Origin of the sequence: Kitasatospora sp. NPDC096128, assembly GCF_040303105.1 — a bacterium.
In the GTDB taxonomy this organism is placed as follows: Bacteria; Actinomycetota; Actinomycetes; order Streptomycetales; family Streptomycetaceae; genus Kitasatospora.
The window spans coordinates 88,192-203,534 of the sequence record NZ_JBEOSP010000014.1; the positions used below are offsets into that span (position 1 = coordinate 88,192).

Genomic DNA, 115,343 nt, shown 5'->3' on the forward strand with positions numbered 1-115,343 from the left:
TCGGGGTCGAACGCCCGGTAAATACCGGGCAAAGAGCGCTATTCGCGAGGGGGAGGGCACTCCGCTTGCACCCGTTCGGGGTGCGGGGGAGGATCTTGTGTGCTTGTAGTCTCATCAGTCACGGCAGCAGCTCCAGTCGCTGCGCCCCCGGAACCGGAGTGAAGGAGTCACAGGCATGCGGCGACCGAGCTGGGTACCGGAAGGTACGGACCTGGACAAACCGAACGCCGCACGGGTCTACGACTACTACCTCGGGGGCTCCCACAACTTCGAGGTCGACCGGGAGATGGCCCGCAGGGCGATGGCCATGTGGCCCGAGCTGCCCCAGATCATGCGGTCCAACCGGGCCTTCCTGCGCCGCGCCGTGACCCACCTCGCCGAGCAGGGCGTCACCCGCTTCCTGGACATCGGCTCCGGCATCCCGACCTTCGGCGCCGTGCACGAGATCGCCCGGGCCATCCGCCCCGGGACCGAGGTCGTCTACGTCGACCGCGACCCGGTCGCCGTCGCGCACAGCCGCCTGCTGCTCCAGGACGACCCGCACAGCGCCGTCGTCCAGGCCGACCTGCGTGACGTCGAGGACCTGCTGGACCGCCCCGAGGTGGCCGCACTGCTGGCCGGGGGCGAGCCGGTGGCCGTCCTGCTGGTGGCCGTCGCCCACTTCGTCAGCGACGACGAGGACCCCTGGAAGCTGATCGCCACGGTCCGCGACCGCCTCCCGGCCGGCAGCGCGCTGGTCCTCTCGCACGCCTCCCTGGAGGCCCGTCCGGACCAGGCAGAGAACCACCAGGAGCTCTACCGGATGACCCCGACCCCGTTGACCATGCGCACCCGTGAGCAGGTCACCGCGATGTTCGACGGCTTCGAGCTGGTCGAGCCGGGCGTGGTCCACCTGCCGCAGTGGCGCCCCGACCAGCCGGGCACGGTCGGCGAGCACCCCGAGCGGATCGCCGGGGTGGCGGGCGTGGGGTTCCGCCCTTGAGCGGTCGCGACGCGAGAGCAGCCGACGGCCGCCCGCCCCGCGCGGCGGCCGGGGCCGGGGCGGTCCGATGAGCGGCGCGATCCCGGCGGACGGCGGGATCCCGGCAGAGGGTGCCACCCCGGCGGGCGGCGCGACCCCGGCGGGCAGCGCCGCCGAGCGGTTCCACGAGGACTGGTCCCGGCTGCTGTCCGCCGACCACGGCATCGCCGTCCACCCCGGCCTGCTCGGCCGACTGGCCGCGCGCACCGCCGCGCTGCTGCACCGGGCCCAGCAGGACGACCCCTTCGAGCCCCGGCTGGCCGCCCAGGCCGGCGCCGACCTGGTCGACGGGCACTTCACCGACCCCGTCCTGCTCGCCCGCGCCGTCGAGCTGCTCCAGGCCCAGCCGGCCCACGACGGCCGCGGCCCCGCCCTCACCGGCGCCTTCGCGGCCGGCTGGGCGAACGCCCTGCGCGAGCGCACGCTGCGCGAGCAGGAGGCCATCCGCACCGCCGCCGACGCCGCCCGCCTGGAGGCCGAACGCGCCCTGCGCGCCTCCGAGGCCCGGTTCCGCGCCCTGTTCGAGAGCGCCGCGATCGGCATCGCCATCGGCGACACCGACGGCAACATCCTGGCGGTCAACAAGGCCGTGCAGGAACTGTTCGGGGCGGGGCCGGAGGACATGGTCGGGCGCCGGGTCGACGACCTCGTCCACCCCGAGGACACCCCCGGCGTCTGGGAGGCGTACGAGGAGCTGATCAGCGGCAAGCGGGAGTACTTCCAGTTCGACAAGCCGTACTACCGCCAGGACGGCGAGGTGGTCTGGACCCACCTGACCGTCTCGCTGATCCGCGACGACGACGGCACCCCGCAGTACCAGGTCGCGATGCTGGAGGACGTCACCGACCGCTACCGGCTCCAGGAGCGGCTGCGCCACCAGGCCACCCACGACCCGCTGACCGGCCTGCCCAACCGCGCGGCCTTCTTCGAGCGGCTGGAGAAGCTCTTCGAGGACCCGGAGCCCGGCGCCCGCTTCGGCCTCTGCTACGTCGACCTCGACGGCTTCAAGGTGGTCAACGACAGCCTCGGGCACGACATGGGCGACCAGCTGCTGTCCGCCGTCGCCGCCCGGCTGAAGGCCGCCCTCACCCCGCTCGGCCACCTGGTCGCCCGGCTCGGCGGCGACGAGTTCGTCGTACTGCTGGAGAACTGCCGGGGCGAGCAGGAGGCGGTGGCCGCCGCCAAGACCGTACTGGGGGCGCTGGCCGGGCCGGTGCTGATCGGCGACCACAAGCTCGCCGTCGGCGCCAGCGTCGGCGTACTGGAGCGGCGGGTGTCCACCACCACCCCCGGCGCCGCCGTCCGGGCCGCCGACCTGACGCTGTACCGCGCCAAGGAGGCCGGCCGCGGCCGCTGGACGCTGTTCGACCCCAAGGAGAACGCCCGCGCGGTCAGCCGCTACGCGGTCTCGGTCCGGATGCCGGCCGCCCTGGACCGCGGCGAGTTCTTCATCGACTACCAGCCGCTCTACCGGCTCGCCGACGGCCGGATGGCCGCCGTGGAGGCGCTGGTGCGCTGGCGCCACCCGCAGCTCGGCGTGCTCGGCCCGGACGAGTTCGTCACCACCGCGGAGGAGACCGGGCTGATCATGCCGCTCGGCCGCTGGGTGCTGGAGCAGGCCTGCGGCCAGGCCGCGGACTGGATCAAGCACTACGGCGATGCCGCGCCGCAGCTGAACGTCAACCTGGCGGTGCGGCAGGCGCGCAGCGCCGCGCTGGTCACCGACCTCAGCCGGATCCTGGACAACACCGGACTGGAACCGGCCCGGCTGCAGTTGGAGATCACCGAGTCGACCGTGGTCGGCCCCGAGGACGAGGCGCTGCGCACCCTGCACGGGCTGGTCGACCTCGGTGTGTCGCTGGCGGTGGACGACTTCGGCACCGGCTGGTCCAACCTCGCCTACCTGCGCGACCTGCCGGTCTCCGGGCTCAAGATCGCGGGCTCCTTCGTCGGCGACCTGCACGAACCGGCGAAGGACGGCGCCACCGGGTGGCGGATCGTCAGCGGCCTGGTGTCGATGGCGCACGCGCTCGGCCTGAACGTCACCGCCGAGGGCGTGGAGACCCGCAAGGACGCCGAGCGGCTGCGCGAGATGGGCTGCGACTGGGCGCAGGGCTGGCACTTCGGCCGTCCGGTGCGGCCCGCCGAGATCGCCCGCCGGATCGTCGAGGAGCCGGAGGGGCGGCCGGTCGAGGAGGGGTGACCGGTCAGTAGGGGCGACCCCCGCTTCCGGCCCGGCCCCGGCGGGGGCCCGGCAACGGTTCCGGCAAGGGTTGCGGAACCGTTCCGGAAAGCGCCCTGCGGCCCTGCCCGGTATGCGGGATGATGGCGCGTCGAAATCACCACCCGGCACCGGTGCGCCCGTGGTCACGGCCATCGCACCGGCCCCGGGGAGCGGGGAGGGGAACGCCGCGATGGGCGCAACGGAGGGCTCCGGTCCGGCCGAGGAGGACCGGGGCCGGGAGTGGCCCGGGGAGTCGCCGCGGACCAGAGTCGACTGGGGGTCGCGGGAGCGGGGATCGCGGTTCCGGGGGGCGTGGGAGGCGCGGCGCGGTGAGCAGGGCGGGGCCGGGGACGGTGCGGACCACGGCGCGGACCGGCCGTCCCGGCTCGGCGCCCGGCGGCCCGGCGGGCCGGACCCGGAGGCCGTGACCCGCCGGATGCCCCCGCCCCGCCACGACCCGGAGGCGGAGACCCGCCGCGTGCCGGGGCCCCGCCACGACCCGGAGGCCGCGACGAAGGTCCGGCCCGGTGGCGGAGCGGGGCGGTTCGACCCGGAGGCCGACACCGAGGTGGTCCGGCCGCGCTCCTCGGACGGCCCGTCCTGGCAGGACAGCATCGGCCCCGGGCCCAGCCCGAGCGGCCGCCCCGTCCCCGGTGGCGGAGCCGTGCCGGGCGGCGGGCCCACGCCGGACGCCGGACCCGCGCCGGGCGGCGGGCCCGGTCCCCGCGGCGGCCCCGTCGAGGACGACTTCCCCGACGCCCTGCGCGACCGCTTCACCCCGCTGGGCAGGGCGGGCGCCGGCGCCGAGGGCACCGTCTGGTACGTCCGGCGCACCGACGGCGGTGCCGACGCCGCGGTCAAGGTGTCCGCGGTCGGCCAGCCGATGGACCACGACCTGCTCGCCCACCTGTGCAACGACGGCTTCCGCCGGCACGTCCCGCACCTGATCGACTACGGGCGGGTCCGCCACCACGGCGCGCTGGTCGACTGGGTGGCGATGGAGTACCTGCCGGTCACGCTCTCCGCGCACGTCGCCGCGCTGCGCCGGTCCGGCGCCCACGCCGACCCGCGGACCACCGAGCAGATCGTCTACGAGCTGGTCTCGCTGCTGGAGTTCTGGCAGCGGCGGATCCAGCGCAACCCGCTGGACTTCAAGCCGGCCAACATCCTGGTGCGCCCCGGCCGCGGGCCCGGGGAGTTCGTGATCGCCGACTTCGGCGGCGTCGACCGGCTCACCGACAGCCGCCGCTTCACCTCCACGATGATGGTCACCGTCGCCTATATGGCCCCCGAGCAGCTGGCCGGCAAGAACCACGAGGCCGGGCCCTGGTGGGGACTCGGCAACGTGCTGTACGAACTGTTCGTCGGCCGGCCCCGGTTCGTCGGCGCGGACGGCGAGCGGGCCGCCGACCACGACCTGGAGCTGGAGCTGGTCATGGGCGAGGAGGTGGACCTCGCAGCCGTCATCGACCAGCGCCAACTGCTGCTGCTCCAGGGTCTGTTCACCAAGAAGCCGGAGGACCGCTGGACGGCGGCGGAGGTCCGCAGCTGGCTGGCCGGCGGCAGCCCGGAGGTGATCCGGCGCCGGCCGCGGGCCCGTCGGCCGATCACCTTCCTCGGGGACCCGTTCACCGACCCGGTCCGGCTCACCGAGGTGCTGCTGCGCAACTCCGGCGCCGCGGCGCGCTGGCTGGCGGCGGTCGGGGCGGAGCGGCTGCGCGACTGGCTGCGCGACGAGGTCAAGGACCCTGTGTTCGACCTCCACTACCTCACCGACGTGGTCCGCGCCCCCGGTTCCCGGCGCGAGGCGGTGGCCGGTGTCGCCGTGCTCGCCCTCGGCGCCGCGTACGCGCCGTCGGCCGTCCCGCACTACCGCGACCGCCCGGTCGACCCGGTCGGGCTGGAGCGCGTCGCCACCGAGCCGGACGGCGCCGCGTTCATCGACGAACTGGTCCGCGGCGGGGCTCCGGCCGTCGCTGCCCGCTACGACTGCTTCCACCCCGAGTGCTCCGGCGAGCACTGCTCGCGGCTGCTCGCCCTCGCGGCGCTCCCGGAGGTGCTCGCCGAGGTGGAGCGCACGGCCCGGACCGTCGGCGGCGGCCGGCGCGGTGACGGCGGGCTCGGTCCGGAGGAGCGGGAGGAGGCGCACCGGCTGGCGGTCTGGCTGAGCATCCGCCCGGAGGAGCGCTACCGGCTGCTCGGCCGGCTCTCCCCGCTGCCCGCCGCGCTGCACCGGCTGCCGCTGCCCGTCCGGGTGTCGGAGCTGGCCGCGGTGGTCGCCTCGGCGGTGGTGGACGGGGCGCTGACGGCCGGTGCCGGGGTGCGTACGGCGGTGCGCTCGGCGGCCCGGCGACCGGCGCCCGACCCGGCGGCGGCCACCCCGCGGGACGTGGTGCGGCGGCGCTGGTCGGCGCTGCGGCGGCGGGCGGTGGGCGCCGATCCGGGGCAGGTCGCGGGGCGGGCGGCGCTGGTGGCCGCGGAGGCGGTGCGGCGGCGCGGCCGGGGCCGGGTGGAGCGGCCCGAGCCGGAGCCGGGCGTGCTGCGGGAAGGCCGGGCGCGGGCCGGTCGGATGGCCCGGCTGTGGGCGCAGCGGCGCCGCCGGCCGCCGGTGGACTGGCCGGCCCGGCTGCGGCTCTGGTGGCCGTACGCCCGCACCATGCTGCCGCGCCGGGCGGGGGCGGTCGCGCTGCTGGTGGTGGGCCTCGGACTGCTGCTGTGGGCGGGGGCGGTGGTGCGCTTCCCGGTCGAGGCCGGGCACCGACTCGACCTCTCGCCGGACCTGTTCGGGGGGCCGCTGCGCCTGGCCGGGCGGCACGCCGCCGAGCAGGCGGCCGGGAAGCTGGGCGCGGCCTTCACCGCGGCGGCGGTGCTCGCCTTCTTCCCGGCCCCGGTGGGCTTCGGCACGGCGCTGCTGACCGGGGCGGGCGCGTTCGCGATCGGCTACCTGCGGCTCGGGCCGCCGATGACGGCGGTGGAGGCGCCGCAGCCGGTGGCCGACCGGGTGGTCATGTTCGAGGGAGGGATGGGGAGTTGGGCCGGGATCGCGGCGGTGGTCGCGGTCGTGGTCGCCGTGGTGCTGATCGAGCGGGGGGCCAACCGGCTGCTCAAGCCCGCCCAGCAGGCCCGGCGGCGGGTCCGGGAGGCCTGGCGGGACCTCGACCGACGGGCCGCGCGGGCCGCCCGGGTCGCGGGGGGCGGCACGGGGTCGGGCGCCGGGTCGGGCACGGGGCCACGGACGGGCATGGGGCCGCGTACGGGCACGGGGGCGGGCACGGAGGTCGCCGGGGCGTGGCGGACGGGCCGGGCGGGCACCCGGGACCGGCTGCGGTTCGCGCTCACCAGCACCGGGGTGCTGGTCCTGCTGCTGTGGGCGGCGGTGGAGGTGCGGCTCGCGGCCACCGGGGTGCACCGGACGCCGGAGTCCTGGGGGACGGGCCAGACCGGTGCGGCCTACCAGGCGGGATTCGTCGTCCTGTTGGCGGCGGTGTCGCTGCTGAGCACCCTGGGGACGCTGGTCACCGCCCGCGTCCTGTTCGTCGGCTGGATCCTCGGCACGCTGTTCCTGGGCGCCTGGCCCGGCGTCCTGGGGCCGGTCGAGGCGCTGCGGATCCCGGTGGTGGGGGCACGGCGCCTTCTGGGCCGCGCTGCTGGTGGCGCTGCCGCTGGCGGCGTACGGGGTGCTGCGGGCGGTGCGGGGGCGGGCGGCGCTGGGGTGACGGCGGGCAGCCGTGCTCGGCCCGCCCGCCGTGCTCGGCCCACCCGCCCCGCTCGGCCCACCTGCCGTGCTCAGCCGACCAGTCGGGAGAGCTCGATCGAGTGCCCGGTCCGTTCCACCTTCGCGGTCAGGTAGCGGACGTTGCTCGCGGACAGGTGGACGCCGGTCGGCACCCGTCGGCGCACGGTGATCCCGAGCCCGGCCAACTGGGCGGCCTTGTCGGGGTTGTTGCTCAGCAGGTCGATGCCCTCCACGCCGAGGGTGGCGAGCATCTGGGCGGCCGCGGTGTAGTCCCGGCCGTCCTCGGGCAGGCCCAGCGCGGTGTTGGCGTCGTAGGTGTCCAGGCCGGAGTCCTGGAGGGCGTAGGCGTCGAGCTTGTTGTACAGGCCGATGCCCCGGCCCTCCTGGCGGAGGTAGAGCAGGTAGCCGCCGGCCTCGCTGATCCGTTCCACCGATTCGCGCAGCTGCGGGCCGCAGTCGCAGCGGTCCGAGCCGAAGACGTCGCCGGTCAGGCACTCGGAGTGCAGGCGCACCAGCGGGGTCCCGCCGTCCGGGACGGTGCCGAGGGCGAGCGCGAGGTGCTCGGCGCCGTCGGCGAGGCCGTGGAAGGTGGAGACCTCCGCGTCGGCGCGGTAGCCGTCGGGGAAGGTCAGCGGGATGCGCACACGTGAGCGCACCGTGGCGGAGCCGGGCTGAGGCATGGTTGGGCCTCCGTCGATCGGGGGTGGACCGGGTTGATCGCTCCGGATCCGGAGGGATCCGGTCGGGTCGGATGTCGACCGTACTCGGTTGTTCCAATTTGAACAACTGCCTACTTTCGGTGACCCCTTTGACTACGGAGGCGAACAACACCCCACCCGCCCCCACTGTTCCCGTACGGCGGTCCAGCATGCGGAACGGACCGGACCCGAGGTGTGGACACTGCGACACTTCCTCCCGTTTCCTGGGCACGGGAACGCCTCGCGCACGACCACCGACGACCACGGAAGGTCCTGATCAGATGCCCACGAGCCGCGCCACCACCCCCTTCGCCGACCGGTCCCGCCTCGACGCCGAACAGCGTGCGATCGAGTCGCGCTACGCGGACGTGGTCCGCCGCAACAAGGGCGAGACGGAGTTCCACCAGGCCGTCCACGAGGTGCTGGAGACCCTCGCCCCGGTGCTCGCCCACCGCCCCGAACTCCTCGACGCCCGCATCATCGAGCGGATCTGCGAGCCCGAGCGGCAGCTGATGTTCCGGGTGCCGTGGACGGACGACTCCGGCGACATCCACGTCAACCGGGGCTTTCGGGTGGAGTTCAGCAGCGCCCTCGGCCCGTACAAGGGCGGCCTGCGCTTCCACCCCTCGGTGAACCTCGGCATCGTCAAGTTCCTCGGCTTCGAGCAGATCTTCAAGAACGCGCTCACCGGGCTGGCGATCGGCGGCGGCAAGGGCGGCTCCGACTTCGACCCCAAGGGCCGGTCGGACGCCGAGATCATGCGGTTCTGCCAGTCCTTCATGACCGAGCTGCACCGCCACCTCGGCGAGCACACCGACGTGCCGGCCGGTGACATCGGCGTCGGCGGCCGGGAGATCGGCTACCTGTTCGGCCAGTACAAGCGGATCACCAACCGCTACGAGGCGGGCGTGCTCACCGGCAAGGGCCTCGGCTGGGGCGGCGCGCAGGTCCGCACCGAGGCCACCGGCTACGGCTGCGTGCTGTTCACCGCCGAGATGCTGGCCAGCCGCAGCGAGGGCCTGGACGGGCGCCGGGTGGTCGTCTCCGGCTCCGGCAACGTCGCCGTGTACGCGATCGAGAAGGCCCAGCAGCTCGGCGCGACCGTGCTGACCTGCTCCGACTCCTCCGGCTACGTGGTGGACGAGAAGGGCATCGACCTCGACCTGCTCAAGGAGGTCAAGGAGGTGCGGCGCGGCCGGGTCTCCGACTACGCCGAACTGCGCGGCAGCCACGTGCGGTTCGTCGAGGGGCCGGGCGTGTGGAGCGTGCCCGGCGAGGTCGCGCTGCCCTGCGCCACCCAGAACGAGCTGACCGAGGCCGACGCGCTCGCCCTGGTCCGCAACGGGGTGCTCGCCGTCGCCGAGGGCGCCAACATGCCCACCACCCCCGAGGCGGTGCGGGTCCTCCAGGAGGCCGGGGTGGCCTTCGGCCCGGGCAAGGCGGCCAACGCGGGCGGCGTCGCGACCAGCGCGCTGGAGATGCAGCAGAACGCCTCGCGCGACTCCTGGACCTTCGAGCGCACCGAGGAGCGGCTGGCCGGGATCATGAAGCACATCCACGACTCCTGCTTCACCACTGCCGAGCGCTACGGGCACCCGGGCGACTACGTGGTGGGCGCGAACATCGCGGGCTTCGAACTGGTCGCGGACGCGATGCTGGCCCAGGGCCTGGTCTGAGCCCTGGTCACGGCCGGCCGGGGCCGGTCGCCCGGCGATCGGTACCCGACCGGAGCGGGCACCGATCGTCGGGTGCGGCAGGGTGGGTCCTTCCTACGGTGGTGATCAGTAAGGGAAGGACGGGGTCGGAGTGCTGGAGCACCTGAACCGGGCGATGGAGCACATCGAACGGAGCCTGGACCAGGAGATCGACGTGGCCGAGCTGGCGCGGATCGCGATGACGTCGGAGTACCACTTCCGGCGGCTGTTCTCGATGCTCGCCGGGATGCCGCTGTCGGACTACGTCCGGCGTCGGCGGCTGACCGTCGCCGGGGCCGAAGTCCTCGACGGCGGGCGGACGCTGCTCGACATCGCGGTCAGCTGCGGCTACACCTCGGGGGAGGCGTTCGCCCGGGCGTTCCGGGCGATGCACGGGGTCGGGCCCGGCGAGGCCCGGCGCGAGGGGGCGACGCTCGTCTCCCAGCCCCGGATGTCCTTCCGACTCATCGTGGAGGGAAGCAGCAGCATGCAGTACCGGATCATCGAGAAGCCGGACTTCCGGATCGTCGGCAAGAAGGCACGGGTCCCCCTGATCTTCCAGGGGGTCAATCCGCACATCGCCGAGTTCATCCGGGGGCTCGGCACGGAGACCGTCGAGCGGATCAACGCCCTGACGGTGAAGGACCCGCTCGGCATCGTTTCGGTGACCGACTACCTCTCGCCGAACCGGGAGGAGGGCTCCGAGCTCGACTACTGGCACGCGGTGGTGGCGAGGGAGGATGTCGCCGTCCCGGACGACCTGGACGTCCTGCGCGTCCCGGCCGGGACGTGGGCGGTGTTCACCAACACCGGGCCGTTCCCGCAGGCGCTCCAGGAGATGTGGGGGGACACGGCCAGTCAGTGGTTCCCGTCCAACCCGTACGAGACCCGGCCGGGCCCGGAGATCCTGAAGACCCGGTTCATTCCGGGGACGGGCGACGCGGAGGCGGAGCTCTGGCTCCCGGTGGCGCGGGCCGTGCGGCACTGACGGCTGACAGATGACAGCGAACAGATGACAGCGAACAGATAACAGCTGACAGATAACAGATTTCGAAATCTGAAAGCTGTTATCTGTCAGCTGCCTTTTTCCGCCCACCCCCGTTCGGCCCACCAGCGCCCGCCCCGCCCCGCCGCGCCCCGCATGCTGGGGCGGGGGGCAGGGGCCGCGCAGGCCGCTACCCGAGGAGTGGGATCACCGATGGCCAAGGCATTCGGCTTCGTCGACTACGGCGGACCGGAGACCCAGGAGTTCCTCGACCGCCCGGTGCTCGACCCCGGTCCGGGCCAACTGGCGGTCACCGTCCGGACCGCCGGGGTCAACCCCGTGGACTGGAAGATCCGCCGGGGCCTGCTCGGCCGCGAACGCCAACTCCCGGCCGTCATGGGCCAGGAGGCCGCCGGCGTGGTGCAGCGGATCGGCCCCGGGGTCACCGGTTTCACCCCGGGCGACGAGGTGTTCGGCCTCGCCGCCGCCGGGGCCTTCGCCGAACAGACTCTGCTGCGCGCCGAGTTGAGCGCCCTCAAACCCGAGGCCGTCGGCTTCGGCCTGGCCGCCGTGCTGTGCGTCTCGGTCGCCACCGCCGACGACGCGCTGCGCCAACTCGCCCTCGGCGCCGGGCGTACGCTGCTGATCCTCGGCATCGCCGGCGGTGTCGGCAGCGCGGCCGCCCAGATCGCCCGCAGTCAGGGCCTGATCGTGCTCGGCACCGCGAGCGACACCAACCGGTCGTACGTGGAGTCCCTCGGCGCGACGCAGATCCGCTACGGCGACGGTGTCGCCGAGCGGATCGCCCAGGCCGCCCCCGGCGGCGTCGACGGCATCCTCGACCTGGTCGGCGGCGACGCCCTGCGGGCGGTGGCCGGTGTCCGCGCCGACCGTACCGAGCTGGTCAGCACCGTGGACCCGGCCACCGCCGCCGAGCTCGGCGGCCGGTACGTCACCCGCTCGACCACCTCCGAGACCCTGGCCGCCCTCGCCGCCCTGGTCGCCGCCGGCGACCTCGACCCCCGGGTCACCGCCCGCTACCCGCTCGGCCGCGCCGGCGAGGCGCTCGCCGAGGTGGAGTCCGGGCACGCCCGCGGCAAGGTCGTCCTCGAAGTCTCCTGAGGAACAAGCAATCTGATGCTTCATCGAATCCGTGCCGCGGCACCGCCCGAGAGCCCGGTCCCCGCGATCCCGCCCCTGAGAGTCAAGAGCCGAGAGCCATGAAGCAGACCTCCGTCACCACCAACGCCCCCTGCTGGGTCGAGCTGGGCACCGACGACCCGGCCGCCGCGCGGACGTTCTACGCCGAACTGTTCGGCTGGCGCCCCGACAGCGAGGTCCGACCCGAGGACGCCGACTACACCCAGATGTTCCTCGGCGCGGCCCCGGCCGCCGCCGTCACCCCGCGGTACGCCCCGCAGCAGCCGACGGCCTGGACGGTCGCCTTCGCGGTCGCGGACGCCGAAGCCGCCGCGGCGAGGATCAAGGCGGCCGGCGGAGCGGTCCGCAAGGAGCCCACCGACGTGTCCGACCTCGGCCGCTTCTCGGTGGCCGCCGATCCGTCCGGCGCGGTCTTCATCCTCTGGCAGGCCCGGGCCTTCGCGGGTGCCGGGGTGTTCAACGAGCCCGGCTCACTGGGCTGGGTGGAACTGGCCACCCGGGACGCGTCCGGAGCGAGGGCCTTCTACCCGGCGGTCTTCGGCTGGTCCGTCGCGTCGTCCGAGCACTACACCCAGTGGGGCCTGGACGGCCGGGACTTCGGCGGGATGCTGGTGATGGACGACCGCTTCCCGCCCCAGGTGCCGCCGCACTGGCTGCCGTACTTCGCGGTCGGCGACGTCGACAACACGGTCGGCCGGGCGGTCGCCATGGGCGCGGAGGTGATGCTGCCGGCCTACTCGATGCCGGGCGGCCGGCGGATCGCCGTCCTGCGCGACGCCCAGGGCGCCGCGTTCGGGATCTACCGCGACGGCGCGGAGGTCTGAGCGTCCGGCCCACCTGCGGATGCGCGCCGCCGGGCGGAGCGCGAGCGCCAGGCCGCCGCCCCCGCGCCGGCCGTGACCAGCAGCGCGCCCAGCGGCACCACGTCGCCGATCCGGTCGTACCAGGTCAGCGTCCCGGGCGCGGTGAGCGGCAGCCGTACGGTCAGCGCGCCGGTGGAGTCGGTGCCGAGCCGGGCGAGCTGCCGGCCCTGGGCGTCGAAGGCGGCGGAGACCCCGGTCAGCGAGGCCTGGACGGCCGGGCGCCCGGTCTCGGAGGCCCGGATCGCGGCCAGCGCGACGTGCTGCTCGGGTGCCCAGGTGTGCTGGAAGGTCGAGGTGGAGGACTGGTAGACCAGCACCCGGGCGCCGTCCCGGGCGGCGGTGCGCGCCATGTCCGGGAAGGCCGACTCGAAGCAGATCAGGGCGCCGACCGGCAGCGGCCGGCCCGAGCGGTCGGTGGCCGGCAGCACGTGGAAGGCGGTGCCGGGGGCCCGGTTCTCGCCCGCGGCCCGGCTGACCCCGGCGATCCAGCCGAGGAGGGGCCGGAGCGGGATGTACTCGCCGAAGGGCACCAGCCGGATCTTGCGGTAGCGGTCCACCACCCCCGCCGGGGAGACCAGCACCGCGTCCTTGGAGATCCGCCCGTCCGCCTTGCGGGCGTCCTCCCCGGCCATCACTTCGGCGCCGGTGGTGACGGCGAGTCGGCGCAGCGTGTCCAGGGCGGCCGGGTCGTGGTCGAGGTCGGCGGTGGTGCTGCTCTCGCCCCAGACCACCAGGTCGACCGGCTGCCCGACCAGGCCGGCGGTGGCCCGGGCGCTCGCGTCGAAGCGGGCCTGCGGGTCCTCGACGATGCCGGGCTGGACGAGCGCCACCGTGACCGCCCCGGCTCCGACCGGTGCCGGGCGCAGCGCGAACAGCAGCGGACCGGCGGCCAGTACCAGGGCGGTCACCAGCGCCGCGACCGCCCGGGGCCGTCGGGGCACCGTCGTCAGGATGATCAGTACCCCGGTGTTGACGGCCGCCACCGCGGCGCTGACCAGCCAGATCCCGCCCGCCGAGGCGAGTCCGAGGATCGCCGGGTGCTGCCACTGGGTGGCGCCGAGCAGCGCCCACGGCCCGCCGAGCGCGTGCCAGGAGCGCGCGTACTCGGTGCTCACCCACACCGCGGGGACGACCAGCAGGGCGAGCAGCGCCCGCCGGGTGGTCAGCGGTGGGCGCAGCAGGCGGTGCGCCGCGTACCCGACCGGTGCCTGCAGCATCCCGAACAGCACGGCGAGCACCGGCAGCGCCGGTCCGACGGAGGGGACCAGCCAGTACATCGCGGTGAGGATGAACCCCGCCCCGAACCACCACCCGCGCACCGCCGCCTCCCGCCCCGACGGTGCCCGCTGGGCGAGTGCCAGTCCGGGGACGAGTGCGACCCAGGCGAGCCAGGCCTGTCCCGGCGCCGGGAACGCCACCACCGGTACGGCCCCGGCCGCCAGCGCGGCGAGCCGCGCCCGGTACCGGTGCGGTGCGTGCGGCTCCCGTTCGTCCGTCGGGGCCGTGCTCTGGGCTGGACTGGCGGGAGCGGTGCGGCGCGGCATGCCCCGTATTGTCCGCTCGGGCGACGGCCGGTGCCAGATGGCGGCACGCGCGGTTGACGCCGGTCCTCGGAACGGTGCCGGTCATTGGAACAAATGGACCGATACCGTACTCAACAGCGGCCTGCCGCACCCCCCCGGCACGGCGGTAGCCGACCGCGCCTCCGACAGCCGGAGGAGCCCCGACCCGACGGCGGCCGGCCGCGCCCCCCCGGAGGAGCGCGGCCGGCCGCCGACCGGGCGGAGGGCGTCAGCCCTCGTCACCCTCCAGGTCGCCCTCGGTCTCCAGGAACGCGGCCTGCAACTGCTCGATCAGCTGCGGGTCCGGCTGCTCCCACAGCCCGCGGCTCGCCGCCTCCAGCAGGCGCTCGCTGATCCCGTGCAGCGCCCACGGGTTGGCGCCCGCCAGGAACTCGCGGTTGACCGGGTCGAGGACGTACTCCTGGGTCAGCTTCTCGTACATCCAGTCCGCGACCACGCCCGTCGTGGCGTCGTAGCCGAACAGGTAGTCGACCGTCGCGGCCATCTCGAAGGCGCCCTTGTAGCCGTGGCGGCGCATCGCCTCGATCCAGCGCGGGTTGACCACCCGGGCGCGGAAGACGCGGGCGGCCTCCTCGGTCAGGGTGCGGGTGCGGACCGTCTCCGGGCGGGTCGAGTCGCCGATGTAGGCGGTCGGGGCCTTGCCGGTGAGGGCGCGCACGGTGGCCACCATGCCGCCGTGGTACTGGAAGTAGTCGTCCGAGTCGGCGATGTCGTGCTCGCGGGTGTCGGTGTTCTTCGCGGCGACGGTGATCCGCTTGTACGCGGTCTCCATCTCCTCGCGCGCCGGGCGCCCGTCCAGGCCGCGGCCGTACGCGTAGCCGCCCCAGACGGTGTAGACCTCGGCGAGGTCGGCGTCGGTGCGCCAGTCCCGGCTGTCGATCAGCTGGAGCAGGCCCGCGCCGTACGTGCCCGGGCGGGAGCCGAAGACGCGGACGGTGGCCTTGCGCTCGTCTCCGTGCACCGCGAGGTCGGCCTGGACGTGGGCGCGGACGAAGTTGTCCGCCGCCGGCTCCTCCTGGGCGGCGGCCAGGCGCACCGCGTCGTCCAGGAGGGCGACCACGTGCGGGAAGGCGTCCCGGAAGAAGCCGGAGATGCGCAGCGTGACGTCGATGCGCGGGCGGCCGAGCTCGTCGAGCGGGATCGGCTCCAGGCCGGTGACCCGGCGGGAGGCGTCGTCCCAGACCGGCCGGACGCCGAGCAGGGCGAAGGCCTCGGCGATGTCGTCGCCGGCGGTGCGCATCGCGCTGGTGCCCCAGAGCGAGAGTCCGACCGAGGGCGGGAAGGCACCGTCGTTGTCGGCCCGGTAGCGCTCGACCAGCGAGCTCGCGAGCGCCTGGCCGGTCTCCCAGGCGAGCTTGCTGGGGACGGCCTTCGGGTCGACGGAGTAGAAGTTGCGGCCGGTCGGCAGCACGTTGACCAGGCCGCGCAGCGGCGAGCCGGAGGGGCCGGCCGGGACGAAGCCGCCCTGGAGCGCGTGCAGTACGGCGTCCAGCTCGTCGGTGGTGGCGGCCAGCCGCGGCACCACCTGGGTGGCGGCGAAGGTCAGCACCGCGCGGACGGGCTCCTGGACGGCCTCGGGCAGCTCGGCGGCGACCTTCTCCACCGCCTCGGGGGCCCAGTCCTGCGCCTCCATGGCCTCGACCAGGGCACGGGCCTGGGCCTCGGCCGCGTCGGTGGCGCCGAGGGTGAGGGCCGCCTCGTCCAGGCCGAGGGCCTCGCGCAGGCCGGGCAGCGCGCTGACGCCGCCCCAGATCTGCCGGGCGCGCAGGATGGCGAGCACGATGTTGACCCGGTCGGTGCCGGCCGGGGCCTGGCCGAGGACGTGCAGGCCGTCCCGGATCTGGGCGTCCTTGACCTCGCACAGCCAGCCGTCGACGTGCAGCAGGAAGTCGTCGAAGCCGTCGTCCTCGGGGCGCTCGTCCAGGCCGAGGTCGTGGTCGAGCTTGGCGGCCTGGATCAGGGTCCAGATCTGGGCACGGATCGCGGGCAGCTTGGCCGGGTCCATCGCGGCGATGTTGGAGTGCTCGTCGAGCAGTTGCTCCAGGCGCGCGATGTCGCCGTAGGAGTCGGCGCGGGCCATCGGCGGGACGAGGTGGTCGACGAGGGTGGCGTGGGCGCGGCGCTTGGCCTGGGTGCCCTCGCCCGGGTCGTTGACCAGGAAGGGGTAGATCAGCGGGAGGTCGCCGAGGACGGCGTCCGGGCCGCACTCGGCGGACAGCGCGGCGGTCTTGCCGGGCAGCCACTCCAGGTTGCCGTGCTTGCCGAGGTGGATGACGGCGTGGGCGCCGAAGCCGCCGTCCTCCTGGGTGGCCTGGATCCAGCGGTAGGCGGCCAGGTAGTGGTGGCTGGGCGGCAGGTCCGGGTCGTGGTAGATCGCGACCGGGTTCTCGCCGAAGCCGCGCGGCGGCTGGATGAGCACCAGCAGGTTCCCGGAGCGGATCGCGGCGAGCACGATGTCGCCGTCCGGGTTCTGCGATCGGTCCACGTACAGCTCGCCGGGGGCCGGGCCCCAGTGCTGCTCGACCTGTTCGCGCAGGCCCTGCGGGAGGGTGGCGTACCAGCGGCGGTAGTCGGCGGCGGGGATGCGGACCGGGTTGCGGGCCAACTGGTCCTCGGTGAGCCAGTCCTGGTCGTAGCCGCCGGCCGCGATCAACGCGTGGATCAGCGCGTCGCCCTCATGACCGTCGTCCTCACCGCCGTCGGTGGCGGCGTTGAAGCCGGGCAGCTCGGAGCCGAGGTCCATGCCCTCCGCGCGCAGCCGCTCCAGCAGGCGCATCGCGCTGGCCGGGGTGTCCAGGCCGACGGCGTTGCCGACCCGGGAGTGCTTGGTCGGGTAGGCGGACAGCACCAGGGCGAGGCGGCGCTCGGCGGCCGGGACGTGCCGCAGCCGGGCGTGGCGGACGGCGGTGCCGGCGACGCGGGCGGCGCGCTCCGGGTCGGCGGCGTAGACGGTCAGGCCGTCCTCGTCCAGCTCCTTGAAGGAGAACGGGACGCTGATCAGGCGGCCGTCGAACTCGGGCACCGCGATCTGGGTGGCGGTGTCCAGCGGGGACAGGCCGTCGTCGCTGGCCTCCCACTGGGCGCGCGACCAGGTCAGGCAGAGCGCCTGGAGGATCGGGCGGTCGAGGGCGGCGAGCGCACCGGCGTCCCAGGCCTCCTCGTCGCCGCCGGCCTGGGCGTCGGCCGGGCGGGTGCCGCCGGCGGCGAGCACCGTGGTGACGATCGCGTCGGCCTCGCCGAGCGCGGCCAGCAGCTCGGGCTCGGCGCCGCGCAGCGAGGCGCAGTAGTAGGCCTTCGCCCGGGCGCCCTGGTCCTCGACGGCCCGGCAGAGCGTCTCCACGAAGGCGGTGTTGCCGCTCATGTGGTGGGCGCGGTAGTAGAGCACCGCGACGGTGGGGCCGTCACTCGTACGGGCTTCGCGCTCCAGCGGGCCCCAGGCCGGGGCGGAGGCGGGCGGGGCGAAGCCGTGGCCGGTGAGCAGCACGGTGTCGGAGAGGAAGGCGCCCAGCTCGGCCAGGTTGGCGGCGCCGCCGTGGGCGAGGTAGGCGTGCGCCTCGGCGGCGATGCCGGCCGGGACGGTGGACAGCTCCATCAACTGGGCGTCGGGGGCCTGTTCACCGGTCAGCACGACCACCGGGCGGGGGCCGGCCAGCAGTGCGTCCAGGCCCTCCTGCCAGGCGCGGCGACCGCCGAGCAGCCGGACCACGACCAGTTCGGTGCCCTCCAGCAGTGCGGGCAGGTCCTCGGGGGTCAGCCGGGCCGGGTTGCCGAGCCGGTACGGGACCGGTCCGGTCGCGGCGCGGGCGCTGAGCAGGTCGGTGTCGGACGTCGACAGCAGCAGGATCATGCGAAGGCCCTCCCGGCCTCTTCGGTGGCCAGGATGGCCGCGGTGGTGGCCGGGTCGGCCGCGGTGGTGGCCGGTGGAACGGGCGCGGGCATGCGACAGCGCTGGTGCATTTCTGCCTTCCTCGGGGTCCGCGCCCCGGGCCGGTGGAGGACGGCGGGAGTTCCTGGCTCCCGCGGCCGACCGGTCTCCCGGTGAGCCGCGATCACAGTGGCGGGACCGCACCGGGCTTGCACCGGTTTCCTCCCCTGCGCCGTCGCTGGCGTCGGACGGCCCGCTGGGGACCGTCCGCCTGCATCGTACGGGGTGCGGCTGACCTGGGGGAGGGCCAGCTCCGCCCGGCCCGGCGCGCGGACGGCCTGCCGCCCGGCGCACGGACGGGCTGTCGCCCGGCGCACGGACGGGCGCACGGTGCTCACGGGTGCCGGACGGGGGCCCGGGTGGGCCCCCGCCGTGCTGCCGGACGTGCCGCGGGGTGTGATGCAGCGGACGGAGGCAAGCGATCGGATCATCTGTATGCTCGCCGCCATGCCACCGACACCCGACGCCACCGCGCCGGGCGCCGCCGTGCCCGACCGGGGGCACGCCGACGCCTGCCCCGGCGCGCTCCGCCTGCACACCGCCGACGACGGCGGGCTCGCCCGGGTCCGGCTGCCCGGAGGTCTGCTGACGGACCGTCAGGCGCTGGCCCTGGCCGAGGCCGCGGAGGCCCTGGGCGACGGGGAGTTGGAGACCACCTCGCGCGGCAACGTCCAACTCCGCGGCCTGGCGCCGGACTGCGGGGCCGAACTCGCCGACCGGCTGCGCGCCGTCGGACTGCTGCCCTCGGACACCCACGAGCGGGTGCGCAACATCGTCGCCTCGCCGCTGGCCGGGCTGGACGCGGCCGGGACCGCCGATGTGCAGGCCTGGGTACGGGAACTGGACGCACGGCTGTGCGCGAACGACTGGGCGGCCGGGCTCTCCGGCAAGTTCCTGTTCGCGCTGGACGACGGGCGGGGCGACGTCGCCGCGCTCGACGCCGATGTGACATTGATCGCAGCTCCGCGCGGCCCCGCCCTGCTGCGGCTCGGCCGGGGCGACCACGGGCATCCGGTCGAGGCCGGGCAGGAGGTGACGGCCGTGCTGGACGCGGCCCGTGCCTTCCTGGACGCGCTGCGCGGCGCCGGCCGCGCGGCCTGGCACCTGCGCGAGGTGCCCGAACTGCTGCCGGCCGGCACCGTACCGCTGCCCGGGTTCGCCGGGACCGCCGTCGCCGCCCCGATCGGGGCGCTGCCCGGCGGGCTCTCGGTGGGCCTGCGCTTCGGGCGGGCGAGCGGGGCGCAGTGGCGCGCGCTGGTCGCCGCCTCGGCCGGCGAGCTGCGGCTGACCCCCTGGCGGGGCGCGGTGCTGCCCGGTGCGCCGGCCGACCGGCTGCCGGCGCTGGCGGCGGCCGGGTTCCGGACCGAACCCGGCTCGGCCTGGGAGCGGGCCAGCGCCTGCACCGGGCTGCCGGGCTGCGCCAAGTCGCTGGCCGACGTGCGGGCCGACGCGGCCCGGGCGCTGGACGGCGGGGCGTCGGCGCCCCGGGGTGGCGGACTGCCCGTCCACTGGTCGGGTTGCGAACGCCGCTGCGGCCACCCGGCCGGGCAGTGGGTGGACGTGCTCGCCACGGGGCAGGGCTACCGGGTGACGGTGAACGGGCCGGCCGCGACCGCGGGCACCCCCGCGGGCGTTCCGGTGGATGTGACGAACGAGGAGATGGCCGCGGCGGTCGTCGAGGCCAGGAGGACCACGAAGTGATCGAGTACGAGAAGGACGGCGCGTCCATCTACCGCCAGTCCTTTGCCACCATCCGCGCGGAGGCCGATCTGGCCGCCCTCCCGGCGGACGTCTCCCAGGTCGCGGTGCGGATGATCCACGCCTGCGGGATGACCGATCTGGTCGAGGACCTGGTGTACTCGCCCGGCGTGGTCGCCTCGGCGCGCGCTGCGCTGCGCGCCGGTGCGCCGATCCTGTGCGACGTCAACATGGTGGCTAGCGGGGTCACCCGCAAGCGGCTGCCCGCCGACAACGAGGTGATCTGCACCCTCACCGACCCGTCGGTGCCCGAGCTGGCCCGCGCCATGGGCAACACCCGCAGCGCGGCGGCCATGGAGCTGTGGCTGCCCCGGCTGGAGGGCGCGGTGGTGGCCGTCGGCAACGCGCCGACCTCGCTGTTCCGGCTGCTGGAGATGATCGAGGCGGGCGCACCGCGCCCGGCCGCGGTGATCGGCGTCCCGGTCGGCTTCATCGGTGCCGCCGAGTCCAAGCAGGCCCTTGCCGAACACCCCTCCGGCCTGGAGCACTTGGTGGTGCGCGGTCGGCGCGGTGGCAGCGCGATCGCCGCCGCCGCCATCAACGCGATTGCGAGCGAAGTAGAGTGACTGATCGTCAGATAGTCGATGGCCCCGAGGGCGTCGGTCGGCTGTACGGCGTCGGGCTCGGCCCGGGCGACCCCTCGCTGGTGACCGTCCGCGCGGCCGAACTCATCGGCAAGGCCGACGTGGTGGCCTACCACAGCGCCCGGCACGGCCGTTCCATCGCGCGCTCGATCGCGGAGCGCTACCTGACGGGCGGTCAGATCGAGGAGAAACTGGTCTACCCGCTCACCGTCGAGACCACCGACCACCCGGGCGGCTACCGGGGCGCGTTGGACGAGTTCTACGAGGCCGCCGCCGCCCGGCTGGCCGCCCACCTGGACGCCGGGCGCGACGTGGTCGTACTGGCCGAGGGCGACCCGCTGTTCTACGGCTCCTACCAGCACATGCACAAGCGCCTCGCGCACCGCTACCCGACCGAGGTGGTGCCCGGCGTGACCTCGGTCAGCGCGGCCGCTGCCCGGCTCGGGCAGCCGCTGACCGAGGCCGAGGAGACCCTCACCGTCATCCCGGGCACGCTGTCCGAGGAGGAGCTCACGGCGCGGATCGCCTCCGCCGACTCCGCGGTGATCATGAAGCTGGGCCGCACCTTCCCGACCGTCCGGCGGGCGCTGGAGCGGGCGGGCCGGCTGGAGGACGCCCAGTACGTCGAGCGCGCCTTCATGGAGGGGGAGCGGATCGCCCCGCTCGCCGAGGTCGACGGGGAGAGCGTCCCCTACTTCTCCGTCGCGGTGCTGCCGAGCAAGGTCGCGCCGCTGGAGCCGGCCGTACGGCTCTCGAACGGAGTCGGCAGCGTGACCGTGGTCGGCACCGGGCCGGCCGGTCCGCTCTGGCTCACCCCGGAGGCGCGCGGCGCCCTGGCCGAGGCCACCGACCTGGTCGGCTACACCACCTACCTGGACCGGGTGCCCGAGCGGCCGGGGCAGCGGCGGCACGGCTCGGACAACAAGGTCGAGTCGGAGCGCGCCGAGTTCGCCCTGGACCTGGCCCGGCGCGGGCACCGGGTCTGCGTGGTCTCCTCGGGCGACCCGGGGGTGTTCGCGATGGCCACCGCCGTGCTGGAGGTCGCCTGCGAAGCGGACTACCGGGACGTGCCGGTGCGGATCGTCCCCGGGATGACCGCCGCGCACGCGGCCGCCTCCCGGGCCGGCGCCCCGCTCGGGCACGACTACGCGGTGGTCTCGCTGTCGGACCGGCTCAAGCCCTGGGACGTGGTGGCGAAGCGGCTGCGCGCCGCGGCCGAGGCGGACCTGGTGCTCGCGCTGTACAACCCGGGCTCGAAGTCCCGCACCACCCAGGTCGGTCTGACCCGGGACCTGCTGTTGGAGTACCGGGCTCCGGAGACCCCGGTGGTGATGGCCCGCGACGTCGGCGGGCCGACCGAGCGGATCCGGATCGTCCGGCTGGGCGAGCTGGACCCGGCGCTGGTCGACATGCGGACCATCCTGCTGATCGGCTCCTCGCAGACCCAGGCGGTCGAGCGGGGCGGCGAGCTGGAGGTCGTCTGGACGCCCCGGCGGTACCCGGAGGCGTGACGGCCGACGACTGATCGCCGGCGGATGTCGGCGAACAGATAACAGCGAACAGATAACAGCTGACAGATGATGAAATCTGTCAGCTGTTATCTGTCATTCGTCAGCCGTCACCCCGCCCGCCGGCCGTCACCGGGTCGGCTTGGCGATCAGCAGCTCGGTGTTGTGGTCCTCCCCGGCGCCCAGCAGGGCCGAGACCCGCCCGTTGGGATCGTTGTACGCCAGCTCGCGGTACAGCGAGGCCAGGTTGGTGTCCGAGGTGCTGCCGAAGTCCGTGGCGTACGGCGCGGAGGACTCGATCAGCGTGGTGAACAGCGACAGCGTGCCGTCCCCGTTGTCCGCGATCTCGATGATCCGCCCGTGCTGCGGGTAGTCGATGTGCGAGGCGGTGTTGATCTCCCAGAACGCCCGCTCCGGCACCGCGTGGCCGTGTGCCGTGATCTTGTTCATGTGGGTGTGTCCGTTCACCCAGCCGACCACGTTCGGGTACCGCTGCAGCAGGGTGACCAGCTCGTTGCCGTCGTGCCGCTTCTCGAAGACGTTGCGCGGGTCGGGCAGCAGGTTGCCCATCGAGCCGCTGGTGTGGTGGCTGAACACGAGGATCAGGTCGTCGGTGCTGCCGCCGTTGACCCGGTTCCCGTTGGTGTCGTACCAGTGCCCGCTGTGGTTCTTCAACTGCTGCTCCAGCCAGCGCAGTTGAGCGGTACCCAGCGAACCGTCGGCGAACCCGGCCTGGTTGGTGGTGTCCAGGCTGATGCCGAGGACCTTCTCCGAGATCCGGAAGGTGTAGTAGAGCTTGCCGCTGCTCACCATGTCCGAGGTGAAGCCGTGCCCGTACGGGCCGGCGCCGGTGACGGCCGGGTCCAGGTGGGCCTTGGCGAACTGCTTGAGCGTGAACGGGTGCCGGCGCTCGTCCGGGGTGACCCGGCGCACCGCCTCGCCGTTCGCGAGCAGCTTGCCGAGCAGCAGGACGGCGCCCGCCGGGTCGCGCCGCAGCGAGTCCATCAGCTGGGCGGCGGTCGCGTCGTCGCAGCCCTCCAGCTTGAGCCCGCCCGTGTAGAGCTCGTTGAGCAGCCCGAAGTCCGGCAGCGAGCCCTCGATGCTGTCGTCGTGGTTGCCGACCGTGGTGTACCAGGGGGTGTTCAGGCCCGGGGCGTCGAAGGGCCGGCCGGCCGCGGACAGGAAGCCGGGCACCTGCGGGAAGCCCTTCGCCTTGTAGACGTCGTCGTAGGCGAGTTCGGGGTTCCAGAAGGCCGAGTTGCCGGAGTTCTGCACACCCTCGTAGCGGGTCGGGTCGCCGGTGTTCTGGGCCATCCGCCCACCGCCCATGACGGTGAGGTACCAGTCGAGTTCGGCCAGCTCGTGGTTGTCGGTGTTGTCACCGGTGGCCATCACCAGGCTGAACGGCATCCCGGTGTAGGGGCCGCCGTCGAGCGAGTTGACCCGCTCGACGAGGGCCGAGACGCCGCGGGCGTTCAGGGCCTCCTGCGGCCGGTAGGCGCTGTCGTTGAACTTGGCCAGGAACTCGAAGCGCACCGGGGACTCGGTGTCCACCAGGTGCAGGTCGCTGAACTGGACGAAGCTGGCCAGCCCGGTACGGCGGTCGTCCCGACCGGAGCCCGGCGCCGCGAGGTCCCCGCGTACCATGAGCGGCCATCCCGGCCCGGCCGTCAGGCGCTTGTAGGAACCGGTGCCGGTCGGCGTGGCCACCTGCTCCAAGGTGGTCCCGGCGACGTTGACGGCCCGCGCGGCCGTGGTCGCCAGTGCCCGCTCCCGACCGGCGGCCGAGGCGAACTGCGCGCCGCCCAGGGACAGGGCCGACCAGGCGGCGGCCACCGAGGTGCCGGTCAGGAACGTGCGACGTCTCATGCCTGCCACAGAAACCCCCACATACTGGCGGCCCGGCCGGATGCCCCGGTCGCCGGGCCGCGTCATGAACCCGCTAAATAACGGAGCGACAGATTACTCGCCGGTAGTCGCACGGAGCGAGACCCGTGCGAAGAACAATTCGAGAACGCCGGGAGGCGCCCCGCTCCCGCCGCGAGCCCGGCCGCGAGCCCGCCCGTCCTCGGTCGCGCCCCCGCCCCGGGCGCCGCGCGGCCGGGCCGATGGGGGAGAATCGGCTGGTCCGGCCGGGGTGGCCGGGGCGGGCGTGATCGGAAGTGCGGAAGCGAGGCGCAGGTGGCCGCAGCGGGAGCCGGGGCGGGAGGCCGGGCCGGCCAGCTGAGGAGCAGCGGCCTGCGGCACGGTTGGACGACGGGCGCCTGTGCCACCGCCGCCACCAAGGCCGCGTACACGGCGCTGCTCACCGGCGAGTTCCCGGACCCGGTGACCGTCACCCTCCCCAAGGGCCAGCAGCCCGCCTTCGCCCTCGCCGCCGAGGAGCTGATCTTCGCCGGGGAGTCGACCGCCGGGGAGTCGAACACTGCCGGGTGGCCGACCGCCGGGCAGCCGACCGCCGCCATGGCCGGGGTGGTCAAGGACGCCGGCGACGACCCCGACGTGACCCACGGCGCCCTGATCCGCGCGACCGTGCGGCTCGGCGAACCGGGCGCCGGCGTGGTGTTCCGGGCCGGCCCCGGGGTCGGCACGGTCACCAAGGCCGGCCTGCCGCTGGCGGTCGGCGAGCCCGCGATCAATCCGGTGCCCCGGCAGATGATCCGCGACGCCGTGGCCGAGGTGGCGGCGGCGCACGGCGGCAGCGGGGACGTGGTGGTCGAGGTCTCGGTCGACCACGGCGCGGAGATCGCCCGTTCGACCTGGAACCCCCGACTCGGCATCCTGGGCGGGTTGTCCATCCTGGGCACCACCGGGATCGTCGTCCCCTACTCCTGCTCGGCCTGGATCGACTCGATCCGCCGCGGCGTCGACGTGGCGCGGGCGGCCGGGCGCACCCATGTGGCGGGCTGCACGGGTTCGACCTCGGAGAAGGTCGCGGTCGCGGTGCACGGACTGCCCGAGGACGCGCTGCTCGACATGGGCGACTTCGCCGGGGCCGTCCTCAAGTACCTCAAGCGCCACCCGGTGCCGCGGCTGACCATCGCGGGCGGCTTCGCCAAGCTGTCCAAGCTCGCCCACGGGCACCTCGACCTGCACTCGGCGCGCTCCCAGGTGGACAAGGGCTACCTGGCCGAGCTGGCCCGGCGGGGCGGGGCGGACGAGGAGCTGGCCGCGGCGGTGGCGGCGGCCAACACCGGCCTGGAGGCGGTGCAGTTGTGCCGGGCGGCCGGGGTGCCGCTGGGGGACCTGGTCGCCGAGGCGGCCCGGGCGACGGCGCTCGGGGTGCTGCGCGGCTCGCCGGTCGCGGTGGACGTCATCTGCATCGACCGCGCGGGCACCGTCGTCGGCCGGGCGGAACCGCTCGGAGCCTGAGCGGCGTCAACTCGACTGGCTCGCCCGCTGGCTCACCCGGGCAGCGGTACCTCAGAACTATCGTGCGGTGATGTGAAGATCCAGGGCTCATACGGGGCGAGAAACGGACAAAAGTGACGCCGCGCCCGCTCGTGGTTCTGGTGCCATCTCAACCATGAGATATGGTCTGCCGAGTGACAGGCGACTACCTCACCCGTATCGGCACCCTCATCCGTACCGCGCGCCAGCACCGCGGCTGGTCCCAGGCGCAGCTCGGCGAGGCGCTCGGCACCAGCCAGAGCGCGGTCAACCGCATCGAGCAGGGCAAGCAGAACGTCAGCCTTGAGATGATCGCGCGCATCGGCGACGCCCTCAACAGCGAGATCGTCTCCCTCGGCTACTCCGGTCCGATGCACCTGCGGGTCACCGGCGGAACCCGCCTCTCCGGTGCCATCGAGGTCCGCAGCAGCAAGAACGCCTGCGTCGCGATCCTCTGCGCCTCGCTGCTGACCACCGGCCGCACCACGATCCGCAGCGTCGCCCGGATCGAGGAGGTCTACCGAATCCTCGAGGTGCTCACCAGCATCGGCGTCAAGAGCCGCTGGCTGAACGACGGCCGCGACCTCGAACTCACCCCGCCGGCCGAGCTCGACCTCGCCGCGATGGACGTCGAGGCCGCCCGCCGCACCCGCAGCGTGCTGATGTTCCTCGGCCCGCTGATGCACCGCGCCCAGCGCTTCGCCATCCCGTACGCCGGCGGCTGCGACCTCGGCACCCGCACCGTCCAGCCGCACCTGACCGCGCTGCGCCGCTTCGGCCTGGAGGTCGCCACCACCGGCGGTGCCTACCACGCCTCGGTCGAGCCGGGCACCCCGCTGGACCGTCCGATCGTGCTGACCGAGCGCGGGGACACCGTCACCGAGAACGCCCTGCTGGCCGCCGCGCGGCACGACGGCGTCAGCGTCATCCGCAACGCCTCGCCCAACTACATGGTCCAGGACCTCTGCTTCTTCCTGGAGAAGCTGGGCGTCCGGATCGAGGGCATCGGCACCACCACCCTCACCGTCCACGGCGTCCCGCAGATCACCTGCGACGTCGACTACACCCCCGCCGAGGACCCGGTGGAGGCGATGAGCCTGCTCGCCGCCGCCGTCGTCACCTCCTCCGAGCTGACGATCCGCCGGGTGCCGATCGAGTTCCTGGAGATCGAGCTCGCGGTGCTGGAGGACATGGGCCTCGACTACGACCGGACCCCGGAGTACCGGGCCCACAACGGCCACACCCGGTTGGTCGACCTCACCGTGCGCCCCTCCAAGCTGAACGCGCCGATCGACACCATCCACCCGATGCCGTTCCCCGGCATCAACATCGACAACGTGCCGTTCTTCGCCGCCATCGCCGCGGCCGCGCACGGCACCACGATGATCCACGACTGGGTCTACGACAACCGCGCGATCTACCTCACCGAGCTGACTCGGCTCGGCGCGGACGTCAAGCTGCTCGACCCGCACCGCGTGCTGGTCCAGGGCCCGACCCGCTGGCGCGCCGCCGAGATGGTGTGCCCGCCCGCACTGCGCCCGGCCGTGGTCATCCTGCTCGCGATGCTCGCCGCCCAGGGCACCTCCGTCCTGCGCAACGTCTATGTCATCAACCGCGGTTACGAGGACCTCGCCGAGCGCCTCAACTCGATCGGCGCCCAGATCGAGACCTTCCGCGACATCTGACGGCCCATCACCCTGCCGACCGGCCCGGCTCGTTGAGTCCGGTCAGCAGGATCGCCACGTCCAACCCGGTGTTCAGGTACTCCACGAACACCGGGTTGTTCAGTGCCCAGGGCGACCGCCGCTCCCGGATCAGCCGGACCGCCCGGATCGCCCCGTCCGGTTCCGCCGGCCCGCCGGTGCGGCTACTCGCCCGTGCTGCCGTCGAGGTGCTCGCGCAGCAGGTCGGCGTGGCCGTTGTGGCGGGCGTACTCCTCGATCATGTGGGTGAGGATCCAGCGCAGCGAGAACACCTCCTCGCCGTGGTGGCCCAGGACGTCCAACGACTCTGCGGCGGCGACGAGTTCCCGGGCGTGGTCGCACTCGCGGCGCCAGGCGGCGAAGGCCTCCGCCGGGTCGGCGGTCTCCACGTCGAACTCGGCGAAGCTGCCGTCGGGATGCATCCAGAAGCCGGGCCGGCCTTCGCCGGCGAGGACGTTGCGGAACCAGCTGCGCTCCACCTCGGCGAGGTGGCGGACCAGCCCGAGCAGGGAGAGCCCGGAGGGTGCCAGGACCCGGGTGCGCAGCTGCTCGGTGGTCAGGCCGGCGCACTTCAGCGCCAGGGTGTCCCGCTGGAAGTCCAGGAAGCTGGCCAGGGTGGCCCGTTCGTCGGCCGTCTGCAGGGTGGTGGTGCGCGGGGTGGCGGTGGGCTGAGTATTGGTCATCGGGCCATCGTGCCTCATGGCCTGAGCGTCCGGCCGATATTATTCTGCGGGCGAGTGCTACCCCAACTGATCCAACCAGCGCGCCGCGCCCGGCACGTCCGCTGCGACCGGCACGCCCTCCGGCACCGGCGGGCGCTCCACCACGACCACGGGCAGGCCGAGTTCGCGGGCGGCGGTGAGCTTGGGCGCGGTCGCGGCGCCCCCGCTGTCCTTGGTCACGACCACGTCGATCCGGTGCTCGCGCAGCAGCGCCCGCTCGCCGTCGAGGGTGAACGGGCCGCGGTCCAGCAGGACTTCGAGCGAGGGCGGCAGCGGCGGCTCCGGCGGGTCCACCGAGCGGGCCAGGAAGTGCAGCCCGTCCAGGTGGGCGAAGGCGGCGATGCCCTGGCGGCCGGAGCTGAGGAAGACCCGCCGACCGAGCCCCGGCAGCAGCGCGGCCGCGGCCGCCAGTGAGGGGACGGGGTGCCAGCGGTCCCCGGGGACGGGCGCGAAGCCGGGGCGGCGCAGCACCAGCAGCGGCACACCGGTGGCGGCGGCCGCGAGGGCGGCGTTGTGCGACATCCCGGCGGCGAAGGGGTGGGTGGCGTCGACCACGGCGTCCACCGCCTCGGCGCGCAGCCAGGCGGCGAGCCCGTCCGGGCCGCCGAAGCCGCCGATCCGCACCTGCCCGACGGGCAGCCGGGGCTGCGCGACCCGCCCGGCCAGCGAACTGGTGACCCGCAGGCCCGGCCGGCCGTCCAGCGCGGCGGCCAGCGTCCGCCCCTCGGTCGTCCCGCCGAGGATCAGCACGTGGGCGGGTGCGCGGGTACGGCCGTCGGGGGTCATGCGCCGCAGGGCTCGTGCGGCCGCTCGCGGTCCGCGGAGTAGAGGTGGCTGTCGCGGAACTGCTCGGCGGCGAGCGTGCGGCCGACGAGGATGACGGCGGTGCGCACCACGCCCGCCTCCTTGACCTGCCCGGCGATGTCGGCCAGCGTGCCGCGCAGCACCAGCTCGTCGGGGCGGCTGGCCATCGCGACCACGGCGGCGGGGCAGTCGGCGCCGTAGTGCGGGAGCAGCTGATCGACCACGTCGTCCACGTAGCCGGCGGCCAGGTGCAGCACCAGCAGGGCGCCGCTGCGGCCGAGGGTGGCGAGGTCCTCGCCCTCCGGCATCGGGGTGGCGCGCTTGGCGATCCGGGTGAGGATGACGGTCTGGCCGACGGTCGGCACCGTCAACTCCCGCTTGAGCGCGGCCGCGGCGGCGGCGAAGGCCGGCACCCCGGGGACCACCTCGTACGGCACGCCGGCCGCGTCCAGTCGGCGCATCTGCTCGGCGACGGCGGAGAAGACGGACGGGTCGCCGGAGTGCAGTCGGGCCACGTCCCGGCCCGCCTCGTGCGCGGCGACCAGCTCGGCGATGATCTGGTCCAGGTTGAGCTGGGCGGTGTCGACCAGGCGGGCGCCGGGCGGGCACTCGTCCAGCAGCTCGCGCGGGACGAGGCTGCCGGCGTAGAGGCAGACCTCGGCGCGGGCCAGGACGCGTTGGCCGCGCAGGGTGATCAGGTCGGCGGCGCCCGGGCCGGCTCCGATGAAGTAGACGGTCACGAGGCGTCCTCCTGGGGGGTTTCGGGCTTGACGGCGGACCACTGGGTGACCGGCATGGCCTGCCGCCACCCGGTGAAGCCGCCGACCGGGACGGCGTGGGCGACGGCCAGTTTGACCAACTCGCCTCCGTGGCGCCGGTACCACTCGGTGAGCAGCGCCTCGGACTCCAGTGTCACGGTGTTGGCGACCAGTCGGCCGCCGGGGCGCAGGGCGGCCCAGCAACTGTCCAGCAGGCCGGGGGCGGTGAGGCCGCCGCCGATGAACACGGCGTCGGGGACGGGGAGTTCGGTGAGTGCCTCGGGGGCGCGGCCGGTCACCACCCGGAGCCGGGGCACGCCCAGCGCGGCGGCGTTGTGCTCGATCCGCTCGGCCCGGACCGGGTCGCGCTCGATGCTGACGGCCCGGCAGTCGCGGTGGGCGCGCAGCCACTCGATGGCGATCGAGCCGGAGCCGCCGCCGACGTCCCAGAGCAGTTCGCCGGGGGAGGGGGCGAGAGTGGCCAGGGTGGCGGCGCGGACGTGCCGCTTGGTGAGCTGGCCGTCGCTCGCGTACGCGGTGTCGGGCAGGCCGGGCACGAGCGAGCTGCGCGGACCCTCGCCGAGTTCGACGGCGATCAGGTTCAGCGGGTCGCCGGGCGGGTGCGGCCAGTCGTCGGCCCGGCCGTCGAGCTCCCGTTCGCGGGCGGTGTCGCCGAGCTGCTCCAGCACGCGCAGCCGGGCGGTGCCGAAGCCGTGCTCGGTGAGCAGCGCGGCGACGGTGGCCGGGGTGGCGGCGTCGGCGCTGAGCACCAGCAGGCGGCGGCCCGGGTGGAGGGCGAGCGCGAGGGTGGCCGGCGGACGGCCGACCAGGCTGACCACCTCGGTGGCCTCCAGCGGCCAGCCGAGCCGGGCGCAGGCGTAGGAGACGGAGGAGGGGTGCGGCAGGACGCGCAGCCGTTCGGCGCCGACGACCTCGGCGAGGGTGCGGCCGATGCCGAAGAACATCGGGTCGCCACTGGCCAGCACGGCGATGCGGCGTCCGGCGTGGTCGGCGATCAGCCCGGGGACGGCCGGGCGCAGCGGGGACGGCCAGGGGAGGCGCTCGGCGGGGACGGCGTCCCGGGGGAGCAGTTCCAGCTGCCGGGGACCGCCGATGACGACCTCGGCGGACTGCAGCGCGGTCCGGGAGGTGGCGGCGAGTCCGGGCCAGCCGTCGGCCCCGATCCCGACGACGGTGATCGGAGGGGGCAGCTCGGGCACCGGGTGGCTCCTCGTCGTTCGTTCCTGCTGGCCGGGGCAGCCTACCTGGCGGTATTCGGGCGGGATCCGGCGAGGTGACGGCTTCCGGGCGGCGGGCCGCCGGTCGGCTGACAAGTTTCAACTTTCAGATTTCAGATGTTGAAATCTGAAATCTGAAATCTGAAAGTTGTCAGTTGTCAGTTGTCACCTGCCGGCCCGCACCGGTCGCCCCAGTCCCCCGAGGGGATCAGCGCGGGCCGGGCCCGCAGCCGCGCCTCGGCCGCCGGTCCGGCGAGGTAGACCCAGGCCTCGCACGGTTCGCCCGCCGGCGTCCGGACCGTCAGCCGGTGGCGTACATACAGCCCCGTCCCGTCCGCCCGGCAGTCCTCCAGCCGGTCCAGCGCTGCCAGCGCCTCGGGGTACGCGCCGGGGCGCACGGTGACGAGTTCGCCCACGATCCGGCGCCCGGGCGTCGGGTCCGGCACCGCGTACGGGTACCCCGGTCCGTCGTGCAGGGCGGCGCCCTCCAGCACCGCCGGACGGATTCCGGCGCAGCGTCCGGCCAGGTGGACGGCGTGGTTGCGGCCACCGCTGCGCAGGGTGCCGTACACGAAGAACGGCAGCGCCGGCTCCGCCGGTGGGGCCTGCTCGGGCGCGGACACGGGTTCGACCTCCTGGCTGGGGGAGCGCCCACGGTACGTCGCGCCGACCGGTCCGTGGAACCGACTGGCGCGACAGGCCGTCGATGCGCTGTCATATCGGATGTTCGGCCAGCACCGTCCTAGGGGGACACACATGACATCGCCCGCCTCGCCATCACCGGCAACGACCCCCGGCAGCACCCCGGTCGGCCCCGCCGGCGCGGCTCCTGGCCCCACCCCCAATCCCAGGCCCGCCACCGCCCGGCTCTCCGGCGCCGTCTGGGCGGCCCTCGCGGTGGTCTACGTGGTCTGGGGCTCGACCTACCTCGCGATCCGGATCGTCGTCGAGACGATGCCCTCCTTCTTCTCCGCCGCCGCCCGCTTCCTCACCGCCGGTCTGCTGCTGGTCGGCTACCTGCTGATCCGCCAGGGCCCGGCCGGTCTGCGGGTGAGCGGCCGCCAGCTGGCCTCCGCGGGCCTGGTCGGCCTGCTGCTGCTGACCGGCGGCAACGGCCTGGTGGTGCTCGGCGAGACCTCCGTCCCCTCCGGACTGGCCGCCCTGCTGGTGGCCGCCGTGCCGCTCTGGATGGTCGTGCTGACGGCCTTCGGCGGCGGGGAGCGCCCGAAGCGCGCCGAGCTCACCGGGGTGCTGCTCGGCCTGGTGGGCCTGGGAGTGCTGTCCGCCCCGGCGATCGGCGGGTCGATCGCGCCGCTCGGCGTGGCCCTGATCATCGGCGCCACGCTGAGCTGGGCGCTCGGCTCGTTCGCGAGCAAGAAGATCCCGATGCCGGGCAACGTGCTCGCCGCGAGCGCGTACCAGATGCTGGCCGGTGGCCTGTGCGACCTGCTGGTCGGTCTGGCCCGCGGTGAGCAGCACGGCTTCGACCCGGCGGCCGTCTCCGGCCGGTCCTGGCTGGCGCTCGCCTACCTGGTGCTGTTCGGCTCGCTGCTGGCCTTCACCGCCTACGCCTGGCTGCTGCGCTCGGCCCCGCTGACCCTGGTCGGCACCTACGCGTACGTGAACCCGGTGGTCGCGGTGCTGCTGGGCTGGCTGGTCCTGGCCGAGCCGCTGACCGGCCCGACCCTGGCGGGCGGGGCGATCGTGGTGGTCGGGGTCTGCCTGGTGGTGAGCGTCAGCCGGCGTCCGGCCGGGCAGCGCCCGGAGCGTCCGGTGGAGGAGCGGTCCGGGCGCTGCTGAGCCGGTCGGCCGGGTCGGACCCGGCTGCCGGTCAGAGCGTGTGCGGCGGCTTTCCCGTCCACCAGTTCCCCGGCGCCTCCGGGTCGCGGCTGGTCCAGTACTCGATGATGGCGCCGGTGAACTCCTCGGCGGACAGCGTGCCGTCCCCGTCGAGGTCGAGGTGGCGGAAGGCCTCCTCGGCGTCGTCGCGGCAGAGCCCGGCGAAGTGGCCGCGCTGGAAGACGAAGAACTCGCCGGCGTCCACCGTCCCGCTGCGGTCGGCGTCGGCGACGGCGAGGAAGGAGCCGGCCAGGGCGCCGAAGATCTCCCGGGCGGCCTCCGGGTCGTCGGCGAGGGTGGCGGTCGCGGCGACGAACTGCTCGCGGGTGATCGCCTCCGTCCCGGCGGGCTTTCCGGCGAGGTGCAGGTCGTGCCAGACCGTCAGGTAGGCGCGGACGATGACGGCCTCCGCCTCCGAGCCCTCCTGGTGGCCGAGCGAGCGGGCCACCGAGTGGCCCATCAGCACGTGGTCCCGCTCGGTGAGCAGCCCGTCGCCGTCGGCGTCGAGGTGGTCGAAACCGTGATGGATCTTCGCGATGAGCAGGTCGTCCGACAATGTGCCCCCTCCGGTGGCATCCGTGCGGCACGTCGAGTGACGGCACGTCGCCAGCACGCTAACGCCTGGAACCGCGCTCGCGCAGCCGAACGACAGCCGAACGCCGGCGCCCGCCGCCGCACCGATCGGCACCGGCTACGCGCACGGGCCGCCGGCCGTCAGTGCGCCGCCGCCAGCAGCTCCCTGGTGTACTCGGTGTGCGGCGCCGCGAACAGCCGCTCCCGGTCGGTCGACTCGACCAGCCGCCCCCGGTGCATCACCGCCACCCGGTCGCAGAAGTGCCGGACCACCGCGAGGTCGTGCGAGACGAACAGGAAGGCGACGCCGAGCCGTTCGCGCAGCTCCATCAGCAGGTTGAGCACCTGCGCCTGCACCGACACGTCGAGCGCCGAGACCGGCTCGTCCGCGATGATCAGGCGCGGCTCGGGCGCCAGCGCCCGGGCGATGCCGATCCGCTGCCGCTGCCCGCCGGAGAACTCGTGCGGGTAGCGGTCCAGGTACCCGGCGGGCAGCCCGACCTGCTCCAGCAGCGCGGCCGCGCGCTCCCGCCGCCGCGCCGCGTCCAGCGCGGTGTGCAGCCGCAGCGGGGTGTCGAGGGTCTGGGCGACGGTGCGGCGCGGGTTGAGCGAGGCGTACGGGTCCTGGAACACCAGCTGGATCTCCCGGCTGAGCCGGCGCCGCAGCTCCCGGCCCGGGCGGGTGACGTCGTGGCCGTCGTACCGCACCCGTCCGCCGGTGGGGCGCTGCAGTCCGGCCAGCACCCGCGAGGTGGTGGACTTGCCGGAGCCGGACTCGCCGACCAGTCCGACCGTCTCGCCCGGTGCGATCCGCAGGCTCACCCCCTCCACCGCCCGGACCGGCTCGGCCCGGAGCGAGGGGAGGCTCCGCCGCCCGGGGAAGTGCACGGAGAGGTCCTCCACCTCGACCAGCCACCGCTCGGGGTGCTCGGGGCGCCCGACCGCGGCCGGCCGGGGTGCGAACCTCCGTGTCGGTGACGGATCGTCAACTGTCGGCAGGGCACTGCCCGGTACCGAGTCCAGTCGCAGCGCCGCGCCCACCAGGGCGCGGGTGTACGGCCGGCGCGGGGCGGCCAGCAGCTCGGCGGTCGGTGCGGACTCGACCTCGGCCCCGTCGCGCAGCACCAGCGTGCGGTCCGTCGTCCCGGCGACCACGCCGAGGTCGTGGCTGACCAGCAGCACCGCGGTGCCGTGCTCGCGCTGCAACTCGCCCAGCAGGTCGAGGACCTGGCGCTGGACCCGGGCGTCCAGTGCGGTGGTCGGCTCGTCCGCGATCAGCAGTTGCGGGTCGTTCATCAGTGCCATCGCGATCATCACCCGCTGCCGCATCCCGCCGGAGAACTGGTGCGGGTAGTCGCGCAGCCGGGTGGCCGGGATGCCGACCCGGTCGAGCATCGCGGCCGCGCGCCGCCGGGCCTCGGTGCGCCCGGCCTCCGGGTGGTGCAGCCGGTACATCTCGGCGAGTTGGGCGCCGACGCCGTGGAAGGGGCTGAGCGAGGTGAGCGCGTCCTGGAAGACGAGGGCGGCCCGGCCGCCCCGCACCCCGCGCAGCACGGATTCCTCGGCACCCACCAACTCCCGCCCGCCCAGCCGGACCGAGCCGCCGACGGTGGTGGTCCGTGGGTCGTGCAGGCCGAGCACGGCCAGTCCGACGGTGGACTTCCCGGAGCCGGACTCGCCGACCAGGCCGAGGACTTCACCCGCCGCGAGGTCGAAGGACAGGCTGCGGACGGCGGTCACCGGAGCGCCGCCGCGCGGGTCGGCGAACTCGACCGTCAGGTCCCGCACACTGAGCACCGGCTCGGCAGCCTCCGGCTCGGCGGCCACCGCCTGGGCATCCACCGCCTGGGCATCCACCGCACGACCTCCCTGGGGATCAAGAGACTTCATCGTTCCGGCTCCTCTCAGCCCAGCCTGATGCGCGGGTCGAGCCAGGCCACCGCCAGGTCCGCCAGCGCGACGAACAGCACCACGAAGCAGGCGGCGAGCAGCACCGCGCCGACCACGGCCGGCAGGTCCTGCCCGGACACCGCCTGGGCGGCGAACCGCCCGACCCCGTTCAGCCCGAACACCGTCTCGGTGATCACCGCCCCGCCGAGCAGCACCCCGGCCTCCAGCCCGAGCAGCTGCACCAGCGGACCGGCGGCCCCGCGCGAGGTGTACTTCAGGTGGGCGCGCAGTCGCCCCAGCCCCTTGCCGCGGGCCGTGCGGACGTACTCCTCGTTCATCGTCTCCAGTAGCTGGGAGCGTGAAAGCCGGGCGAAGACGGCCGAGTTGACGAATCCGAGGACGAGCCAGGGGAGCAGCATCCCGCCCGCCCAGGCCGCCGGATCCTCGCCCGGCGGGGTGTAGGAGGGCAGCGGCAGCAGGCCCGTCGAGTACACCAGCGCCCACTGCGCGAGGTAGCCGAGGAAGTAGATCTGCACGCTCGCGCCGACCAGGGTGAAGCCGGACAGCAGTCGGTCGGTGCGCCGCCCGTGCCGCAGCGCGGAGACGAATCCGGTGCCGAGGCCGAGGACCAGCAGCACGGCGAGCGCCCCGGCGGTCAGTGAGAAGGTGACCGGCAGGTGCTCGGCCAGCGCCTCGGTGACGGGCTGGTGCAGTCGGTAGGAGTAGCCGAGGCAGGGGGCCGCGCAGTGGATGACCGAGCCGTCCACGTCGTTGATGTCCCGTCCGGCGACCACGCCGACCAGGTAGTCGGTGTACTGGGCGAGCAGCGGCTGGTCCAGGCCCATGCTCTGGCGCACCGCCGCGATCTGCCCGCTGTCGCAGCGCGGGCCGCAGGCGGCCCGGGCCGGATCGGCGGGCGCGGCGTAGAAGAGGGCGAAGGCGGCGGCGGAGACCGCGACCAGGACGCCGAGCGCCTGGAGGGTCCGCCGCAGGGCGAAGGAGAGCATGGCCGATCCGGGGTCGACGGGACGGGGACGGGGACGGGACGGGGGCGGGGGCGGGGGCGGGGCCCGTTCCCGCAGCCGGAGCAGCAGGAGCGCCCCAGCAGCGGGAACAGGCCTCAGGCCATTACGACTTCAGGTACAGCCAGGTCAGCCCGACCGCCCCGTAGATCGGGTGGATGAACGCCCCGCCGACGTTGCTGCCGCGCAGCTGGTTGACGGTCGGGTAGGTGAGCGGCAGTACCGGCAGGTCCTTCATCACGGTCTGCTCCAGCGCGTACAGCTCCTTGGCCTTGGCGCGCGGCTCGCCGATCTGGTTGATCCGGTCGATCTCCTTGTCGACCGCCGGGTTGCGGTAGCGCGCCGAGTTGATGTCGCCGCCCGCCCGGCCGTCGAAGGAGAACGGGATCAGCGTGGACGGGGTCGGCCAGTCGACGGAGCTGGTCTCCTCGAACAGGTCGTACGGCGAGTCGGCCCGGTGCACCTCGTCCAGGAAGGCCTTGGGGTCGATCGGCTTGGGCACCACGGTGATGCCCGCCTTGCCGAAGCCGTCCACCAGCACCTGGGCGACGCGCTGCCCGTCCGGGGTGTTCTTGTACCCGTAGGTCAGGCTCGCCGGCGCGTGCTCGGCCTTGGCGAGCGCGACCTTGGCGGCCTCGGGGTCGCCCTCCGGCTTGGCCGGGTTCAGGTCGTACTTCTGCCAGTCGATCAGCGCGGGCGAGCTGAGCGTGGTGGCCAGCTCGCCGGTCCGGGAGCCGCCCTGGACCTGCCGGGCCTGCTGGCGCGGGTAGGCGAGGTTCAGTGCCCGGCGCACCTGGACGTCCGGCACCCGCTCGTTGTTGATCACCAGCTGGCTGACGAAGGCGCCCCGGCGGCCGGAGACGATCAGGCCCTTGGCCTTGGGGTCGGTGTCGGCGGCCTGGTACAGCTCGGGGGAGAGCTCGTCGGAGGCGGTGGTGGCGTTGGCGCCGCCGTCCCGCCCGGAGAGGATCTCCTGGTTGCCGTTGAGCGCCTCCTTGCCGTACGTGAAGACGAACTTGTCCGGGTACTGGTTGCGGATCGGGTCGGTCTCCGCCTTCCAGGCCGGGTTGCGCTCCAGCACCATGCGGGTGTTCTGGACGTGTTCGGCGATCCGGTACGGGCCGGTGGCGAACGGCAGCCGGTCGTAGTCGGTTCCGGTGTCCTTGTCCCGGCGCACCGGCGAGGAGGAGGACTGCGCGGCCATGTACGGCACGTCGGCCTGCGGCTGCGGGAAGTGGAAGACGAGGGTGCGTTCGTCCGGGGTCTCGATCGCGGCGAGGTCGCCGTCCTGCGGGCCGGCGTACTTGGCGCGGGCCGCCTCGTAGTCGGCCTCGCCGGTGAGCCACTGCGGCCAGTACGGCGGGCCGACCTCGTAGCCCTTGCCGAAGGTGCGCTCGATGCCGTACTTGACGTCCTGGGCGGTGACCGGCTTGCCGTCCTCCCAGGCCACGCCCTCCTTGAGCCGGTACGTCCAGGTGCGCCCGCCGTCGGTCGAGGTGCCGGTATCGGTGGCCAGGTCACCGACCAACTTGGCCTGTCCATCGACGATCTGGTACTGCGTCAGCTGGCGTCCCCAGAGCAGCGAGGCGTTGTAGGAGGCGCCCGCGTAGACCTTCTGCGGGTCCAGGTGCCGGAACTCGACGCTGTTGTACACGTTCACCGTGCCGCCCGGGCGGGCGCCGGGGACGGCCGGGGCCGGGCCGGCGCTGTCCTTCTCGGTGCCGAGCGCGGCGGTCAGCGGGGAGGTCTCCTTGGTCGGGGCCGCGCCGGCGGCGGAGCCGGTGCTGCCTGCGCCGGCCGAGCAGGAGGTCGCCAGCAGGGCGGTGGCGATGACGGCGAGCGACGGTTTGGTCCAGCGCATGGCGAATCTCTCCTTGCCCCGGCGCGTTCGGGCCGGGGAGGGCTCAGAAGGTTGATCGGACGGAATCAGACGGAATCAGGTGGAATCGGACGGAATCAGGAGTCGGACGGAAACGGACGGAACGGGAAGCAGGCTCAGCGGCCGCGGCGCGGGTCCAGCGCGTCCCGGACGGCGTCGCCGAGCAGGTTGAAGGCGAGCACGAACACCAGCAGGGCCACGCCGGGGAAGACCAGGTAGGTGGGGTCGGCCTGGAAGACCTCCGAGCCGCGCGAGATCATCCGCCCCCAGTCGGGGACGGGCTCGGTGATGCCGACGCCGAGGAAGGACAGCGCGGCTTCGGAGGCGACGAAGGTCGGCACGGCCATGGTGGCGTGCACGATCAGCTGGGAGCGGACGTTCGGCAGCAGTTCGTGGACGACGATGTGGAGCCTTCCCGCCCCCTGCGCCCGGGCGGACTGCACGAAATCCCTTTCCCGGAGCGAGCGGACGGTGGCCCGGAGGGAAAGCGCGAGCGGAATCCAGCCGAACGCGGAGAAGACCAGGATCAGCACCAGGAACTGCATCCACTCCGGTTCCGCGGCGCCCGGATCGACCAGTCGGGACTGGATCACCGGGCTGAGCGCGAGCAGCAGGAGCAGCGTCGGAAAGGCCAGCAGCACATTGGCGAGGAAGCCGAAAAGCCGGTCCGCGATCCCGCCGAGGTATCCGACCGCGACCCCGGCCAGCACGCCGAGCGTGGTGGTCACGGCGGCCGCGGCGAAGGCGATCAGCAGCGAGGTGCGGATGCCGTACAGCAGCTGGGTCAGCACGTCCCGGCCGAGGCCGGGCTCCAGGCCGAACCAGAACTCGCCGGAGACCCCGCCGTTCGGCAGCATCGGCAGGCCGCCGTCGCTGAGCAGGCCCGGAGTGTTCTGGCCGTAGTGCTCGACCGGGTTCTTCCCGTACAGGGCGGCGACCAGCGGCGCGGCCAGGGCGAGCAGCAGGATCAGCAGGACGACGGCGGAGGCGGCGGCGCCGACCCGGTCGCGCAGCACCCGGCGCAGCAGGCCCGGTGCGGCGGACCCGGGGGCCGGGCCGGTAACTGCGACTGTGTCGACCGCTGCCATGAGAGGTGTACTCCCCGAATTCTCCGCCGCCCCGTGGGTGAGGGGCGCTGGTGGGCATTTACCGATCGGCACCAGGGGGTTTCCCGGGGGCCGTTCGGGCGACATCAGATCGGATGCGTCCGACGTTCCGCAAATCACCGGAAGGCGCCCCACGGGAATTCCTTCCGGACTGTTTCGAGAATTGTGGCGGCTTCATTTCCCTGCAACACGGCCGTTGCGGGAGAACGGACATAACCTGCCCAATCGGACCGGCCGTTCCGCATTCTGAGACCTCCGCCACAGTCCCCGGGGTGTTGATACGATCCCGGTGGACCGCGACTGGCGCGTAGGGATGGAATCGACCATCGGGAAGCGGTCCCGTGAATCCTCACGTCGTTGCCGAGCGCCTGGGCCGCCCGCATCCCCACCAGGAGACCGCCATGGCCCAGACCCCCGCGTCCGACCAGATTCCCGCGCAGCAGCCGCAGCCGCACCCGCAGCAGCCGCACACCGCCGCGAGCCCGGCGGCCGACACCGCCTTCCGCAGCGCCCTCGGCGTCGTGGCCGGCGTGGAGCCGCGGATCGCCGCCGCCATCGGCCGGGAGCTCGGGGACCAGCGTGCCTCGCTCAAGCTGATCGCCAGCGAGAACTACGCCTCCCCGGCCGTCCTGCTCACCATGGGCAACTGGCTCAGCGACAAGTACGCCGAGGGCACCGTCGGCCGCCGTTTCTACGCCGGCTGCCGCAACGTCGACACCGTCGAGGCGATCGCCGCCGAGCACGCCCGTGAGCTGTTCGGCGCCGAACACGCCTACGTCCAGCCGCACTCGGGCATCGACGCCAACCTCACCGCCTTCTGGGCCGTCCTCTCCCAGCGGGTCGAGAGCCCGGCCCTGGAGCGGGCCGCCGCGCGCAACGTCAACGACCTCACCGAGGAGGACTGGGCCCTGCTGCGCCAGGAACTGGGCAACCAGCGGATGCTCGGCATGTCCCTGGACACCGGCGGCCACCTCACCCACGGCTTCCGGCCCAACATCTCGGGCAAGATGTTCGAGCAGCGCAGCTACGGCACCGACCCGGTCACCGGCCTGATCGACTACGACGCGCTGCGCGAGACCGCCCGCGAGTTCCGCCCGCTGATCCTGGTGGCCGGCTACTCCGCCTACCCGCGACTGGTGAACTTCCGCAAGATGCGGGAGATCGCGGACGAGGTCGGCGCGACCCTCATGGTCGACATGGCGCACTTCGCCGGCCTGGTCGCGGGCAAGGTGCTGACCGGCGACCACGACCCGGTGCCGCACGCCCACATCGTCACCACGACCACCCACAAGTCCCTGCGCGGCCCGCGCGGCGGCATGGTGCTCAGCAACACCGAGCTCGCCGAACACGTCGACCGCGGCTGCCCGTTGGTGCTCGGCGGCCCGCTCTCGCACGTGATGGCCGCCAAGGCCGTCGCCCTCGCCGAGGCCCGCCGCCCCGAGTTCCGGGCCTACGCCCGCGCGGTGGTCGACAACGCCCAGGCGCTGGCCGAGGGCCTGCTGCGCCGCGGTGGCAAGCTGGTCACCGGCGGCACCGACAACCACCTGGTGCTCGCCGACGTCTCCGGCTACGGCCTGACGGGCCGCCAGGCCGAGGCGGCGCTGCTCGACTCGGGCATCGTCACCAACCGCAACTCCGTTCCGCAGGACCCGAACGGCGCCTGGTACACCTCGGGCGTGCGGCTGGGCACCCCGGCGCTCACCACCCGCGGTCTGGGTGTCGTCGAGATGGACGAGATCGCCGCCCTGATCGACACCGTCCTGCGCGCCACCACCCCCACCACCACCGCCAACGGGGCTCCGTCCAAGGCGAACTACGCCCTCGACGAGGCCCTGCGCGACGGCATCGCCAAGCGCGCCGCCGACCTCCTGGCGCCGTTCCCGCTCTACCCGGGCGTCGACCTGGTCTGACCGCACCGGAGGCGCCGGCCGTGACTCCGGGCCGCCGAAGGGAAGTTCGGCGGCCCGGAGTCAACCTCTCTAGTACTGGAGCGACTTGTACTGCAGGAACTCCTCCAGTCCGTGCCGCCCCAGTTCGCGGCCGAGCCCGGAGCCCTTGTAACCGCCGAACGGGGCCAGCGGGTCCGGGCCGCCTGCCAGCAGCCGGGCGCCCTGGGCGAGCGCGCCCTCCAGGTAGCCCCGGACCCGCGCCAGCTGCTTGGCGTTGATCAGCGGGCCGATCCGGGTCTGCGGGTCGGTCGGGTCGCCCGGGACGTACTTCTCGGCGGCCTTGGCGGCGAGCGCGACCACCTCCTCGTACTGGTCCCGGTGCACCAGCAGACGCGTCCAGGCGCTGCACGTCTGGCCGGAGTTGGCGAAGACGTTGGCGACGTTGACGTTCACCGCCCGGGCCAGGTCGGCGCCCGGCAGCACCACGTTGGCGGACTTGCCGCCCAGCTCCAGGGCGACCCGCTTGAGCCCGCGCCCGGCCGTCTCGGCGACCTGCCGACCGACCGCGGTGGAGCCGGTGAAGGACACCACGTCCACCTCCGGATGGGCGGCGAGCGCCGCGCCCGCGACCGCCCCGGTGCCGGTCACCAGGTTGAACACCCCGGCGGGGAAGCCGGCTTCGTCCACCAGTCGGGCGAACAGCCGGGCCACCAGCGGGGTGTCCTCGGCGGGCTTGAGGACCACCGGGCAGCCGGCCGGCCCGCCGTCCGGGCCGCCCGTGACAACGGTGGGCGCGGCGGATGCGACCAAGATCATCCGTAGGGCCGGTGACCCGGGGCGGCCTTCTCGGGACGGAATGGACGTGCGCCACCCGCCGGGGCCGTGTTCACCTCCGCCCGCGGGGCCGGTAGCGCCGGCGGTCCCACAATTCGAGACCCGAAAGCCCTCCTCATCCCCCGGGCACCCGCTGTAGATTGCAGCGAACTCCGTGGTGGGGCCTACTGTCGGTGGAGGGTCGACTCGTGTACGGCCGGTGATCCGGCGCGTCCGGGGGGCTGGGTAGGCCGCCACCACGCCGAGGTGTGGCTCAGAACCCGCAGGTCATCCGTACCGCTAAGGAGCATGCCGTGACCGACACCGCGTTGAAGGGCGAACCGCAGCAGCCCGTCGAACCCGCTGTGTTGGAGGACGTCCCGGGATGGTTCTGGGACCACGACCGGCACTCCTTCGAGTGGTTCCTCGGGCGCCAGGCGAAGCAGGGTGTCACCGGCGACCTCATGGAGATGGGCGCCTACCTCGGCCGCAGTGCGATCGTGATCGGCGAGCACCTTCAGCCGGGCGAGTCCTTCACCGTCTGTGACCTGTTCGACTCGGACGCACCGGACGAGGAGAACTCCGACGAGATGGACCTCTCCTACCGGAAGACGCTGACCCGCTCGGCTTTCGAGGCCAACTACCTGTCCTTCCACGACGAGCTGCCGGACATCATCCAGGCCCCGACCTCGGTGCTCGCGGGCGGACGGGTCCCGGCCGGGGCGTACCGCTTCATCCACATCGACGCCTCGCACCTCTACGAGCACGTGGTGGGCGACCTCCAGGTGGCCCGGGTCGCGCTGCAGGACCAGGGCGTCGTGGTCCTGGACGACTACCGGTCCCAGCACACCCCCGGCGTCGCGGCCGCGACCTGGGAGGCGGTGTTCAACCACGGCCTCAAGCCGATCATGCTCACCGAGTGCAAGTTCTACGGCACCTGGGGCGACCCGGAGCCGTTCCAGCGCGACCTGCTGGACCGGGTGGACCTCGCCGTCGGCTGCGAGCTGGCCACCGAGACGCTGAACCGCCGGCAGGTGGTGCGGATGGCCGGCAGCTCGGAGGGCATCCACCCGTTCCGCCCCTCCCGCCACGAGCGGCGGGCCGTCGAGGCGCCGGAGCCCGAGCTCTCCTCCCGGACGGCCCGGGACGAGGCCGCGCTGGAGCTCGCCGCCCGCCGCACCCGCGCCGCCGAGGCACGCCGCCCGGTCAACGTCGCCAAGCGCGCCGCCAAGGACCTGCTTCCCCCGGTCGTCACCTCGGCCATCCGGCGCGCCCGCCGCGGCTGACCGGAGCCGCCGGAGCACCCCGCCCGGTCACCCCGCCCCGAACACGCCGAAGGGCCGGTCGTCCCGACCGGCCCTTCGAAGCACCTACCCGCTCAGACCCGCGAAGGCTCCGCGGTCCCGGCGGCCTCAGCGGAGGCCTGGGCCTCCGCCTCGGCCGCCAGCTCGCGGCGCACCTCGGCCAGCGAGGGGTTGGCCCAGGCGCTGGCGACACCCCAGTAGTAGAACACCAGCCCGATCGCGGCCACGATCAGCAGGTCCCAGCCCTCCGGCAGGTAGCCGTGCCCGCCGAAGTCGGAGCTGCCGGCCCAGGAGATCCCGGCCATCACGAACAGGTAGGCGACCATCCAGGCGCCCGCCTTGAGGTGCGGCTTCAGCTCGCCGAACGGCTTGCGCAGCTCGTACCAGGCCCAGATCGGCAGGCCGGCGGCCATCAGCAGGATGACCTTGCCGGTGAGCGGCCAGCGGGCCCAGTACAGGACCAGCGAGCCGAAGACCATGGCGATCGGCGCGATCACCGGCATGGCCTTGAGCTTCACCGGCCGCTGGAGGTCCGGCGCGAGGCGGCGCAGCGCCATCACGGCGACCGGGCCGGTGATGTACGAGATCACGGTGGCGACCGAGACGATCTCGGCCAGCGAGCCCCAGCCGCGGAAGACCGCGAGGAACAGGAAGGCGACCAGCAGGTTCAGCAGCAGCGCCGGGCGCGGGATGCCGGTCTTGGCGTCGACCTTGCCGAAGAGCTTCGGCAGGTGGCCGTTCTCCTGCACGCCGTGGATCATGCGCGAGGTGGTGGCGGCGTAGATCATGCCGGTGCCGGACGGCGAGACGAAGGCGTCCGCGTAGAGCAGCAGCGCGAGCCAGTTGATGCCCCAGGCGATCGCCAGGTCCGCGAGCGGCGAGGTGTAGGAGAGGCTGCTCCAGCCCTGCGACAGGTCGGCGGCCGGGATGGCGCCGATGAACGCGACCTGCAGCGCGACGTAGATCACCAGGGCGATCAGGATCGAGCCGATGACGGCCTTCGGCAGCGACTTGCCGGGGTTGCGGGCCTCGCCGGCCAGGTTCAGCGGGGACTGGAAGCCGTTGAAGGCCCAGACGATGCCGGAGACGGCGACGGCGGTGAACACCGCGCTCCAGCCGTTCGGCGCGAAGCCGCCCGGCTGGGTGAAGTGCGAGGTGTCGAAGTGCGCGAGGAGCAGCGCACCGGCGGTCAGCGTCGGCACGACGACCTTGAACACGGTGATCGCGGTGTTGGTCTTGGCGAACAGCGTGATCGCGAACCAGTTGAGGGCGAAGTACACCAGCAGCAGCACGCTGGCCAGCGCCACCCCGCTGATGGTGAGCTCCTTGCCGTCGTACAGGCCCTTGGCCCAGCCGAAGTGCCAGGAGCTCATGTACTGGACGGAGGCGGTGGCCTCGCCCGGGATGACCGAGACGATGGCGATCCAGTTGGCCCAGGCGGCCAGGTAGCCGGCCAGCGAGCCGTGCGAGTACTGGCCGTACCGGACCATGCCGCCGGCCTTGGGGAACATCGAGCCGAGCTCGCTGTAGGTGAGGGCGATGGTGAGCGCCACGGCGGCGCCGATCACCCAGGCGAGGATCGAGGCGGGGCCGGCCAGCTTGGCCGCCCGCTCGGCACCGAACAGCCAGCCGGACCCGATGATCGAGCCGAGCCCGACCGCGGTCAGGCTGATCGTCCCGAGCGATCGACGGTAGTTCTGGTGTGATGCCGTCGACGAAGCGGGCTCACTCAACGTATCGGTCCTCTCGCTCGGGGTTCAGCGGATGGTGTCGGCGCTTTTGCGGTTTTGGGTCGGTATTCCGGACAAACCCCAGCAGCCTAAGGTTCCAAATGGGGCGAATACCTCAGAGGAAGCTCAAACCGCTCGATCGTTGCCATCTCGTGTCCGGTTTTCGGACGGACGGGACCGCTCGACGAGACCGTCGCCACACCGCCACCGGCGGTGGATCAGGGGGAGAGCCGGCTCCGGGCCGGAAAAAAGAAATTCCCCGTGGGATCCTTTCGGATTCCACGGGGAATTTCGACTGTGTCCGAGGGGGGACTTGAACCCCCACGCCCGATAAAGGGCACTAGCACCTCAAGCTAGCGCGTCTGCCATTCCGCCACCCGGACAGGGTGTGTGCTTCGGGGGTTTTTCTCTCGCCCCCTCGGCGACAGAGAGAACATTACCAGGCTTCCGGAGTGCTTCTCACCTGCGTTTCCTCGGCCCGGGGCGGGACGGCGCCGGCGCCCGGCCTCGAGCTCGCTCGGGGGCCGCCGTCCCGATGGGACGCCCGGCCCCTGCGGACTGGCTGGGACGGCTCGGGAGGGCGCTCGAACGCCGGGCGAACCGGTGAGGAGCGCGAAGCAAACGATCGGTTTCGCCCCCACCGGCGATCGGTCCCGATCGGAACCGATCCGACACGGGCAACTTGTCGACGGTGCCACGGCCGCACCGACCGCTCTCCTAGCCTCTGTGGACCGAGGGCGCCATGATGCGGATCGCCTGATTCCCGGGTCGCGGACGAAGGGCGGCTGGACGTGGAGCAGATCAGCGGGGCGGCGAAGGCCGAGCCGAGACGCGGCGCCCGGTCGGGCGTCCGGCCGGCCGCCGGCGGTCCGGTCGAGGGCGTGTGGCGCTTCCGGGTGCCCGCCGTCGAGGCCTCCGTGCCGCGCACCCGCCACGCGGTGCGGGACCGCCTGCTGGCCCAGGGCATGGCCGGGGTGCGCTACCAGGAGCTGGTGGACGACGTGCTGCTGATCGTCTCCGAGCTGGTCGGCAACGCGGTGAAGCACGCGGCCGAGCTGTCGCCCGAGGTGACCACCGAGCTTTCGGTGCGCCGGGGCTGGGTGCGGGTCTCGGTCGAGGACGGCGACCCTTACCGGCCGAAGGCCCTGGAGAGCGACACCGGCCGCACCGGCGGGCGCGGACTGCTGCTGGTGAAGAGCGTCACCCTCCAGGCCGGCGGGGTGTGCGACGTCGAGCACACGGGGGAGGGCGGCAAGGTCATCTGGGCCTCGCTGCCCGTCCCCCCGGAGCCCGGGCCCTGACGGGCGCCCCCACGAGGGCGGGCGCCCCCACGAGGGCGGGCGGCCTCCCGGGGACGGCCGCCCCCGGCATGGGGACGGCCACCCGCACGGACGCGAGTCCGCTACCAGTCCCGCCCGGCGATCTCCCGGATCCCCGGCAGCGCGGCCTCGAAGACCGTCTCGAACCAGACCGAGAACGGGCGCCCGGCCCGCAGCTCGCGCAGTTCCTGGGCGGTCACGAAGGCGAAGTCGTCGACCTCCTCCGGGTTCGGCTGGACCGGCGCGGTGACCAGCCCGACGAACAGGTGGTTCCACTCCCGCTCGATCAGCCCGGTGGCCTCGTCCGGCAGGTCGTAGCGGACCGTCCCGGCCTCGCAGAGCAGCGCGGGCGCGATGCCCAGCTCCTCGGCGGTGCGCCGGGCGGCGGCGACGAACGGCGGCTCGTCCGGGTACGGGTGCCCGCAGCAGGTGTTCGACCAGACGCCGGGGGAGTGGTACTTGCCGAGCGCCCGGCGCTGCAGCAGCAAACGGCCCTGGCGGTCGAAGAGGAACACCGAGAAGGCCCGGTGCAGCCGGCCCGGCTGCTGGTGGGCCCAGAGCTTCTCGGCGGTGCCGATCGTGGTGCCCTCGTCGTCGACCAGTTCCAGCAGGATCTCGGTGCCCGAGGCGGCGGTGGCCCGGGGGTCGACCGGCACGTCTGTCTCCACGTCCAGGCCGCTGTCGATCTCGGCGGCGAAGTGGGTCGGGTCGGTCGGCGGACTCTGGGGCATGGGGCCTCTTTCGGGAGGGGGAGCAACGGGAGCAACGAGTGCGTCGTGGGAACCCGTCGGGGTGCGCGGGACGCAGCGCGGGCACCGGCGCCGCGCTCCAGTCTGCCGTATGGGTGGCGGTCCGGACGGGTCCCACGCACAACCGGGCGGATCATGACGCGGGGTCGTCCGGATCCTGGTAAAGAACGGTCCGGGACACCCCCGGAAGGGTCATTGGACCCGAAGAGCAGTTCGATGTCCGTTCCCATTCCGTTCGATCACTTCTCCTCCACCGAGCCGTCACCCCGGCGTCTCCGGCCGCGTTCGGGCGGGTCGCCCCGGTCGCCTACCATCGCTTAGGACACGCTGCCCGGATCTGTGCCGGTCCGGCGCGCCGCCTCCGGGCCCGGCCGTATGCCGGTCCGACGGGCAACAGCGCGGCCGGGCCCGTCGGCACATCCCCGCGCGAACCGCACCACGCACGACGGATCAGGAGACCCCGCATGATCGGCCTCGTTCTGGCAGCCGGCGCCGGCCGCCGGCTGCGCCCGTACACCGACACCCTGCCGAAGGCGCTGGTGCCGGTCGACGGCGAGCGGACCGTCCTGGACCTCACCCTCCGCAACTTCGCCGAGGTCGGACTGCGCGAGGCGGCGATCGTCGTCGGCTACCGCAAGGAGGCGGTGTACGACCGCAAGGACGCCCTGGAGGGCAAGTACGGCGTCAAGCTCCACCTGGTCGAGAACGACAAGGCCGAGGAGTGGAACAACGCGTACTCGCTCTGGTGCGCCCGCGAGCTGTTCGCCGAGGGCCTGCTGCTGGCCAACGGCGACACCGTCCACCCGGCCTCGGTGCAGCGCACCATGCTGGAGGGCAACCGGCGGCTGACCGACGCGGGCGCCGCCCCCGGCATCCTGCTCGCCCTCGACACGGTGAAGAAGCTCGCCGACGAGGAGATGAAGGTCGTCGTCGACCCGGCCGCCGGCATGCGCCGGATCACCAAGCTGATGGACCCGGCCGACGCGAGCGGAGAGTACATCGGCGTCACGGTGATCAACCCGGCCGCCGCCGCCGACCTCACCGACGCGCTGCGCACCACCTACGAGCGCGACCCCCAGCTGTACTACGAGGACGGCTACCAGGAGATGGTCGACCGCGGCCTGCGGATCGACGTGCAGCCGATCGGCGAGGTGTCCTGGGTCGAGGTCGACAACCACGACGACCTGGCGAAGGCGCGGGAGATCGCGTGCCAGTACTGACCCGGCTGGTCCCGTCGCCGCTGTTCGCCGAGATCCGCCCGGGCGCGCTGGACTCGCTCGGCGGCATCCTGGCGGACCAGCGGCTGTCGGCCTCGGGCCGGATCGCGGTGGCGATCAGCAACGGTTCCGGCGCCGCGATGCGCGAGCGCCTGGAGCCGGCCCTGCCCGGCGCCGACTGGTACAACGTGGACGACGGCAGCCTCGACAGCGCGGTGCGGTTCGCCGAGGAGATGCGCGGCAAGCACTACGACGCGGTCGTCGGCCTCGGCGGCGGCAAGATCATCGACGCCGCCAAGTACGCCGCCGCCCGGGTCGGCCTGCCGGTCGTCGCGGTCGCCACCAACCTGGCCCACGACGGCATCTGCTCGCCGGTCTCCACCCTCGACAACGACGCCGGCCGGGGCTCCTACGGGGTGCCCAGTCCGATCGGCATCATCGTCGACCTGGACGTGATCCGGCAGGCCCCGCAGCGCTTCGTGGCGGCCGGGATAGGCGACGTGGTCTCCAACATCTCGGCCTGCGCGGACTGGGAGTTGTCGCACGCCGTCACCGGCGAGCCGGTGGACGGACTGGCCGTGGCGATGGCCCGCTCGGCCGGCGAGAACCTGCTCCGGCACCCGGGGAGCACGCAGGACCAGGACCTCCTGACGGCCCTCGCGGAAGCCCTGGTACTGTCCGGCATCGCGATGAACATCGCGGGCAGTTCCCGGCCCTCGTCGGGTGCCTGCCACGAGATCTGCCATGCCCTGGACGTGATGTACCCCAAGCGCTCCGCCCAGCACGGAGAACAGGTCGGCCTCGGCGCGGCGTTCGCCAGCTTCCTGCGGGGCGAGCGCGAGCTGACCGGTCTGATCGTGGAGCGCCTGAGGAGCCACGGCCTGCCGGTGACCGCCGCTCAAATGGGTTTCACCGAGGCGGAGTTCACCGAAGCGGTGCACTACGCTCCGAACACCCGCCCGGGGCGCTACACCATCCTGGAACACCTCGACCTCTCCCCTTCCGCAATCAGGGACGCGTACGCCGACTATGTCCAAGCCGTCAACAGCTGACCCCTCCACCGTGGCCGAGCGGCCCCCGGTGGACCTGACCCGCCGGCCCTCGATCGAGGAACTGCGCGCGGTGATCCACCCGGAGGGCATGCTCCAGCGCCGCAGCGCCGAGCACTGGGCCGGGCGCCTGTACATGCGGAAGATCTCGCTGCGGATCACCCGCGTGCTGTCCACCATGACGGCGATCACGCCCAACGGCCTGACCTACCTGATGATGTTCACCGGCATCCTGGCCGGTGCCGCGCTGGTCGTGCCGGGCATCACCGGTGCCGTCCTGGGCGCCCTGCTGATCCAGGTCTACCTGCTGCTGGACTGCGTGGACGGCGAGGTCGCCCGCTGGCGCCGGCAGACTTCGCTCACCGGCGTCTACCTGGACCGGGTCGGCCACTACATGTCCGAGGCGGCCCTGCTGACCGGCCTCGGCCTGCGCGCCACCGACCTGCTGCACCGCGGGGGCGGCGGCTCGCACTGGGAGTGGGCGTTCCTGGGCACGCTGGCCGCGCTCGGCGCGATCCTGATCAAGTCCGAGACGGACCTGGTGGACGTGGCCCGGGCCCGCAGCGGCCTGACGGCCGTCGAGGACAGCGCCTCGGTGCCGCGCTCCGCCTCGGTGGCCAAGGCCCGCAAGGCTGCCTCCCTGCTGAAGTTCCACCGCCTGGTCGGCGCGGTCGAGGCCTCGCTGTTCATCCTGGCGGCCGGGATCGCCGACGCGGTGCACGGCGGGCTGTTCTTCACCCGGCTCGCGGTCGTGGTGCTGGCGGCGATCGCCATGCTGCAGACCGTGCTGCACCTGCTGAGCATCGTGCTCTCGAGCAGGCTCCGATGAACGGGCGGAGCGAGTTCATGATCGTGAGGTGCGCACGGGCGCATGCCCCTGCCGGGCGAAGCGAGGCGGGCGCATGAGCACTTCCACCACCGCGGAGGACTTCCGCCTCGGCGTCGTCATCATCACGATGGGCAACCGGCCCGCCGAGCTCAACGCCCTGATCGAGTCCGTCCGCGCCCAGGAGGGCCCGGAGGTCCAGTTCGCCGTGGTCGCCCAGGGCGCGAAGCTGCCCCCGCTGCCCGCGGGCGTGCGCACCGTCGAGCTGCCGGAGAACGTCGGCATCCCGGGCGGGCGCAACGTCGGCATCGAGCTGTTCGGCCCGGACGGCCGGGACGTGGACGCCGTGCTCTTCCTGGACGACGACGGCCTGCTGCCGCGCACCGACTCCGCCCGGCTGCTGCGCGAGGCCTTCACCGCCGACCCGGAGCTGGGCATCGTGTCCTTCCGGATCGAGGACCCGGACACCGGGGTCACCCAGCGCCGGCACGTGCCCCGGCTGCGCGCCAGCGACCCGCTGCGCTCCTCCCGGGTGACCACCTTCCTGGGCGGCGCGAGCGCCGTGCGCTGCAAGGTGTTCGAGCAGGCCGGGCAGCTGCCGGCCGAGTTCTTCTACGCCCACGAGGAGACCGACCTCGCGTGGCGCGCCCTGGACGCGGGCTGGGCCATCGACTACCGGGCGGACGTGGTGCTGCACCACCCCGCCACCTCGCCGGCCCGGCACGCCGCCTACTTCCACAACGTGGCCCGTAACAGGGTCTGGCTCGCGAGGCGGAACCTTCCGGCCCCGTTGGTGCCTCTCTATCTGGGAACCTGGTTTCTGCTGACCCTGGCCCGACGTCCCTCCGCGGAGGGGATGAAGGCCTGGATGGGCGGATTCCGGGCGGGCTTCCGCGAACCCTGCGGTGCGCGGCGGCCCATGCGATGGCGGACCGTCTGGCGACTGACCAGGATGGGCCGACCTCCGATCATCTGATTGGATCAGACGATCGATCGCCGTGGCCGGTGACCACACACCGGCCGGAACCCCCCCGTGATCCCAGGATCCCCATCGGCGCAAGGCCGGCGGACCCCCGCCGACCGGCCGCCCCGACCGATCCCGCGCGAAGGACGAATGTGTCGACAGTGAGTGAACCCGTCAGCCTCTCAGCCCCGAGGGGGGCGGACGCGGGCCTGACCCCCAAGCAGCTTGCGGACAAGTACGGTCTGTCGGTGAGCGGCGCCCGCCCCGGTGTGTTCGCCTACACCAAGCAGCTCTGGGCCCGGCGCCACTTCATCTGGGCCTTCGCCACCGCCCGCCTGGTGGCCCAGTACACCGACGCCAAGCTGGGCCAGCTCTGGCAGGTCGTGACCCCGCTGCTCAACTGCGGCGTGTTCTACCTGGTCTTCGGCGTCATCCTGGAGAACAAGGACGGCTTCCCGCCGCACACCTACATCGCCTGGCTCTGCATCGGCGTCTTCATCTTCCAGTTCACCCAGAACGCGGTGCAGTCCGGCACCCGGGCGATCTCCGACAACCTCGGCCTGATCCGCGCGCTGCACTTCCCGCGCGCCAGCCTGCCGATCGCCTTCACCGTGATCCAGCTCCAGCAGCTGCTGATCTCGATGGTCGTGCTGGTCGTCACCGTGCTGGCCTCCGGCATCACCCCGGGCAAGACCTGGCTGCTGATCATCCCGGCGCTGCTGCTGCAGACCATGTTCAACACCGGCGTCTCGCTGATCTTCGCCCGGATCGGCGCCAAGACCAGCGACATCTCCCAGCTGATCCCGTTCGTGATGCGGGCCTGGATGTTCCTGTCCGGCGTGATGTTCAGCATCCAGGACCGGGTCCACAAGTGGCCGCACTACATCCAGGTGATCTGCAACATCAACCCGGCCTCGGTCTACATGGACCTGCTGCGGCACGCCTTCGCACCGATCATCTACAACAAGCACCAGCCCGCGCACCAGTCCCTGCCGCCGCACCAGTGGACCTACGGCATCGCCTGGGCGGTCGGGATCTTCGTCATCGGATACGTCTTCTTCTGGAAGGCCGAGGAGGAGTACGGCCGTGGCTGACACCGACCTGAGCAAGCAGGACGCCGTGCCGGACACGATGGTGGCCCGCGAGCCCACCGTCGTCGTCGACGACGTGCACATCGTCTACCGGGTGCACGGCGCCGGCTCCGGCAAGGGCAGCGCCACCTCGGCGCTGAGCCGCATCATCAGCCGCAAGCGCGGCTCCGGCGTGCGCGAGGTGCACGCCGTCAAGGGCATCAGCTTCACCGCGTACAAGGGCGAGGCGGTCGGCCTGATCGGCTCCAACGGCTCCGGCAAGTCGACCATGCTGGCCGCCATCGCGGGCCTGCTGCCGACCGAGAAGGGCGGCATCTACACCAACGGCCAGCCCTCGCTGCTGGGCGTCAACGCGGCCCTGATGAACGAGCTCAGCGGTGAGCGCAACGTCGTCCTGGGCTGCTTGGCGATGGGGATGTCCCCGGCCGACGTGCGGGCGCGCTACCAGGAGATCGTCGACTTCTCCGGCATCAACGACAAGGGCGACTTCATCTCCCTGCCGATGCGCACCTACTCCTCCGGCATGGGCGCCCGGCTGCGCTTCTCCATCGCCGCCGCCAAGACCCACGACGTGCTGCTGATCGACGAGGCGCTGGCCACCGGCGACCAGGCCTTCCAGCAGCGCAGCAAGAAGCGGATCGAGGAGCTGCGCGGCTCCGCCGGTACGGTCTTCCTGGTCAGCCACGACAACAACTCGATCCGCGAGGTCTGCGAGCGGACCATCTGGATCGAGGCCGGCGAGCTGGTCATGGACGGCCCGACCGACGAGGTCGTCGGCCGCTACGAGCGCGGCGAGCGCCCGTAGCGAACCTCTGGCACCGAAGGGCCGGCCCCGGAACACTCCGGGACCGGCCCTTCGGCGTGCGCGGCTAGCCCGGGTGGCCCGCCGCCGCGGGGGTGAGCGCCACCGTGCGCCGGGCGGGGCGCTCTTCTCGGGCGCGGCGCGTGGTGTCAGGCTGGGGGCGCGGGGGCGGTGTGCCGTGCGTGACGCCCGCGCTCGGACGCGTGTCCGAGTCGGACCGGTGGTACCCAGCGGTGTAGAACGGGGGAGTGACTGCAGTGTCGGCTTCGGCCCAGCCCAGAGATACGCCGGTGAACCCTTCCACGGGACAGACCCTGGAGAAGGCGGGTGCGGAGAACTTCCCGGTCGCCCCCTTCTTCCTGCCCGCGGCCTGGCGCGACGACCTGATGGCCGTCTACGGCTTCGCCCGGCTGGTCGACGACGCCGGCGACGGCGACCTCGCCGACCCGGCCGCCACCGCCGCCCTGCTGGGGGTCGAAGAGCGGCCCCCCGCCACCCCTTCGGCCCAGTCCGGCCCGCCGAGCCCGGCGGAGGTCTCCTTCCGGCTCGCCCTGCTCCACGGACTGGAGCGCGACCTCGACCGGGTGTTCGAGACCGCGCTGCACCCCGCCGACGCCGAACGCCCCCGCCACCCGCTGTTCAGCGCCCTCGTCCCGCTGGTCGACAAGCACGGCCTCACCCCCGAGCCGTTCCGCCGTCTGATCGAGGCCAACCGGGTGGACCAGACCACCGCCCGTTACGCCACCTACGACGACCTGGTCGGCTACTGCACGCTCTCCGCCGACCCGATCGGCCGCCTGGTGCTGGCCATCGCGGGCGTCTCCACCCCCGAGCGGATCGCCCTCTCCGACGCCATCTGCACCGCCCTCCAAGTGGTCGAACACCTGCAGGACGTGGCCGAGGACCTCTCCCACGGCCGGATCTACCTCCCCACCGAGGACCTGGAACGCTTCGGCGTCTCCGAGGAGGAGCTCGCCGCCCCCGCCGCCACCGGCGCGGTCCGGGAACTGATCGCCTTCGAGGTCGAACGGGCCCGCACCCTGCTCGACCGCGGCGCACCATTGGTAGGTACGGTTCGGGGGAGGCTTCGACTGCTCCTGGCGGGATTCACCGCAGGCGGCTACGCGGCCCTGGCGGCCGTCGAGGACGCCGGGTACGACGTGCTCGCCCGGCAGGCGAAGCCGGACAAGCGCCGCCTCGCAGTGAAGGCGGCGGCCATCTTCGCGAAGGGAAGGTGAACGCCCGAGTGGCGGCATCACCACTGGCGTCGGCCCCGGTCATGGCGGCGTACCGGTACTGCGAGGCAGTCACCGGACTGCAGGCACGCAACTTCAGCTACGGCATCCGCCTGCTGCCCGAACCCAAGCGGCTGGCCATGTCGGCCCTGTACGCGCTGGCCCGCCGGGTGGACGACATCGGCGACGGCGACCTCCCGGCCGACCGCAAGGCCGAGGCCCTGGTGCGCACCCGGGAACTGGTGGACGAGGTCCGCTCCGGGGCGGTCGCCGAGGACGACACCGACCCGATCAAGGTCGCCCTGGCCGACGCGGCCAGGCGCTTCCCGATCCCGCTCGGCGGCTTCGACGAGCTGATCGACGGCGTGGAGATGGACCTCAAGGGCGCCGAGTACCAGACGTACGAGGAGCTCAAGGTCTACTGCCGCTGCGTGGCGGGCGCCATCGGCCGGCTCTCGCTGGGCGTCTACGGCTGCGAGGACCCGGAGCGCGGGGCGCAGTACGCGGACACCCTGGGCCTGGCCCTGCAGCTCACCAACATCCTGCGCGACCTGCGCGAGGACGCCCTGACCGGCCGTACCTACCTGCCCACCGAGGACCTGGTCCGGTTCGGCTGCGAGCAGGGCTTCGCCCTGCCCAAGCCCCCGGTCGGCGCCGACTTCACCGGACTGGTGGCGTTCGAGGCCGCCCGCGCCCAGGCCGCCTTCGAGGAGGGCCTGCGCCTGCTGCCCCTGCTCGACCGCCGCAGCCGCGCCTGCACCGCCGCGATGGCCGGGATCTACCACCGGCTGCTCGGCCGGATCGCCGCCGACCCGGAGTCGGTGCTGCGCGGCCGGGTGTCGCTCCCGGGCTGGGAGAAGGCGTACGTGGCGCTTTCCGGGCTCGCCGGGGGGCGTTCTTGATTCTCGCCACGGTTCTGTCACGCTGTGTCAGCGGGGAATCACATCCGGGTGGAGCCGTGTTGACCACGGTGCCGTCCACGACGGCGCCGGCCGCGAGCGGGCCGGCCACAGCGACCGTCGCCGGGCGGTCCGGCGACTGCGAGGGGGAGAGCCGATGACCGGGCGAGCCGATGCCGCGCGCCCGGCCGCCGTCGTGGTCGGCGGCGGTCTGGCCGGGATCACCACGGCCCTGCGACTGGCCGAGGCCGGCCACCGGGTCACCCTCGCCGAGGGGCGCCCCCGGCTCGGCGGCCTGGCCTTCTCGTTCCAGCGCGGCGACCTGACCGTGGACAACGGCCAGCACGTCTTCCTGCGCTGCTGCACTGCCTACCGCGGCCTGCTGGAGCGCCTGGGCGCCACCCGGATGACCCACCTCCAGGACCGGCTGGACGTCCCGGTGCTCTCCGTCACCGGCCCCGACGAGGCCCCGGTGCGCACCCTCGGCCGACTGCGCCGGGCCGGCCTGCCCGTCCCGCTGCACCTGGCCGGCAGCCTCGCCCGCTACCCGCACCTGTCCCCGGCCGACCGCGCCCGGGTGGTCCGCGGCGCGCTCGCCCTCAAGGGCCTGGACCTCGCCGACCCGGCGCTGGACGGGCTCTCCTTCGGCGAGTGGCTGCGCCGCAACGGGCAGAACGACGCCACCACGGCCGCGCTCTGGGAGCTGGTCGGCGTCGCCACCCTGAACGCCCGGGCCGACCAGGTGTCCCTGGCGCTCGCCGCGATGGTGTTCAAGACCGGACTGCTCTCCGACCCGGGAGCCTCCGACATCGGCATCGCCGCCGTCCCGCTGGGCGTGATCCACCACGACCGGGCGCTCGCCGAGCTGGAACGCGCCGGCGTGCGGGTCCTGCTCCGCGCCCGGGTCGCGGAGCTCAAGCCGGCCGCGCCCCAGCACGCCGTCCGGCTGGAGGGCGGCCAGTCGGGGAACGGCGAGCTGCTCACCGCCGACACCGTCGTGCTGGCCGGCGCCCAGGACACCGCGGCCGCCCTGCTGCCGCCGGGCGCCGTCCCCCACCGCCTGGAGGACTTCGGCACCACGCCGATCCTCAACGTGCACGTGGTCTACGACCGCAAGGTGCTGCGCCGGCCGTTCTTCGCCGCGCTCGGCAGCCCGGTCCAGTGGGTCTTCGACCGCACCACCCACTCCGGCCTGGCCGGTACGCCGATCGGCCGAGCCCACCCCGGCGCCCAGTACCTGGCGCTGTCCCAGTCCGCGGTCCAGGACGAGATCGACCTGCCGGTCGCCGAACTGCGCGACCGCTACCTGCCCGAGCTGGCCCGGCTGCTCCCGGCCGCCGCGGGCGCCGAGGTGCTGGACTTCTTCGTCACCCGGGAGCGCACCGCCACCTTCGACGGGGCGCCCGGCAGTGCCGCGCTGCGCCCCGGGGCCGCGACCGGGGTGCCCGGCCTGCTGCTGGCCGGTGCGTGGACCGCCACCGGATGGCCCGCGACCATGGAGGGCGCGGTGCGCAGCGGCCACGCCGCCGCCGACGCCGCGCTGGCCGCGGCCGGCGCCAGGGTGCCGGCGGACCGGGGCGACGGGCGGTGGCCCCGGTGACGGCGGGGCCCGCCGCCGGAGAGCCCGCGAGAGCCGACGGGCGTACCGTCGGCCCCATCGGCCGTACCGACACCGATCGCTGCGGCACCACCCGTGTCGACCCCGTCCGGGTCGACACCAGCCGCACCGACAGCACCCGGCCGCCCCGTGCGGTCCGGCAGCACGAGGGAGAGGGAACGCACGTGGAGTCACGCACCGGCTTCGCCGTCGGAGGCACGGCGCACGCCGAACCGGTCTCGGTGCCGGAGCTGCTGGCCCGCAGCCGGACGCTCTGCGCCCCGCCGCTACGGGCCACCGTCGCCCGTCTGGCCGCACCGATGGACACCGTCGCCGCCTACCACTTCGGCTGGATCGACCGGGACGGCACCCCGGTGGAGGGCGACGGCGGCAAGGCCGTGCGCCCCGCGCTGGCCCTGCTGTCCGCCCAGGCGGCCGGTGCGGCGCCCGAGGTGGGGGTGCCCGGCGGGGTGGCTGTTGAACTGGTGCACAACTTCTCCCTGCTCCATGATGATCTGATGGACGGTGACGAGACCCGCCGGCACCGGGCCACCGCCTGGACGGTCTTCGGTCCGGCCCAGGCGATCCTGGTCGGCGACGCCCTGGCGACGCTCGGCACGGAGGTGCTGCTCGACGCCGGGGAGACCGGCGGGGCGAGCCCCGTCGACGCCGCGCGCGCCGTCCGGCTGCTCACCACCGCGACCCGCAGACTGATCGACGGCCAGGCCATGGACGTCGCCTTCGAACAGCGCGACAGCGTCACCGTCGCCGAATGCCTGGAGATGGAGGGCGGCAAGACGGCGGCCCTGCTGGCCGCGGCCTCGGCGATCGGCGCCGTCCTGGCCGGGGCCGACGACAAGGTCTCCGGCGCGCTCCAGCGCTACGGCCACCACCTGGGCCTGGCCTTCCAGGCGGTGGACGACCTGCTCGGCATCTGGGGCGCGACCGAGGTCACCGGCAAGCCGCACTTCGGCGACCTGCGCCAGCGCAAGAAGTCCCTGCCGGTCGCGGCCGCGCTCGCCGAGGGCGGTGCCGCCTCGCGCCGGCTGGCCGAACAGCTCGCGGACCCGAAGGGCCGGGGCGAGGAGGGCGAGCCCGAGCTCGCCGCCCGAGCCGGGCTGATCGAGGAGGCCGGCGGCCGCGCCTGGACCCAGGAGGAGGCCCGCCGCCAGCACACGACTGCCCTCGCCGCCCTGGACGAGGTGCCCATGTCCGACGGGGTGCGCGAGCACTTCGTCGCACTCGCCGAATTCGTGGTGGTACGAGAGAGGTGACGTTACGTTGACAGCAACCGCGGACGGCCGGCTCGACCCTGAGTACGATCCCGAGCCGGTCGCGGTGGGCGACCGCCCCCCGACCCTGCTGGGTGCGGGGCGGTGGCAGCCCGAGGACACCGACCGGCCGCGGCCGGCCGGTGGGGCGGACCGGCAGCCCGGAGACGCGCGCGAGGCCCTCGCGCGCGCCACCACCCACCTGCTCTCGCTGCAGTCCTCCGAGGGCTGGTGGAAGGGCGACCTGGAGACCAACGTCACCATGGACGCCGAGGACTTACTGCTCCGGCAGTTCCTGGGCATCAGGACGGAGGAGCTGACCCGGGCCACCGCCGAGTGGATCCGCTCCCAGCAGCGGGAGGACGGCACCTGGGCCACCTTCCACGGCGGACCGGCCGAACTCTCCACCACCGTCGAGGCCTACGTCGCCCTCAAGCTCGCCGGCGACGACCCGGACGCCCCGCACATGCTGGCCGCCGCGCGCTACGTCCGCTCCGCCGGGGGCATCGCGGCCGCCCGGGTGTTCACCCGGATCTGGCTCGCGCTCTTCGGCTGGTGGCCCTGGGACCGGCTGCCCGAGATGCCGCCCGAGATCATCTTCCTGCCCAAGTGGCTGCCGCTGAACATCTACGCCTTCGGCTGCTGGGCCCGGCAGACCATCGTCCCGCTGACCATCGTCTCGTCCCACCGCCCGGTCCGTCCGGCCCCCTTCGCGCTCACCGAGCTGCACACCGACCCGGACCACCCGTACCCCGACCGGCCGCTCGCCCCCGCCACCAGCTGGGACGGCCTGTTCGAGCGCCTGGACAAGGCGCTGCACGCCTACCACCACCGGGCCTTCCGGCCGCTGCGCCGGCTCGCCGTCGCCCAGGCCTGCCGGTGGATCGTCGAGCGGCAGGAGGCCGACGGCTGCTGGGGCGGGATCCAGCCGCCCGCCGTCTACTCGCTGATCGCCCTGCACCTGGAGGGCTACGAGCTGGAGCACCCGGTGATGAAGGCCGGGCTCTCCTCCTTCGACCGCTTCACCGTGCACACCGAGGACGGCATGCGCTGGATGGAGGCCTGCCAGTCCCCGGTCTGGGACACCTGCCTGGCCACCATCGCGCTGGTCGACGCCGGGGTGCCGGCCGACCACCCGGCGCTGGTCTCCGCCGTCGACTGGATGCTCGGCGAGGAGATCCGCAAGCGCGGCGACTGGTCCGTCCAGCGGCCCGCCCTGCCGGCCGGCGGCTGGGCCTTCGAGTTCGAGAACGACACCTACCCCGACATCGACGACACCGCCGAGGTGGTGCTGGCGCTGCGCCGGGTCGCCCATCCGGACCAGGCCAGGGTCGACGCCGCGGTGGACCGGGGCGTGCTGTGGAACCTCGGCATGCAGTCCAAGAACGGCGCCTGGGGCGCCTTCGACGTCGACAACACCAGCCTGCTGCCGAACAAGCTGCCGTTCTGCGACTTCGGCGAGGTGGTCGACCCGCCGTCCGCGGACGTCACCGCCCACGTGGTCGAGATGCTCGCCGAGACCGGCCGGGCCCGGGACCCGCGCACCCGGCGCGGCGTCGAGTGGCTGCTGCGCCACCAGGAGGCGGACGGCTCCTGGTTCGGCCGCTGGGGCACCAACTACATCTACGGCACCGGCTCGGTGCTGCCCGCCCTGGTCGCGGCCGGCGTCCCGGACGAGCACCCGGCGATCCGCCGGGCGGTGCGCTGGCTGGAGGACCGGCAGAACGCCGACGGCGGCTGGGGCGAGGACATGCGCTCCTACGACGACCCGGCGCGCTGGGCCGGTCGCGGCGACTCCACCGCCTCGCAGACCGCGTGGGCGCTGATGGCGCTGCTCGCGGCGGGCGAGGGCCCGGACGGCCGGGCCAACCCGGCGGTGGAGCGCGGGGTCGAGTGGCTGGTGCGCACCCAGCTGCCCGAGGGCACCTGGGACGAGCCGCAGTTCACCGGCACCGGCTTCCCGTGGGACTTCTCCATCAACTACCACCTGTACCGGCTGGTCTTCCCGGTCACCGCGCTCGGCCGCTACCTCAACGGCAGCCCCGGGATGGTGCAGCCGGCCGGCACCCCGTCGATCGGGGCGGGGCGGTGACCACCGCCCCGCTGCTGGTGCTCTGCGCCCTGGGCCCCGAGGTGTGGGCCCTGCGCGGCGGTGACTGGCGCGGCGCGGCCGGCGGCTCCCCGGTCCTGGTGCGCACCGGGGTCGGCCGGCGGCGCGCCGGGACGGCCGTGCGGCGCGTGCTCGGCTGCGCCCCGGGCGGCTACGGCGCGGTGGTGGTGGCCGGCTTCGGCGCCGCCGTCGGGCCGGGCGTGGCGCCGGGCGAGGTGGTGGCCGCGGACGGCGTGCGCGACGCCGAGGGCCACCTCTACCCGGTCGGCTCCGGGCCGGAACTGGCCCGGGCGCTCAAGGAGCACGGTCTGACCGCGCACACCGGGGTGCACCACACCGCCGACCACGTGGTGCGCGGCATCGAGCGGCGCGCCCTGCACCTCCAGGGGGCGCTCGCCGTCGACATGGAGGCCGCCGCCGTCCTGGCCGCGCTGCGGGAGGTGCGCCCGGCGCTGCCCGTGGCCGTGCTGCGGGTGGTGGTGGACACCCCCGACCACGAGCTGCTCCGGCCGGGCACGCTCCCGGCCGGGGTGCGCGCCTGGCGCACCCTGCGGGCGACGGTACCCGCCCTGGTCGACTGGTACCGACAGGAGCTCGACACCCGCTCCGCAGTCCTGAACCACCCCACATCCTCGACGCTCCCCCAGGAGGCGAGCTAGCCATGGCCATGCCGTTGCGCCAGACCGTGCGGGTCGGCACCTACCTGATGCAGCAGAAGCTGCTCAAGCGAAGGGACAAGTTCCCGCTGATCGTCGAGCTGGAGCCGCTGTTCGCCTGCAACCTCGCCTGCGAGGGCTGCGGCAAGATCCAGCACCCGGCCGGCGTGCTCAAGCAGCGGATGCCCGTCGCCCAGGCGGTCGGGGCGGTCCTGGAGTCGGGTGCCCCGATGGTCTCGATCGCCGGCGGCGAGCCGCTGATGCACCCGCAGATCGACGAGATCGTCCGGCAGCTGGTGGAGCGCCGCAAGTACGTCTTCCTCTGCACCAACGCGCTGCTGATGCGCAAGAAGATGGACAAGTTCAAGCCCTCGCCGTACTTCACCTTCGCGGTGCACATCGACGGCCTGCGCGAGCGGCACGACGAGTCGGTGGCCAAGGAGGGCACCTTCGACGAGGCGGTGGCGGCGATCAAGGAGGCCAAGCGGCGCGGCTTCCGGGTCACCACCAACAGCACCTTCTTCAACACCGACACCGCGCAGACCGTCATCGACGTCCTGGACTTCCTCAACGACGAGCTGAAGGTCGACGAGATGATGATCTCCCCGGCCTACGCCTACGAGAAGGCCCCCGACCAGGAGCACTTCCTCGGCGTCGAGCAGACCCGGGAGCTGTTCCGCAAAGCCTTCGCCGGCGGCAACCGCAAGCGCTGGCGCCTCAACCACAGCCCGCTCTTCCTGGACTTCCTGGAGGGCAAGGCCGACTTCGAGTGCACCCCCTGGGGCATCCCCAACTACTCGCTGTTCGGCTGGCAGCGGCCCTGCTACCTGATGGCGGACGGCTACGTGCCGACCTACCGCGAGCTGGTCGAGAAGACCGACTGGAGCAAGTACGGGCGCGGCAAGGACCCGCGCTGCGAGAACTGCATGGCCCACTGCGGCTACGAGCCGACCGCTGTCCTCGCGACCATCGGCTCGCTCCAGCAGTCGCTGCGCGCCATCACCGAGACCGTCAGCTCCAACCGCGGGCGCTGAGCCGGGGCGGCGCCGCCCGCCACCGCAGCCGCTCCGTCCTGAGCTCCCGTCCGGCCCGGGCCCTCGTGCCCGGGCCGGCCCCGCCCCCCGCCGGGCGGAGGCACCACCGCTCCGAGTCGTGAGGTGTACCCGTGTCACTGCTCTCCCGCGTCACGTCCCCGGCCGAGCTGCGCAAGCTCCCCGCCGCCGACCTGCCGCTGCTCGCCGACGAGATCCGCGACTTCCTGATCGACGCCGTCACCCGCACCGGCGGCCACCTCGGACCCAACCTCGGCGTGGTGGAGCTGACCATCGCGCTGCACCGGGTCTTCGACTCCCCGTACGACCGGATCGTCTTCGACACCGGCCACCAGAGCTACGTCCACAAGCTGCTCACCGGCCGCCAGGACTTCTCCCGGCTGCGGATGAAGGGCGGGCTGTCCGGCTACCCCTCGCGGGCCGAGTCCGAGCACGACCTGGTCGAGAACTCGCACGCCTCCACCGCGCTCTCCTACGCCGACGGGCTCGCCAAGGCCGCCCAGCTGCTCGGCCAGCACGACCGGCACACCGTCGCGGTGATCGGCGACGGCGCGCTCACCGGCGGGCTCGCCTGGGAGGCGCTCAACAACATCGCCGAGGCCCGGGACCGGCCGCTGGTCATCGTCGTCAACGACAACGAGCGCTCCTACGCCAAGACCATCGGCGGCCTCGCCAACCACCTGGCCACCCTGCGCACCACCCAGGGCTACGAGCGCTTCCTCGCGCTCGGCAAGGAGGCGCTGCAGCGCACCCCGCTGGTCGGCCAGCCGATCTTCGACGCGCTGCACGGCGCCAAGAAGGGCTTCAAGGACGCCTTCGCCCCGCAGGGCATGTTCGAGGACCTCGGGCTCAAGTACCTCGGGCCGATCGACGGCCACGACCTGGGCGCGGTCGAGCAGGCGCTGCGGCAGGCCCGGAACTTCGGCGGCCCGGTCATCGTGCACTGCCTGACCGTGAAGGGGCGCGGCTACCGGCCCGCCGAACAGGACGAGGCGGACCGCTTCCACGCCGTCAACCCGATCGACCCGTACACCTGCCTGCCGATCTCGCCCAGCGCCGGGGTCTCCTGGACCTCGGTGTTCGGCGAGGAGCTGCTCGCGCTCGGTGCCGAGCGGCCCGACCTGGTGGCGATCACCGCGGCGATGCTCCAGCCGGTCGGGCTGGCGCCGTTCGCCAAGGCGTACCCGGCCCGGACCTTCGACGTGGGGATCGCCGAGCAGCACGCCGTCACCAGCGCGGCGGGCCTGGCCACCGGCGGGCTGCACCCCGTGGTGGCGGTCTACGCGACCTTCCTGAACCGGGCCTTCGACCAGGTCCTGATGGACGTCGCCCTGCACCGGCTGGGCGTCACCTTCGTGCTCGACCGCTCCGGGGTGACCGGCTCGGACGGGGCCTCGCACAACGGCATGTGGGACCTGTCGATCCTCCAGGTCGTCCCCGGACTGCGGCTCGCCGCGCCCCGCGACGCCGAGCAGCTGCGGGCCCAGCTGCGGGAGGCCGTCGCGGTCGAGGACGCGCCGACCGTGGTCCGGTTCCCCAAGGGCAACGTCGGGCCGGCCGTCCAGGCGGTCGAGCGGATCGGCGGAACGGACGTGCTGCTGCGCACCGGGCCGGCGCCGGAGATCCTGCTGGTGGCCGTCGGCGCCACCGCCTCCGCCTGCCTGGACGCGGCCCGGCTGCTGCTCGCCGAGGGCTTCACCGCGACCGTGGTCGACCCGCGCTGGGTCAAGCCGGTCGATCCGGCGCTGGTCGACCTCGCGGCCGGCCACCGGCTGGTGGTCACCGTCGAGGACAACGGCCGTACCGGCGGCGTCGGCTGGGCCGTCGCCCAGGCGCTGCGCGACGCCGACGTGGACGTCCCGCTGCGGGTGCTCGGTCTGCCGCAGGAGTTCCTCGGCCACGCCGGCCGCGGCGAGATCCTGGAGGAGACCGGCCTCACCGGCACCGGGGTCGCGGCCCAGACCGCCGTCTTCGCCAAGAACCTGCTACCGACCCGAGGAGCGAACCCGCGCCATGCCGGCTGACCCCGACCGCCCCGCCTTCGACCTCGCCGCCCTCCTCGCCGAGCGCGGTGGCGAGCGCTACGAGTTGCACAGCCGCCATCTCAACCCGCAGCTGCCGCGGATGCTCCACACCATCGGCTTCGACAAGTACTACGAGCGAGCGCGGGGCCAGTACTTCTACGACGCCGAGGGCAACGAGTACCTCGACATGCTGGCCGGCTTCGGCATCTTCGCGCTCGGCCGGCACCACCCGGCGGTGCGCTCGGCCATCCAGCAGGTGATGGACCTGGACCTGCCTGACCTGGTCCGCTTCGACTGCTCGCCGCTGCCCGGGCTGCTGGCCGAGCGGCTGCTGTCGTACGCGCCCGGGCTGGACCGGGTGTTCTTCGGCAACAGCGGCACCGAGGCGGTGGAGACCGCGCTGAAGTTCGCCCGCTACGCCACCGGCCGCAGGCGCGTCCTCTACGCCGACCACGCCTTCCACGGGCTGACCACCGGCTCGTTGTCCGTCAACGGGGAGAGCGGCTTCCGCAAGGGCTTCGACCCGCTGCTGCCCGACACCGCCATCCCGCTCGGCGACATCGGGGCGCTGGCCAAGGAGCTGAAGCGCGGGGACGTCGCGGCGCTGATCGTCGAGCCGATCCAGGGCAAGGGCGTCCAGGCGCCGCCGCCCGGCTGGCTGCGGGCCGCCCAGGCGCTGCTGCACGAGCACAAGGCGCTGCTGATCTGCGACGAGGTGCAGACCGGGATCGGCCGCACCGGCGAGTTCTTCGCCTACCAGCACGAGGAGGGCGTGCTGCCCGACCTGGTGTGCGCCGCCAAGGCGCTCTCCGGCGGGTACGTGCCGGTCGGGGCGACGCTCGGCAAGAGCTGGATCTTCGAGAAGGTGTACTCCTCGATGGACCGGGTGCTGGTGCACTCGGCCAGTTTCGGGTCCAACGCCCAGGCGATGGCGGCCGGGCTGGCGACCCTGGAGGTGATGCGCGACGAGAAGGTGGTGGAGAACGCCCGGCAGGTCGGCGACCGGTTCCGCGAGCGGCTGACGGCGCTGGTCGACAGGTACGAGCTGCTCGCCGAGGTGCGCGGCCGCGGGCTGATGATCGGCATCGAGTTCGGCCGGCCCAAGTCGCTGAAGCTGCGCACCGGTTGGACGGCCCTCCAGGCGGCGCGCAAGGGGCTGTTCGCGCAGATGGTGGTCGTCCCGCTGTTGCAGCGGCACCGGATCCTGACCCAGGTCTCCGGGGACCACCTCGAAGTGATCAAGCTGATCCCGCCGCTGATCATCACCGATCAGGACGTGGACCGGTTCGTCGACGCGTTCACCGAGATCATGGACGAGGCCCACCGGGGCAGCGGCCTGATGTGGGACTTCGGCCGGATGCTGGTGAAGCAGGCGGTCGGCAGCAGGTAACGCGCGGCGGAGTGGGAGGCCGGTCGGGCCGGCCTCCCACTCCGTGGGAGACACCGCGTCAGAGCTCGGTCCGGCGGCGCCGGACGACCACCACGAGATCGACGACGGCGAACAGGGTGAGCAGCCCGAGGGCGATCGCGAAGCCGGTGAGGGTGCCCCGGCTGGGGGCGCCGTCGACCGGGGAGGAGGCTGCCCAGAACGCGAAGCCGGCAGTGCCCAGCGCGAACAGCGGGGTGAAGGTCAGCGAGAGCAGGTAGCGGAGCTTGAGGTCGCTGCGGGCGGTGGCCGGCTCGGTGCCGCTGCGCCACCGCCGCGGGGTCGTGGTGCGCATGCTCGTTCACCTCCGGGCCGCGCTGGTGAGGGCTACGATTCCAGCGTACGTCCGAGGGGGAGAGCCGGGGAGGCACGATGACGGGGCCGGACGCCGTGGGAGCGGGCACGACGGGGGAGGACGCCGAGGGCTACGCGGGGCTGCGGACCGAGCGGGCCCGGGAGCTGGCCCGGCGGCACGGCTGGGCCTCGGTCCGGGTGCTGGAGCCCGGGCAGATGATCACCATGGAGTACCGGGAGGGGCGGCTGAACCTCGCGGTGCGGGAGGGCCTGGTCGAGCGCAGCTGGGAGGGGTAGGCCCGCTCGTGGGGGCGGAAGCGGTCGGGGCCGGGGCCTCTTCCGGGCTGCGGGGTCGGGCGGCGCGGCCGGGTTTCGGGGCCGGGAGGCGGTCGGCGGGGTCAGGTGGTGGGACTCAGCGTGCGAACCGTCGGTGCAGCCGCTGTTCGGCGACCGCGACCAGGGGCTCCAGCAGGGGCAGCGAGAGCAGTACCAGCAGCCCGGCGGCCCAGCCGGCCAGTACGTCGGAGACCCAGTGGGTGCCCAGGTAGACCGTGGTGAGGCCGATCGAGCAGGCGGTGACGGCGGCGATCACCGCGCCGGTGCGCCGCCAGCGGACGGCGAGGTAGGCGAGCACGCCCCAGGTCACCACGGCGTTGGCGGTGTGGCCGGAGGGGAAGATGGTGCCGCCGGAGAACAGCTCGGGGGAGCCGACGTACTGGGCGTAGTGCGGGCCGAGCCGGCCGGTGACGATCTTGACGGCGCCGACCGTGATGTTGAGCAGCAGCAGGGCGACCCCCATGACCAGCAGCGGGCGCAGCCGACCGAGGCGGCGGGCGCGCCAGACCAGCCAGGCGAAGGCGGCGATCGCGCTGGGTCCGCGCTGCCCGGCCACCACCCAGGTGTCGAGCAGCGGCTCCAGGCTCGGCCACCGCTCGTACGGGCGCAGCAGCCGGACCGACCAGTCGAGGTCGACCAGGTCGGTGTTGAGCAGGACGCCGGCCAGCACCAGCAGGTAGGCGGTGAAGGTGGCGGCGAAGAGGGCGGCCCGGCGGCGGCTCATCGGGGGCCAGCCGGGCTCGCCGCGGTCCGGGCCGGGGAGCTCCCGGCGGTCGGGAGCTCGGTGGGCGGTGCGGGCGGGAGCGCGGTCGGGGCCGGGGAGCTCCCGGCGGTCGGCGGTGCGGCGATCCGGCTCCTGTCGCGGAATGCGAGCGGCGGCGGTACTTCTGGATTGCACGGGGTGACCATACCCATCCCGCCGGGGCCATTCCGGAGGGAATTGTCATTTTCCCGGGAAATCGACAATTGCGTCCGCCCCGGGTGACCCGGGGAGTGATTTCCCCTATTCTCGGATCGAATGCCAGTGTGGTCTTCGAATGATTCTGCAAAAGCCTCGGTAAAGAAAACGGAGCGGGAGGCCGGTTCGCCCGGCTTCCCACCCCGTGGTAACCCTGTGTAGGTTCAGTGCTCAGTCGAGGGGGCCGCCCGCGACGTAGATCACCTGGCCGGAGACGAAGCCGGCGGCCTCGCCGACGAGGAACGAGATGGTGTTGGCCACGTCCTCGGGCTCGCCGACCCGCTGGACCGGGATCTGGGAGGCCGCGGCCCGTTTGAAGTCCTCGAAGTCCATGCCGACCCGGGCGGCGGTGGCCGCCGTCATGTCCGTGGCGATGAAGCCGGGGGCCACGGCGTTGGCGGTGATACCGAACTTGCCCAGCTCGATGGCCAAAGTCTTGGTGAAGCCCTGCAGGCCGGCCTTGGCGGTCGAGTAGTTGGCCTGGCCGCGGTTGCCCTGGGCGGACGAGGAGGACAGGTTGACGATGCGGCCGAAGCCGGCGTCCACCATGTGCTTCTGCACCGCGCGGGTCATCAGGAAGGCGCCGCGCAGGTGCACGTTCATGACCGTGTCCCAGTCGGACTCGGACATCTTGAAGAGCAGGTTGTCGCGCAGCACGCCCGCGTTGTTGACCAGCACGACCGGGGCGCCGAGCTCGGCGGCCACCCGGTCGACGGCGGCCTGGACCTGCTCGGCGTCCGAGACGTCGGCGCCGACGGCCAGCGCCCGGCCGCCGGCGGCCGTGATCCGGTTGACGGTGTCCTTGCCGGCGGCCTCGTCCAGGTCCAGGACGGCCACCGCGTAGCCGTCCGCGGCCAGTCGGACGGCGGTGGCGGCGCCGAGGCCGCGGGCGGCGCCGGTGACGACCGCCACCCGGGTGGCGGTGCTCTGCTCGGTCATGCTCGCTCTCGTCTCTCTCGGGGGTGCCTCCGGGGGAGTGCCCCCGGGAAGGGTGCCCATACCCTACCGGCGGGTAGGGGTGGCGGCCAGGGTGGAGAGGCCCAGGTGACGGTCGGTAAGGACCGACCGGTCGGCTTTCTGCTGAGAACGGGTTACTGCAAGGGTCTGGCAGCGCGTAAATATGCCAATGTTGCCGAACCTGCGTCTACTATCCGCCCCTGCCTGCCAGCAAGGGCCCGCCGTTTGTATAGTGTCCGCCAGCAGCCACCGGCTGCACGGCTGGAGCGCCCTCCCTCATAGCTGGACGCCCACTCGCCGTTACTGCCCCACCCGGGTGTCCCACACACACCGGGTGTGACATCGGGACGGATACATGGTGCTGGGGGAGATCCCGACAACCCGCGTGTCCGCGCGACTGCAGCAGTCGCCCGGACACCTCATTCGCGTTGCACAGCAGGTTCACACCCGTCTGTGGTCCGAGCACGTCGGAGCCGATCTCACGGCTCCGCAGTTCGCGGTCCTGCTGGTGCTCGCCCTCGAACCGGGCGCGGACCAGCGGACCGTCGGCGAGCGGGCCTCGCTCGACAAGGCCACGATGGCGGAGATGGTCGCGCGGCTGGTCCGCCGCGGCCTCGTGCTGCGACGGCGCGACCCGGCCGACGGCCGGCGCAAACTGCTCGCCCTCTCGCAGAGCGGCGCCCAGGCGGTGCGCGAGGCCACCGGAGGCGTGGTCCGCGTCCAGCGGGTGCTGTTCGAGCCGCTCACGCCGGACGAGCAGGTCGAAATCGTCCGGGTGATGGCCAAGATAGCCAGGCTGGAACCCGCGGCCGTGGCCGTCTTCACCGACGCGCGGCCGATACTGGACGCCCAGCGGGCGATCGGCTACCTGATCAGGGTCGGCCAGCAGGTGCACACCAAGCTCTGGTCCGAGCACGTGGGTGCGGAGCTGACGGCTCCGCAGTACGCCGTGCTGGACGCCCTGGAGCTGGAACCGGGCGCGGACCAGCGCACGGTCGGCGAGCTGGCCTCGCTGGACAAGGCCACGATGGCCGAGATGGTCAGCCGGCTGGTGCGCCGCGGTCTGGTGCAGCGTCGGCGCGACCCCTCGGACGGGCGGCGCAACCTGCTCTCGCTCTCGCCGGCGGGCCAGGACCTGCTGCACCGCTCGGCCGCCGGAGTGGCCGAAGTCCAGCGGCTGCTGCTCGCTCCGCTCGCGGAGGAGGAGCACGAGGTGGCGCTCGCGCTCATCGCCAAGGCGGCCAGGCTCTAGCCCAAGCTTTGGTAACAACAGCCAAAACGATTCACCAAGACTCCTGAGGCTCATGGCCGTCGGCATCGGCCGACCATCGGGGCCGGTGAATCCGGGCACACCGAAGTGCCGCTCGTCCCTGACCGGAACGAGCGGTACTTCGATATGACCGACGATCAGGAACGCGTCGGTGTCATTGCCGTTCCCGGGGGCGCCGGGCCACGTCGGCCCGCGCCCCCGCGGCGGTCATCAGTTCCAGTCGAACCCCTGCGGGTCCGGGCCGATCCGCTTGCCGGTGGCGACGCCGGCGATCGCCGCGACGTCCTCGGCGTCCAGCTCGAAGCCGGTGACGTCCAGGTTCTCCCGGATGCGGGACGGGGTGACCGACTTCGGGATGGCGATCACGCCGTTCTGCAGGTGCCAGCGGAGCACCACCTGGGCGACCGTGCGGCCGTGCTTCTCGGCGATCTTCGCCAGCGCCGGCTCGGCCAGCAGCTCCTTGCCCTGGCCCAGCGGGCTCCACGCCTCGGTGGCGATGCCGTGCTCGGCGTGGAAGGCGCGCAGCTCCTCCTGCGGGAAGTACGGGTGCAGCTCGACCTGGTTCAGCACCGGGACGACCGAGGCCTCGTCCAGCAGGCGGGTCAGCTGCTCGGGGCCGAAGTTGGACACGCCGATCGACTTGACCCGGCCGCCCTCCTTCAGCTGCTCCAGGGCCTTCCAGACGTTCAGGAAGGTGCCGTGCATCGGGCGCGGCCAGTGGATCAGGTACAGGTCGAGGTAGTCGAGGCCGAGCTTCTCCAAGGAGGCGTCGAACTCGCGCAGCACCGCGTCGCGGCCCTGCTCGCCCGACCAGTCGCGGGTGCCCGAGTTCCACAGCTTGGTGGTGACGTAGAGGTCCTCGCGGGCGAGGCCGCCCGCCAGTGCCTCGGTGACGGCCGCTCCGGTGCCGGCCTCGTTCTCGTACACCGCGGCGGTGTCGATGGAGCGGTAGCCCGCCTCGATCGCCGTGCGGACGGCGGGGGTCGCCTCGGCGTCCGGCACCTGCCACACGCCGAAGCCGAGCTGCGGGATCTTGGCGCCGTCGTTCAGGGTGACGCTGGGGATGTTGCTCACGGGGAAGGGGTGCCTTCCTGGTCGTCCGTTGGGTCCAGAGGGGGCAACTGGTGCCCCGGCACGATTGTTCCCGCCGTTCGGACGAATCTTTGGCGAAGCTTTACGACGGCGTGGCGTGCGCCGGGGCCGGGCTCCCGGGTGGTGCGCCGGGGAGCGGGGCGGGGTGCGACGGGAACGCGCCGGGCTCGGCGGAAAACCTGTTGCGTGGATCACAGCGGGCTTGGCAGGCTCGCGGACATGACCTCCTGAGACCTGGGTCCTTCGTACCCCTCCACCGCCCGTCCGACCTCCCGGCCGGACGCGTCGCCGTCGCCGCGCCGCCGCGCCGCGCCTGCGGGTGCCCGTTCCCCCGTGACTTCGGAGCGCCCGGATCTCCCCCTCCTCCCGCACCTCCTGCACACCTCGCAGCCCCCGCACCCTTCGCACCCCCCGTATCGGAGTGTCATGCCGCTCACCCCACTGCCGCTGGCCGACCCCGGCAGTCCCGACCTGTCCTCACCGCTGGCCTTCCTGCGCTGGCTGCAGCGCGCCCAGCGGCGCGGGCAGGTCCGCGCCACCTGCTGGGCGCTGCTGGAGATGGGCGCCCAGGCCGCGCTGCCGGTGCCCCTCGGGCGCGGCGTGCAGGCCGCCGTCGACGGTGACGCCGGCGGGATCTGGCGGGCCGGCGCGGTCGCGCTGCTGCTGGCCGCCATCGCCTCGCTCGGCACCGTGCTGCTGCACCGTCAGGCGGTCTGGAACTGGATCCACGCCGCCTGTCACGTGCGGCAGTTGGTGGCCGGTCAGGCCTCGCGCCTCGGTGCCGGGCTGTCCCGGCGGATCGCCACCGGCGAGGTGGTCGCGGTCGGCAGCGGGGACGTCGAACGGATCGGCTGGTACGTCGAACTGGTCGCCCGGGTGCGGGCCGCGGTGATCGTCTGGCTGGCCGTCAGCGCGGTGGTGCTGGTGGTCGAGCCGGTGCTCGGGATCGGAGTGCTGCTCGGCGTCCCGGTGCTGGCCGCCTCGGTCTGGCCGCTGATCGGGCCGTTCGAGCGGCGCTACGAGAAACAGCGCGAACTCGGCGGCAAGGCGACCGAGCTGGCCGCCGACACGGTGGCCGGGCTGCGGGTGCTTCGCGGCATCGGCGGCGAGGAACTGTTCCTGGAGCGGTACCGGGCGGCCTCCCAGAAGGTCCGTGCGGCGGCGGTCCGCTCGGCCCGGCTGTGGTCGCTGATGCAGGCCCAACAGGTGCTGCTGCCAGGCCTGTTCGTGGTCGGGGTGACGTGGTACGGCGCCCGACTGGCGGCCGCCGGCGAGCTCGGCGTGGGCACCCTGATCGCGGTGTACGGCGCGACCGCCTTCCTGGCTGCGCCGCTGCGGATCCTGGGCGAGGCGGCGCACGCCTGGAGCGTCGCCCGGGTCTCCGCCGCGCGGGCCGTGCGGGTGCTCTCGCTCAGCCGGACCAGTGGCGAGGCGGACGGCGTGCTGACCCGGCCGGGCCGGTCCGACCTGCACGACCCGGCCACCGGGCTGACCGCCCGGGCCGGCGAACTGACCGCGGTGGTCTGCGGGGACCCGGACTTCGCCGGGGCGCTCGCCGAGCGGCTCGGCGGCCACGTCCCGCTGGCCGAGGGCGAACAGGCCCAGCCCTCGGTGCGGCTCGGCGGCACGGAGCTGGACACCGTGCCGCTGGCCGAGGCCCGGGCGGCGGTGCTGGTGCACGACAAGGAGCCGGTGCTGCTCTCCGGCACGCTGGCCGAGCTGCTGGACGTCCCGTCCTCCGGCCGGGTCCCGGTCGCCGAGGCGCTCGCCGCGGCCCGCTCCGAGGACGTGCTGGAGGCGCTGGTGGACGGCTCGCCGGACTGCGCGGGCGACCCGATGCTCGCCCGGATCACCGAACGCGGGCGCTCGCTCTCCGGCGGGCAGCGCCAGCGGCTCGCGCTGGCCCGCGCCCTGCTGGCGGACCCGCCCGTCCTGGTGCTGGACGAGCCCACCAGCGCGGTGGACGCCCACACCGAGTCCCGGATCGCCGCCGGCCTGCGGGACACCCGGGCCGGGCGCACCACGGTGGTGTTCGCCACCAGCCCGCTGCTGCTGGACCAGGCCGACCGGGTGGTGCTGCTGCGCGGGGGCCGGGCGGTCGCGGCCGGGCGGCACCGCGAGCTGATGCGCACCGAGCCGGCCTATCGGGCCGTGGTCACCCGGGACGAGGAGGCGGCGCCGGTATGAGCGGTGTCGGTAACAGCAGCGTCGGTACGAGGGGCGTCGTGATGGGCGGCGCCGCCATCAGCACCACCGGTGCTCCCACCGCCGGAGAGAGCGCCACCGTCAACCGTCGGGCCCCGCACGCGAGGAGTACGTCATGAAGCCCCCCGTCCATCAGGAGCAGGGGCCGACCACCACCCTGCCGGTCGGCACCCCGGCCGCCGTGCGCGGGTACCTGGGGGTGCTGGCGCGGCGGCACCGGGGCGGGTTCGCCGCGGTGGTGTCGCTGCACTCGATGGCCACCCTGGCCGGGCTGGTCGGGCCCTGGGTGCTCGGCAGCCTGGTCGAGTCCCTGGCCACCGGCACCGCCGGCGCCACCATCGCGGTGGCAATCGGCTGGTACCTGCTGGCGCTGGCGGTGCAGTCCGCCTTCACCGGCTGGTCGCGGATGCGCGGGGCGGTGCTCGGCGAGCGGGTGCTGGCCGACCTGCGCGAGGACTTCCTGGTCCGCTCGGTCGCGCTGCCGACCGGCGTGCTGGAACGCGCCGGCACCGGGGACCTGGTCTCGCGCGGCACCACCGACATCGACCGGCTGGACAAGTCGGTGCGCGAGGCGGTGCCCGAACTCGCCGTCGCGGTCGTCTCCTTGCTGCTGGTGCTCGGCGCCCTGCTGGTCACGTCCCCGCTGCTCGCGCTGACCTCGCTGGTCGGGCTGCCGCTGCTGCTGGCCAGCTCCCGCTGGTACTTCCGGCGTGCGCCGCAGTCCTACCGCAACGAGGCGGCCGGGTACGCGGCGGTCAGCAACGTGCTGGCCGAGACGGTGGACGCCGGGCGGACGGTCGAGGCGCTGCGCCTGGGCGAGCAGAGGGTCCGGCTGACGGACCGCAAGCTGCGCGAGTGGCTGGCCTGGGAGCGCTACACCCTGTGGCTGCGCTCGGTCTGGTTCCCGACCGTCGACGCCGTCTACACCTCGGCGGTGCTGGTCACCCTGGTGGTCGGCGGGCTGTTCACCCTCAAAGGTTGGCTCTCCGTCGGCCAGTTGACCACCGGCGTGTTGTACGCCCAGATGCTCACCGGCCCGGTGGACCTGATCCTGCGCTGGTACGACGAGCTGCAGATCGGGCAGGCCTCGTTGGCCCGGCTGGTCGGCGTGCACGAGGTGCCGGAGCACGAGGGGGACGAGTCGGCCCGCCCGGACGGCCGCCGGGTCGAGGCCCGGGACGTCCGCTTCGGCTACCGCGAGGGCGCGGACGTCCTGCACGGCATCAGCCTGGACGTCGCCCCGGGCAGCCGGGTCGCGCTGGTCGGCCCGTCCGGGGCGGGCAAGTCCACCCTCGGGCGGCTGCTGGCCGGGATCTACGCGCCCGGCCGGGGCAGCGTCACCCTCGGTGGGGCGGCGCTGTCCCGGATGCCGGCCGAGCGGGTGCGGGCGGAGGTCGCCCTGGTCAACCAGGAGCACCACGTGTTCGTCGGCACCCTGCGGGACAACCTGCGGCTCGCCGCGCCCGGGGCGGACGACACCGAACTGCGCTCCGCGCTGGACGCGGTGGACGCCGGGTCCTGGGTGGACGCCCTCCCCGAGGGGCTGGACACCGAGGTCGGCTCCGGCGGCACCGCGCTGACCCCGCCGCAGGCGCAGCAGCTCGCCCTGGCCCGGCTGGTGCTGGCCGATCCGCACACCCTGGTGCTGGACGAGGCCACCTCGCTGCTGGACCCGCGGGCCGCCCGGCACCTGGAGCGCTCGCTGTCCCGGGTGCTGGAGGGCCGCACGGTCATCGCGATCGCCCACCGGCTGCACACCGCGCACGACGCGGACGTGATCGCGGTGGTCGAGGGCGGGCGGATCAGCGAGTACGGCAGCCACCCGGAGCTGGTCGCGGCCGGCGGCCCGTACGCGGCGCTCTGGCGCTCCTGGCGGGACGAACGCTAGCGGGCGGCAGCGCGGGCATCGGACGGCCGGCGTCGGGCGCGCGAGTCCGACGCGGGTTCGAAACCCGCACGGGGCCGGATTGCCCCGTGCGGGTTACTCCCTTGCCCGCAAGGGCGCGTAACCGGGCAAATCGTCGGCCCGGACAGCAGACTGCTGCGGTGACCAAGACTTCAGACGGCTCGTCCCGGGCGCAGCGCAGCGAGATCGGCGGGATCCCCACGCGGTACATCGGGATCGGCGTCATCGTGATCCTCGCGGTGTGGTTCCTGTTCGCCAACCTCGACAAGGTCAAGATCCAGTTCTGGGTGTTCACCGTGACCGCGCCGCTCTGGATCGCGCTGCTGGCGACGCTGGTCGCCGGCGGCGTGCTGGGCTGGCTGCTGAAGGGGCGGCGCGGCCGGTGACCACCGCCCCCGAACCGGCCTCGACCGGTTCCCCGGCCTTCGTCCCGCTGATCGAGATGCGCGGGGTCAACAAGCACTTCGGCGAGCTGCACGTGCTGCAGGACATCGAGCTGACGGTCGGCCGAGGCGAGGTCGTCGTGGTGATCGGCCCGTCCGGCTCCGGGAAGTCCACGCTCTGCCGGGCGATCAACCGGCTGGAGCCGATCGAGCGCGGCACCATCCTGATCGACGGTCAGCCGCTGCCCGAGGAGGGCAAGGGGCTGGCCATGCTGCGTGCCGAGGTCGGCATGGTGTTCCAGTCCTTCAACCTGTTCGCGCACAAGACCGTGCTGCAGAACGTCTCGCTCGCCCAGATCAAGGTCCGCGGCCGCGCCAAGGCCGAGGCGGAGGCCAAGTCCCGCGCGCTGCTGGAGCGGGTCGGCCTGGCATCCCAGGCCGACAAGTACCCGGCCCAGCTCTCCGGCGGCCAGCAGCAGCGGGTCGCGATCGCCCGCGCCCTGGCGATGGACCCCAAGGCGCTCCTGTTCGACGAGCCGACCTCGGCCCTCGACCCCGAGATGATCAACGAGGTGCTGGACGTGATGCGCCAGCTCGCCAGCGAGGGCATGACGATGGTCGTGGTCACCCACGAGATGGGCTTCGCCCGGGCCTCGGCGAACCGGGTGGTGTTCATGGCCGACGGCCGGATCGTCGAGGACCGCGCCCCGGAGGCCTTCTTCGGCGCCCCCGAGAGCGAGCGCGCCAGGGACTTCCTGTCCAAGATCCTGAAGCACTGAGGGCGGCGCCGTGAACCGTATGACGACGCTCGCCGCGCGGGCGCGCGGACGCCTGACCGCCGCCGCCCTGCTGCTCGCGGTGCTGGCAACCGGCTGCGGCAAGGCCGGCACCCCGCCGCCCAAGGGCCCCCAGCCCAGTTCGCTGCCCAGCTACCAGGTGCAGGACGCCTCCTCGATCACCGGTTCGTCGACCCTGGACGCGGCCCGCGGCCGCGGCCACCTGGTGGTCGGCGCCAAGGAGGACCAGCCGTACCTGGGCCAGAAGAACCCGGCCACCGGCGTGTACTCCGGTTTCGACATCGAGATCGCCAAGATGGTCGGCGCCTCGCTGGGCTTCCCGCCGGAGAAGATCCAGTTCAAGACCATCGCTTCGGCCAACCGCGAGACCGCGCTGCAGAACGGCCAGGTGGACTACTACGTCGGCACCTACACGATCAACGACAACCGCAAGAAGCTGGTCGGTTTCGCCGGTCCGTACTTCATCGCCGGGCAGTCGCTGCTGGTGCGCAAGAACGACAACAGCATCCACGGCCCGCAGGACCTGAACGGCAAGAAGGTCTGCTCGGCGGCCGGCTCGACTCCGTACCAGCGCATCCAGTCGCAGTACCCCAAGGCGCACCTGATCGGCTACGACACCTACTCGGCCTGCGTGGACAACCTGATCACCGGCCAGGTCGACACCGTCACCACGGACAACGCGATCCTGCTGGGCTACGCGGCCAAGGTCCCGGACGAGCTCAAGGTGGTGGGCCCGCTGTTCTCGACCGAGCCGTACGGCATCGGCACGCCGAAGAACGACACCGTGCTGCGCGGGGCGCTGAACGACGCGCTGGCGCACCACGAGCAGAACGGCGACTGGAAGAAGGCCTTCGACGCGACCCTGGGCCTGTCCGGGGAAGCCGCGCCCACCCCGCCGCCGATCAACCGGTACTGAGAGGGCCGCGCCGTGAAAACGCTGACCGACAACTGGTCGACCTACTGGGACGGCTTCCTCGGCACGCTCTCGCTGTTCGCGGTGAGCGCCGTGCTGTCGCTGCTGCTGGGCGTGCTGATCGCGGGCTTCCGGGTCTCGCCGGTCCGGCCGCTGCGGGTGTTCGGGACGGTGTGGGTGACGCTGCTGCGCAACACGCCGCTGACCCTGCTGTTCTTCATCGTGGTGCTGGGGCTGCCCCGGTTCGACATCACGCTGCCCTTCTACACCTTCGCCGTGCTGGCGCTCGGCTGCTACACCTCGGCCTTCGTCTGCGAGGCGATGCGCTCGGGCATCAACACGGTGCCGGCCGGGCAGGGTGAGGCGGCCCGCAGCCTGGGGATGAGCTTCGGGCAGACGATGGGCCTGGTGGTGCTGCCGCAGGCGTACCGCTCGGTGGTGGCGCCGCTGGGCAGCGTGATGATCGCGCTGGCGAAGAACACGGCGATCGCCGGTTCGTTCAGCGTCACCGAACTGCTGGGCACCTACCGGACCATCAACGAGCTGGGCTACAGCATCATCTGGACCTTCGTCTGGATCGCCGTCGGCTACCTGATCATCACCCTGGCCATCAGCGCCGTCTTCAACCTGCTGGAACGACGAGTGGCGGTGTCCCGATGACGGTCGAATCCTCGGCGCTGTACGACATCCCCGGCCCGAAGGCGCTGGCCCGGCACCGGCTGTACGGCGGGATCGCGCTGGTGCTGATCGCGGCGCTGATCGGCTGGGTCGTCTACATGCTGTTCCACACCAACCAGTTCACCTACGCCAAGTGGGAGCCCTTCGAGTACCGGGGTGTGCAGGACCTGCTGCTGCGCGGGCTGGGCAACACCCTCCGGGCCTTCGGCTGGACGGTGCTGTTCGCGCTGCCGTTCGGTGCGCTGTTCGCGGCCGGGCGGCTGTCCGACCACCGGGTGGTGCGCTGGTTCTCCACGCTGGTGGTGGAGTTCTTCCGGGCCATGCCGGTGCTGGTGATGATCTTCTTCGTGTTCGTCGCCCTCAAGGTGCAGCCGCTGTGGGCGCTGGTGGCCGGACTGGTGCTCTACAACGGCTCGGTGCTGGCGGAGGTGTTCCGGGCCGGCGTGCTCGCGGTGCCCAAGGGGCAGCGGGAGGCGGCGTACGCGCTGGGCATGCGCAAGACCCAGGTGATGACCTACGTCCTGGTGCCGCAGGCCAACCGGGCGATGCTGCCGGCCATCATCAGCCAGCTGGTGGTCGCGCTCAAGGACACCTCGCTGGGCTTCCTGATCACCTTCGAGGAGTTCCTGCACGCGGGGAAGCTGATCGCCACCAACCTGGACTACGACCTGCCGTTCATCCCGGTGGTGATCGTGATCGCGCCGATCTACATCGGGATGTGCCTGCTGCTGTCCTGGCTCGCCCGCTGGGTCGAGCGGCGCAGCCGGCGCAGTCCGAGCGTGCGGGGCGGGGCGCCGGTGGCCAAGGCGGGGGTCGCACTGGGGCTGCCGCCGTCGGCGCAGTGAGGCCGGGGCGCCCGCAGCGCTGGGAAGGGTGGTTCGGGACTGAACCATAGGTGCGGATGGGGTCGAGGTCGGGACCTCCAAATTCCTCTTATGATTGCGAGGGCAGGCGGCAGACGACCGGGTGGAGGGGCCATGGAGCCGGTGTTCGACTCGCGGCACATCAGGACGTTCCACGAGGTCGTCCGGGCCGGTTCCTACTCGGCCGCGGCCCGGGAACTCGGCTACACCCAGCCGGCGATCACCCAGCAGATGAAGGCCCTCGAACGCACAGTCGGCGTCCCGCTGTTCACCCGCGCCGGGCGAGGCCTGCGGCTCACCGAGGCCGGCGAGGCGCTCTCCCGACACGCCGAGCTGATCCTCGGCAGCCTCTCCGCCGCCCAGCAGCAGCTCGCCGCGCTCGCCCGGCTGCGCGCCGGGCGGGTCCGGGTCTGCGCCTTCCCCAGCGCCAACGCCACCCTGATACCCGAGGCGATGGCCCGGCTGCTCGCGGATCACCCCGGCGTCCGGGTCGAGCTGCTGGAGGCCGAGCCGCCGGACTCCGTCCAGCGGCTGCTGCGCGGGGAGTGCGACATCGCGCTGGCCTTCCGCTATCCGGGTGCGGCGACCGAGGTGCCGGACGGCCTGGACGAGATCCCGCTGATGGAGGACCTGCTCACGGTGCTGCTGCCGGTCGGGCACCCGCTCGGCCGTCGGCACGCCGTCCGGCTGGCCGACCTCGACGGCGAGCGCTGGATCGCCGGCTGCCCGCGCTGCCGGGCCAACCTGCTGCACGTCTGCGCCGAGGAGGGCTTCGCGCCCGACATCGTGTTCTCCACCGACGACAACCTCGCGGTGCAGAGCCTGGTCGCCGCCGGGGTCGGGATCGCGCTGATGCCCGCGCTGGTGCTCTCCTTCATGTGCCACCGCAAGGTCACCGGGCGGGCGGTCGAGCCGCACCTGCGGCGGCAGGTGAGCGCGTACGTGCTGCGCGAGCACCGGCGGATCCCGGCCACCGGGCTGGTGCTGGACCACCTGCGGCAGGCGGCGGCGAGCCGGGTCGGGTGCTGATCCCGGGGCCGCGTCGCGATCCATAAGCGCCAGTGGGGGTAATGCTTAGAAACCCTCGTTGGACGTGATAGGTCGCTTGGTCCGAACCTGCTGGCATGACACCCCCAGCCACGGTCGGCAGCGACCGGCTCACCGAGCGGATGACCGCACTGGTCAGTGAGATCCGCGCGGTCGTGGACCGCGGACTGCCACCCGAACTCACCGCGTACCTGGTCGGCGAACGCCTCGCCCCGCACCTGCTCGCCGCCCCCGACGGACCCGACTCGCTGCTCACCCCCGCCCAGTGCGAGGGTGACCCGCAGCGCTACCGCCAGCACGTCCTGCACGCCGAGGACGACGGCAGCTTCTCCGTCGTCGCCCTGGTCTGGCTGCCCGGACAGCAGACCCCGATCCACGACCACGTCTCCTGGTGCGTGGCCGGTGTCCTCCGCGGCCAGGAGAGCGAGACCCGCTACCGGCTGATCTCCGACGGGCGCGGCTCCCGCCTGGTCGAGACCGAGCACGTGGCCGGCCCGGCCGGGACGGTGGCCGCCTTCGCCCCGCCCGGCGACATCCACCTGGTGCGCAACGCCTGCACCACCACCGCGATCTCCATCCATGTGTACGGCGCGGACGTCTCCCGGCTCGGCACCAGCATCCGGCGGGTCTACCGGCTCCCCGCCGACCAGGAGCGGTGAGCGGCGGCGTGGCACTCACCCTCCGGGAGCGGGCCACCCGCACCCGCTCCCTCCCCCCGCTCGGCGGGGACGCCCCCGGCCTGCTGCTCGCGGCCGCCGGGGTGGCCGCCGCGATCGCCGTCCACGCGGCCGTCCCCGCTGTGCCCAAGCTCACCGCCGCCGTTGTGCTCGGCATGGCGGCGGCCCACCTGCCCGGGCTGCGCCCGGTGGTCCGCGGGGTCGCCAGGTCCGGGCTGTCCACGGCCGGGAAGCGGCTGATGCGGCTCGGGATCGTCCTGCTCGGGCTCAAGCTCGGCCTGGACGACGTGCTCGGCCTCGGCTGGGCCACCGTCGCCATGGTGCTCACCGTGGTCGCGGCCACCTTCGCCGGCACGCTCTGGCTGGGCCGCCGGCTCGGACTGCCCGGAGACCAGCCGCTGCTGGTCGCCACCGGGTACTCGATCTGCGGGGCCTCGGCGATCGGCGCGGTCAGCCAGGCGGCGGGCAGCGAGGAGGAGGACGTCGCCTCCTCGGTCGCGCTGGTCACCCTGTGCGGGACCCTGGCGATCGCCGTACTCCCTTTGCTGCAGCACCCGTTGGGGCTCGGCGAGCTCGAGTTCGGGCGCTGGGTCGGGGCGAGCGTGCACGACGTCGGGCAGGTGGTCGCCACCGCGCAGACCGGCGGCCCCGGCGCGCTGCGCGAGGCCGTGCTGGTCAAGCTGATGCGGGTGGTGCTGCTGGCGCCGCTGGTCGCCGGCGTGGCCGTGGTGGCGCGGCGCAACCTGCGCAGCGCGCGCCGGGCGGCCGGGGACGGCGCGGCGAAGAGCGGCAGCCGGCCGCCGATCGTGCCGCTGTTCGTGGCCGGATTCCTGGCGATGATCGTGCTGCGGACCACCGGGGTGCTCCCCGCGCGGGCCCTCGCCCTGGCCGGGGACGCGCAGGAACTGCTGCTGGCCGCCGCGCTGTTCGGGCTCGGCAGCGCGGTGCACCTGCCGACCATGGCGAAGACCGGCGGGCGGATCGCGCTGCTCGGGCTCGGTTCCTGGGTGGTGGTCGCGGGCGTGTCGTACGCGGGGGTGCTGCTCACGACGTGAGCGGTGCGGCCGGTGCGGCGGTGCGACCGACCGGCGAGATCGCGTGGGCGGGCCGGGCTCCTTCGGGGTCCGGCCCGGCCCGTTCACCGGCCGGTTCACCGGCCCGGTCCGCGGCGGGACTCGGTTATTGTCGGGCGGGTGATCGCCCCACGGGGCGAAGCTGCCGCCGAGCCCACCGAGGAGGAACCATGACCACCGCACTGCCCGAACGGGACGGCCACGAGGCCGTCGTCACGCTCGACCGGCGGGAGGGCCCGTTCGGCGAGGTGGTACTGCGGCGGCGCGGACGGCACTACGAGATCATCGCCAACGGCTGCTTCCTGATGGACACCGCCGACGGGCGCTCCGAGCGCCTGCTGGTCCAGGCGGCCCTGGACGAGTTGGACCGCACCAGCGCCGCCGTGACCGCGCCGTCCGTGCTGATCGGCGGACTCGGGGTCGGCTTCTCGCTCGCGTACGCGGCGGCCGAGCCGCGCTGGGGGCGGATCGCCGTCGTCGAGCGGGAGAGCGCGATCATCGACTGGCACCGCTCCGGCCCGCTGGGCGGCTTCTCCGACGGCGCGCTGGACGACGAGCGGGTCTCGGTGATCCACACCGACCTGCTGGACCACCTGGCCGCGGCCGACGGCGAGCGCTACGACGCGCTGTGCCTGGACATCGACAACGGGCCGGACTGGACCGTCACCGACTCCAACGCCGGCCTCTACGGTGCGGACGGGCTCGCGGTGCTGTGGCACCGGCTGCGGCCCGGCGGGGTGCTGGCGGTGTGGAGCGCCCAGCCGTCGGCGGCCTTCGAGGAGGCGCTGCGGGCCGCGGGGTTCTCGGACGTCGCCACCGAGGAGATCCCGGTCAGCCGGGGCGTTCCGGACGTGGTGCACCTGGCGCGGCGGGCCGGCTGAACCGGGGCGCCGCGCAGGCCGGTTGAAGACGGTCGGCGGGGCCGGCAACCGGCGCTGCTAGCGTGGGCGGCCGCGGTGCACCAGTGCGGTCGAGCGGGCGGTGGTGGTTGTGGTGGGGAACGGTTCGCCTTCGGAGCGGATCACGGACGAGCTCCGACGACGGATCGTGGCGGGGGAGTTGGAGCCGGGCACCCGGGTGCCCTCGACGCGGCGGATCATGCAGGAGTGGGGCGTGGCGATGGCCACCGCGACCAAGGTGCTGAGCCGGCTGCGGGAGGACGGGCTGGTGCGGGCCCTCCCGGGAGTGGGGACGGTGGTGGCGGACCGGGCGGCGGCCGTGGCTGCTGTTCCGGCGGCTCCGGCTGCGAACCCGGCTCCTGGCGAGGCTCCGGTTTCCGGCGCGGCTGCGGTTTCCGGCGCGGCTGCGGTTTCTGGTGCGGCTGCGGTTTCTGGTGCGGCTGCGGTTTCTGGTGCGGCTGCGGCGGGCGGGCGGCGGGGGAAGGGCGGGGAACGGGAGCTCGGCCGGGAGCGGATCGTCGCGGTGGCGGTCCGGGTGGCCGACACCGAGGGCCTGGCGGCGCTGTCGATGCGTCGGGTCGCGACCGAGCTGGGTGTGGCGACCATGTCGCTCTACCGCCATGTGCCCGGCAAGGACGAGCTGTTGCGGCTGATGTTGGACAAGGTCTTCGGCGAGCAGCCGCCTCCCGAGGCGTCGGCGCCGGACTGGCGGACGGGGCTGGACGGGATCGCGCGGCTGCAGTGGCGGATCTACCGGAGCCACCCGTGGCTGGCCGCCACGATGTCCTTCACCCGGCCGGTGCTGGCGCCCGACGCGGCGCTGCACACCGAGCGGTCGATCGCGGCGCTGGCCGGGACGGGGCTGAGCATGGCGGAGATGGCCCAGGCCTCGGTCAGCCTGGCGGCCTTCACCTGCGGCCTGGCGGTCCACTTCGAGCGGGAGGCGCAGGCCGAGCAGGACAGCGGGATGTCCGCGGACGAATGGATGGACCGGCTGGACGACCAGGACCACGACCGGCTGATGGCGGACCCGGAGCGGTTCCCGATGTTCGACGCGCTGAACCGGGGGCCGGAGATCGACATGAGCCTGGACGCGCTGTTCGAGTTCGGGCTGGCACGGATGCTGGACGGGGTGGGGGCGCTGATCGCGGCGCGGGGGACGGGTAGCGGCTGACCCGACGGACGGCCGGCGGGTGTCGGATTCCGTTCGCTGGAATCCGACCTCCGCCGGCCGTGAGGTGTGGTCCGGAGGCCGCTGCGGGTCAGCCGGTCAGCCGAAGGGCCGGTGCTCCGGTGCCGCGTCCGCCTCGGGCTCGGCCGCCGCCTCCGGTCCGTCCGTGGTCGTGGTGGTGCCGGAGATGCCGAAGGGGTCGAAGTCCGGTGGCGGGATCATCACCGGGGTGCCCTTGCGCGGGGCCCGCTCCGCCGATTCCGCCGCAGGGGCCGCGACCGGGGCGGTCTGGGCCGGGATCAGCGGCGGGGTCGAGGGCGGCGGCGGGACGGCGGGGCCCTGGGCGGCGACGGTGGTGCCGAAGGGGTCGGGCTTCTGCTCGGCGGCGACCGTCGTCCCGAACGGGTCCGGGGCCGGGGCGCCCCCGGTGGGCTGCGCGGCGGGTGCGTCCGTGGTCGTGGTGGTGCCGGAGATGCCGAAGGGGTCGAAGTCCGGTGGCGGGATCATCACCGGGGTGCCCTTGCGCGGCGCGGGCTCCGCGGCTTCCGCCGCGGGGGCGGTCGCGACCGGCTCCTCCGCGACCGGGGCGAAGGGGTTGAAGTCGGCGGGCGGGATGCGCACCGGGGTGCCGCGCAGGTGCACCGGGCGCTCCTCCGGCTCCGTCCCGGCGAGGGCGGTGGGGTCGGAGGTCGGTGCGGTCGGTGCGGTCGGTGCGGTCGGCGCGGGCACCGGGACCGGCGGAGCGGCCGTCGGCGCGGGCGCGACCGGGGCCCCCAGCGTTTCGCCGTCCCAGCCGAACTGGATGCTCTTCAACAGCTCCGCGAACGCCTCGGTGTACAGCTCCCAGTCCTCCGGCTGGGCCGTGGACAGCTGGGCGCACAGCACCGTCCCGCCGTCCGGCAGCGGTACGAAGGCCTGGACGGCCGAGGTGACCACCCAGCGGCGCTGCCCGTCGGCCGCCAGCGCCCCGGGCACCGGGACGGTCCGGCCCTCGACCAGGACGGCGGCCGGCCCGGCGGGCAGCAGCACCGTCCAGACCTCGGCGTGGCGTCGTACGGTGGCCAGCTCGGTGGCGAGGGCGGTGATCGGCAGCGGGTGCCGGGCGAGCGAGATGACCAGGGTGGCCTCCGAGGCGCGCCCGTCCTGCTCCAGCGCGCACACGCCCGCGTAGCGGACGCCCGCGTCCTGGAGCAGGTCGGTCAGGGTCGCGGTGATCACCGCGAAGTCGCGGCGGGGCTCCGGGCCGGTGGCGCTGAACAGCTCCTCGGCGACCTCGGCGAGGTGCGCGCTCAGTTCGGTGGCCGCCGCCACGGTGGCCCGGTCGGTGCCCCCGGTGCCGTCGGCGTCCCCGGCCGCGTCCGGCGCCAGCGCGGGCACCGTCCGGGCGGAGACCCCGGCGGGTCCGCCGGGGGAGGTCAGCGGGTGGAAGCCCGGCGGGACGACCAGGCGGACCTCGGCGCCCGCGCCGGTGGCGAGTTCGACCGGCTGCCGGGTCTGCCGGCCGGCCGCCAGCGCGGCCAGGGCCGGGGCGAACGGCGGGCGCAGCTTGGCGTCGGCGAACTCGCCGGTGACCGGCAGCTGGAACAGCGCGGCCGAGGTGGTGCCCCGGTCGGCGATGGCGCCGCGCACCGCTCCGCCGCCGTAGCGGTGGTGCAGCGCGGTCGTCACCCGGTCGGCGACCCGGGCGCCGGTGCCGGGCCGGGCCGTTCCGGCGGTGATCACCGTGCCGAGCCGGGCGAGGGCCTCGTGCACCGGGCCGTTGGGTGCCAGCGGCAGGCCGAACAGCGCCTCGGCGGCGGGGTGTTCAGCCGGTTCCGGGGTGCTGAGCGAGGCCGCCGGGTGGCGTGAGGTGTGCTCGTCGAAGAGGGCGTCGGTGAGCGTGCCGAGGGTCGCGCTGACCTGCTCGGCTGCCGCGAAGGGGTTGGCCTCCGCACTGAACTGGACGTCCTGGGTCAACTGGTGAGCCCCCCGCTCTGCTCCGTCTGCCGTCGGTGGTTCGGGTGGGACCCGACCCGCCCGGACGGCGGGCCGTCAGGTCCCCGCCCATTCCTATCAGAGCCCACCGTCGTCACCGAACCGCAGGATCACCCGATGATCACGCCGGGGCGGCTCCGGCGGGGCCCTCCGTGCTCTGCGCGGACGGTTCGTCCACGGGCTCCGCGGCCGCCGGGGCCCGACCCGAGGCCAGTGCGGTGACCGCGTCGAGGATGCCGGGCACGGCGAACAGTCCGGCGAGGTCCCGGACCAGCAGCCCGGACGGACCGTCGGGCCGCTCGTCGGCGAAGAAGGAGGCCAGCTCGGCGGCCAGCGCGGGCTCCCGGGCGGCGGTGAGGGTCAGCGAGGCGACGAACTCCTGCACCAGGTGCAGCTGGAGCTCCGCCAGCGGGACGGACCGCTCGCCCAGCCACTCCAGCGAGGTGATCTCGGCGTTGGCGATCCAGGCCCGGACGGTCAGCCGAAGCCCGGGGCTCGGCGCCGGGACCGCCAGGTGGGCGAGGATCTGGTCGTGCGCGGCCCGGCGTACCTCGTCGATCACCGCCGAGGTGCCCGGGCTGGCCGCCACCGAGCCGCCCCGCAGCAGCGCGGCGAAGCCCGGCCCGTGGCTCTGCACGAAGTCCAGGTAGCGGCCCATCACCCGGAACAGCCGCTCCGACAGCGGCCCCTCCATCGGCTCCTCGAAGCGCGCCGAGAGCTCCCGGCCGGCGCGCCGCAGCGAGGCCTCGTACAGCGCCTGCTTGCCCGGGAAGTAGTGGTACACCAGCGGCCGGGAGGCGCCCGCGGCGGCGGCGATGTCGTCGATCGACACCTCCTCCGGCGGGCGCCGGCTGAACAGCTCCAGCGCCACGGCGATCAGCTGTTCCCGCCGCTCGTCCACGCTCAGCCGTCGGCGCGGCCGCTCGCCCGCGGCCCCCCGCTCGGGTGCGGCGGTGGTACGGGCTGCGCGGTCGGCCGTCGGGGACGGCGTACGGGAGGCCATGCGCGTCAGCCTATCCGGCGGCCGTCGGCGGGCCCATGCGGCCTGTCCTGCGGCGTTCCGCCCGGGCCGGCCCCCGGATGGGCCGGCCTCCGGATCCGCCCGTCCTACCCGGCGCGGAGCTCCAGGTAGCGGCGGTAGGCCTCCAGGCCGTCGACGACGAAGGTGTCGCGGGCGAGCCGCTCGGCGAGCTCGGCCGGGGTGAGCCAGGCGTGCCAGGCGACCTCGGACTCCTGGGGGGAGACCGGGCCGTCCCACTCCGCCTCGTACATGTCGCACCACCAGGAGAGCTTGCCGCCGTCGGGCTCCCTGAACAGGAACTTGAAGAGCGGGCGCGGGGCGATGCCGCGCACCCCGAGCTCCTCCTCGGCCTCGCGGACGGCCGCCTCGGCGTAGCTCTCGCCGGAGCCGACCACGCCGCCGACGAACATGTCGTACGCGCCGGGGGAGAACAGCTTGGTGTCGGTGCGGCGGTGGACGAAGATCCGGCCGGCCGGGTCGCGGACCAGGATGAAGACGCAGCGGTGGGTCAGCCCCCGGCGGTACACCTCACCGCGCAGCGCCGTCCCGATCACCCGGTCGTTCTCGTCGACGATGTCCAGCAGCTCTTCGGCGGGGTTGGTCGCAGGTTCGGTCATGGGCGACAGGTTAGGGTTTCGGGGCCCGCTTCGAACGCGGGATCGATCAATCGGACGGCGACGGACGACCTGAGGGCGGGCACGCGGTGGTGGAGATCCGGGGCGAGACGGCCGAGGGGTTCGAGCCCGTACGCGCGGCCTTCGCGCGGAACTTCGCCGAGAACGGCGAGCTCGGCGCGGCCTTCGCGCTGTACCTGCGCGGCCGCAAGGTGGTCGACCTGTGGGGCGGCGACGCCCGGCCCGAGGTCGGCGGCCGGCCCGCGCCCGCGGTGCCGTGGACGGCGGACACCGCCCAGGTGCTGCGCTCGGTCACCAAGGGACTGAGCGCGGCCACCGCGCTGCTGCTGGCCGAGCGCGGGCTGCTCGACCTGGACGCGCCGGTGTCCTCGTACTGGCCGGAGTTCAAGGCGGCCGGCAAGGGCGCGGTGCCGGTGCGCTGGCTGTTGTCGCACCAGTCCGGGGTGCCCGCGCTGGACGTGCCGCTGCGCCTGGAGGATGTGCTGACCTGGGAGCGCGCCGTCGCCGCGGTGGCCGCCCAGGAGCCGGCCTGGGAGCCGGGGACGGCCCACGGCTACCACCCGTACACCTTCGGCTGGCTGGTCGGCGAGGTGGTGCGCCGGGTGAGCGGCCGGACGATCGGCCAGTACTTCGCCGAGGAGATCGCCCGGCCGCTCGGGCTGGACCTGTGGATCGGGCTGCCGGCCGGTGCCGCGCCCAGGGTCGGCAAGCTGGTCGACCTGCCCGCCCCGGAGGCGGCCCGGACCGGCCCGAGCGGGCTGCGGCTGCGGCCCAAGCAGTCCGTCCGGGACGCCTACCAGGACCCGAGCTCGCTGACCGCCCGCGCCTTCGCCTCGGTGCTGCCCGGGGTGGACATGAACGACCCGGCCGTGCAGGCGGCCGAGATCCCCGGTGCCAACGGCATCGGCACGGCCCGTTCGGTGGCCCGGTTCTACGCGGCGCTGATCGGCGAGGCCGACCGCCCGGACGGCTCCGGCGCGCTGCTGCCGCCGCTGTTCGGCCCGGAGGTGCTGGCCCGCGCGGTCGGGCCGGTGGTGAACGGCCCCGACCGGGTGCTGATCGTCAACTCCACCTTCGGCCTGGGCTTCTGGCGGCACGGCCCGACCGCGCCGATGGCCTCCCCGGCGAGCTTCGGCCACCCGGGCCGGGGCGGCTCGCTGGGCTTCGCCGACCCGGAGCTCGGGCTCGGCTTCGGGTACGTCACCAACGGCATGCAGCCGGGCGTCACCGGGGACGTGCGCTCGCGCAACCTGATCCGCGCGGTGCGGGGGTGCCTGGGGCTGTCCTGACCGGCGCGGACTACGCCTGGCCGGTCTCGAAGCGGCTGATCTTCCCGCCGTCGACGGTGAAGCGCCAGGCGGTGCGCATCTCGCCCCAGGTGTCGTTGGTGAAGTTGGCGACCAGGGCGCGGCCGCCGCTCGACTCGGTCTGGACGTCCATCCGGCCATGGGGGCCGAAGATCTCCCGGTCGATCCACTGCGTCAGGTCGCGGTCGGAGCCGTCGTCGGACATGGTCGCACCGGGGGCGAGCGTGGACAGGAAGGCGGCGCGGTCGCCCGCGTTCACCGCGGTGACGAAGGCGCGGACGGCGGGGTCGGTGAGCTTGCTGGTGGCGATGGTCATCGAGGACTCCCGAGGTGCGGAAGGGACGGGAGTCCTTGTTTAGGGCGTTCGCGCGGGCCGTCCGGGCATGTCGGCGGCGCGTCGGCAAAATCAGCTGATTCATGTGCTTAGATCCCGAAACAGGCGATTTGCCCGGTGAGCCCGCCGCGGGGAGTGGCGGTGGAGCGGGAGGCCCGGTCGGGCCTCCCGCTCCACTCTCGTCCGGCGCCGGGGCCGGGACGGGCGGGGGCCTAGAAGAAGCCGACCGCGTCGGGGGAGTAGCTGACCAGCAGGTTCTTGGTCTGCTGGTAGTGCTCCAGCAGGGCCTTGTGGTTCTCCCGCCCGATGCCGGAGTTCTTGTAGCCGCCGAAGGCGGCGTGCGCCGGGTAGGCGTGGTAGCAGTTCGTCCAGACCCGGCCGGCCTGGATGGCGCGGCCGGCCCGGTGGGCGGTGTTGATGTTGCGGGTCCACACGCCCGCGCCGAGCCCGTACTGGGTGTCGTTGGCGAGCGCGACCGCCTCGTCGAAGCCGTCGAAGCGGGTGACCGAGACGACCGGGCCGAAGATCTCCTCCTGGAAGACCCGCATGCTGTTGACGCCCTCGAAGACCGTCGGCGTCACGTAGTACCCGCCGGCCAGCGAGCCGCCCAGGTCGGCGCGTTCGCCGCCGACCAGGACCTTGGCGCCCTCGGCCTGGCCGATCTCGAAGTAGGAGAGGATCTTCTTCAGCTGTTCGGCGCTGGCCTGGGCGCCGACCTGGGTCTCGGTGTCGAGCGGGTTGCCCTGGCGCATGGCGCGCACCCGGGCCAGGCCGTCGCCGAGCAGGCGTTCGTAGACCGGCGTCTCGATCAGCGCGCGGCTGGGGCAGGTGCAGACCTCGCCCTGGTTGAGGGCGAACATCGCGAAGCCCTCGACGGCCTTGTCGTAGAACGCGTCGTCGGCGGTGGCGACGTCGGCGAAGAACAGGTTGGGGCTCTTGCCGCCGAGCTCCAGGGTGGCCGGGATCAGGTTGTCGGCGGCGGCGCGGGCGATCAGCCGGCCGGTGCCGGTCTCGCCGGTGAAGGCGAGCTTGCGCACCCGCGTGCTGGCGGCCAGCGGGGCGCCGGCCTCCTCGCCGAAGCCGGTGACGATGTTGAGCACGCCCGGCGGCACCAGGTCGGCGGTCAGCTCGGCGAGCAGCAGCACCGAGGCCGGGGTCTGCTCGGCGGGCTTGAGCACCACCGCGTTGCCGGCCGCGAGCGCCGGGGCGAGCTTCCAGACCGCCATCAGGATCGGGAAGTTCCACGGGATGATCTGGCCCACCACGCCGAGCGGCTCGTGGAAGTGGTACGCCACGGTGTCCTCGTCCAGCTGGGAGAGGCTGCCCTCCTGGGCCCGCAGCGCGCCGGCGAAGTAGCGCAGGTGGTCGACGGCCAGCGGGAGGTCGGCGGCGAGCGTCTCGCGCACCGGCTTGCCGTTCTCCCAGCTCTCGGCGACCGCCAGTTGCTCGAGGTTGGCCTCCATCCGGTCGGCCATCCGCAGCAGCACCTGGGCGCGCTCTGCGGCGGAGGTGCGGCCCCAGGCCGGGGCGGCGGCGTGGGCCGCGTCCAGGGCGGCCTCGATGTCCTCGGCGGTGCCGCGGGCGACCTCGGTGAAGACCTCGCCGGTGACCGGGGTCGGGTCGCCGAAGTACTCCCCGCGCGCCGGGGGCGTCCAACCGCCGCCGATCCAGTGGTCGTACCGGGAGCGGTAGGCGACGATGCTGCCGGGCGCGCCGGGGGGCTGGTAGACCGTCATGCTCAGTGTCTCCTCGCGACGTCGGGCGCCCCCGGCGCCGAACGGGCCGGGGGCGGCACGCCGGACCGCCGCCCGGTGGGGGCGGTCCGGCGGGAGGGTGCGGACACGCAGTCGGGCCGGCGCCCTGCCGGGGCGCCCGCCGACGAGCACGATAACGCCGGGCGCGCGATGCGGCTACGGTCCGTACGACCGGCTCGTACGGACGGTGTGCGTTCCGGACGTTCCCCGCCCCGGCGCGCGGGAGCGTTCGACGGCGCGCGGTCCCGGGGCGCGCCCTGGGTGCGGCCGGGGCGGGGAACGTCAGACCGCGTGGTACCGGCCGGTGCGGGCCTCCCAGCTCAGGTAGCCGGCCAGCCAGGTGAGCAGCCCGTCGGCGTAGCGCTGGGCGATCGCGCTCTCGATCCGGGAAAGGCCCAACTCCCGGTACACGTCGGGCAGTCGGTCGTGCAGCTCGGCGCAGCGCTCGACCATCAGCTGGGCCTCCGCCATGACCGCGGCGCAGGCCTCCTCGGCCGAGCAGCGGCGCTCCCGCTGGACGATCATGACCAGGTTGTTCACGTCGCCGCGCGGGGCTTCGAGCGGGAACGAGCGCACGTCGTTGCTGAGTGACGGTATGTCGGCTGCCAGCTGGCGCAGTTGACGCAGCACCGGGTGGTGCAGCACGGAGGCGGGGACCTCGAACTGGCCGAGCCGTTCGACCATGTCGAAGATGGTCTCCATCGCCGCGGTGCCCCGTCTGAGCTCCAGGTAGCCGTCCCGGTCGGGCGGCCGGGCGGAGATCCGGCCGGCCGCCTCGGCCGGGTGGCTGGCGAAGTAGTACTCCCAGTTGTAGGCGGCGCGCGCCTGCCAGCGCGCGGGCATGCCGCGCACGCTGCGGCTCCACAGATCGGCGAAGGCGGTCTCGACCGGGGAGCGCTGGTCGGGGCGGGCGCCGTGCAGGACGGCGATGAGCCGCTCGCAGATCGGGGCGACCTCGGCCGGACGGCGGCCGAGCGGGCCGTCGAACTGGTCGTCGAAGAGGAAGTAGAAGCCCATCAGGTCGGCCGCCAGGGCGAGTTCCTCCGGTCCGGCGTCCGGGTAGCCGAGCGCGGCGAGGTCGACCACCTCCCAGTGGGCGTACCCGGGGTGGTCGGCGTCGGGGAGCAGCGGGTGGCGGGTCAGCCAGTCGCGGTGCACCGCGGTGGCGTACGGGCCGTGCGGACTGCGGCGGTGCGGGAACGGAATCTGAAGTGAGTTGTCGTCAGACATCGGACTCCCGGTGCAGCGGTGAGTGGGGGCGCTTGTGGTTCGAGCACTGAGTGTGGGGGGAGTTGACGCGGCGGGGCGCTGGGGGTGAGGGTAGTAGCGCAAGATCATCAGCGCCTCGCGGGCCGTAGGGTATCTGATGTAATGATCGGACGTTAGGGATATAGGGCAATTGCCCTTGGCAAGCCGTCCAAACCCTCGCCGTCCGTCCCAGCCTGCGCGAATGCCGCACGGCGAGCCGTACACGGCGCTAACCTCGGCTCCACGGACTGTGATGGGCTGGCTCCCCGCGCGCGGTGGCGGAGTCGAGTCGGCGAGCGGGTGAGGCGGAGGCGCGACGGTGACGGATCAGGGCAACGAACTTCGGGCGGGGACCGGTTCCGACCGGGACGACGACGGCCCCGCGCCCCGGCTCAGGCTGCGCGACCGCGACACCGAACTGCGCTCCGTGGAAGCCGCCGTCGACCGGCTCTGCCGCGAATTCGCCGCCGGCGGCACCGAGATCGGCGAACTCCTCGCCTTCTCCGGCCGCCCCGGCATCGGCAAGACCAGTCTGCTGCACGAGGTCCGACGAATCGCCAGTATGCGCGAAGGGGCCACCGTGCTGTTCGCCCGCGGCGGCGAACGGCAGTTCAAGGAGCCGTACCACGTGCTGCGCCAGCTCCTCCAACCCGTCCTGACCAGGTTGAAGGCCGACGAGTTCGCCCAGGTGATGGGCACCTGGGAGGAGGTCGTCGGACCGGCCATGGGCCTCAAGCAGCCCAAGGCCGGCGCCCGCCGGCTCGACCCCCAGGGCGTCCGGGACGGCCTCGACTACGTCCTCACCCAGCTCGCACCGCGCCGCGCGCCGATGGTGATGATCGTCGACGACCTGCACTGGGCGGACGCCGAATCCCTGTCCTGGCTCGCCAAGTTCGCCGTCCGCTCCGGCGAACTGCCGGTCCTGCTGGTCTTCGCCTTCCGCGAGGACGAGAACGACTGGCCGAGCGAGACCCAGGAGCTGCGCCGGGGCGTCCTCAACCTCGCCAGCCGCAAGCACGAACTCAGCCGGCTCACCCTGAACTCCGTCGCCGACATGATCCGCGCCGAACTCGGCGACCGGGCCGAGGACGCCTTCTGCTACGAGTTCTGGAACGTCGTCAACGGCAACCCCTTCGAGGCCGTCGCCCTGCTCGACCAGGTCCGTGACCAGGAGCTCGACCCGGTCGAGGAGAACTCCCGGCAACTGCGCGAACTCGCCGTCGACGCCACCGGGATGACCCTCAAGAGCTGGCTGGACCGGCTCGGCCCCGCCACCCTGCGCTTCGCCTGGGCCTGCGCCATGCTCGGCACCGACATCCGGGTCGACCTGGCCACCCGGATCTCCACCCAGAGCGGCGAGGGCGCCCGCGAGTCCATCAAGCAGCTGCGCAAGCAGCGCGTACTCACCCAGGCCCCCAACGGCAACCTCGAGTTCGTCCACCCGCTGATCGCCAGCTCCATCTACAACACCATGCCGGAAGCCACTCGCCTCGGCATGCACGGCATCGCCGCCGTGGAGATCGAGAACGCCGGACTCGGGCTGCTCGCCGCCTCCCGCCACCTGGTCGAGACCCACTCCGGCGAGGGCGACGACCGGATCGTCAGGAAACTGCGCCGCGCCGCCGTCGAACACCAGCTGATCGGCGCCCCCGAGGCCGCCCAGCGCTGCCTGCACCGCGCGCTCAACGAGCCGCCCGCCGACGACATCAAGGCCGAGGTGCTGTACGAGCTCGGCTGCTCCGCCCTGCTCACCGACCCCGGCGCCACCGTCAACCAGCTCAGGCTCGCCCTCGACCCCGACGAGGGGCCGCTGCGCCCCGAACTGCGGGTGGACGCCACCTTCCGGCTCTCCGAGGTGCTCGCCCACAGCGGCGAGCTGGGCCAGGCCGCGCTGGTCTGCCAGGAGGAGGCCGAGCAGACCACCGACCCGGTCCGGCGCCAGCGGCTCCAGGCGGCCTCCTTCATGTGGCACGCCTTCCGCAAGTCCGAGGAGGACGGGCCCGGTCGCTCCGCCCGGCTCGAGGAGCTGTACCTCAACCTGGCCGGCCGGGAGGCCGCGGACCTGGCCGTGCTGGTGATGCGCGCCTGGGACCTGACCCTGCGCGGCCGGCCCTCCGCCGACGCGCTCGCGCTCGCCGACGAAGTCCTGGACGGCGGCCGGCTGCCCAAGGGCCTCGGCTGGACCGACACCACCTGGGGCTTCGAACTGCCCGCGATGCTCTGCCTCACGTACATCTACAACGACCGCATCGCCCAGGCCGAGCGGCTGGCCGCGGACGCCATCATCCAGTTCGAGCTGGCCGGTTGGAGCGGTGCCCACCGGGGCTTCGCGTACTTCCTGATGGGGCTCGCCAGGTTCCGCCGAGGGCTGCTCGCCGAGGCGGAGGACTTCCTGCGCCGGGCCTACCGCATCTCCGAGCGGATCGGCGCCAAGCTGCCGCTGGCCTGGGACGCCGTCGGCGTGCTGGTGGACACCCTGATCGCCCGCGGCCGGGTCGACGAGGCCTGGGAGCTGGCCAACGAGTTCGGCTTCCACCCGCCGTACCACGCGACGGCCATGGTGCTGCCGGACGCCGCCTCGCTGTACGGCAAGCTGCTGGTCGCCAAGAGCCGGCACGCGGGCGCGGCCGCCGCGCTCACCGAGGCGGGATCGCAGTTGGAGATCCGCGGCTGGCACAACACGGTCTGGGCGCCCTGGGCAGGGCACCTCGCCATCGCGATCTCGGCCGACGAGCCCGAGCGCGCCCGCGACTACGCCCAGAAGGCCGTCCGGGACGCCCGTACCTTCGGCACTGCCTCGGCGATCGGCAGCGCGCTGCGGCTGCAGGCCCGGATCGCGGACGGCCAGCAGGCGGTCGAGCTGCTGGAGCAGGCCGTGGAGCAGCTCGGCCAGTCCCCGGCCGGGTACGAGCACGCCGTCGCGCTGGTCGACCTGGGCGCGGCGCTGCGCCGGGTCGGGCGGCTGGAGGACGCCCAGGAGCACCTGTACCAGGGCATCGAGCTGGCCCAGCACTGCTCGGCGGAGAAGCTGGTCGACCGGGCCCGGCGGGAACTGGCCAACTACGGCCTGCGGCCCAACCGGCTGGGGGTACACGACTTCCGGGAGACGCTGGAGGCGCTCAGCGGGCCGGAGCGGGACGTCGCCAACCTGGCGGTCAAGGGCGTGCCGCCGCAGCGGATCGCGGAGCGGCTCGGGGTGCACTTGAGCCTGGTCAACCGGCGGCTGGCCGCGGTCTACCGCAAGGCGGGCACCGGGCCGGACGGGCTGGCCTCCGCGCTGGGGCTGCGGCCGGATCCGGGCGCGGAGCCGGACGAGGCCCCGGGCGTTGAGCCGGGGGAGTAGCGGCCCCCGGCAGCCCCGCCGGCTGACGGGGGCGGACGGGGCGCCAGGGCGGCGCGCGGTGGCGTGGGAGCGCCCCCGCCACGGCCGCCCTCGCTAGGCTGACGGACACCACGGGGGGCCGCCGCGACGCCTCCCCGGACCGGATCGGGACACCGGGCGGGGCGGTACCGCCGCCGCCAGTGAGGAGCAGGCCATGGCGAGCGAGGCCACCACTGTGCGCCGCGAACCCCTCGACCCCTCGGGCGCGGGCGCGGCGATCCAGCGCTGGACGCTGACCTCCGGCCCGTACGAGGCGAGCGTGCTGAGCCTCGGCGCCACCCTGCACACCCTCAGTGCCCCGGACCGGGCCGGCCGCCCGGCCCAACTGCTGCTCTCCACCGACGAGCTGGCGCGGATCCTGGGCCCGGCGCGGCACTACGGCACGGTGGTGGGCCGGTACGCCAACCGGATCGACGGCTCCGTCGTCACGATCGACGGCGAGGACCACCCGCTCGCCCCGACCGGCGGCGGAGTCACCATCCACGGCGGGCCGGACGGCTTCGCCCAGCGGATGTGGGCGGCGGAGCCGGTCGAGGGCGGGGTGCTGCTGCGGCTGCACAGCCCGGACGGCGACCAGGGCTTCCCGGGTGCGCTGGACGTCACGGTCGCGTACACCCTGTCGCACACCCCGGGCGCGGGCGGCGAGCTGGTGATCGACTACCGCGCCGTCACCACCAGGCCGACGGTCGTCAACCTGACCAACCACGCGTACTTCAACCTCTCGGGTGAGGGCAGCGGCGACGTCCTGGGCCACCTGCTCACCCTGGACGCCGACGAGTACACCCCGGCCGACGAGCGGCAGATCCCGTACGGGCGGACCGAGCCGGTGGCCGGCACGCCCTTCGACTTCACCGTGGCCACCCCGATCGGCAAGTCGGTGCACGACGAGCACCCGCAGCTGGCCGGTCCGGGCGGCTACGACCACAACTGGGTGCTGCGCGCCCGCCCGGCGGACGGCGGTCCGGCGCGGGCGGCGCTGCTGGAGGACCCGGTCAGCGGCCGCACCCTGGAGGTGCTGACCACCGAGCCGGGCATCCAGGTCTACACCGCGAACAAGTTCCAGGGCGCGGTCACCGGCGCGCGCGGGGTGCCGTACGGCCCGTTCGCCGGGATCGCGCTGGAGACCCAGCACTTCCCGGACTCCCCGCACCACCCGGCGTTCCCGAGCACCGTGCTGCGGCCGGGGGAGGAGTTCCGCTCGACCACGGTGCTGCGGCTCGGGGTCAGCTGATCAGCGGAGGTCCCGGCGCATGCAGAGCCGGGGCCAGCGGTCGAGGCCGTGCTCGGCCTCCTGGCGGCGGATCCGGCGCAGGCCGGGGGTGAGCTCGGCGTCGGTGAGCGGGCGGAAGCCGCAGCGGGCGTAGTAGGGGGCGTTCCAGGGGACGTCCGCGAAGGTGGTCAGGGTGAGCGCGGGGGCGTCGGTGCCCGCGGCGAGGTGCTCGATCAGGGCCCGGCCGATGCCCCGGCGGGCGTGGTCGGGGTGGACCGAGACCTGTTCGACGTGCAGGGCGCCGTCCACCGGTTCGGCCAGCAGGTAGCCGACGATCGTCCCGTCGGGGGCCTCGGCGACCAGGGCGGTGCCGTGCTCGAGGTAGCCGGCCAGCTGTTCCGGCGCCGGGGGCTCGTCCTCGGCGACCTCCGGCATCCCGATCTCCGCGAACGGGGCTCCGGCGGCCCGCTCCAGTTCGGTCAGCAGGGGCAGTTCGTCCAACGCGGCGGCTCTGATGCGCATGCGCCCAGTCTGCTGCAAGCGGCTTTCAGCCACGGACGGTGGTTCCGTCGGCCACCCGGGCGGGGTGAAACGGGCGAAGTCGGACATCGTGCCGCGCTGTCGACTACCGTGCGGCCACGTCCAGGACACGCGGGTGTAACGATCGCGGTTTCTTGCAGAAACTTGCTGCAAGACCTTTCCGTCGATCTCGCGCCGCTGTTAACTTCCTTCCCGAGCCCGACGGCAGCAACGGTGCGGTCGGCACGAGGCAGCCATTATGCGCCTGTCTCGGAACATCTCGGGCACCCCCACCCTCCCAAGGAGTTCTCATGCGGCGTGGCATCGCGGCCTCTGCCCTCGTTGTGGCCCTCGCGGTCTCGATGGCTGCCTGTGGCAGCAGTGGCGGCTCCGGCTCCGACAGCAAGGCCGGCGGCCCGGTCACCCTCACCTACTGGGACACGTCGAACGCCACCAACGAGGCTCCGAACTACGAGGAACTGGCCAAGAAGTTCACGGCGGCCAACCCGGACATCAAGGTCAACTTCGTCAACGTGCCGTTCGACCAGGCGCAGAACAAGCTGCAGACCGCCATGGGGGCCAAGGGCGCGCCCGACGTCTTCCGCTCCGAGGTCGGCTGGACCGCCGCCTTCGCCAAGGCCGGCTTCCTGGAGCCGCTGGACGGCACCCCCGCCGCCGCCGACACCTCCGCCTTCCAGCCCAGCCTGATCCAGCAGGCCAAGTACGAGGGCAAGCTGTACGGCGTCCCGCTGGTCACCGACACCCTCGGCCTCCTCTACAACAAGGACCTCTTCGCCAAGGCCGGCATCACCGACGCCCCCAAGACCTGGGACGAGCTGAAGACCGACGCCGCCGCCATCAAGGACAAGGCGGGCGCGGACGGCTTCTGGATGAAGGCCGCCGACGGCTACTACGCGATGCCGTTCCTGTTCGGCGAGGGCACCGACACCGTTGACGCCGCCGGCAAGAAGATCACCGTCACCTCGCCCGAGGCCGTCAAGGGCATCGAGACCTACAAGTCGATGTTCACCTCGCCCGGCACCGTCAAGGCGGACGTCACCACCGACGCCTACGCCCACATGATGGACGCCTTCAACAGCGGCAAGGTCGCGGCGATCATCCAGGGCCCCTGGGAGATCACCAACATCTACAAGGGCTCCGCCTTCGCCGACAAGAAGAACCTCGGCATCGCCCCTGTCCCGGCCGGCTCCAGCGGCAAGGCCGGCGCCCCCACCGGCGGCCACAACATCGCCGTCTACGCCGGCGCCGACAAGGCCCACAAGGCCGCCGCCGAGAAGTTCGCCGCCTTCATGACCTCGGCCGAGAGCCAGGCCTTCATCGCGCAGAAGAACTCCACCCTGCCGACCCGCACCGACGCCTTCACCGCCGACGTCAAGGCCGACCCGGGCATCGCCGGCTTCCAGGCCATCCTCGGCAGCGCCAAGCCGCGCCCCGAACTGCCCGAGTACAGCTCGCTGTTCGACTCGCTCGGCACCAACCTGGGCAAGGCCGTCCAGGGCACCAGCACCCAGGACGCGCTGAACACCGTGGCCACGGACTACGCCAAGCTCCTGCCGGGCTTCGCCAAGTAGTCCCCGCAGCCCGGCCCGCCGACCCCGGCGGGCCGGGCCGTCGGCACCCCCGAGGCCGCCGGCCTCCCATGGCCGTCGGCTTCCCGAGGCCGTCGGCTTCCCGAGGCCGTCGGCCTCCCCGAGAGATCCCGAGAAGGTGCAAACGATGTCAGTCGCCGTGCAGGGCGCCACCGGCAAGGGCAGCCGGGAGCGCGATCAGCGTCCCGGTCCACTGGAACGCCTCAAGCGCTCCTACGCCAAGCACTGGTACGCCTACGCGATGACCGCCCCGGTCGTGGTGGTGCTCGGCGCGCTGGTGTTCTACCCGCTCGTCGAAGGCATCTGGCTCACCCTCACGGACGCCAACAGCCTCAACGTCGCCCGCAAGATCGGCGTCAACGAGATCCCGGCCAGCTACCAGTACATCGGCTTCCACAACTACGCCGACATCCTCTGGGGCCCCGGCTCGTACGACCGCTTCTGGTCCCACTTCGTGTGGACCATCGCCTGGACGGTCATCTGCGTCAGCCTGCACTACACCCTCGGCCTCGGCCTGGCCGTGCTGCTCAACAAGAAGCTGCGCGGGCGCGCCGCCTACCGGATGCTGCTCATCCTGCCGTGGGCCGTCCCGACCTTCGTCACCGTCTTCTCCTGGCGCCTGATGCTCTCCGACGGCGGCGTCGTCAACACCGTGCTCTCCGCGCTGCACCTGCCCGAGCCCGGCTGGCTCACCGACCCGTGGGCGCAGAAGGCGGCCGCGATCCTGGTCAACACCTGGGCCGGCGTGCCGTTCATGATGATCTCGCTGCTCGGCGGCCTCCAGTCGATCCCGGCCGAGCTGTACGAGGCCGCCGAGATGGACGGCGCCACCCGCTGGCAGCAGTTCCGCCACATCACCCTGCCCGGGCTGCGCACCGTCTCCTCGACCGTCGTGCTGCTCGGCGTGATCTGGACGTTCAACCAGTTCAACGTCATCTTCCTGCTGTTCGGCAAGGGCGCCCCGGACGCCCAGCTGCTGGTCACCTGGGCCTACCGCCTGGGCTTCGGCCAGATCCCCCGGGACTACGCCGGGTCCGCCGCGTACGGCGTGATCCTGCTGTCCATCCTGATCGTCTTCACCGCCTTCTACCGGCGCTGGCTCGCCCGCAACGAGCAGGCCAACGGCTAGGGGCTCGTCCCCCCCAGGCCCCGGAACCAGTTGACCCACGAAGGCAGGTAACCCGATGAGCACCACCACCGAACGCCCCGCCCCCGCAGTAACCCCGGCCCCGGCCGCCCGGCCGGCCAAGCACCGGCCGCGCGGCGAGAGCAGCCCGCTGTCCAAGGCGCTGTCCCACGGCGTCCTGATCCTCGCCAGCCTGATCGCGCTGTTCCCGATCGGATGGATCCTCTTCGTCTCGCTCGGGCCGGACAAGAACGACTACCTCCACCCCGGCGACATCTTCGGCAAGCTCACGCTGTCGAACTACCAGCACGTCCTGGGCGACACCGACTTCTTCACCTGGTTCGGCAACTCCCTGCTGGTCGCCGGCGTCACCACCGTGTTCGGCGTGCTGCTCGCCGCCACCGCCGGGTACGCCGTCTCCCGGATGAGGTTCCCCGGGCACAAGCCGCTGATGTGGTCGCTGCTGGTCACCCAGATGTTCCCGATCGCGGTGCTGATCGTGCCGATGTACACGATGCTCTCCGCGCTCGACCTGCTGGACAGCTACGCCGGGCTGATCCTGGTCTACTCCACCACCACCGTGCCGTACTGCGCCTGGCTGATGAAGGGCTACTTCGACACCATCCCGGTGGAGATCGACGAGGCCGGCCGGGTCGACGGGCTCAGCCCGTTCGGCACCTTCTGGCGGCTGGTGCTCCCGCTCGCCCGCCCGGGCCTGGCGGTGGCCGCGTTCTACTCCTTCCTCACCTACTGGGCCGAGGTGCCGTTCGCCTCCACCTTCATGCTCAGCTCCGACAAGTACACGCTCGCCGTCGGCCTGCAGAGCTTCGTCAGCGAGCACGACGCCCAGTGGAACCTGATGGCCGCCACCGCCGTGCTGATCGCGATCCCCTCCGCGGCCTTCTTCTACCTGGTGCAGCGCCACCTGGTCACCGGCCTGACCGCCGGTGCCTCCAAGTCCTGAGGCCCACCGCCGTCCCAGCGCTGCCCGACGACCCAGCGCTGCCCGCTCCTCTAGTCCCCAAGGGATACCGTCCATGACCCAGAACCTGGCCGACACCTCCCGGCCTGCCGCCGACAACGCTCACGAGGCGGCCCCGCTGGCTCCTGTGACCGGCGGCGCGTCCAGAGACTGGTGGCGGGACGCGGTCATCTACCAGGTGTACCCGCGCAGCTTCGCCGACTCCAACGGGGACGGCATGGGCGACCTGCCCGGCATCCGCAGCCGCCTGCCCTACCTGCGGGACCTCGGCGTGGACGCCGTCTGGCTCTCCCCCTTCTACGCCTCGCCGCAGGCCGACGCCGGCTACGACGTCGCCGACTACCGCGCCGTGGACCCGATGTTCGGCACCTTGCTGGACGCCGACGCACTGATCCGGGACGCCCACCGGCTGGGGCTGCGGATCATCGTCGACCTCGTCCCCAACCACTCCTCGGACCAGCACGAGTGGTTCCAGCGCGCCCTGCGCGAGGGCCCCGGCTCCCCGCTGCGCGACCGCTACCACTTCCGCCCCGGCAAGGGCGAGAACGGCGAACTGCCGCCCAACGACTGGGAGTCCATCTTCGGTGGCCCGGCCTGGACCCGCACCGAGGACCCGGACGGCACCCCCGGCGACTGGTACCTGCACCTGTTCGCCCCCGAGCAGCCCGACTTCGACTGGGACAACCCGGCCGTCGCCGACGAGTTCCGCTCGATCCTGCGGTTCTGGCTGGACATGGGCGTGGACGGCTTCCGGATCGACGTCGCCCACGGCCTGGTCAAGGCCCCCGGCCTGCCCGACCTCGGCGGCGGCGACCAGCTCAAGCTGCTCGGCAACGACGTCATGCCGTTCTTCGACCAGGACGGCGTGCACGAGATCTACCGCAGCTGGCGCAAGATCCTCGACGAGTACCCGGGGCAGCGGATCGGCGTCGCCGAGGCCTGGACCCCGACCGTCCAGCGCACCGCCAACTACGTCCGCCCCGACGAGCTGCACCAGGCCTTCAACTTCCAGTACCTGGGCACCGATTGGGAGGCCGCCGCGCTGCGCTCGGTGATCGACCTCTCGCTCGACTCGATGCGCCCGGTGGACGCCCCCACCACCTGGGTGCTGTCCAACCACGACGTCACCCGGCATGCCACCCGGTTCGCCAACGAGCCCGGCCTCGGCACCCAGATCCGCACCCCCGGCGACCGCGGGCTGGGCCTGCGCCGGGCCCGCGCCGCCACCCTGCTGATGCTCGCGCTGCCCGGCTCCGCGTACGTCTACCAGGGCGAGGAGCTCGGCCTGCCGGACGTCACCGACCTGCCCGACGAGGTCCGCCAGGACCCGTCCTTCTTCCGCCAGGCCGGCCAGGACGGCTACCGCGACGGCTGCCGGGTGCCGATCCCGTGGTCCGGCACCGAGGCCCCGTACGGCTTCGGACCGGTCGCGGGCGGCCCGTCCTGGCTGCCGCAGCCCGCCGAGTGGGCCGAACTGAGCGTCGAGGCGCAGACCGGCGACCCCTCCTCCACCCTGGAGCTCTACCGCAGCGCGCTGGCCGTCCGGCGGGCGCAGCCCGACCTCGGCGCCGGCACCGGGGTCGAGTGGCTGGAGAGCCCCGAGGGCACCCTGGCCTTCCGGCGCGGCTCCTTCGTCTGCACGGTGAACACCACCGGCGAGCCGGTGCGGATCCCCGCCCCCGGCCGGCTGCTGCTCGCCTCGACCGAACTCGTGGTGGACGGCGGCGAGACCGTGCTCGCACCGGACAGCACCGGCTGGTGGGCGGTCTGACGTGGGTGCAATAGGCTCTGGGCCCGTGACTACGGCGCGACTCTCAGACATCGCGGCGCAGGCGGGGGTCAGCGAAGCCACCGTCTCCCGCGTACTCAACGGCAAGGCGAACGTCTCCGCCGCGACCCGGCAGACCGTGCTGGCCGCGCTCGACGTGCTCGGCTACGAGCGGCCGACCCGGCTGCGCCAGCGCAGTGCGGGCCTGATCGGGCTGATCACACCGGAGTTGAGCAACCCGATCTTCCCCGCCCTGGCGCAGGTGATCGAGCAGGTGCTCAGCCGGCACGGGTACACCCCGGTGCTGTGCACCCAGACGCCCGGCGGGTCCACCGAGGACGAACTGGTCGAGATGCTGGTCGACCGGGGCGTGGCGGGCATCGTCTTCGTCTCCGGGCTGCACGCCGACTCCACGGCGGACCACGACCGCTACGCCCGGCTGTCCGGGCGCGGGGTGCCGTTCGTGCTGATCAACGGCTACAGCGAGAAGATCGACGCGCCGTTCATCTCGCCGGACGACCGGTCCGCGATGTGGATGGCCGTCCAGCACCTGGCCGAGCTCGGGCACGAGCGGATCGGTCTGGCGGTCGGGCAGCGGCGGTACGTGCCGGTGCTGCGCAAGATCGAGGGCTTCACCGCGGCGATGCGGGAGGTGCTCGGGCGCAGCCGGGAGGAGGCCGAGGAGTTCGTCCACCACACGCTGTTCAGCGTGGAGGGCGGGCACGCGGCGGCCGGCGCGCTGCTCGACAAGGGCTGCACGGCGATCGTCTGCGGCAGCGACATGATGGCGCTCGGGGCGATCCGGGCGGTGCGCCAGCGCGGGCTGTCGGTGCCGCACGACGTGTCGGTGGTCGGCTTCGACGACTCGCCGCTGATCGCCTTCACCGAGCCGCCGCTGACCACGATCCGCCAGCCGGTCGAGGCGATGGCGACGGCGGCGGTGGACGCGCTGCTGGAGGAGGTCGGCGGGAACTCCGCCCAGCGCGGGGAGTTCATGTTCCAGCCGGAGCTGGTGATGCGTGGCTCCACCGGGGCCTGCGTGCGCTGAGGCCGGGCGGACCGGGTCAACTGACGGGCTCCGGAGGGCGGTTGCTTTCCGGGGCCCGTCGGCGTGCGGTGGCCGCTCGGCTCCCGCGGTCGGCTCGGCCCGGCCGGTTCGGGCGGGTACGGGGGCGGCGGTCGGTCAGCCCTCCTGGGCGGCCGGGCGGTCGGTGGAGGCCCGGTGGCCGTCGGCCGCGTCGCCGGTCCGGGTCTCGGTGCGGCGGCCGCGGGCCAGGTAGTCGCGCACGACCAGTTCGACGGCGTCCTGCGGGTTCTTGGTGCCGGAGAGCAGCATCGCGTCGATCGCGAGGTTCGCGTCGAGGGTGACGGTGACCTGGGCCATGGTGACTCCTCCTCGGGTGCAGAGCAGCAGCATGCCCCGTGGGCCGGGGTTTGACCATGCGGAATCCGGGCGTTCGGCTTCCGGCGGCGCTACGGTCGCGCGGGTACGTCGCGCCGGTACGCCGGAGCCCCGGGAGGAGCGAGCGGGGCTCTTCCCGGGGCTTCGGCGTCAGTCGTTCGCGGTCGCTCAGACCCGGCCGGCGAAGTCCGGGGCCCAGTTGGCGACGGTCTGGAGGCGGACGCCCACGCTCGGGTTGGCGGCCTCGACGTACTGGCCGTTGCCGACGTAGATGCCGACGTGGTAGACGCCGGAGTCCTGGCCGTTGTTCGACCAGAACAGCAGATCGCCCGGCTGCAGGCTGTCCAGCGACACGTGGGTGCTGGCGGCGGCCTGGTCGGCGGCGACGCGCGGGATGTTGATGCCGGCGGCGCGCAGCGCGGCCTGGGTCAGGCCGGAGCAGTCCCAACCGCCGTTGCCGGTGCCGCCGTAGACGTACGCCTGGCCGACCTTCGACTCGGCGAAGGAGACCGCGGCGGCCATGCTGCCGGAGGCGGCCGGGGCCGGGGCCGGGGTCTGCGCCTGGGCGGCCGGCTTCGAGGCGGGCTTCTGGGCGGTCGGCTTGGCGTTCACGGCACCGCCGTTCGAGGCCTGGCCGGCCTTCTGCGAGCGGTTGAACCAGGTGAAGTCCGAGCCGGACTTGGTGGCGGACTGGTCGGCCTGGGCCGAGGTGTCGTCACCGAAGGTCAGCTGCTCGCCCGGGTAGATGGTGTCCGGGCCCTCGGTGAGGGTGCTGCGGTTGAGCTCGTAGAGCCGCTGCCAGCCGCCCTGGACGTTGTGCTTGTCGGCGATCGAGGACAGCCAGTCGCCGTCGACCACGGTGTAGCCGGCGGCCTGGGCCTGGGCCTGGCGCTTCTGGGCCCAGGTGTTGTCGGCGGAGCCGGCGGTGGTGGCGGAACCGTCGGAGGCCTGCGCCTGGTCCTGCGCGGGCGCGGCCGGCTTGGCGGGCTTCGCGGCCTGGGCGGGCTTGGCGGCGGGCTTGGCGGCCGTGGAGCCGGCCGAGGTGTCGACGGAGGCGGCGGCGCCGCCCTTGGTCAGCCCGGCCTGGACGGAGCAGACCGGCCAGGCGCCGGGGCCCTGCGAGGCGAGGACCTTCTCGGCGACGGCGATCTGCTGGTCCTTGGTGGCCTGGTTGGCCTGCGGGGCGTAGGCGGTGCCGCCGAAGGCGGCCCAGGTGCTGGAGGTGAACTGCAGGCCGCCGTAGAAGCCGTTGCCGGTGTTGATGCTCCAGTCGCCGCTGCTCTCGCACTGGGCGACCTTGTCCCAGGTGGAGACGGGGGCGGCGTTCGCGGTGCCGGCGGTCAGGCAGGGGATGGTGAGGCCGACGCCCGCGACGCCGAGGGCGGCGATCACGCGACGGGTGCGGCTGGACAGGCGGTTGCCGTTGGAAGGCAGCATGAAGACGCGGTCCTCTCCCACGCCTGCGAGGTGAGCTGTCGGATTCGGGCTGGAGTTGCCCGGCCGCGCTGTGGGCGCGGCTTCACCCCTAGCCCTGGACCGTTTCGGAAATCGGTCCGGGGCGGCTTACCTGTGGTTCCCCCGCTCCTGCCGTGATGCGTTTTCGCGCTTGCCAGGACATCCGACGGCAGGACTCGGCGTCGCGGATGAACTGGGTCCGTGTGGTCACGAACGGGGAGCACGTTAAGCAGACTTAAGTTCAAACTGCAAATACCTGTGATGCGCATCACGGTTTAGTGAGAAACTCCAAATGGCGCGTAATTCATGATCGAAAATGATCGTTTTCCGGCAATATCGCGGCAGATTCTCACAACTGGCTCCGCCTCAGGAAAGAGGTGACGGAGCGTTGGAGCACAAAAGGGGCGCGCCTGTGAGTCGGCGGAGCGGCAGTGATTCGAGCGCCCGGCAACGCGCCGACTCGTCATCGACAAATGGACCGTAAACGGACATTGCATGGCATTGCCCGCTTAGCTCGCGTTGGCCCCCGAGTGGGACGAATCAGAGCACGTCGAAACACGTCGAAACACGTCGAAAGGGCCCGGAACGAGGTCGTTCCGGGCCCTTCGCCGGTGCGGGTCCGCCGGCGGTGGCCGACGGGCGTCTGGGGCGGGCGTACAAGCGGCCTGCGCTAGCCCTCCACGGGCCCTTCGGCGGCCGCGTGGGCGCGGCGGGAGCCTTCCCCGGCCCCGCCGGTGGCGGCGGCCTCCGCCTCGGCCTCGGCGAGCTCCGCCGCCGTCGGCGTCGGCAGCGCGGCCAGGTAGGTGGAGGCGATCAGCTGGCCGACGGTCGGGTAGGCGCCGAGCGGCGCCGCCGACGGGCAGCCGGTCTCCTCGGCGGCCGTGGCGAGCAGCTCGGAGTCCGCCTCCGGGCCGATGACGAGCGGGGCCAGCGCCGGGCGCTCGGAGCCGGTCTCCTTGAGGTGGTTGACGGCCGCGGCGACCGAGCCGGGCACATCGAGTGCGGCGGCGACGACCGGGACGGCCAGCCGGGCGGCCAGCAGCACGCCGGTGATCCCGGCCGCGGCGGCCGCGTCCTCGCCGCCGACGGTGGTCAGGACCACGCCGTCCGCGGCGGTCGCGATGGCGAACAGCCGGGCCCGGTCGGCCCGGGCCAGCCCGGCCTCGGACAGCCGGACGTGGACGGCCTCGGCGAGCAGCGGGTGCGGGCCCAGTGCGTCGGTGACGGTCGCGCCGTACTCGGCGGCGAGGGCGTGAAGTCCGGTCAGGAAGTCGTGCGGGCCCGGGATCAGCGGCACCACGACGGGCGTCGGCAGTCCGGCCTCGGCGGCCGTCGCCAGCAGCTCCGCGACGGTGCGCTCCTCCTGGGTCCCGCCTTCGGTGCCGGCGGTCGGGAGGTAGCCGACCGCGGCCTGGACGCCGGTGTGCTCGCTGCGGACGACCGACAGCAGCTCCTCGACGACGGAACGGGACTCGGGCCCCGCGGTCGCGGGAACGGCGAGCACCAGGGCCGGCGAGCCGGTGCGGATCTCGGGGCGCTCGGGGCGGCGATGGCGCCCCCGCGCACGGGAGCCTGGAGTGCGGACGGGCAATGGCGCGCCCGGGATGGCTGCGGTGCTCATGCCGGAGATCGTAGGACATCTGCCCGTCAGGCCTGCAGTCGGCTGCCGTACGGGTTTCGGGTGGCCGTGGTGCGGAGGCCGTGTCCCCGCCGTGCCGGTCCGGGCCGATTGCCCACAATCCGGACATTCTTCGCCCAAGCCCCGGATGAACCCGCGCAGTTGCCCAGACGTGTCCCGGGGGGCGGTCCGTTGCATGAGGGGTGCGTGAGATGTCTCACAGGCGGAAGGCGGTCTGACGGAGCGTCACAGAGGTGCGACTCCCGGCATTCGAAGATCAACATTCAGCGGGGGGCCGCTCACGGCCGGTTATGGACGGGCCGTCGATTCAGTCGGCTATGTCCGTTTACGTACCGTCAGGAGAAGGGTCCGTGAAGAGTTCGCGGCGGTGGGTAAAAGGCCTTATGCACCTGCACTGTCCCGTGCTGATGCACGTGCACTGCGGCTATCATCGCGTCAAGTGAGGCGTTGTGCCGGACCGGTACGGGGCCGGTCCGTTCGTTCGGCGGGTGCCGGGGCGCCGCGCTGGACGACAACTCCGGAGCTCTTCGGGAGACTTCTATGCACGACTCGCAGGACACGCACGGCTCCAACCACACCTACAACGGGATGGCCGCCGCCGAGCTCACGGGGGTGGTCTGGCAGAAGAGCCGGCACAGCAACTCCCAGGGCAACTGCGTCGAGTTCGCGGCCCTGCCGGGCGGCGACGTCGCGATGCGCAACTCGCGCTTCCCGGACGGTCCGGCGCTCATCTACACCCGGGCCGAGATCGCCGCCCTGCTGCTGGGGGCCAAGGACGGGGAGTTCGACCACCTGGCGGTCTGACCGGCCGCCGTTTCACCATCGGGGGGCCGTCGTGGGTGCTGACACCACGACGGCCTTTGTCTTTCCTGCCGCCCGGCGGCCCGTCGCGCTCGTGGCCGGTCCGGTGGTGGACCGTCCGGCGGGGCCTGCCGGGGTGCCGGGGCCGCGGGCCCGGGCCGCTCGGATGCGGGCCGGTCGGGCGCGGGCCGCCCGGCCGCGGAGATCCGGCCGCTCCTGCGGAGTCGGGGCGGGCTGAAGGGCCCGGGGTGTGGTCCTCCCGGGTCGTCCCTCGGCCGGCCGTGCGCCGTGCGGCGCTAGGCCGAGCGCCGGTGCCGTCCACCGATTTCGACCCGACCGTCCAGGACATGGCCGTCGAGCCCGCTGCCGTCGAGTCTGTCGCCGTCGAGTCCGCTGCCGTCGAGTCCGTTGCCGCGGCCGGGCTCCGCCTCGAACATGGCCCAGACCACCTTGCCGCTGCCCAGCGGGTGCCAGCCCCAGGAGCGGCTGAACGACTCCACCAGGTGCAGTCCGCGGCCGGATTCGGCGACGAAGTCCGCCTCCCGGGCCACCGGGCCGATGCTGCTCGGATCGCTCACCGCGCAGACCACCTGGGGTGCGCGGTGCACCAGGCTTATTCGGATCGGCAGCCGCCCCTCCGGGGTGGGCTGTGTGGGAAAGTCGTACTCGCCCAGGGCGCCGCCCGACGGGTCGGGCCGTGCGCCGATCGCATGCCGGAGCGCGTTGGTCACGAGTTCCGAGGCCACCAGTGCGACGTCGTCGAACAGCTCCATCAGGCCCCAGCGCTGGAGAGCGGTCCGGGCGAAGTCGCGCGCGGTTCTCACGGCTTCGAAGCGAGGAGCGAGCGTGCAGGTGACCACATGGGGGTCAACTGCCAAAGCCGTACCGGTGCTCATGAAGAGCTCCTCCCATAAGGGGGCGGACACGGCTGGACCCGCCGGGGTCATGCCGGTCACCTCCGACTCGCTCGGCCGCTCGGCCGCCCCCTCGACCAGGCGCGCGCGCACTCGAACGCCCGATGGCGCGGGGGACGCCGTCGGGCCGGTGCACGGAGTCGCGCGTGGGGTCGACGCGGAGCCCGCGGGATTGCCAGGGATGTGCAGGTGCACGTGCACCATGGTGGTGTGCGCTCACTGCAGATGCAAGAGTCGATTCACGTGCAGTCGCACTATTGGCATATGCAAGCGCCGGATGCACGTGCATCCTGGTGTGCGGAGTGTGGAACTGATAGGAACATCCGTCAGTATCGGCACCGTGAGCGCTCAACTGATGGCAGACTGTGCGCTGTTTGCCCTAGGTGGAGGTTTCGACCGCATGACCACAGTTCAGCCGGGCGGCGGCTCGATGGTCCGCCGGATCCTCCTCGGCTCGCAGCTGCGACGCCTGCGCGAGGCACGCGGCATCACCCGAGAGGACGCGGGCTACGCGATCCGCGCGTCCGAGTCCAAGATCAGTCGCATGGAGCTCGGCCGGGTCAGCTTCAAGGAGCGTGACGTCGCCGACCTGCTGAGTCTCTACGGCGTCGACGACGGCCTGGAGCGGGAGGCCCTGCTCGGCCTCGTCCGCGAGGCCAACAAGTCCGGCTGGTGGCACAGCTTCAACGACGTGCTGCCGGGCTGGTTCCAGACCTACGTCGGCCTGGAGGAGGCCGCCCAGCTGATCCGCACCTACGAGGTGCAGTTCATCCCCGGACTGCTGCAGTCCGAGGAGTACGCACGGGCGGTTTTCGGCCAGAGTCGACCGGTCATCAGCGAGGAGGAGGTGGAGCGGCGGGTCAGCCTGCGGCTGCGCCGCCAGAAGCTGCTGACCGAGGGCACCAGCCCGCGCCTGTGGGCGGTCATCGACGAGGCGGCGCTGCGCCGGCCGGTCGGCGGGCCCAAGGTGATGCGCGGTCAGGTGCAGTACCTGATCGACGTCGCCGAGCAGGCCAACGTGGTGATCCAGGTCATGCCGTTCCGCTTCGGCGCGCACGCGGGCGAGTCCGGTGCGTTCACGATCCTGCGCTTCCCGGAGCAGGACCTCGCGGACGTGGTCTACCTGGAGCAGCTCACCAGTGCGCTGTACCTGGACAAGCGGGACGACGTCGACGCGTACATCCAGGTCATGGAGCGGCTCTGCGTGGACAGCCTCACGCCGGAGCGCACCATAGACCTGCTGTCCTCGATCCTGAAGGAGCGCTGAGCAACTCCCGGGCGGGGAGCGGGGGATCTCCCCCGGTCCCCGCCCGGGGGGCACTCGAGAGACCGCTCGGCCGCAGGCCCCGTCAACCGCGGGCCCGCGGCCGTTCGCGTTCCGGGGGCAGCGGCTGCGGCGGGCGGCCCAGCTCCCAGGCCAGGTCGTAGCGGCGGAACAGGTCGGCCCGGATCGGCGCCAGCGGGATCTCCGCCCCCGGCAGCAGCACCCCGATGCAGCCGCCCATCAGCGCGCTGCGCAGCACCGCGTGTTCGGCGACCGGGTCCGATGCGCCCCAGTCGACGAGCAGCCCCTGCAGGATCGCGCCGAGCTGCTGCTGCTCGGGTTCCTGGACGAAGGCTCCGGTGTCCGGGTCGAGGATCAGCGCCAGGTGCGAGCGCATCACCCGGGGGTGGTCCATGGCCAGGCCGAGGACGGCGTCGATCGCGCGGGCCAGTCGGCCCTCCGGGGTGGCGTCCGGCGGCAGCTCGGCCAGGGCGCCGGACAGCGCCTGGTGCATCAGCCGGTGAGTGGCGGCCTGCATCAGCAGTCGTTTGCCGTCGAAGTAGTAGGAGAGCAGGCCGCGGGCGAGGCCGGCCCGCTCGGCGATGTCGGTCAGCGTGGTGCCGGCGTAACCGCGCTGGTCAACCAGTTCGACGGTGGCCCGCATGATGCGTCGGCGGGAGCGTTGCCGCATCTCCTCGTTGACCGAATCCCCGCGAGGTGCCATCGTGTCTGCTCCGAACGTTCGTTGACTCCGGGCCAATATACTTGCGGAGCCGGCAGCCGCGCCGTGGGACCGTGCCCTGGGGGGCGCCGCCCGGGCCAGCCGGTACAGAAGACGGCCGGCTCCACCAACACGGGGGTTTGGTGGAGCCGGCGCCAGTGCCCGACGGCCGGGGTCGGCCGCGGAGGGGCCAGTGGGTCAGCGCTCGCTCAGGACTTCGGTCCGGGCCACGGACGGCCCGGCAGACGGATAATCATAATCTGGCACCGACGCGGGAGTTACCGTCCGACGCCGGTCCACCAGGGCGCCGATCGCGGCCACGACGAGTCCGACCACGGCGACCGCGGTGACCAGGACCAGCGCGGGCCGGTAGCCGTCCAGCTGGGCCTGCGCGCTGTCGCCGCCCGCGCTCCCGGCCGTGATCATCGCGGTCGCCCCGGCCAGCACCACCGCGGTGCCGACCTGGATCGCGGTGTTCACCAGGCCCGAGGCCAGCCCCTGCTCCTCGTCGGCCACCCCGTCGGTGGCGGCGATGTTCACCGAGGGGAAGGCCAGCGCGAAGCCCACGCCGAGCAGCAGCATCGAGGGCAGCACCAGGACCGGGTACGAGCTGTGCTCGTCCAGCCGCAGGAACAGGGCGAAGGCTGCGGCCAGGGCGAGCAGGCCGATCGGCAGCAGCCGGCCGGTGCCGAAGCGGTCCACGATCGGGCCCATGAACGGGGCCGAGAGCGCGATGAACGCGCCGGCCGGCAGCAGGCCCAGGGCCATCTGCAGGGCCGACCAGCCGAGCAGGTGCTGGAGGTAGAGGGTGACGACGAACTGGAAGCCGCCGTACGCGCCGGTCATCGCGAAGGCGACGATGTTGGCGCGGGCCACCGAGCCGTTGCGGAAGATGCCGAGCCGGACCAGCGGATGGGCGGCGCGGCTCTCGACCAGCAGGAAGGCGGCGGCCAGTGCGGCGACCACGACCAGCGAGCCGAGGGTGCGCAGGCTCAGCCAGCCGGCGCCCTGGGCCTCGGTCACGGTGAACACCAGCAGCAGCACGGTCGCGGTGCCGGTGATCGCGCCCAGCACGTCGTAACCGCCCTTGGCGGGCTCCTCGACCGGGCGGGGGAGCAGGCGGACGGCGAACACCAGGGCGAGCAGCGCGACCGGGACGGGCATCAGGAAGGTCCAGCGCCAGCCGACCGAGGTGAGCAGCCCGCTCAGCACCAGGCCGAGCGAGAAGCCGCTGGCGCCGCAGGTGGTGTAGATCGACAGCGCCCGGTTGCGGGCGGGGCCCTCCGCGAAGGTCGTGGTGATGATCGACAGTCCGGCGGGGGCGGTGAAGGCGGCGCTGACGCCCTTGAGGAAGCGGGCCGCGATCAGCAGGCCGCCGTCGTCGACCAGCCCGCCGACCAGCGAGGCGGCGGCGAAGGCGCCGAGGGCGACCAGGAAGACCCGGCGGCGGCCGAGCAGGTCGGCGGCGCGGCCGCCGAGCAGCAGCAGTCCGCCGTAGCCGAGCACGTAGCCGGAGACCACCCACTGCAGGGTGGAGGTCGAGAGGTGCAGTTCGGAGCCGATGGAGGGGAGGGCGACGCCCACCATCGAGACGTCCAGGGCGTCCAGGAACATGGCGGCGCAGAGCACGATCAGGGTGCCCCAGAGGCGGGGTGTCCAGTTCAGCCCGCTGGTTGACGGAGCGTCGGGGGACGTGGTGGTCGCGGTGGTCATGGGGAGGACAGTACATGCACATGCATTCAATGCAAGTGAATAAGATGCGAACACATAAATTTACGATGCACGTGCTAATCTGGCGGCGTGGCTGAACCCGACCCCCACGAAGCCTCTGCGGAGGCCGGCCTCATCGCGGAATGGCGCGAGCTGCTGGCCCGCCACGCCGCTGCCGTCTGTGCGCTCGATCGCGAGCTCGGCGAGCGGTACGGGCTGGGCATGAGCGAGTTCGAGGTGCTGGAACGCCTGGTGGAGGGCTGCCGGGCCGAGGGTCGGGCGGCCCTGCGGGCGAGCGAGCTGGCGCCCACCGTCCATCTGAGCCAGAGTGCGCTCTCCCGGCTGATCGCCCGCCTGGAGAAGGGCGGGCTGGTGACCCGGGAGATGTGCCCGAGCGACCGGCGGGGCATCATGATCGCCCTCACTCCGGCCGGGCGGGAACGCTACGACCAGGCCCGGCCGCTCCACCGCGAGGTGCTCGGACTGACGCTCGGCGGCCGGTTCGCCCCGCTCTGCGGGGAGTCCTCCGCCTCCGCTTGACGCTGCGTCAACTTCCTTTTGCGGTACAGCTGGTAGCTCGCCTGATGGGCGGGGTCAGAGCAGCGAGTGGAGCCCCGGGGCGACGGCCAGCAGGACGGCCGCGGCGGGTGCGGCCAGGGCGACGGCGGTCAGCCGCAGCCGGTGCGGCACGGAGAGCCGGGGGCGGCCCGCGAGCAACCGGTCCACCCGCTTCGGGGACTGCGCCAGGCCGGGCGGGCAGGAGCCGAACACCCCGCGGTCCAGGTTGAGTTCGGCCAGCGCGAGGGCGGTGGTGTGCCGTCCGTGCCGCCGGGCCGCCCGGTCGTCGGCGGCCAGCTCGACCAGCTCCGCGACCTGGTCCCGGAAGGCGCGGAACACCCCGATGCCGGGGAAGCCGGAGGCGAGCGCCTGGGCGAACTGCTGCAGCCAGTGGTGCCGCGCCCGGACGTGACCGCGCTCGTGGCTCAGCACGGCCGCCAACTCCCGGTCGGTGAGCTGCTGGAGGGCGCCGGTGGTGACCACCAGACGGGAGTTCGGGCCGGGCAGCGACCACGCCTCGGGGCGGATGTTCTCCAGCACCACCAGCCGCTCCCGGCGGCTCCGGGCGGCCTCGATCGCCTCCGGCAACTCCGGTGACCGGGTCGCCAGTTGGGCGTGTCGGCGGTCGCGCAGGGCCTTGGCCGTCCGGACCTCGCGGGTGAGCGCCAGCACCGTCTGCAGCGCACCCGCGGCCAGCACCGCGGCGCACAGCCGGCCCCAGCCCTCGGCGTCCTGCAGGCCGTACGCGGCCTCCACGCCGTGCGGGGCGCCGGCGAACACCCAGGCGCGCAGTGCGGGCTCGGCGGCGGAGGCGGCGAGGACCAGGCCGAGGGCGCAGCACAGCAGGACGGCCACCACGACGCTCTGCCACACCAGCAGCGCCAGCACCGGTTCGCGCTCCACCCAGCGGGCCCGGGCCAGCAGCCGGGGCACGACGGTGGCGAGCAGCAGGCCGAGCAGCAGCAGGCCGATCAGGGCAGTCATCGCATGGGCTCCCCGAGTACGCACGGAACGCGACAACGCGCTCCCCGCCAACCTATGCGCTGGCGACGCCCGGTGGAACGGCTTTCGGCGGGCCAGTGACCAACGCCACGCGCGGGTCCGGTACCGGGCGGGGGCGGCCCGGGGGCGGGCCCGTCACATGGTCAGCAGCATGGCGAACATGCCGATCCCCATGGCCAGTCGGCAGGCCCGCGGCAGGCCGGTGGTGCCCAGGGCGAGGGTGCCGGCCGGGGTGTGCAGCAGCCGGGCGCCGGTCCAGAGTGCGTAGCCCCCGAAGTAGAGCAGCAGCGCGCCGGTCAGCAGGGGCGCGCCGAGGGCGGCGGCGTGGTGGTGCCCGGCCGGGGAGAGGGTCATCGCGAGGGCCAGGTGCGTCATGGCGAGCGCGCCGACCGCGTGGTGCAGCCGGTGCGCCCGGCCGCTGGGGGTGTGCAGGGCGGCCACCAGGAAGACGGCCGCCGGGAGGCCGAACAGGCAGGCCCAGACGGCGGCCGGGACGGTGCCCCCGGTGACGGCCATCGCCGCCATGCCGAGCCCCATCAGCGCCTCGGCCGCGTCGGACTCCCGGGCCAGCGCCGGGTGGGGCCGGTGCGGCCCGGGGGTCGCGGGGGCACAGGGGGACTGCCGCAGGCGGGTCAGGCAGTAGGCGCCGGCGGTGGCGGTGAGGAGGGCGAGGAGCCAGTTGACCAGGGTGGGACCGTGCAACGGCGGCCTCCCGGGGCGCGGACGATCGTCCCGTCCACGATCACCGCTCCGCCCCCGGCGCGGCCAGGGCGCGTGCGGGGGCGCACTGTGGTGACCGCCGTCGTGCGTTCCACCCCGGGAGACCCGCGCCCCTGCCGCGCCCCCCGCCGGGCGCCCGCCGGGCCGGCGGCTCCTCAGCCCTGGAGCCGTCCCGAGGCGACGATCCGACTGAGGAACTGCCGGGTCCGCTCCTCCTGCGGATCGCCGAACACCTGCTCCGGCGGACCCTGTTCGAGCACCACCCCGCCGTCCAGGAAGCAGACCTGGTCGGCGACCTCGCGGGCGAACCCCATCTCATGAGTGGAGAGGACCATCGTCATCCCCTGCTCCTTGAGGTCCCGCACCACCGACAGCACCTCGCCGACCAGCACCGGGTCGAGCGCCGCGGTGATCTCGTCGAGCAGCAGCAGCCGGGGCCCGGCCGCCAGCGCCCGCACGATGGCGACCCGCTGCTGCTGTCCGCCGGAGAGCCGGTCCGGGTACTCCCCGGCCTTGGCGGCCAGCCCGAGCCGGTCCAGCAGGGCCAGCGCCTTCGCCTCGGCCTCCGCCCGTCCGACCCGGTGCACCCGGCGCGGGGCGAGCGTGATGTTCTCCAGCACCGTCATGTGCGGGAAGAGGTTGTACGACTGGAACACCACCCCGATCCGGCGCCGTACCGCGTCCTCGTCCGCCCGCGGGTCGGTGATCTCCTCGCCGTCCAGGAGGATCGCGCCGTCGTCGATCCCCTCCAGCAGGTTGACGCACCGCATCAGGGTGGACTTCCCGGAGCCGGACGCCCCGATCAGCGCCGTCACCGAGTGCTCGGGCACGGCGAGGTCCACGTCGCGCAGCACCACCTGGTCGCCGAAGCTCTTGCGCACCGACTCCAGCCGGAGCACCTCGGTCCCGCTCACACCGCACCTCCCTGCAGCTGCCGACGGTTCATCCGCCCGGTCAGCCAGTCGGCGATGCGGGTCAGCGGAACGGTCAGCACGATGAACACCAGACCCGCCACCAGGTACGGCGTGAAGTTGAAGGAGTGCGCCGCGAGGATCTTCGCCGCGTACACCGCGTCGATCGCGCCGCCGATCGAGACCAGTCCGGTGTCCTTCTGCAGGCTGACCAGGTTGTTGATCAGCGGCGGGACCACCCGGCGCACCGCCTGCGGCAGCACCACGTACCGCATGGCCTGCGCATTGGTCAGCCCCAGCGAGCGCGCGGCCGCCCGCTGGCTCGGGTGCACCGACTCGATGCCGGAGCGGAACACCTCCGACACGTACGCCGAGTACGTCAGCACCAGCGCGGCCCCGCCGAGCAGCAGCGGGTCGGTGGTCACCCCGGTGAGCCGCAGGGCCGGCACGCCGGTGATCATCACCAGCAGGCAGATGATCATCGGCAGCCCGAGGAAGAAGTCCACGTACGCGGTGGCCAGCAACCGCACCGGCAGGAAGACCGGCCCGCGCAGCGTCCGCAACACTGCGAGCAGCAGCCCGAACACCAGGATCAGCACGCCGCAGCCGAGCATCAGCTCCAGGTTGAGCCGCAGCCCGCGCAGCACCTCGGGCAGCGCCTGGCGGGCGTACTCCAGGTTGAAGAAGGTCCGTCGGGTCACCTCCCAGCCGGGGGAGTTGACGACCAGCAGGTAGAGCACGACGGCCGTCGCCGTGGTCGAGGCGGTGGCGACCAGCGCCGAGCGGCGGGCCCGGGCCCGCCGGTACGCCTCGTGCGCCAGTCTCCGCTCGGACGGGCGGTACCCGTCGTCCCCGGCCGGGCCGGCCGGGCCTGCCGATCCCTTCACGGTGTCGACCGGCCCGGACGGGCCCGCCTCCGCGCTCACTTCAGCACCGGCGCCGAGACGGCGTCGGACAGCCACTGCTTCTCCAGCTTGGCCAGCGTCCCGTCCGCGCGCAGTGCGTCCACCGCCTGCGACACGCACGGCGTCAGCTTGGAGCCCTTGTCCAGCACCAGGCCGAACTGCTCGCCCTGGGAGGCCGATTCGAACTGCCCCACCACCTGGGCCTCCGGCACCTCGGCACCGGTGATGTAGAAGGCCGTCGGCAGGTCCACCACCAGCGCCTCGA

Annotated in this window: 95 protein-coding genes, 1 tRNA gene, 1 pseudogene and 3 riboswitches (1 of these 100 running past the window's edge); of the genes and pseudogenes, 57 read left to right on the top strand and 40 right to left on the bottom strand. The window is 73.3% G+C overall.

All coding sequences use genetic code 11. From position 1 onward, the window contains the following. The first annotated feature begins 175 nt into the window (after nt 1-175). The 3 genes from ABTY61_RS17680 (at nt 176) to ABTY61_RS17690 (ending at nt 7,095) form a co-directional block, all read left to right on the top strand. The gene (locus tag ABTY61_RS17680) at nt 176-982 is read left to right on the top strand and encodes an SAM-dependent methyltransferase (RefSeq protein ID WP_350505911.1); all 807 of its coding nucleotides are present in this window, start codon (nt 176-178) and stop codon (nt 980-982) included. A 67-nt stretch (nt 983-1,049) separates the two neighbouring features. Further along, the gene (locus ABTY61_RS17685; RefSeq protein WP_350505912.1) at nt 1,050-3,224 is read left to right on the top strand and encodes a putative bifunctional diguanylate cyclase/phosphodiesterase; all 2,175 of its coding nucleotides are present in this window, start codon (nt 1,050-1,052) and stop codon (nt 3,222-3,224) included. Between the two features lie 211 nt (nt 3,225-3,435). Next, nucleotides 3,436-7,095 (top strand): protein kinase domain-containing protein, encoded by a 3,660-nt coding sequence (locus ABTY61_RS17690; protein WP_350505913.1) that lies wholly within the window; start codon nt 3,436-3,438, stop codon nt 7,093-7,095. Here ABTY61_RS17690 and ABTY61_RS17695 read toward each other — a convergent pair. Further along, nucleotides 7,032-7,661, bottom strand: coding sequence for a GTP cyclohydrolase II (locus tag ABTY61_RS17695; protein ID WP_350505914.1), 630 nt, complete (start codon nt 7,659-7,661; stop codon nt 7,032-7,034). The two genes, ABTY61_RS17690 and ABTY61_RS17695, sit on opposite strands and share 64 nt — an antisense overlap. A gap of 299 nt (nt 7,662-7,960) precedes the next feature. On the opposite strand from ABTY61_RS17695, the gene gdhA reads away from it, so the two are divergent. The 4 genes from gdhA to ABTY61_RS17715 all read left to right on the top strand — a co-directional run bounded on the left by gdhA (nt 7,961) and on the right by ABTY61_RS17715 (nt 12,343). Then, on the top strand, nt 7,961-9,355 hold the full coding sequence (gdhA, locus tag ABTY61_RS17700; RefSeq protein WP_350505915.1) for an NADP-specific glutamate dehydrogenase: 1,395 nt from the start codon (nt 7,961-7,963) through the stop codon (nt 9,353-9,355). Nucleotides 9,356-9,485: 130 nt separating this feature from the next. Further along, the gene (locus ABTY61_RS17705) at nt 9,486-10,361 is read left to right on the top strand and encodes an AraC family transcriptional regulator (RefSeq protein ID WP_350505916.1); all 876 of its coding nucleotides are present in this window, start codon (nt 9,486-9,488) and stop codon (nt 10,359-10,361) included. A gap of 210 nt (nt 10,362-10,571) precedes the next feature. Next, nucleotides 10,572-11,480, top strand: coding sequence for an NADP-dependent oxidoreductase (locus ABTY61_RS17710; protein WP_350505917.1), 909 nt, complete (start codon nt 10,572-10,574; stop codon nt 11,478-11,480). Between the two features lie 98 nt (nt 11,481-11,578). Continuing rightward, nucleotides 11,579-12,343, top strand: coding sequence for a VOC family protein (locus tag ABTY61_RS17715; protein WP_350505918.1), 765 nt, complete (start codon nt 11,579-11,581; stop codon nt 12,341-12,343). On the opposite strand, the gene lnt is transcribed toward ABTY61_RS17715, so the two are convergent. After that, on the bottom strand, nt 12,319-13,926 hold the full coding sequence (gene lnt, locus ABTY61_RS17720; RefSeq protein ID WP_350505919.1) for an apolipoprotein N-acyltransferase: 1,608 nt from the start codon (nt 13,924-13,926) through the stop codon (nt 12,319-12,321). The genes ABTY61_RS17715 and lnt overlap by 25 nt on opposite strands. Nucleotides 13,927-14,173: 247 nt before the next feature. Next, a complete protein-coding gene (gene cobN, locus ABTY61_RS17725; protein WP_350505920.1) occupies nt 14,174-17,812 on the bottom strand; it encodes a cobaltochelatase subunit CobN in 3,639 nt (1,212 codons plus the stop codon). 157 nt (nt 17,813-17,969) lie between these two features. Beyond that, a riboswitch (cobalamin riboswitch) is annotated at nt 17,970-18,055 on the bottom strand. Between the two features lie 270 nt (nt 18,056-18,325). On the opposite strand from cobN, the gene ABTY61_RS17730 reads away from it, so the two are divergent. From ABTY61_RS17730 to ABTY61_RS17740, 3 genes are read left to right on the top strand one after another with little or no spacing between them, the layout of a single operon-like run. Then, nucleotides 18,326-19,591, top strand: coding sequence for a ferredoxin-like domain-containing protein (locus tag ABTY61_RS17730; protein WP_502895344.1), 1,266 nt, complete (start codon nt 18,326-18,328; stop codon nt 19,589-19,591). After that, on the top strand, nt 19,588-20,214 hold the full coding sequence (locus ABTY61_RS17735; protein WP_350505922.1) for a precorrin-8X methylmutase: 627 nt from the start codon (nt 19,588-19,590) through the stop codon (nt 20,212-20,214). Before ABTY61_RS17730 ends, ABTY61_RS17735 begins: the two co-directional genes overlap by 4 nt. Then, nucleotides 20,211-21,743, top strand: a complete 1,533-nt coding sequence (locus ABTY61_RS17740) for a precorrin-2 C(20)-methyltransferase (protein WP_350505923.1) — start codon at nt 20,211-20,213, stop codon at nt 21,741-21,743. Before ABTY61_RS17735 ends, ABTY61_RS17740 begins: the two co-directional genes overlap by 4 nt. A 126-nt stretch (nt 21,744-21,869) precedes the next feature. On the opposite strand, the gene ABTY61_RS17745 is transcribed toward ABTY61_RS17740, so the two are convergent. Then, entirely contained in the window at nt 21,870-23,609 is a 1,740-nt protein-coding gene (locus ABTY61_RS17745; protein WP_350505924.1) for a TIGR03767 family metallophosphoesterase, read from the bottom strand. Between the two features lie 312 nt (nt 23,610-23,921). On the opposite strand from ABTY61_RS17745, the gene ABTY61_RS17750 reads away from it, so the two are divergent. Together ABTY61_RS17750 and ABTY61_RS17755 are read left to right on the top strand one after the other, a co-directional pair. After that, nucleotides 23,922-25,112, top strand: a complete 1,191-nt coding sequence (locus ABTY61_RS17750) for a cobalt-precorrin-5B (C(1))-methyltransferase (protein ID WP_350505925.1) — start codon at nt 23,922-23,924, stop codon at nt 25,110-25,112. 173 nt (nt 25,113-25,285) lie between these two features. After that, the gene (locus ABTY61_RS17755; protein WP_350505926.1) at nt 25,286-26,815 is read left to right on the top strand and encodes a UDP-N-acetylglucosamine 1-carboxyvinyltransferase; all 1,530 of its coding nucleotides are present in this window, start codon (nt 25,286-25,288) and stop codon (nt 26,813-26,815) included. Between the two features lie 182 nt (nt 26,816-26,997). Here the strand turns inward: ABTY61_RS17755 and ABTY61_RS17765 are convergent, their stop codons facing one another. The 5 genes from ABTY61_RS17765 to ABTY61_RS17785 form a co-directional block, all read right to left on the bottom strand. Then, the gene (locus ABTY61_RS17765; protein ID WP_350505927.1) at nt 26,998-27,516 is read right to left on the bottom strand and encodes a DinB family protein; all 519 of its coding nucleotides are present in this window, start codon (nt 27,514-27,516) and stop codon (nt 26,998-27,000) included. Nucleotides 27,517-27,573: 57 nt separating this feature from the next. Next, nucleotides 27,574-28,341, bottom strand: coding sequence for a cobalt-precorrin-6A reductase (locus ABTY61_RS17770; RefSeq protein ID WP_350505928.1), 768 nt, complete (start codon nt 28,339-28,341; stop codon nt 27,574-27,576). Continuing rightward, on the bottom strand, nt 28,338-29,099 hold the full coding sequence (cobM, locus tag ABTY61_RS17775; protein ID WP_350505929.1) for a precorrin-4 C(11)-methyltransferase: 762 nt from the start codon (nt 29,097-29,099) through the stop codon (nt 28,338-28,340). Before cobM ends, ABTY61_RS17770 begins: the two co-directional genes overlap by 4 nt. Further along, nucleotides 29,096-30,337, bottom strand: coding sequence for a precorrin-6y C5,15-methyltransferase (decarboxylating) subunit CbiE (gene cbiE, locus ABTY61_RS17780; protein WP_350505930.1), 1,242 nt, complete (start codon nt 30,335-30,337; stop codon nt 29,096-29,098). Before cbiE ends, cobM begins: the two co-directional genes overlap by 4 nt. Before the next feature lie 176 nt (nt 30,338-30,513). After that, nucleotides 30,514-30,978, bottom strand: coding sequence for a gamma-glutamylcyclotransferase family protein (locus ABTY61_RS17785; protein WP_350505931.1), 465 nt, complete (start codon nt 30,976-30,978; stop codon nt 30,514-30,516). Nucleotides 30,979-31,111: 133 nt separating this feature from the next. On the opposite strand from ABTY61_RS17785, the gene ABTY61_RS17790 reads away from it, so the two are divergent. Continuing rightward, the gene (locus ABTY61_RS17790) at nt 31,112-32,155 is read left to right on the top strand and encodes an EamA family transporter (RefSeq protein ID WP_350505932.1); all 1,044 of its coding nucleotides are present in this window, start codon (nt 31,112-31,114) and stop codon (nt 32,153-32,155) included. 31 nt (nt 32,156-32,186) lie between these two features. Here ABTY61_RS17790 and ABTY61_RS17795 read toward each other — a convergent pair whose 3' ends face one another. The 5 genes from ABTY61_RS17795 to ABTY61_RS17815 form a co-directional block, all read right to left on the bottom strand. Further along, on the bottom strand, nt 32,187-32,750 hold the full coding sequence (locus ABTY61_RS17795; protein WP_350505933.1) for an EF-hand domain-containing protein: 564 nt from the start codon (nt 32,748-32,750) through the stop codon (nt 32,187-32,189). Nucleotides 32,751-32,908: 158 nt separating this feature from the next. Next, a complete protein-coding gene (locus tag ABTY61_RS17800; protein ID WP_350505934.1) occupies nt 32,909-34,657 on the bottom strand; it encodes a dipeptide ABC transporter ATP-binding protein in 1,749 nt (582 codons plus the stop codon). Between the two features lie 14 nt (nt 34,658-34,671). Beyond that, the gene (locus tag ABTY61_RS17805) at nt 34,672-35,664 is read right to left on the bottom strand and encodes an ABC transporter permease (protein WP_350505935.1); all 993 of its coding nucleotides are present in this window, start codon (nt 35,662-35,664) and stop codon (nt 34,672-34,674) included. A 121-nt stretch (nt 35,665-35,785) separates the two neighbouring features. Beyond that, nucleotides 35,786-37,540: an ABC transporter substrate-binding protein gene (locus tag ABTY61_RS17810; protein ID WP_350505936.1), complete on the bottom strand. Its 1,755-nt coding sequence runs from the start codon at nt 37,538-37,540 to the stop codon at nt 35,786-35,788. A 134-nt stretch (nt 37,541-37,674) separates the two neighbouring features. Beyond that, a complete protein-coding gene (locus ABTY61_RS17815) occupies nt 37,675-38,646 on the bottom strand; it encodes an ABC transporter permease (RefSeq protein WP_350505937.1) in 972 nt (323 codons plus the stop codon). 304 nt (nt 38,647-38,950) lie between these two features. Next, a riboswitch (ZMP/ZTP riboswitch) is annotated at nt 38,951-39,045 on the top strand. 20 nt (nt 39,046-39,065) lie between these two features. Between ABTY61_RS17815 and ABTY61_RS17820 the strand changes: the two genes are divergently transcribed. After that, a complete protein-coding gene (locus ABTY61_RS17820) occupies nt 39,066-40,574 on the top strand; it encodes a glycine hydroxymethyltransferase (RefSeq protein WP_350505938.1) in 1,509 nt (502 codons plus the stop codon). Between the two features lie 69 nt (nt 40,575-40,643). On the opposite strand, the pseudogene ABTY61_RS17825 reads toward ABTY61_RS17820, so the two are convergent. Continuing rightward, nucleotides 40,644-41,363 (bottom strand): annotated as a pseudogene (locus tag ABTY61_RS17825) (aldehyde dehydrogenase family protein); the annotation flags it as partial. Between the two features lie 317 nt (nt 41,364-41,680). On the opposite strand from ABTY61_RS17825, the gene ABTY61_RS17830 reads away from it, so the two are divergent. Continuing rightward, the gene (locus ABTY61_RS17830; protein ID WP_350505939.1) at nt 41,681-42,652 is read left to right on the top strand and encodes a class I SAM-dependent methyltransferase; all 972 of its coding nucleotides are present in this window, start codon (nt 41,681-41,683) and stop codon (nt 42,650-42,652) included. Between the two features lie 92 nt (nt 42,653-42,744). On the opposite strand, the gene ABTY61_RS17835 is transcribed toward ABTY61_RS17830, so the two are convergent. Together ABTY61_RS17835 and ABTY61_RS17840 are read right to left on the bottom strand one after the other, a co-directional pair. After that, entirely contained in the window at nt 42,745-44,403 is a 1,659-nt protein-coding gene (locus ABTY61_RS17835; protein WP_350505940.1) for an APC family permease, read from the bottom strand. A 295-nt stretch (nt 44,404-44,698) separates the two neighbouring features. Continuing rightward, nucleotides 44,699-44,783: transfer RNA gene (locus ABTY61_RS17840), tRNA-Leu, on the bottom strand. Between the two features lie 408 nt (nt 44,784-45,191). Between ABTY61_RS17840 and ABTY61_RS17845 the strand changes: the two genes are divergently transcribed. After that, a complete protein-coding gene (locus tag ABTY61_RS17845) occupies nt 45,192-45,701 on the top strand; it encodes an ATP-binding protein (protein ID WP_502895345.1) in 510 nt (169 codons plus the stop codon). A gap of 101 nt (nt 45,702-45,802) precedes the next feature. Here ABTY61_RS17845 and idi read toward each other — a convergent pair whose 3' ends face one another. Further along, nucleotides 45,803-46,450: an isopentenyl-diphosphate Delta-isomerase gene (gene idi / locus ABTY61_RS17850; protein ID WP_350505941.1), complete on the bottom strand. Its 648-nt coding sequence runs from the start codon at nt 46,448-46,450 to the stop codon at nt 45,803-45,805. A 482-nt stretch (nt 46,451-46,932) separates the two neighbouring features. Here idi and ABTY61_RS17855 point away from each other — a divergent pair, with 482 nt between their 5' ends. The 15 genes from ABTY61_RS17855 (at nt 46,933) to ABTY61_RS17925 (ending at nt 64,651) form a co-directional block, all read left to right on the top strand. After that, on the top strand, nt 46,933-47,688 hold the full coding sequence (locus ABTY61_RS17855; RefSeq protein ID WP_350505942.1) for a phosphocholine cytidylyltransferase family protein: 756 nt from the start codon (nt 46,933-46,935) through the stop codon (nt 47,686-47,688). Continuing rightward, nucleotides 47,676-48,737, top strand: a complete 1,062-nt coding sequence (locus tag ABTY61_RS17860; RefSeq protein WP_350505943.1) for an iron-containing alcohol dehydrogenase family protein — start codon at nt 47,676-47,678, stop codon at nt 48,735-48,737. The genes ABTY61_RS17855 and ABTY61_RS17860 overlap by 13 nt, the downstream gene beginning before the upstream one ends. An 88-nt stretch (nt 48,738-48,825) precedes the next feature. After that, on the top strand, nt 48,826-49,563 hold the full coding sequence (locus ABTY61_RS17865; RefSeq protein ID WP_350506000.1) for a CDP-alcohol phosphatidyltransferase family protein: 738 nt from the start codon (nt 48,826-48,828) through the stop codon (nt 49,561-49,563). Between the two features lie 73 nt (nt 49,564-49,636). After that, nucleotides 49,637-50,536, top strand: coding sequence for a glycosyltransferase family 2 protein (locus ABTY61_RS17870; RefSeq protein ID WP_350505944.1), 900 nt, complete (start codon nt 49,637-49,639; stop codon nt 50,534-50,536). A 140-nt stretch (nt 50,537-50,676) separates the two neighbouring features. After that, a complete protein-coding gene (locus tag ABTY61_RS17875) occupies nt 50,677-51,618 on the top strand; it encodes an ABC transporter permease (protein ID WP_350505945.1) in 942 nt (313 codons plus the stop codon). Nucleotides 51,619-51,655: 37 nt separating this feature from the next. After that, nucleotides 51,656-52,420, top strand: a complete 765-nt coding sequence (locus ABTY61_RS17880) for an ABC transporter ATP-binding protein (protein ID WP_350506001.1) — start codon at nt 51,656-51,658, stop codon at nt 52,418-52,420. Nucleotides 52,421-52,707: 287 nt separating this feature from the next. Further along, a complete protein-coding gene (gene hpnC / locus ABTY61_RS17885) occupies nt 52,708-53,655 on the top strand; it encodes a squalene synthase HpnC (protein ID WP_350505946.1) in 948 nt (315 codons plus the stop codon). Between the two features lie 41 nt (nt 53,656-53,696). After that, complete coding sequence (gene hpnD / locus ABTY61_RS17890) at nt 53,697-54,554, top strand: presqualene diphosphate synthase HpnD (RefSeq protein WP_350506002.1); 858 nt, start codon at nt 53,697-53,699, stop codon at nt 54,552-54,554. Nucleotides 54,555-54,708: 154 nt separating this feature from the next. Next, nucleotides 54,709-56,151, top strand: a complete 1,443-nt coding sequence (gene hpnE, locus ABTY61_RS17895; protein WP_350505947.1) for a hydroxysqualene dehydroxylase HpnE — start codon at nt 54,709-54,711, stop codon at nt 56,149-56,151. A 182-nt stretch (nt 56,152-56,333) separates the two neighbouring features. After that, nucleotides 56,334-57,422, top strand: a complete 1,089-nt coding sequence (locus tag ABTY61_RS17900; protein ID WP_502895346.1) for a polyprenyl synthetase family protein — start codon at nt 56,334-56,336, stop codon at nt 57,420-57,422. A 7-nt stretch (nt 57,423-57,429) separates the two neighbouring features. After that, nucleotides 57,430-59,511, top strand: coding sequence for a squalene--hopene cyclase (gene shc, locus ABTY61_RS17905; protein ID WP_350505948.1), 2,082 nt, complete (start codon nt 57,430-57,432; stop codon nt 59,509-59,511). After that, complete coding sequence (locus ABTY61_RS17910; protein ID WP_350505949.1) at nt 59,508-60,188, top strand: phosphorylase family protein; 681 nt, start codon at nt 59,508-59,510, stop codon at nt 60,186-60,188. The genes shc and ABTY61_RS17910 overlap by 4 nt, the downstream gene beginning before the upstream one ends. A 2-nt stretch (nt 60,189-60,190) precedes the next feature. Then, on the top strand, nt 60,191-61,219 hold the full coding sequence (hpnH, locus tag ABTY61_RS17915) for an adenosyl-hopene transferase HpnH (RefSeq protein WP_350505950.1): 1,029 nt from the start codon (nt 60,191-60,193) through the stop codon (nt 61,217-61,219). Between the two features lie 131 nt (nt 61,220-61,350). After that, entirely contained in the window at nt 61,351-63,261 is a 1,911-nt protein-coding gene (dxs, locus tag ABTY61_RS17920) for a 1-deoxy-D-xylulose-5-phosphate synthase (protein ID WP_350505951.1), read from the top strand. Beyond that, nucleotides 63,251-64,651, top strand: a complete 1,401-nt coding sequence (locus ABTY61_RS17925) for an aspartate aminotransferase family protein (protein WP_350505952.1) — start codon at nt 63,251-63,253, stop codon at nt 64,649-64,651. The genes dxs and ABTY61_RS17925 overlap by 11 nt, the downstream gene beginning before the upstream one ends. Nucleotides 64,652-64,709: 58 nt before the next feature. Here the strand turns inward: ABTY61_RS17925 and ABTY61_RS17930 are convergent, their stop codons facing one another. Further along, entirely contained in the window at nt 64,710-64,982 is a 273-nt protein-coding gene (locus tag ABTY61_RS17930; RefSeq protein ID WP_350505953.1) for a DUF6343 family protein, read from the bottom strand. A gap of 77 nt (nt 64,983-65,059) precedes the next feature. Here ABTY61_RS17930 and ABTY61_RS17935 point away from each other — a divergent pair, with 77 nt between their 5' ends. Then, a complete protein-coding gene (locus tag ABTY61_RS17935) occupies nt 65,060-65,278 on the top strand; it encodes an I78 family peptidase inhibitor (RefSeq protein ID WP_350505954.1) in 219 nt (72 codons plus the stop codon). 115 nt (nt 65,279-65,393) lie between these two features. Here the strand turns inward: ABTY61_RS17935 and ABTY61_RS17940 are convergent, their stop codons facing one another. Then, the gene (locus tag ABTY61_RS17940; protein WP_350505955.1) at nt 65,394-66,215 is read right to left on the bottom strand and encodes a phosphatase PAP2 family protein; all 822 of its coding nucleotides are present in this window, start codon (nt 66,213-66,215) and stop codon (nt 65,394-65,396) included. Between the two features lie 231 nt (nt 66,216-66,446). After that, nucleotides 66,447-67,214, bottom strand: coding sequence for a 3-oxoacyl-ACP reductase FabG (gene fabG / locus ABTY61_RS17945; protein ID WP_350505956.1), 768 nt, complete (start codon nt 67,212-67,214; stop codon nt 66,447-66,449). Nucleotides 67,215-67,617: 403 nt separating this feature from the next. On the opposite strand from fabG, the gene ABTY61_RS17950 reads away from it, so the two are divergent. Then, nucleotides 67,618-68,484 (top strand): MarR family winged helix-turn-helix transcriptional regulator, encoded by an 867-nt coding sequence (locus ABTY61_RS17950; protein ID WP_350505957.1) that lies wholly within the window; start codon nt 67,618-67,620, stop codon nt 68,482-68,484. 228 nt (nt 68,485-68,712) lie between these two features. Here the strand turns inward: ABTY61_RS17950 and ABTY61_RS17955 are convergent, their stop codons facing one another. After that, a complete protein-coding gene (locus ABTY61_RS17955; protein ID WP_350505958.1) occupies nt 68,713-69,576 on the bottom strand; it encodes an aldo/keto reductase in 864 nt (287 codons plus the stop codon). Between the two features lie 444 nt (nt 69,577-70,020). Between ABTY61_RS17955 and ABTY61_RS17960 the strand changes: the two genes are divergently transcribed. The 13 genes from ABTY61_RS17960 to ABTY61_RS18020 all read left to right on the top strand — a co-directional run bounded on the left by ABTY61_RS17960 (nt 70,021) and on the right by ABTY61_RS18020 (nt 82,209). Then, a complete protein-coding gene (locus ABTY61_RS17960; protein WP_350505959.1) occupies nt 70,021-71,781 on the top strand; it encodes an ABC transporter transmembrane domain-containing protein in 1,761 nt (586 codons plus the stop codon). Beyond that, nucleotides 71,778-71,918, top strand: a complete 141-nt coding sequence (locus ABTY61_RS17965) for a hypothetical protein (RefSeq protein ID WP_350505960.1) — start codon at nt 71,778-71,780, stop codon at nt 71,916-71,918. Before ABTY61_RS17960 ends, ABTY61_RS17965 begins: the two co-directional genes overlap by 4 nt. Further along, nucleotides 71,915-73,687 carry an ABC transporter ATP-binding protein gene (locus tag ABTY61_RS17970; RefSeq protein WP_350505961.1) on the top strand — a complete coding sequence of 591 codons (1,773 nt, stop codon included), beginning with the start codon at nt 71,915-71,917 and terminating at the stop codon, nt 73,685-73,687. Before ABTY61_RS17965 ends, ABTY61_RS17970 begins: the two co-directional genes overlap by 4 nt. A 158-nt stretch (nt 73,688-73,845) precedes the next feature. Further along, nucleotides 73,846-74,091 carry a LapA family protein gene (locus ABTY61_RS17975; RefSeq protein WP_188305686.1) on the top strand — a complete coding sequence of 82 codons (246 nt, stop codon included), beginning with the start codon at nt 73,846-73,848 and terminating at the stop codon, nt 74,089-74,091. Between the two features lie 56 nt (nt 74,092-74,147). Next, nucleotides 74,148-74,867 carry an amino acid ABC transporter ATP-binding protein gene (locus ABTY61_RS17980; RefSeq protein ID WP_350506004.1) on the top strand — a complete coding sequence of 240 codons (720 nt, stop codon included), beginning with the start codon at nt 74,148-74,150 and terminating at the stop codon, nt 74,865-74,867. A gap of 19 nt (nt 74,868-74,886) precedes the next feature. Then, nucleotides 74,887-75,801: a glutamate ABC transporter substrate-binding protein gene (locus ABTY61_RS17985; protein WP_350506005.1), complete on the top strand. Its 915-nt coding sequence runs from the start codon at nt 74,887-74,889 to the stop codon at nt 75,799-75,801. Nucleotides 75,802-75,813: 12 nt separating this feature from the next. Continuing rightward, nucleotides 75,814-76,458, top strand: coding sequence for an amino acid ABC transporter permease (locus ABTY61_RS17990; protein WP_350505962.1), 645 nt, complete (start codon nt 75,814-75,816; stop codon nt 76,456-76,458). Then, nucleotides 76,455-77,321: an amino acid ABC transporter permease gene (locus tag ABTY61_RS17995; protein WP_350505963.1), complete on the top strand. Its 867-nt coding sequence runs from the start codon at nt 76,455-76,457 to the stop codon at nt 77,319-77,321. Before ABTY61_RS17990 ends, ABTY61_RS17995 begins: the two co-directional genes overlap by 4 nt. Before the next feature lie 141 nt (nt 77,322-77,462). Continuing rightward, a complete protein-coding gene (locus tag ABTY61_RS18000; protein WP_350506006.1) occupies nt 77,463-78,368 on the top strand; it encodes a LysR family transcriptional regulator in 906 nt (301 codons plus the stop codon). Between the two features lie 95 nt (nt 78,369-78,463). Continuing rightward, entirely contained in the window at nt 78,464-79,045 is a 582-nt protein-coding gene (locus ABTY61_RS18005; protein WP_350505964.1) for a cysteine dioxygenase family protein, read from the top strand. 8 nt (nt 79,046-79,053) lie between these two features. Beyond that, on the top strand, nt 79,054-80,118 hold the full coding sequence (locus ABTY61_RS18010) for a YeiH family protein (protein ID WP_502895348.1): 1,065 nt from the start codon (nt 79,054-79,056) through the stop codon (nt 80,116-80,118). Between the two features lie 188 nt (nt 80,119-80,306). After that, nucleotides 80,307-81,017: a spermidine synthase family protein gene (locus tag ABTY61_RS18015; protein ID WP_350505965.1), complete on the top strand. Its 711-nt coding sequence runs from the start codon at nt 80,307-80,309 to the stop codon at nt 81,015-81,017. 112 nt (nt 81,018-81,129) lie between these two features. Further along, nucleotides 81,130-82,209 carry a TetR/AcrR family transcriptional regulator C-terminal domain-containing protein gene (locus ABTY61_RS18020; protein ID WP_350505966.1) on the top strand — a complete coding sequence of 360 codons (1,080 nt, stop codon included), beginning with the start codon at nt 81,130-81,132 and terminating at the stop codon, nt 82,207-82,209. 96 nt (nt 82,210-82,305) lie between these two features. On the opposite strand, the gene ABTY61_RS18025 is transcribed toward ABTY61_RS18020, so the two are convergent. From ABTY61_RS18025 to ABTY61_RS18035, 3 genes are all read right to left on the bottom strand, one after another. Further along, entirely contained in the window at nt 82,306-84,162 is a 1,857-nt protein-coding gene (locus ABTY61_RS18025; protein ID WP_350505967.1) for a hypothetical protein, read from the bottom strand. A 139-nt stretch (nt 84,163-84,301) separates the two neighbouring features. Further along, nucleotides 84,302-85,183 (bottom strand): TetR/AcrR family transcriptional regulator, encoded by an 882-nt coding sequence (locus tag ABTY61_RS18030; RefSeq protein ID WP_502895349.1) that lies wholly within the window; start codon nt 85,181-85,183, stop codon nt 84,302-84,304. Nucleotides 85,184-85,287: 104 nt separating this feature from the next. Then, a complete protein-coding gene (locus tag ABTY61_RS18035; protein ID WP_350505968.1) occupies nt 85,288-85,818 on the bottom strand; it encodes an NUDIX hydrolase in 531 nt (176 codons plus the stop codon). An 86-nt stretch (nt 85,819-85,904) separates the two neighbouring features. Between ABTY61_RS18035 and ABTY61_RS18040 the strand changes: the two genes are divergently transcribed. After that, nucleotides 85,905-87,125, top strand: coding sequence for a serine hydrolase (locus ABTY61_RS18040; RefSeq protein ID WP_350505969.1), 1,221 nt, complete (start codon nt 85,905-85,907; stop codon nt 87,123-87,125). Between the two features lie 10 nt (nt 87,126-87,135). Here ABTY61_RS18040 and ABTY61_RS18045 read toward each other — a convergent pair whose 3' ends face one another. The 3 genes from ABTY61_RS18045 to ABTY61_RS18055 all read right to left on the bottom strand — a co-directional run bounded on the left by ABTY61_RS18045 (nt 87,136) and on the right by ABTY61_RS18055 (nt 90,461). Next, nucleotides 87,136-87,459 (bottom strand): nuclear transport factor 2-like protein, encoded by a 324-nt coding sequence (locus ABTY61_RS18045; protein WP_350505970.1) that lies wholly within the window; start codon nt 87,457-87,459, stop codon nt 87,136-87,138. 230 nt (nt 87,460-87,689) lie between these two features. Continuing rightward, the gene (exaC, locus tag ABTY61_RS18050; protein WP_350505971.1) at nt 87,690-89,213 is read right to left on the bottom strand and encodes an acetaldehyde dehydrogenase ExaC; all 1,524 of its coding nucleotides are present in this window, start codon (nt 89,211-89,213) and stop codon (nt 87,690-87,692) included. A 300-nt stretch (nt 89,214-89,513) separates the two neighbouring features. Beyond that, nucleotides 89,514-90,461: a terpene synthase family protein gene (locus ABTY61_RS18055; protein ID WP_350505972.1), complete on the bottom strand. Its 948-nt coding sequence runs from the start codon at nt 90,459-90,461 to the stop codon at nt 89,514-89,516. A gap of 337 nt (nt 90,462-90,798) precedes the next feature. On the opposite strand from ABTY61_RS18055, the gene ABTY61_RS18060 reads away from it, so the two are divergent. Together ABTY61_RS18060 and ABTY61_RS18065 are read left to right on the top strand one after the other, a co-directional pair. Continuing rightward, the gene (locus ABTY61_RS18060; protein ID WP_350505973.1) at nt 90,799-93,822 is read left to right on the top strand and encodes an ATP-binding protein; all 3,024 of its coding nucleotides are present in this window, start codon (nt 90,799-90,801) and stop codon (nt 93,820-93,822) included. 193 nt (nt 93,823-94,015) lie between these two features. Beyond that, nucleotides 94,016-95,092, top strand: coding sequence for an aldose epimerase family protein (locus ABTY61_RS18065; RefSeq protein ID WP_350505974.1), 1,077 nt, complete (start codon nt 94,016-94,018; stop codon nt 95,090-95,092). Here the strand turns inward: ABTY61_RS18065 and ABTY61_RS18070 are convergent, their stop codons facing one another. Then, the gene (locus tag ABTY61_RS18070; protein ID WP_350505975.1) at nt 95,093-95,593 is read right to left on the bottom strand and encodes a GNAT family N-acetyltransferase; all 501 of its coding nucleotides are present in this window, start codon (nt 95,591-95,593) and stop codon (nt 95,093-95,095) included. A gap of 308 nt (nt 95,594-95,901) precedes the next feature. Between ABTY61_RS18070 and ABTY61_RS18075 the strand changes: the two genes are divergently transcribed. The 5 genes from ABTY61_RS18075 (at nt 95,902) to ABTY61_RS18095 (ending at nt 102,124) form a co-directional block, all read left to right on the top strand. Then, nucleotides 95,902-97,182 carry an extracellular solute-binding protein gene (locus ABTY61_RS18075; protein WP_350505976.1) on the top strand — a complete coding sequence of 427 codons (1,281 nt, stop codon included), beginning with the start codon at nt 95,902-95,904 and terminating at the stop codon, nt 97,180-97,182. 145 nt (nt 97,183-97,327) lie between these two features. After that, a complete protein-coding gene (locus ABTY61_RS18080; RefSeq protein WP_350505977.1) occupies nt 97,328-98,329 on the top strand; it encodes a carbohydrate ABC transporter permease in 1,002 nt (333 codons plus the stop codon). Nucleotides 98,330-98,384: 55 nt separating this feature from the next. Then, nucleotides 98,385-99,290, top strand: a complete 906-nt coding sequence (locus tag ABTY61_RS18085) for a sugar ABC transporter permease (protein WP_350505978.1) — start codon at nt 98,385-98,387, stop codon at nt 99,288-99,290. 73 nt (nt 99,291-99,363) lie between these two features. Further along, nucleotides 99,364-101,079 carry a glycoside hydrolase family 13 protein gene (locus ABTY61_RS18090; protein WP_350505979.1) on the top strand — a complete coding sequence of 572 codons (1,716 nt, stop codon included), beginning with the start codon at nt 99,364-99,366 and terminating at the stop codon, nt 101,077-101,079. A 25-nt stretch (nt 101,080-101,104) separates the two neighbouring features. Beyond that, nucleotides 101,105-102,124, top strand: coding sequence for a LacI family DNA-binding transcriptional regulator (locus tag ABTY61_RS18095; RefSeq protein ID WP_350505980.1), 1,020 nt, complete (start codon nt 101,105-101,107; stop codon nt 102,122-102,124). A 135-nt stretch (nt 102,125-102,259) separates the two neighbouring features. On the opposite strand, the gene ABTY61_RS18100 is transcribed toward ABTY61_RS18095, so the two are convergent. The 3 genes from ABTY61_RS18100 to ABTY61_RS18110 form a co-directional block, all read right to left on the bottom strand. Continuing rightward, nucleotides 102,260-102,460: a hypothetical protein gene (locus ABTY61_RS18100; RefSeq protein WP_350505981.1), complete on the bottom strand. Its 201-nt coding sequence runs from the start codon at nt 102,458-102,460 to the stop codon at nt 102,260-102,262. A 186-nt stretch (nt 102,461-102,646) separates the two neighbouring features. Further along, nucleotides 102,647-103,915: a transglycosylase family protein gene (locus ABTY61_RS18105; RefSeq protein ID WP_350505982.1), complete on the bottom strand. Its 1,269-nt coding sequence runs from the start codon at nt 103,913-103,915 to the stop codon at nt 102,647-102,649. 7 nt (nt 103,916-103,922) lie between these two features. Beyond that, nucleotides 103,923-104,093: riboswitch (cyclic di-AMP (ydaO/yuaA leader) on the bottom strand. 510 nt (nt 104,094-104,603) lie between these two features. After that, nucleotides 104,604-105,554 carry a sirohydrochlorin chelatase family protein gene (locus ABTY61_RS18110; RefSeq protein WP_350505983.1) on the bottom strand — a complete coding sequence of 317 codons (951 nt, stop codon included), beginning with the start codon at nt 105,552-105,554 and terminating at the stop codon, nt 104,604-104,606. A 558-nt stretch (nt 105,555-106,112) separates the two neighbouring features. On the opposite strand from ABTY61_RS18110, the gene ABTY61_RS18115 reads away from it, so the two are divergent. Next, a complete protein-coding gene (locus tag ABTY61_RS18115; RefSeq protein ID WP_350505984.1) occupies nt 106,113-106,376 on the top strand; it encodes a DUF397 domain-containing protein in 264 nt (87 codons plus the stop codon). A 293-nt stretch (nt 106,377-106,669) separates the two neighbouring features. On the opposite strand, the gene ABTY61_RS18120 is transcribed toward ABTY61_RS18115, so the two are convergent. Then, on the bottom strand, nt 106,670-107,320 hold the full coding sequence (locus ABTY61_RS18120) for an ATP-binding protein (protein ID WP_502895351.1): 651 nt from the start codon (nt 107,318-107,320) through the stop codon (nt 106,670-106,672). Between the two features lie 367 nt (nt 107,321-107,687). Here ABTY61_RS18120 and ABTY61_RS18125 point away from each other — a divergent pair, with 367 nt between their 5' ends. After that, a complete protein-coding gene (locus tag ABTY61_RS18125) occupies nt 107,688-108,554 on the top strand; it encodes a Sco1979 family transcriptional regulator (RefSeq protein ID WP_350505985.1) in 867 nt (288 codons plus the stop codon). An 82-nt stretch (nt 108,555-108,636) separates the two neighbouring features. Here ABTY61_RS18125 and ABTY61_RS18130 read toward each other — a convergent pair whose 3' ends face one another. Continuing rightward, nucleotides 108,637-109,242 carry a TetR/AcrR family transcriptional regulator gene (locus ABTY61_RS18130; protein ID WP_350505986.1) on the bottom strand — a complete coding sequence of 202 codons (606 nt, stop codon included), beginning with the start codon at nt 109,240-109,242 and terminating at the stop codon, nt 108,637-108,639. A gap of 228 nt (nt 109,243-109,470) precedes the next feature. After that, a complete protein-coding gene (locus ABTY61_RS18135; protein WP_350505987.1) occupies nt 109,471-110,985 on the bottom strand; it encodes an MFS transporter in 1,515 nt (504 codons plus the stop codon). A gap of 87 nt (nt 110,986-111,072) precedes the next feature. Between ABTY61_RS18135 and ABTY61_RS18140 the strand changes: the two genes are divergently transcribed. Beyond that, nucleotides 111,073-111,522: a MarR family winged helix-turn-helix transcriptional regulator gene (locus tag ABTY61_RS18140; protein WP_350505988.1), complete on the top strand. Its 450-nt coding sequence runs from the start codon at nt 111,073-111,075 to the stop codon at nt 111,520-111,522. A gap of 54 nt (nt 111,523-111,576) precedes the next feature. On the opposite strand, the gene ABTY61_RS18145 is transcribed toward ABTY61_RS18140, so the two are convergent. The 5 genes from ABTY61_RS18145 to ABTY61_RS18165 all read right to left on the bottom strand — a co-directional run. Further along, nucleotides 111,577-112,524: a M56 family metallopeptidase gene (locus tag ABTY61_RS18145; protein WP_350505989.1), complete on the bottom strand. Its 948-nt coding sequence runs from the start codon at nt 112,522-112,524 to the stop codon at nt 111,577-111,579. Between the two features lie 153 nt (nt 112,525-112,677). Next, nucleotides 112,678-113,244 (bottom strand): DUF5134 domain-containing protein, encoded by a 567-nt coding sequence (locus ABTY61_RS18150; protein WP_350505990.1) that lies wholly within the window; start codon nt 113,242-113,244, stop codon nt 112,678-112,680. 173 nt (nt 113,245-113,417) lie between these two features. Beyond that, nucleotides 113,418-114,176: an amino acid ABC transporter ATP-binding protein gene (locus ABTY61_RS18155; RefSeq protein WP_350505991.1), complete on the bottom strand. Its 759-nt coding sequence runs from the start codon at nt 114,174-114,176 to the stop codon at nt 113,418-113,420. Then, the gene (locus tag ABTY61_RS18160; protein ID WP_350505992.1) at nt 114,173-115,060 is read right to left on the bottom strand and encodes an amino acid ABC transporter permease; all 888 of its coding nucleotides are present in this window, start codon (nt 115,058-115,060) and stop codon (nt 114,173-114,175) included. Before ABTY61_RS18160 ends, ABTY61_RS18155 begins: the two co-directional genes overlap by 4 nt. A gap of 35 nt (nt 115,061-115,095) precedes the next feature. After that, on the bottom strand, nt 115,096-115,343 hold the end of the coding sequence (locus tag ABTY61_RS18165) for an ABC transporter substrate-binding protein (RefSeq protein WP_350505993.1). The gene runs 643 nt beyond the window's last position; 248 of the gene's 891 nt are visible here — the last part of the coding sequence; its start codon lies beyond the right edge, outside the window; it ends in the stop codon at nt 115,096-115,098.

Bases quoted from the DNA above. Each gene is read 5' to 3' on its own strand.
- ABTY61_RS17730 (WP_502895344.1), top strand. From the start codon at position 18,326: ATGCTCGCCGCCATGCCACCGACACCCGACGCCACCGCGCCGGGCGCC.
- ABTY61_RS18005 (WP_350505964.1), top strand. From the start codon at position 78,464: ATGACACCCCCAGCCACGGTCGGCAGCGACCGGCTCACCGAGCGGATG.
- ABTY61_RS17965 (WP_350505960.1), top strand. From the start codon at position 71,778: ATGAGCGGTGTCGGTAACAGCAGCGTCGGTACGAGGGGCGTCGTGATG.
- ABTY61_RS17770 (WP_350505928.1), bottom strand. From the start codon at position 28,341: ATGACCCCCGACGGCCGTACCCGCGCACCCGCCCACGTGCTGATCCTC.
- ABTY61_RS18125 (WP_350505985.1), top strand. From the start codon at position 107,688: ATGACCACAGTTCAGCCGGGCGGCGGCTCGATGGTCCGCCGGATCCTC.
- ABTY61_RS17855 (WP_350505942.1), top strand. From the start codon at position 46,933: ATGATCGGCCTCGTTCTGGCAGCCGGCGCCGGCCGCCGGCTGCGCCCG.
- hpnE (WP_350505947.1), top strand. From the start codon at position 54,709: ATGACCGGGCGAGCCGATGCCGCGCGCCCGGCCGCCGTCGTGGTCGGC.
- ABTY61_RS17715 (WP_350505918.1), top strand. From the start codon at position 11,579: ATGAAGCAGACCTCCGTCACCACCAACGCCCCCTGCTGGGTCGAGCTG.
- fabG (WP_350505956.1), bottom strand. From the start codon at position 67,214: ATGACCGAGCAGAGCACCGCCACCCGGGTGGCGGTCGTCACCGGCGCC.
- ABTY61_RS17710 (WP_350505917.1), top strand. From the start codon at position 10,572: ATGGCCAAGGCATTCGGCTTCGTCGACTACGGCGGACCGGAGACCCAG.
- ABTY61_RS17970 (WP_350505961.1), top strand. From the start codon at position 71,915: ATGAAGCCCCCCGTCCATCAGGAGCAGGGGCCGACCACCACCCTGCCG.
- ABTY61_RS17690 (WP_350505913.1), top strand. From the start codon at position 3,436: ATGGGCGCAACGGAGGGCTCCGGTCCGGCCGAGGAGGACCGGGGCCGG.
- ABTY61_RS17865 (WP_350506000.1), top strand. From the start codon at position 48,826: ATGCTCCAGCGCCGCAGCGCCGAGCACTGGGCCGGGCGCCTGTACATG.
- exaC (WP_350505971.1), bottom strand. From the start codon at position 89,213: ATGACGGTCTACCAGCCCCCCGGCGCGCCCGGCAGCATCGTCGCCTAC.
- ABTY61_RS17745 (WP_350505924.1), bottom strand. From the start codon at position 23,609: ATGAGACGTCGCACGTTCCTGACCGGCACCTCGGTGGCCGCCGCCTGG.
- ABTY61_RS17880 (WP_350506001.1), top strand. From the start codon at position 51,656: ATGGTGGCCCGCGAGCCCACCGTCGTCGTCGACGACGTGCACATCGTC.
- ABTY61_RS18110 (WP_350505983.1), bottom strand. From the start codon at position 105,554: ATGAGCACCGCAGCCATCCCGGGCGCGCCATTGCCCGTCCGCACTCCA.
- ABTY61_RS17685 (WP_350505912.1), top strand. From the start codon at position 1,050: ATGAGCGGCGCGATCCCGGCGGACGGCGGGATCCCGGCAGAGGGTGCC.
- ABTY61_RS17980 (WP_350506004.1), top strand. From the start codon at position 74,148: ATGCGCGGGGTCAACAAGCACTTCGGCGAGCTGCACGTGCTGCAGGAC.
- ABTY61_RS18035 (WP_350505968.1), bottom strand. From the start codon at position 85,818: ATGACCGAACCTGCGACCAACCCCGCCGAAGAGCTGCTGGACATCGTC.
- ABTY61_RS18070 (WP_350505975.1), bottom strand. From the start codon at position 95,593: ATGCGCATCAGAGCCGCCGCGTTGGACGAACTGCCCCTGCTGACCGAA.
- ABTY61_RS18100 (WP_350505981.1), bottom strand. From the start codon at position 102,460: ATGGCCCAGGTCACCGTCACCCTCGACGCGAACCTCGCGATCGACGCG.
- ABTY61_RS18105 (WP_350505982.1), bottom strand. From the start codon at position 103,915: ATGCTGCCTTCCAACGGCAACCGCCTGTCCAGCCGCACCCGTCGCGTG.
- ABTY61_RS18115 (WP_350505984.1), top strand. From the start codon at position 106,113: ATGCACGACTCGCAGGACACGCACGGCTCCAACCACACCTACAACGGG.
- ABTY61_RS17680 (WP_350505911.1), top strand. From the start codon at position 176: ATGCGGCGACCGAGCTGGGTACCGGAAGGTACGGACCTGGACAAACCG.
- ABTY61_RS17765 (WP_350505927.1), bottom strand. From the start codon at position 27,516: ATGACCAATACTCAGCCCACCGCCACCCCGCGCACCACCACCCTGCAG.
- ABTY61_RS17870 (WP_350505944.1), top strand. From the start codon at position 49,637: ATGAGCACTTCCACCACCGCGGAGGACTTCCGCCTCGGCGTCGTCATC.
- ABTY61_RS17925 (WP_350505952.1), top strand. From the start codon at position 63,251: ATGCCGGCTGACCCCGACCGCCCCGCCTTCGACCTCGCCGCCCTCCTC.
- ABTY61_RS17810 (WP_350505936.1), bottom strand. From the start codon at position 37,540: ATGCGCTGGACCAAACCGTCGCTCGCCGTCATCGCCACCGCCCTGCTG.
- ABTY61_RS17935 (WP_350505954.1), top strand. From the start codon at position 65,060: ATGACGGGGCCGGACGCCGTGGGAGCGGGCACGACGGGGGAGGACGCC.
- ABTY61_RS18090 (WP_350505979.1), top strand. From the start codon at position 99,364: ATGACCCAGAACCTGGCCGACACCTCCCGGCCTGCCGCCGACAACGCT.
- ABTY61_RS17800 (WP_350505934.1), bottom strand. From the start codon at position 34,657: ATGAAGTCTCTTGATCCCCAGGGAGGTCGTGCGGTGGATGCCCAGGCG.
- ABTY61_RS18045 (WP_350505970.1), bottom strand. From the start codon at position 87,459: ATGACCATCGCCACCAGCAAGCTCACCGACCCCGCCGTCCGCGCCTTC.
- hpnH (WP_350505950.1), top strand. From the start codon at position 60,191: ATGGCCATGCCGTTGCGCCAGACCGTGCGGGTCGGCACCTACCTGATG.
- ABTY61_RS18015 (WP_350505965.1), top strand. From the start codon at position 80,307: ATGACCACCGCACTGCCCGAACGGGACGGCCACGAGGCCGTCGTCACG.
- ABTY61_RS17815 (WP_350505937.1), bottom strand. From the start codon at position 38,646: ATGGCAGCGGTCGACACAGTCGCAGTTACCGGCCCGGCCCCCGGGTCC.
- ABTY61_RS17695 (WP_350505914.1), bottom strand. From the start codon at position 7,661: ATGCCTCAGCCCGGCTCCGCCACGGTGCGCTCACGTGTGCGCATCCCG.
- ABTY61_RS17960 (WP_350505959.1), top strand. From the start codon at position 70,021: ATGCCGCTCACCCCACTGCCGCTGGCCGACCCCGGCAGTCCCGACCTG.
- ABTY61_RS18130 (WP_350505986.1), bottom strand. From the start codon at position 109,242: ATGCGGCAACGCTCCCGCCGACGCATCATGCGGGCCACCGTCGAACTG.
- ABTY61_RS18030 (WP_502895349.1), bottom strand. From the start codon at position 85,183: ATGGCCTCCCGTACGCCGTCCCCGACGGCCGACCGCGCAGCCCGTACC.
- ABTY61_RS18085 (WP_350505978.1), top strand. From the start codon at position 98,385: ATGAGCACCACCACCGAACGCCCCGCCCCCGCAGTAACCCCGGCCCCG.
- ABTY61_RS17995 (WP_350505963.1), top strand. From the start codon at position 76,455: ATGACGGTCGAATCCTCGGCGCTGTACGACATCCCCGGCCCGAAGGCG.
- lnt (WP_350505919.1), bottom strand. From the start codon at position 13,926: ATGCCGCGCCGCACCGCTCCCGCCAGTCCAGCCCAGAGCACGGCCCCG.
- ABTY61_RS18065 (WP_350505974.1), top strand. From the start codon at position 94,016: ATGGCGAGCGAGGCCACCACTGTGCGCCGCGAACCCCTCGACCCCTCG.
- ABTY61_RS18120 (WP_502895351.1), bottom strand. From the start codon at position 107,320: ATGACCCCGGCGGGTCCAGCCGTGTCCGCCCCCTTATGGGAGGAGCTC.
- ABTY61_RS18075 (WP_350505976.1), top strand. From the start codon at position 95,902: ATGCGGCGTGGCATCGCGGCCTCTGCCCTCGTTGTGGCCCTCGCGGTC.
- ABTY61_RS18055 (WP_350505972.1), bottom strand. From the start codon at position 90,461: ATGTCTGACGACAACTCACTTCAGATTCCGTTCCCGCACCGCCGCAGT.
- idi (WP_350505941.1), bottom strand. From the start codon at position 46,450: ATGCCCCAGAGTCCGCCGACCGACCCGACCCACTTCGCCGCCGAGATC.
- ABTY61_RS17790 (WP_350505932.1), top strand. From the start codon at position 31,112: ATGACATCGCCCGCCTCGCCATCACCGGCAACGACCCCCGGCAGCACC.
- ABTY61_RS17805 (WP_350505935.1), bottom strand. From the start codon at position 35,664: ATGCTCTCCTTCGCCCTGCGGCGGACCCTCCAGGCGCTCGGCGTCCTG.
- ABTY61_RS18080 (WP_350505977.1), top strand. From the start codon at position 97,328: ATGTCAGTCGCCGTGCAGGGCGCCACCGGCAAGGGCAGCCGGGAGCGC.
- cobN (WP_350505920.1), bottom strand. From the start codon at position 17,812: ATGATCCTGCTGCTGTCGACGTCCGACACCGACCTGCTCAGCGCCCGC.
- ABTY61_RS17930 (WP_350505953.1), bottom strand. From the start codon at position 64,982: ATGCGCACCACGACCCCGCGGCGGTGGCGCAGCGGCACCGAGCCGGCC.
- ABTY61_RS17820 (WP_350505938.1), top strand. From the start codon at position 39,066: ATGGCCCAGACCCCCGCGTCCGACCAGATTCCCGCGCAGCAGCCGCAG.
- ABTY61_RS18135 (WP_350505987.1), bottom strand. From the start codon at position 110,985: ATGACCACCGCGACCACCACGTCCCCCGACGCTCCGTCAACCAGCGGG.
- ABTY61_RS18145 (WP_350505989.1), bottom strand. From the start codon at position 112,524: ATGACTGCCCTGATCGGCCTGCTGCTGCTCGGCCTGCTGCTCGCCACC.
- ABTY61_RS17985 (WP_350506005.1), top strand. From the start codon at position 74,887: ATGACGACGCTCGCCGCGCGGGCGCGCGGACGCCTGACCGCCGCCGCC.
- gdhA (WP_350505915.1), top strand. From the start codon at position 7,961: ATGCCCACGAGCCGCGCCACCACCCCCTTCGCCGACCGGTCCCGCCTC.
- hpnD (WP_350506002.1), top strand. From the start codon at position 53,697: ATGGCGGCGTACCGGTACTGCGAGGCAGTCACCGGACTGCAGGCACGC.